The 110,343-nt window shown below is 40.4% G+C and carries 89 protein-coding genes; 30 read left to right on the top strand and 59 right to left on the bottom strand.

Features of this window, described 5'->3' with window-relative positions; translation table 11 throughout:
• Positions 1-147: 147 nt before the first annotated feature.
• From K5Q58_RS10465 to K5Q58_RS10455, 3 genes are all read right to left on the bottom strand, one after another.
• Positions 148-978 (bottom strand): DAPG hydrolase family protein, encoded by an 831-nt coding sequence (locus K5Q58_RS10465; protein ID WP_220753871.1) that lies wholly within the window; start codon positions 976-978, stop codon positions 148-150.
• Between the two features lie 910 nt (positions 979-1,888).
• Positions 1,889-5,149, bottom strand: a complete 3,261-nt coding sequence (locus tag K5Q58_RS10460; protein WP_220753870.1) for a DEAD/DEAH box helicase — start codon at positions 5,147-5,149, stop codon at positions 1,889-1,891.
• A gap of 119 nt (positions 5,150-5,268) precedes the next feature.
• Positions 5,269-7,221: a monovalent cation:proton antiporter family protein gene (locus K5Q58_RS10455; RefSeq protein ID WP_220753869.1), complete on the bottom strand. Its 1,953-nt coding sequence runs from the start codon at positions 7,219-7,221 to the stop codon at positions 5,269-5,271.
• A 200-nt stretch (positions 7,222-7,421) separates the two neighbouring features.
• Here K5Q58_RS10455 and K5Q58_RS10450 point away from each other — a divergent pair, with 200 nt between their 5' ends.
• Positions 7,422-8,315, top strand: a complete 894-nt coding sequence (locus tag K5Q58_RS10450) for a GGDEF domain-containing protein (protein ID WP_220753868.1) — start codon at positions 7,422-7,424, stop codon at positions 8,313-8,315.
• Between the two features lie 60 nt (positions 8,316-8,375).
• Here the strand turns inward: K5Q58_RS10450 and tilS are convergent, their stop codons facing one another.
• The 17 genes from tilS to rpsB form a co-directional block, all read right to left on the bottom strand.
• Positions 8,376-9,776, bottom strand: a complete 1,401-nt coding sequence (tilS, locus tag K5Q58_RS10445; protein ID WP_259651312.1) for a tRNA lysidine(34) synthetase TilS — start codon at positions 9,774-9,776, stop codon at positions 8,376-8,378.
• A 109-nt stretch (positions 9,777-9,885) separates the two neighbouring features.
• Positions 9,886-13,359 carry a DNA polymerase III subunit alpha gene (gene dnaE, locus K5Q58_RS10440; RefSeq protein WP_220753867.1) on the bottom strand — a complete coding sequence of 1,158 codons (3,474 nt, stop codon included), beginning with the start codon at positions 13,357-13,359 and terminating at the stop codon, positions 9,886-9,888.
• A gap of 229 nt (positions 13,360-13,588) precedes the next feature.
• Positions 13,589-14,218 (bottom strand): ribonuclease HII, encoded by a 630-nt coding sequence (gene rnhB, locus K5Q58_RS10435; protein ID WP_220753866.1) that lies wholly within the window; start codon positions 14,216-14,218, stop codon positions 13,589-13,591.
• A 45-nt stretch (positions 14,219-14,263) separates the two neighbouring features.
• Positions 14,264-15,412, bottom strand: coding sequence for a lipid-A-disaccharide synthase (gene lpxB, locus K5Q58_RS10430; RefSeq protein ID WP_220753865.1), 1,149 nt, complete (start codon positions 15,410-15,412; stop codon positions 14,264-14,266).
• 8 nt (positions 15,413-15,420) lie between these two features.
• Positions 15,421-16,191, bottom strand: coding sequence for an acyl-ACP--UDP-N-acetylglucosamine O-acyltransferase (lpxA, locus tag K5Q58_RS10425; RefSeq protein WP_220753864.1), 771 nt, complete (start codon positions 16,189-16,191; stop codon positions 15,421-15,423).
• On the bottom strand, positions 16,188-16,649 hold the full coding sequence (fabZ, locus tag K5Q58_RS10420; RefSeq protein WP_220753863.1) for a 3-hydroxyacyl-ACP dehydratase FabZ: 462 nt from the start codon (positions 16,647-16,649) through the stop codon (positions 16,188-16,190). The genes lpxA and fabZ overlap by 4 nt, the downstream gene beginning before the upstream one ends.
• A 39-nt stretch (positions 16,650-16,688) precedes the next feature.
• A complete protein-coding gene (lpxD, locus tag K5Q58_RS10415) occupies positions 16,689-17,708 on the bottom strand; it encodes a UDP-3-O-(3-hydroxymyristoyl)glucosamine N-acyltransferase (protein ID WP_220753862.1) in 1,020 nt (339 codons plus the stop codon).
• On the bottom strand, positions 17,708-18,205 hold the full coding sequence (locus K5Q58_RS10410) for an OmpH family outer membrane protein (RefSeq protein ID WP_220753876.1): 498 nt from the start codon (positions 18,203-18,205) through the stop codon (positions 17,708-17,710). The genes lpxD and K5Q58_RS10410 overlap by 1 nt, the downstream gene beginning before the upstream one ends.
• Positions 18,206-18,261: 56 nt before the next feature.
• Positions 18,262-20,745: an outer membrane protein assembly factor BamA gene (bamA, locus tag K5Q58_RS10405; RefSeq protein ID WP_220753861.1), complete on the bottom strand. Its 2,484-nt coding sequence runs from the start codon at positions 20,743-20,745 to the stop codon at positions 18,262-18,264.
• A 30-nt stretch (positions 20,746-20,775) separates the two neighbouring features.
• Positions 20,776-22,146: a sigma E protease regulator RseP gene (gene rseP, locus K5Q58_RS10400; RefSeq protein WP_220753860.1), complete on the bottom strand. Its 1,371-nt coding sequence runs from the start codon at positions 22,144-22,146 to the stop codon at positions 20,776-20,778.
• Between the two features lie 14 nt (positions 22,147-22,160).
• Complete coding sequence (gene ispC, locus K5Q58_RS10395) at positions 22,161-23,351, bottom strand: 1-deoxy-D-xylulose-5-phosphate reductoisomerase (protein WP_220753859.1); 1,191 nt, start codon at positions 23,349-23,351, stop codon at positions 22,161-22,163.
• A gap of 6 nt (positions 23,352-23,357) precedes the next feature.
• Complete coding sequence (locus K5Q58_RS10390) at positions 23,358-24,215, bottom strand: phosphatidate cytidylyltransferase (RefSeq protein ID WP_220753858.1); 858 nt, start codon at positions 24,213-24,215, stop codon at positions 23,358-23,360.
• A gap of 22 nt (positions 24,216-24,237) precedes the next feature.
• Positions 24,238-25,062, bottom strand: a complete 825-nt coding sequence (gene uppS / locus K5Q58_RS10385) for a polyprenyl diphosphate synthase (RefSeq protein WP_220753857.1) — start codon at positions 25,060-25,062, stop codon at positions 24,238-24,240.
• 83 nt (positions 25,063-25,145) lie between these two features.
• The gene (gene frr, locus K5Q58_RS10380) at positions 25,146-25,703 is read right to left on the bottom strand and encodes a ribosome recycling factor (RefSeq protein WP_220753856.1); all 558 of its coding nucleotides are present in this window, start codon (positions 25,701-25,703) and stop codon (positions 25,146-25,148) included.
• Between the two features lie 132 nt (positions 25,704-25,835).
• A complete protein-coding gene (pyrH, locus tag K5Q58_RS10375) occupies positions 25,836-26,561 on the bottom strand; it encodes a UMP kinase (protein ID WP_220753855.1) in 726 nt (241 codons plus the stop codon).
• A gap of 67 nt (positions 26,562-26,628) precedes the next feature.
• On the bottom strand, positions 26,629-27,480 hold the full coding sequence (gene tsf, locus K5Q58_RS10370) for a translation elongation factor Ts (RefSeq protein ID WP_220753854.1): 852 nt from the start codon (positions 27,478-27,480) through the stop codon (positions 26,629-26,631).
• Between the two features lie 115 nt (positions 27,481-27,595).
• Positions 27,596-28,324, bottom strand: coding sequence for a 30S ribosomal protein S2 (gene rpsB, locus K5Q58_RS10365; protein WP_220753853.1), 729 nt, complete (start codon positions 28,322-28,324; stop codon positions 27,596-27,598).
• A gap of 336 nt (positions 28,325-28,660) precedes the next feature.
• Between rpsB and map the strand changes: the two genes are divergently transcribed.
• The 3 genes from map to dapD are packed head-to-tail and all read left to right on the top strand — an operon-like array spanning position 28,661 to position 32,902.
• Positions 28,661-29,452, top strand: a complete 792-nt coding sequence (gene map / locus K5Q58_RS10360) for a type I methionyl aminopeptidase (RefSeq protein WP_220753852.1) — start codon at positions 28,661-28,663, stop codon at positions 29,450-29,452.
• 25 nt (positions 29,453-29,477) lie between these two features.
• Complete coding sequence (gene glnD, locus K5Q58_RS10355; RefSeq protein ID WP_220753851.1) at positions 29,478-32,057, top strand: bifunctional uridylyltransferase/uridylyl-removing protein GlnD; 2,580 nt, start codon at positions 29,478-29,480, stop codon at positions 32,055-32,057.
• Between the two features lie 20 nt (positions 32,058-32,077).
• On the top strand, positions 32,078-32,902 hold the full coding sequence (dapD, locus tag K5Q58_RS10350; RefSeq protein ID WP_102527878.1) for a 2,3,4,5-tetrahydropyridine-2,6-dicarboxylate N-succinyltransferase: 825 nt from the start codon (positions 32,078-32,080) through the stop codon (positions 32,900-32,902).
• A 125-nt stretch (positions 32,903-33,027) separates the two neighbouring features.
• Here the strand turns inward: dapD and purU are convergent, their stop codons facing one another.
• From purU to K5Q58_RS10335, 3 genes are all read right to left on the bottom strand, one after another.
• Entirely contained in the window at positions 33,028-33,909 is an 882-nt protein-coding gene (gene purU, locus K5Q58_RS10345) for a formyltetrahydrofolate deformylase (protein ID WP_220753850.1), read from the bottom strand.
• Between the two features lie 251 nt (positions 33,910-34,160).
• Entirely contained in the window at positions 34,161-35,630 is a 1,470-nt protein-coding gene (locus tag K5Q58_RS10340) for a PTS transporter subunit EIIC (RefSeq protein WP_220753849.1), read from the bottom strand.
• On the bottom strand, positions 35,585-36,046 hold the full coding sequence (locus tag K5Q58_RS10335; RefSeq protein WP_220753848.1) for a flavodoxin: 462 nt from the start codon (positions 36,044-36,046) through the stop codon (positions 35,585-35,587). The genes K5Q58_RS10340 and K5Q58_RS10335 overlap by 46 nt, the downstream gene beginning before the upstream one ends.
• 158 nt (positions 36,047-36,204) lie before the next feature.
• On the opposite strand from K5Q58_RS10335, the gene K5Q58_RS10330 reads away from it, so the two are divergent.
• Positions 36,205-36,387 carry a hypothetical protein gene (locus K5Q58_RS10330; protein ID WP_220753847.1) on the top strand — a complete coding sequence of 61 codons (183 nt, stop codon included), beginning with the start codon at positions 36,205-36,207 and terminating at the stop codon, positions 36,385-36,387.
• A gap of 188 nt (positions 36,388-36,575) precedes the next feature.
• Here K5Q58_RS10330 and truC read toward each other — a convergent pair whose 3' ends face one another.
• Both truC and K5Q58_RS10320 read right to left on the bottom strand, forming a co-directional pair.
• Positions 36,576-37,454 (bottom strand): tRNA pseudouridine(65) synthase TruC, encoded by an 879-nt coding sequence (gene truC, locus K5Q58_RS10325; RefSeq protein ID WP_220753846.1) that lies wholly within the window; start codon positions 37,452-37,454, stop codon positions 36,576-36,578.
• A 12-nt stretch (positions 37,455-37,466) separates the two neighbouring features.
• Positions 37,467-37,784 (bottom strand): YqcC family protein, encoded by a 318-nt coding sequence (locus K5Q58_RS10320; RefSeq protein ID WP_220753845.1) that lies wholly within the window; start codon positions 37,782-37,784, stop codon positions 37,467-37,469.
• Between the two features lie 119 nt (positions 37,785-37,903).
• On the opposite strand from K5Q58_RS10320, the gene K5Q58_RS10315 reads away from it, so the two are divergent.
• Together K5Q58_RS10315 and K5Q58_RS10310 are read left to right on the top strand one after the other, a co-directional pair.
• The gene (locus tag K5Q58_RS10315) at positions 37,904-38,929 is read left to right on the top strand and encodes a DUF3549 family protein (RefSeq protein ID WP_220753844.1); all 1,026 of its coding nucleotides are present in this window, start codon (positions 37,904-37,906) and stop codon (positions 38,927-38,929) included.
• The gene (locus K5Q58_RS10310; RefSeq protein WP_220753843.1) at positions 38,926-39,312 is read left to right on the top strand and encodes a DUF3301 domain-containing protein; all 387 of its coding nucleotides are present in this window, start codon (positions 38,926-38,928) and stop codon (positions 39,310-39,312) included. Before K5Q58_RS10315 ends, K5Q58_RS10310 begins: the two co-directional genes overlap by 4 nt.
• A gap of 449 nt (positions 39,313-39,761) precedes the next feature.
• Here the strand turns inward: K5Q58_RS10310 and K5Q58_RS21140 are convergent, their stop codons facing one another.
• From K5Q58_RS21140 to K5Q58_RS10300, 3 genes are all read right to left on the bottom strand, one after another.
• Positions 39,762-39,893: a hypothetical protein gene (locus K5Q58_RS21140; RefSeq protein ID WP_259651311.1), complete on the bottom strand. Its 132-nt coding sequence runs from the start codon at positions 39,891-39,893 to the stop codon at positions 39,762-39,764.
• A gap of 1,205 nt (positions 39,894-41,098) precedes the next feature.
• Positions 41,099-41,422, bottom strand: a complete 324-nt coding sequence (locus tag K5Q58_RS10305) for a DUF962 domain-containing protein (RefSeq protein ID WP_220753842.1) — start codon at positions 41,420-41,422, stop codon at positions 41,099-41,101.
• A 14-nt stretch (positions 41,423-41,436) separates the two neighbouring features.
• A complete protein-coding gene (locus tag K5Q58_RS10300; protein WP_220753841.1) occupies positions 41,437-42,066 on the bottom strand; it encodes a GNAT family N-acetyltransferase in 630 nt (209 codons plus the stop codon).
• Between the two features lie 130 nt (positions 42,067-42,196).
• On the opposite strand from K5Q58_RS10300, the gene K5Q58_RS10295 reads away from it, so the two are divergent.
• The gene (locus tag K5Q58_RS10295; protein ID WP_220753840.1) at positions 42,197-42,427 is read left to right on the top strand and encodes a DUF2789 domain-containing protein; all 231 of its coding nucleotides are present in this window, start codon (positions 42,197-42,199) and stop codon (positions 42,425-42,427) included.
• A gap of 3 nt (positions 42,428-42,430) precedes the next feature.
• Here the strand turns inward: K5Q58_RS10295 and K5Q58_RS10290 are convergent, their stop codons facing one another.
• Positions 42,431-42,817 (bottom strand): DUF3192 domain-containing protein, encoded by a 387-nt coding sequence (locus K5Q58_RS10290; RefSeq protein WP_220753839.1) that lies wholly within the window; start codon positions 42,815-42,817, stop codon positions 42,431-42,433.
• 194 nt (positions 42,818-43,011) lie between these two features.
• Here K5Q58_RS10290 and K5Q58_RS10285 point away from each other — a divergent pair, with 194 nt between their 5' ends.
• Together K5Q58_RS10285 and K5Q58_RS10280 are read left to right on the top strand one after the other, a co-directional pair.
• Positions 43,012-43,347: a hypothetical protein gene (locus K5Q58_RS10285; RefSeq protein ID WP_220753838.1), complete on the top strand. Its 336-nt coding sequence runs from the start codon at positions 43,012-43,014 to the stop codon at positions 43,345-43,347.
• Positions 43,348-43,470: 123 nt separating this feature from the next.
• Entirely contained in the window at positions 43,471-44,244 is a 774-nt protein-coding gene (locus tag K5Q58_RS10280) for a Zn-ribbon-containing protein (RefSeq protein WP_220753837.1), read from the top strand.
• A 108-nt stretch (positions 44,245-44,352) separates the two neighbouring features.
• On the opposite strand, the gene syd is transcribed toward K5Q58_RS10280, so the two are convergent.
• Entirely contained in the window at positions 44,353-45,003 is a 651-nt protein-coding gene (gene syd / locus K5Q58_RS10275; protein WP_220753836.1) for a SecY-interacting protein, read from the bottom strand.
• Between the two features lie 59 nt (positions 45,004-45,062).
• Between syd and queF the strand changes: the two genes are divergently transcribed.
• Positions 45,063-45,917, top strand: coding sequence for an NADPH-dependent 7-cyano-7-deazaguanine reductase QueF (gene queF / locus K5Q58_RS10270; RefSeq protein WP_220753835.1), 855 nt, complete (start codon positions 45,063-45,065; stop codon positions 45,915-45,917).
• Positions 45,918-46,022: 105 nt separating this feature from the next.
• Positions 46,023-46,661 (top strand): pseudouridine synthase, encoded by a 639-nt coding sequence (locus K5Q58_RS10265; protein WP_220753834.1) that lies wholly within the window; start codon positions 46,023-46,025, stop codon positions 46,659-46,661.
• Between the two features lie 107 nt (positions 46,662-46,768).
• On the opposite strand, the gene K5Q58_RS10260 is transcribed toward K5Q58_RS10265, so the two are convergent.
• On the bottom strand, positions 46,769-47,752 hold the full coding sequence (locus K5Q58_RS10260) for a LysR family transcriptional regulator (protein WP_220753833.1): 984 nt from the start codon (positions 47,750-47,752) through the stop codon (positions 46,769-46,771).
• A 159-nt stretch (positions 47,753-47,911) separates the two neighbouring features.
• On the opposite strand from K5Q58_RS10260, the gene K5Q58_RS10255 reads away from it, so the two are divergent.
• On the top strand, positions 47,912-49,897 hold the full coding sequence (locus K5Q58_RS10255; RefSeq protein WP_220753832.1) for an alkyl/aryl-sulfatase: 1,986 nt from the start codon (positions 47,912-47,914) through the stop codon (positions 49,895-49,897).
• Positions 49,898-49,920: 23 nt separating this feature from the next.
• On the opposite strand, the gene K5Q58_RS21255 is transcribed toward K5Q58_RS10255, so the two are convergent.
• Complete coding sequence (locus K5Q58_RS21255) at positions 49,921-50,778, bottom strand: 4'-phosphopantetheinyl transferase superfamily protein (protein WP_308443230.1); 858 nt, start codon at positions 50,776-50,778, stop codon at positions 49,921-49,923.
• Positions 50,779-50,946: 168 nt separating this feature from the next.
• Positions 50,947-52,986 carry an elongation factor G gene (gene fusA, locus K5Q58_RS10245; RefSeq protein WP_220753831.1) on the bottom strand — a complete coding sequence of 680 codons (2,040 nt, stop codon included), beginning with the start codon at positions 52,984-52,986 and terminating at the stop codon, positions 50,947-50,949.
• A gap of 372 nt (positions 52,987-53,358) precedes the next feature.
• Between fusA and K5Q58_RS10240 the strand changes: the two genes are divergently transcribed.
• The 9 genes from K5Q58_RS10240 to yghU all read left to right on the top strand — a co-directional run bounded on the left by K5Q58_RS10240 (position 53,359) and on the right by yghU (position 77,671).
• A complete protein-coding gene (locus K5Q58_RS10240) occupies positions 53,359-54,231 on the top strand; it encodes a helix-turn-helix domain-containing protein (protein WP_259651310.1) in 873 nt (290 codons plus the stop codon).
• Complete coding sequence (locus K5Q58_RS10235; protein ID WP_220753830.1) at positions 54,228-62,633, top strand: type I polyketide synthase; 8,406 nt, start codon at positions 54,228-54,230, stop codon at positions 62,631-62,633. The genes K5Q58_RS10240 and K5Q58_RS10235 overlap by 4 nt, the downstream gene beginning before the upstream one ends.
• On the top strand, positions 62,630-64,882 hold the full coding sequence (locus K5Q58_RS10230; RefSeq protein WP_220753829.1) for a PfaB family protein: 2,253 nt from the start codon (positions 62,630-62,632) through the stop codon (positions 64,880-64,882). The genes K5Q58_RS10235 and K5Q58_RS10230 overlap by 4 nt, the downstream gene beginning before the upstream one ends.
• Positions 64,879-71,004, top strand: coding sequence for a beta-ketoacyl synthase N-terminal-like domain-containing protein (locus K5Q58_RS10225; RefSeq protein ID WP_220753828.1), 6,126 nt, complete (start codon positions 64,879-64,881; stop codon positions 71,002-71,004). The genes K5Q58_RS10230 and K5Q58_RS10225 overlap by 4 nt, the downstream gene beginning before the upstream one ends.
• A gap of 10 nt (positions 71,005-71,014) precedes the next feature.
• Positions 71,015-72,643, top strand: coding sequence for an eicosapentaenoate synthase subunit PfaD (gene pfaD / locus K5Q58_RS10220; RefSeq protein WP_220753827.1), 1,629 nt, complete (start codon positions 71,015-71,017; stop codon positions 72,641-72,643).
• A gap of 48 nt (positions 72,644-72,691) precedes the next feature.
• On the top strand, positions 72,692-72,949 hold the full coding sequence (locus K5Q58_RS10215; protein ID WP_119968768.1) for a hypothetical protein: 258 nt from the start codon (positions 72,692-72,694) through the stop codon (positions 72,947-72,949).
• A 313-nt stretch (positions 72,950-73,262) separates the two neighbouring features.
• On the top strand, positions 73,263-74,744 hold the full coding sequence (locus K5Q58_RS10210) for a CotH kinase family protein (RefSeq protein WP_220753826.1): 1,482 nt from the start codon (positions 73,263-73,265) through the stop codon (positions 74,742-74,744).
• A 211-nt stretch (positions 74,745-74,955) separates the two neighbouring features.
• Positions 74,956-76,530: a PAS domain-containing methyl-accepting chemotaxis protein gene (locus tag K5Q58_RS10205; protein WP_220753825.1), complete on the top strand. Its 1,575-nt coding sequence runs from the start codon at positions 74,956-74,958 to the stop codon at positions 76,528-76,530.
• Between the two features lie 277 nt (positions 76,531-76,807).
• Positions 76,808-77,671 (top strand): glutathione-dependent disulfide-bond oxidoreductase, encoded by an 864-nt coding sequence (gene yghU, locus K5Q58_RS10200; protein WP_220753824.1) that lies wholly within the window; start codon positions 76,808-76,810, stop codon positions 77,669-77,671.
• Positions 77,672-77,717: 46 nt separating this feature from the next.
• Here yghU and K5Q58_RS10195 read toward each other — a convergent pair whose 3' ends face one another.
• Genes K5Q58_RS10195 through K5Q58_RS10185 form a run of 3 tightly spaced genes read right to left on the bottom strand, consistent with a single transcriptional unit; the run spans position 77,718 to position 78,696 of the window.
• Entirely contained in the window at positions 77,718-77,858 is a 141-nt protein-coding gene (locus K5Q58_RS10195; protein ID WP_220753823.1) for a hypothetical protein, read from the bottom strand.
• A complete protein-coding gene (locus K5Q58_RS10190) occupies positions 77,858-78,289 on the bottom strand; it encodes a hypothetical protein (RefSeq protein WP_220753822.1) in 432 nt (143 codons plus the stop codon). The genes K5Q58_RS10195 and K5Q58_RS10190 overlap by 1 nt, the downstream gene beginning before the upstream one ends.
• Entirely contained in the window at positions 78,289-78,696 is a 408-nt protein-coding gene (locus K5Q58_RS10185) for a hypothetical protein (RefSeq protein WP_220753821.1), read from the bottom strand. Before K5Q58_RS10185 ends, K5Q58_RS10190 begins: the two co-directional genes overlap by 1 nt.
• Positions 78,697-78,892: 196 nt before the next feature.
• Here K5Q58_RS10185 and K5Q58_RS10180 point away from each other — a divergent pair, with 196 nt between their 5' ends.
• Positions 78,893-79,411, top strand: coding sequence for a hypothetical protein (locus K5Q58_RS10180; protein ID WP_220753820.1), 519 nt, complete (start codon positions 78,893-78,895; stop codon positions 79,409-79,411).
• Between the two features lie 29 nt (positions 79,412-79,440).
• Positions 79,441-79,860, top strand: a complete 420-nt coding sequence (locus tag K5Q58_RS10175) for an MmcQ/YjbR family DNA-binding protein (RefSeq protein WP_220753819.1) — start codon at positions 79,441-79,443, stop codon at positions 79,858-79,860.
• A 17-nt stretch (positions 79,861-79,877) separates the two neighbouring features.
• Here the strand turns inward: K5Q58_RS10175 and K5Q58_RS10170 are convergent, their stop codons facing one another.
• Positions 79,878-80,549, bottom strand: coding sequence for a PilZ domain-containing protein (locus K5Q58_RS10170; RefSeq protein ID WP_220753818.1), 672 nt, complete (start codon positions 80,547-80,549; stop codon positions 79,878-79,880).
• 288 nt (positions 80,550-80,837) lie between these two features.
• Between K5Q58_RS10170 and K5Q58_RS10165 the strand changes: the two genes are divergently transcribed.
• Positions 80,838-81,398: a CBS domain-containing protein gene (locus tag K5Q58_RS10165; protein WP_220753817.1), complete on the top strand. Its 561-nt coding sequence runs from the start codon at positions 80,838-80,840 to the stop codon at positions 81,396-81,398.
• 90 nt (positions 81,399-81,488) lie between these two features.
• Here K5Q58_RS10165 and K5Q58_RS10160 read toward each other — a convergent pair whose 3' ends face one another.
• The 4 genes from K5Q58_RS10160 to K5Q58_RS10145 form a co-directional block, all read right to left on the bottom strand.
• Positions 81,489-82,478, bottom strand: coding sequence for a diguanylate cyclase (locus K5Q58_RS10160; protein ID WP_220753816.1), 990 nt, complete (start codon positions 82,476-82,478; stop codon positions 81,489-81,491).
• A gap of 161 nt (positions 82,479-82,639) precedes the next feature.
• Positions 82,640-83,317, bottom strand: a complete 678-nt coding sequence (locus K5Q58_RS10155) for a fumarylacetoacetate hydrolase family protein (protein ID WP_220753815.1) — start codon at positions 83,315-83,317, stop codon at positions 82,640-82,642.
• Between the two features lie 126 nt (positions 83,318-83,443).
• Positions 83,444-83,971, bottom strand: coding sequence for a hypothetical protein (locus K5Q58_RS10150; protein ID WP_220753814.1), 528 nt, complete (start codon positions 83,969-83,971; stop codon positions 83,444-83,446).
• Complete coding sequence (locus K5Q58_RS10145; RefSeq protein ID WP_220753813.1) at positions 83,964-84,713, bottom strand: winged helix-turn-helix domain-containing protein; 750 nt, start codon at positions 84,711-84,713, stop codon at positions 83,964-83,966. The genes K5Q58_RS10150 and K5Q58_RS10145 overlap by 8 nt, the downstream gene beginning before the upstream one ends.
• A gap of 573 nt (positions 84,714-85,286) precedes the next feature.
• On the opposite strand from K5Q58_RS10145, the gene K5Q58_RS10140 reads away from it, so the two are divergent.
• Both K5Q58_RS10140 and K5Q58_RS10135 read left to right on the top strand, forming a co-directional pair.
• Positions 85,287-86,108, top strand: a complete 822-nt coding sequence (locus K5Q58_RS10140; protein WP_192022994.1) for a cytochrome c3 family protein — start codon at positions 85,287-85,289, stop codon at positions 86,106-86,108.
• 13 nt (positions 86,109-86,121) lie between these two features.
• A complete protein-coding gene (locus tag K5Q58_RS10135; protein ID WP_220753812.1) occupies positions 86,122-86,586 on the top strand; it encodes a hypothetical protein in 465 nt (154 codons plus the stop codon).
• A gap of 191 nt (positions 86,587-86,777) precedes the next feature.
• Here K5Q58_RS10135 and K5Q58_RS10130 read toward each other — a convergent pair whose 3' ends face one another.
• From K5Q58_RS10130 to K5Q58_RS10120, 3 genes are read right to left on the bottom strand one after another with little or no spacing between them, the layout of a single operon-like run.
• The gene (locus K5Q58_RS10130; protein WP_220753811.1) at positions 86,778-87,788 is read right to left on the bottom strand and encodes a succinylglutamate desuccinylase/aspartoacylase family protein; all 1,011 of its coding nucleotides are present in this window, start codon (positions 87,786-87,788) and stop codon (positions 86,778-86,780) included.
• Entirely contained in the window at positions 87,788-88,693 is a 906-nt protein-coding gene (gene rimK / locus K5Q58_RS10125; RefSeq protein ID WP_220753810.1) for a 30S ribosomal protein S6--L-glutamate ligase, read from the bottom strand. Before rimK ends, K5Q58_RS10130 begins: the two co-directional genes overlap by 1 nt.
• Positions 88,694-88,697: 4 nt before the next feature.
• Entirely contained in the window at positions 88,698-89,129 is a 432-nt protein-coding gene (locus tag K5Q58_RS10120) for a RimK/LysX family protein (protein ID WP_220753809.1), read from the bottom strand.
• A 530-nt stretch (positions 89,130-89,659) separates the two neighbouring features.
• On the opposite strand from K5Q58_RS10120, the gene K5Q58_RS10115 reads away from it, so the two are divergent.
• The 3 genes from K5Q58_RS10115 to K5Q58_RS10105 all read left to right on the top strand — a co-directional run bounded on the left by K5Q58_RS10115 (position 89,660) and on the right by K5Q58_RS10105 (position 93,622).
• Positions 89,660-90,331, top strand: coding sequence for a DUF2461 domain-containing protein (locus K5Q58_RS10115; RefSeq protein ID WP_220753808.1), 672 nt, complete (start codon positions 89,660-89,662; stop codon positions 90,329-90,331).
• 394 nt (positions 90,332-90,725) lie between these two features.
• Positions 90,726-92,084: a BamA/TamA family outer membrane protein gene (locus K5Q58_RS10110; protein ID WP_259651309.1), complete on the top strand. Its 1,359-nt coding sequence runs from the start codon at positions 90,726-90,728 to the stop codon at positions 92,082-92,084.
• Positions 92,085-92,254: 170 nt separating this feature from the next.
• A complete protein-coding gene (locus K5Q58_RS10105; RefSeq protein ID WP_220753807.1) occupies positions 92,255-93,622 on the top strand; it encodes an RsmB/NOP family class I SAM-dependent RNA methyltransferase in 1,368 nt (455 codons plus the stop codon).
• Positions 93,623-93,764: 142 nt separating this feature from the next.
• On the opposite strand, the gene rfbD is transcribed toward K5Q58_RS10105, so the two are convergent.
• The 15 genes from rfbD to K5Q58_RS10030 all read right to left on the bottom strand — a co-directional run bounded on the left by rfbD (position 93,765) and on the right by K5Q58_RS10030 (position 110,308).
• A complete protein-coding gene (gene rfbD, locus K5Q58_RS10100; RefSeq protein WP_220753806.1) occupies positions 93,765-94,667 on the bottom strand; it encodes a dTDP-4-dehydrorhamnose reductase in 903 nt (300 codons plus the stop codon).
• The gene (rfbC, locus tag K5Q58_RS10095) at positions 94,664-95,284 is read right to left on the bottom strand and encodes a dTDP-4-dehydrorhamnose 3,5-epimerase (RefSeq protein WP_308443228.1); all 621 of its coding nucleotides are present in this window, start codon (positions 95,282-95,284) and stop codon (positions 94,664-94,666) included. The genes rfbD and rfbC overlap by 4 nt, the downstream gene beginning before the upstream one ends.
• Positions 95,271-96,185 carry a glucose-1-phosphate thymidylyltransferase RfbA gene (rfbA, locus tag K5Q58_RS10090; RefSeq protein WP_220753805.1) on the bottom strand — a complete coding sequence of 305 codons (915 nt, stop codon included), beginning with the start codon at positions 96,183-96,185 and terminating at the stop codon, positions 95,271-95,273. The genes rfbC and rfbA overlap by 14 nt, the downstream gene beginning before the upstream one ends.
• Positions 96,185-97,249, bottom strand: a complete 1,065-nt coding sequence (gene rfbB, locus K5Q58_RS10085; RefSeq protein ID WP_220753804.1) for a dTDP-glucose 4,6-dehydratase — start codon at positions 97,247-97,249, stop codon at positions 96,185-96,187. The genes rfbA and rfbB overlap by 1 nt, the downstream gene beginning before the upstream one ends.
• A gap of 141 nt (positions 97,250-97,390) precedes the next feature.
• Positions 97,391-98,746 carry a phosphoglucosamine mutase gene (gene glmM, locus K5Q58_RS10080; RefSeq protein WP_220753803.1) on the bottom strand — a complete coding sequence of 452 codons (1,356 nt, stop codon included), beginning with the start codon at positions 98,744-98,746 and terminating at the stop codon, positions 97,391-97,393.
• A gap of 51 nt (positions 98,747-98,797) precedes the next feature.
• On the bottom strand, positions 98,798-100,729 hold the full coding sequence (locus K5Q58_RS10075; RefSeq protein ID WP_220753802.1) for a nucleoside-diphosphate sugar epimerase/dehydratase: 1,932 nt from the start codon (positions 100,727-100,729) through the stop codon (positions 98,798-98,800).
• A gap of 93 nt (positions 100,730-100,822) precedes the next feature.
• Entirely contained in the window at positions 100,823-101,779 is a 957-nt protein-coding gene (locus tag K5Q58_RS10070) for a DHH family phosphoesterase (protein WP_220753801.1), read from the bottom strand.
• Between the two features lie 7 nt (positions 101,780-101,786).
• A complete protein-coding gene (gene cysC / locus K5Q58_RS10065) occupies positions 101,787-102,431 on the bottom strand; it encodes an adenylyl-sulfate kinase (RefSeq protein ID WP_220753800.1) in 645 nt (214 codons plus the stop codon).
• A 22-nt stretch (positions 102,432-102,453) separates the two neighbouring features.
• Positions 102,454-104,181: an SLC13 family permease gene (locus tag K5Q58_RS10060; RefSeq protein ID WP_220753872.1), complete on the bottom strand. Its 1,728-nt coding sequence runs from the start codon at positions 104,179-104,181 to the stop codon at positions 102,454-102,456.
• Between the two features lie 90 nt (positions 104,182-104,271).
• The gene (gene cysN / locus K5Q58_RS10055; RefSeq protein WP_220753799.1) at positions 104,272-105,678 is read right to left on the bottom strand and encodes a sulfate adenylyltransferase subunit CysN; all 1,407 of its coding nucleotides are present in this window, start codon (positions 105,676-105,678) and stop codon (positions 104,272-104,274) included.
• 97 nt (positions 105,679-105,775) lie between these two features.
• A complete protein-coding gene (gene cysD / locus K5Q58_RS10050; protein ID WP_220753798.1) occupies positions 105,776-106,684 on the bottom strand; it encodes a sulfate adenylyltransferase subunit CysD in 909 nt (302 codons plus the stop codon).
• A 19-nt stretch (positions 106,685-106,703) separates the two neighbouring features.
• Positions 106,704-107,879 carry a DegT/DnrJ/EryC1/StrS aminotransferase family protein gene (locus tag K5Q58_RS10045; RefSeq protein ID WP_220753797.1) on the bottom strand — a complete coding sequence of 392 codons (1,176 nt, stop codon included), beginning with the start codon at positions 107,877-107,879 and terminating at the stop codon, positions 106,704-106,706.
• Positions 107,879-108,499 (bottom strand): sugar transferase, encoded by a 621-nt coding sequence (locus K5Q58_RS10040; RefSeq protein ID WP_220753796.1) that lies wholly within the window; start codon positions 108,497-108,499, stop codon positions 107,879-107,881. Before K5Q58_RS10040 ends, K5Q58_RS10045 begins: the two co-directional genes overlap by 1 nt.
• Complete coding sequence (locus K5Q58_RS10035) at positions 108,486-109,451, bottom strand: sulfotransferase (protein ID WP_220753795.1); 966 nt, start codon at positions 109,449-109,451, stop codon at positions 108,486-108,488. Before K5Q58_RS10035 ends, K5Q58_RS10040 begins: the two co-directional genes overlap by 14 nt.
• Positions 109,448-110,308 carry a hypothetical protein gene (locus K5Q58_RS10030; RefSeq protein ID WP_220753794.1) on the bottom strand — a complete coding sequence of 287 codons (861 nt, stop codon included), beginning with the start codon at positions 110,306-110,308 and terminating at the stop codon, positions 109,448-109,450. The genes K5Q58_RS10035 and K5Q58_RS10030 overlap by 4 nt, the downstream gene beginning before the upstream one ends.
• Positions 110,309-110,343 lie beyond the last annotated feature (35 nt).

Genomic DNA, 110,343 nt, shown 5'->3' with positions numbered 1-110,343 from the left:
GCTTAGCTGGACTGCTTTGATTTTGAATTTTACAGGATAAAACCATGTCTTTCTTGGTTGGGTATATCTAGGCATTTTAGCCTCCTCAAAGTGATGAGGAGGTGTCTACTAAACTGGGGGAAGAGCAGCGTCCAGTTGAACGACTTGTTATGTGTTGGGATGATAGTCATCATATAAATCTGGAAGAAAACTAGCTAAGTGGTTCATTTCCATAGCACAGTGTACGAGCATTTCTTTCCCTGCTTCGATAGATAAAGTATGTTTAGTGAAAAATTTAGACCCTGCTATTTTATTTATAATTCCATTAGTGGCTAACCCTCTAATTTCTGGCTTCCCTAACCAAAAGCGACTTCGCATTTCACAGCCATCTTCAGTTTCTCTGATTAAATGAATCAACTTTCCAACATTTAACGGAAACTTTTGAAGTCCAACAGAGCCACAGACCGCAATACTAATATTAGCCTCTTGAAACTGGCTAATATCAAAAAAAGTAGAAGCATCTGAAAAAGTAATAATTATATCTTGTAATCCACTGCCTATATATTCAGTGACAAAATTAGGGTTATTTAGGTATTTTTCGCGATCTGATAAATTTGGATCATCACCTATCATTTTTTCCGCTCGATTAGCTACATGACAACGAGGATGCCATAGCTTGTAACGTTGGCTTTCCATGTAGTGCCAACCAAACCACCAGTCAATCATTTTGCCAGTAACTTTGGGCATTCTTGTTAATACACTTACAAAAATCTCCCCATTTTCTAAACGCGTATAGCCATTTTCTAAAGGCAAATAACCTTGTTTCAGGAGTTGGTTAACATCTGTAAAGGGAAAACCTAGTTCGGAAGCTTCAGGGCCATGCTCAGTAGCGTGTATAGCATGCTCTTGCATAGTGGACATTTGAGGATTCCAGTATTTTGCATAAGCCTTATTTTCAAGATCCCCTGTTTGCATTCCTAAATATTTTTCTTGACTCATATTGTCCTCACTAAACTAAAACACATAACAGCTTATTATACGGATCGCCTGATAAAGTCGTCCGTTTAAGTTATTGATTTATAGAATCCTAAATTCTCTATATCTTTGATGTAAACCAATAAAATTCTCTTGGCACCCTAAAACAAACCGAGCTTGCGTGTTAAAGTCGCTTAAAAAATAAGTGATGAAATTTATTTCCAACATTATCAGACAATTATAGATTTTTAGTTAAGCATGAATTACGACTTTAGACTTATTTGATGAGCTGTTTGATTTAAATTAAGCCAAATCCCATTATACCTGTATATAAAAACAGTTCATTAGATTGTGCAATCTAGGCTGTAAGGATGGCAACTGTAAAAAAGCAATTTCATTTAAATGTTGTATGGAAAACGAAGATAAGCATTGTTAAATAGAGCTTTGGTTCTAACTAACTTTGGGGCAAAAACGCGTTAGAACTACAAACGAAGTTTAAAGCTGGATAGTCCCCCGTTGGAAATCTTTCGCCTTCTTGTCAATAAAGAGTGAAAATTTCGCCGGGGCTGCTGGGGAGATGCAAGAGGGGTGAGCAGTTTCACCCTTCTTGCTCTGGTGTGGGCGAAGCGCCACGACTTTGATTTTTCAAAATAGGAAACTATATTTGAGTCACATGTTTTAAGGTAGGCAGTTTTACACTTGATCTATATCGAGTTTGTTATAGGAGAGCAAAACTTCAATCTAATCCATTGCCTGCCGCAGGCTTATGCGCAGATACAACTGCGAGACGCTGCAAGTACATCCTTGTAAGCTCTGCCAAAACATCCATGTTTTGGAAGCTCGCTGCTGCATCTACGCGAGTGTTATTATCTCTTCGATTTGACTGTATTTGTGGCCATTATTAGAGCTATAGAAGACAAAACGCCGTTATTAACTAACGTAATAATGACAATAAATCATCAGCATTGCCCTGCCATTGGCTCTTAGCACTGCCCGCTAAAATACTGTCAGCTAAACTTTGTTTATGTTGCTGCATCTCTTGGATTTTCTCTTCTACCGTACCTTGTGCAATCAGCTTATATACAAACACTGGATTAAGCTGACCTATGCGGTGCGCTCTGTCTGTTGCTTGTTTTTCAGCTGCTGGATTCCACCAAGGGTCAAAATGAATAACCGTATCGGCTGCTGTTAAGTTAAGTCCTGTACCACCCGCTTTTAAGCTGATTAAAAATACGGGTACTTCACCTTCTTGGAAGGCATCAATTTCAACCTGACGGTTACGGGTTTGGCCAGTGAGCTTACTGTAGCTTATGCCCATATCGATAAACTCTTGCTCAATAAGTGCCAGCATACCGGTAAATTGGCTGAATATGAGTATCTTACGCCCCTCTTCCACCATTTCAGGCACGTTTTCAGTCAACCATGTTAGTTTGGCATTGTTTTCTACGTATTGAGCTTGTTCAAGCTTTACTAAGCGAGGGTCGCAACAAGCTTGACGGAGTTTAAGCAAGGCATCTAAGAACTCAATATGACTACTTGAAACACCTTGTTTAGCAAACAATTCCCGTAGCTTTTTCTCCATCACCAATCGAATACTTTCGTATAAGTTACGCTGATCTTTCTCGAGCTCTAAGGTCTGCACAATAATGGTTTTTTCAGGCAGCTCTGACATCACTTCGCTTTTAGTACGGCGGAGTAAAAATGGCGCGATACGATTTAGTAAAACTGCAGATTTTTCAGTATCCGCTTGTTTTTCGATTGGGCCTCTAAACTCTTTATTGAAATAGGCATGTTGGCCTAAAAGCCCAGGTAAACAAAAATCCATCAAAGACTTAAGTTCGCCTAGATGATTCTCTAACGGTGTACCAGATAGGCATAACCTAAACTGACCTTTAAAGGTTTTTAGTGCTTGCGTCACTTTAGCTTGAGCATTTTTAATTTGCTGGGCTTCATCTAAAATAATGTGTTCAAAACTGTATTCACTGTAAACAATCTCATCACGCAAAATCAGCGGATAAGTCGTCACGATAACATCAAAGTCCTCAATTTGATCTAATAAAGCTTGGCGTTTATTACCGTGAACCACCAGCACTTTTAAATCAGGAGTAAATTTTTGCGCCTCTTTATACCAATTACCCACAAGGCTTGTTGGACAAACAATCAAGCTTGGTCTGGTTTTTCCTGACGTTGTCCTAGTTGGCACATTTAAGCTTGAACTTACCGCTGCGGCCTTCATTTGTTTTGCTTTTAACAAAAATGCCAAAGTTTGCAGGGTTTTACCTAGCCCCATATCATCAGCAAGAATACCGCCTAACTGATACTCTTTTAAAAAACAAAGCCAGTCATACCCCTGTTTTTGATAATCACGTAACGTGGCATTCAATCCCGTAGGCAATTCAACAGCTTGGATACCTTTAAACTCAGAAAGCTTACTAGCAAGGTGTCTTACCCGTTCGCCATTTAATAAACGAATATCACTTTCTGATAATTCATTGAGTAAGTCAGCTCGGTTACGGGGTACTTCTAACAAGTCACCGCCACCTCGTTGAAACAACTCTTGAATTACCGATATTAACGGCTTGATGGTTTTAGCTTTAATCTTTACAAAACGGCCGTTTGGCCCTGGAAGGATCAGCTCTTGCTCATCATCAGGTTCGCCATTTTGTTGCAACCACCTTGCAACTAAGCTCAAAAGCGGCACACTTTGCCCTTCAATATCGGCATTTAACGATAGCGAAAACCAACCACTGTCTTCATCGTCGTCTAAATCAACTTCGATATCGGCTTCAATAATGTTTAAATCAAACTCTGGGGCAAACTCAACTTCATAACCTAGATCTTCTAGAGTCATGATCCCAAATGTGGTTAATTGCGCCCACTCGTTGACCATTTCAGGCATTAAACCAAGACTGTAATAACTGACTGAATTGTTGGTATAGGTGAGTAAGCTATTATCAATGGCTTGCAGTTGCAGGCTTTGTAAACATTCAATGGCTTGTGTTTCACTGTCGAGTGCACGATGAATTTGATACTGAGTTTTGCCGCGTTTTATTAAACTGATTTTCTCGCGGCTGACTTTCCCTGGAATGGTAATATCGCCATAAGCAAATTCAAGCTGTAATACTGGTTGAACAACCGCGCTGTCGTTTAACTGCACCATAGTAAAGGTTAATTTAACCTTCAACGGATCTTCGATTTCATGAAATTCAATTTCACTGGGAACAGGCACACTTTTAGGCGAAAAGTGACGCAGCATTTTGTCACTAATGCTATCAACCTTATCTAATGGCACTGGCGGCATTTGTTGCAGTAACTTAAGTTTTTCAACGGTTAATTCTGTTGCTACGGCGCCAATTTTTAAATAATCCAAATCGACAAACATAGGCGGACACGTGGCAATAAACTCCCAATTATCTAACTCCGGCATGCTCATGCTAATTTGGGTATGACGCGCATCTGTTTCTTGCCAAACAAAATCAGGAGTAACAGGATTAGTGATAGTAAGTGGTGTGCGGCTTTCTTCCCAAAAACAAGTTTTAAGTTCCAGCATTTTATTTAAAGCTAATGCGCAGATTTCACCTTCTAAATAAATTTTTGAAGCACTTTTAGAAGATGACAATAATAGGCTGATAATTTGGCTATCTTCAGGGTTAATCCACCAAGGAAGATGATATTTAACATCGTTTAAAGCAACTTTACTGCCCTTGTTGTATTGGCCTTTTTTATTTAATTTACTGCGCTTAAAATCGACAAAAATACCGTGATGATCGCTAGATAAAGTAAAAATAATGCGATCTTTTTCTTCATCCTCGTCTTCAACAGGGTTAATAAGGTCTTGTTTTTCTAGCTGCATTAACCACTGACTCAAACGCTGTTCTTCAACCGGTTTTTTATCAATTAAGGCTAAAAGCGCGGCAGCGACGTGCTTACAGTTAGTCGCTACCGGACAGGTGCAATGAGACTTCATCACAATTTTATGATTAACGTTAACCAAAGTAATATCTTGGCGGTATGGCTCAATCGCAGAGCCCACCACAAAAGATTCGATATTATGGTTTTCTTGGCTTGCATGTACTTCAAGTACACGCCCTTCAATCAGATAGTTCTGTGCTTTTTGAAGTTGAACAGAAGAAAATAACTTAGCAATAAGGTCTAAGCTAATTTTAATTGGAAGATTAAACAATTTGGCCGACATGCACTATTCCATACAAGCTGTAGCAAGAAAAATTGGCTACACAACAACGAACGTAACCATCCATTGTATGGAAGAAGATGGCAAAATTCTACTGTATTTGGCCATCTTCAAAAAAAACATCACCCTTGTAGTAAATACTCTTCGGCAGCTTCTATCTCGCGAGGTTTTCCGACGAGCATAATGATGTCTTTGCGCTCGAAGACCCACTCTTCTGGTGGCGGGCTCAGTTCCTCGCCTTTACGCCTCACAGCACGTATTTCAACACCTAATTGAGACCACGGAATCGCCGTTAACTTCTTACCTACCGCATTTGAACCTGTATCCAATGACACTGCGTGCAGTAATTCAAGGGTAAAGTCCGTTTCAGCACCGGTAAAAAATCCATGTAAATATTGATAATGATTACGCCTTTCTGACTCTAGCCGCTTAATAATTCGCGGCAATGGCACGCCACACTTATATAGCACCTGTGACACCAACATCAAACTCCCTTCTAGTTTTTCAGGGATAACCTGAGTCGCCCCCATTTCTTTTAAGCTATCAAGTTCAGCATCATCTGTGGTGCGCACTAATATTTTGGTTTCTGGAGCCAGTTTACGAGACAAAGCCAAACATTCTTCCACCTGCCTTGATTCACCAAAAGTAATCACCACCATACTTGCACGGCGTATGCCTATTTGTTTCAGCAACCCCATTTTACAAGCGTCACCAAAGAACACAGGCTCGCCTGCAATTTTTGCCTCTGACACTCGTTTAGGATCTAAATCTAATACCACAAAAGGCACAGCCTCTGTTTTTAAAAAGCGTGCGATTGTTTGTCCTACTCGGCCATACCCCAATATTAAGACTAAGTCTCCGTCTTCAGGTGGCGGTAATATAAACTCATCTTCCAACTGGTTCTTTTTAGACGTTTTACCTTCAATTTTTTGCGCGATTTCGACACTGTTTCTCACAAGCCAAGGCGCAATTGACATTGAAAGCACAGCCACCATCACGAATATGGTGCTCATTTGAGTTTCGAGTAATTCATAGTTCACAGCTAAAGCAAGGACAACAAAACTGAATTCACCCACCTGTGCTAGGCTAATCGCGGTACTTAACGCCACTTTGAACTGCTCACCGCCTAGTTTTAAGATGCCAAATACCACAATGGTTTTCGTCAGCAGTACAGCAAAGAGTATCAATAAAATTTGCCACCAAAACTCAGCCACAATGGTGAAATCAAGCAACATTCCAATAGAAATAAAAAATAGCCCCATTAATAAGTCACGAAACGGCCTAATATCGGCTTCAAGCTGACGGCGGTACTGGCTTTCACCTAATAACATACCGGCAATAAATGCTCCCAATGCCATTGATAAACCTAACCACTGGGTGAATGCACCAGTAACTAACACCACGACTAATGTAGAAAGAACAAACAACTCATTGGAACGAGAGCGGGCAACTTCATCAAATATGCGCGGCAATATCCATTTACCAAAAGACATTAAACCAATAAAAGCGAGGATCCCTGTTAACAAACCCCAAGCTAAATCGAGAAAGCCAATTGGGTCGCCGTTAGTGGATAGTAGTGGCAGAACGATTAATAAAGGAACAACGGCAATATCTTGAAATAACAGCACACTGACGGATAACTCACCGTGCCTTCTTCGCATCCAACCTTGCTCGTTTACTAACTTGAGCACAATTGCTGTAGATGATAATGCGACAGCCGAACCGATCACCACAGCAGCAATCATATTTTGGCCAAATAACAAGGCAACAAGGCCTGCAATTAATGCCGTCAAAGTCACTTGTGCACTACCTAAGCCAAAAACCGTACGGCGCATAGACCAAAGCTTAGGAACGGAAAACTCAAGTCCTAAGCTAAACATGAGTAACACCACGCCGAGTTCGGCTACTGAGTGCATTTGCTGCTGAGTAAACCAATGAAAACCGCTAGGCCCGCTGACAACACCTGTGAGTAAATATGCCAGAATTGGCGGTAAGCCAAATCGACGTAATAGAGAGATTGCCACAATTGCAATCACCAACATTGAGAGAATATGGATGAAAATGCTGTGCTCCATAAATACGTGTTCTCCGAGTCAAAAAACTAGCGATGAAAGAAACAGTTTATTAACAAAGCAATTCATTAACAATAACCATATGAAAATAAGCAATAAAAAATATTAGGCACAATTATTGCTTACAAATTGATACAGATAGCAAGAATAAGCAGTAATGACACTTGCGAGTAAAGTTAGCATCATCAAATGAGGTAAAAATAATGGATTACGCAATAGCTTCACAGCCATATCCAGAACAAAACTGGGATAAATCAGCACCTTACAAAAGTATTAAAAGTGCTGACTCAGAAAATAATTTGATGAAAATTCTCCAACAAATGCATTCAAGTTTAGATCCAAGAACTGTATTTGCCAGTTACGGCAATACGCTTGGCCAACTATTGCCGATACAAGGGTTACAGCTTAATCATCAACTAAAACTCAATTGGGGTCGCTGCCATGGCTTAAACCAACAACGGGTCATTAGTGGTTTTGGCGAACCCTATAGTATTAAGTATTATCTCAAAGCACCGCTTACCCCAAACCAGTTATTACAATTAAATGAGCTAGAAACCCTGTTTTCTCAGCCATTTGCTAACGCCATCAAGTTTGAAAAAATGTCTAATCAAGCTATGTTTGACGCCTTAACAGGTTTAGGAAACCGCTACTATTATCGTCAAAGTATCAAAAGTGCATTAGCAAGGGCGAATCGAAAGCAAGGCGATATCTCGTTGTTAGTGTTGGATTTAGATAACTTCAAAAGTTTAAATGACAAACATGGTCATAAGTTAGGCGACACTATTTTGTCTGAGTTTGCTGAATTGGTAAATGAAGCTATTCGTAATACCGACCAAGCATTTCGTATTGGTGGTGATGAATTTATTATTATAGCCCAAGGAAATGAACTCGAAATGACACCTCTGTGTCAGCGTATTATTGCGGCAATGGTAGAGCACCCATTAATGAGTGCTTTTAACGTGCAATGTAGCCTCGGTGTTGCTGACTCTAAAGAGACACAAGCACAAGACAAGTTGTACGAGCGTGCAGATGCGGCATTATATGCAGCAAAGGCATCTGGTCGAAACTGCTTTAAATTCAGCACCGAAGCAAACTAAGTAACAAGCGGAGCAACAAATAGAGCAACTAGGTATTATTAAAAGCAGAAAAACAGCTTGTTATAATTTAAAACCGAGCTCTTGTTGCTGAGCTAAAAATCGTTTGTCGACCCATAGCCCAATTGCAGCCACAAGGTAGTCATTATAAAAGACCAGCGGGATCTGATTTCTCTGCCATGGAGGCACGGCAAGTTCTTGCCATATCTTTTTAAGCTCACGTCCCTTGTCTCTAAAATGAGGCTGACAACGAGTACTTCCTTTTGCCCCATAAACAATCGTGACACTTTCATTTCTTGGCATTCTTAAGCGTATACCTTGATCGACCATAAAAATCTGATATTCGTTAATCGTTAAGCTATTTGCTGCCTGTGGCGGTTCTTCTGAGATAAAACCAGATAGTGTGTTGATGACGTCAGCTTGATCAACCTTCAAACTCACCTCATCAATCACAGGGACAATGTAAGCATTGCCAGCAAAACGTTTAATTGAATAGTCACCACAGTGGACATTCACTTTGGCATCATCTGCGGCGTTGAGTGTTTGTTCAATAATTTGCTCAAGCTGAGATTGAGAAGGTAAATTAAAGCCTTGGCTTTGGATAAAGCCCCTTAGCAGTAATCCCTGCCACTGATAAGATTGCTCTCTTAAATTTAGCAATTTAAATGCTGGGAATTGCGCCTTTACCGAAGAGTCAATGAAGTCAGGTAAGCGATTATTCACTTCTTGTTCAATTACTTGTTGCTGTTGAGCACATAAATTGGCACTTCTTGAAGCCGTGACAGCAATACTCGGCCAGCGCTGTTTTAATCGAGGGATAATATCTTGGCGTAAAAAATTACGATCAAATTGCTCATCTTGATTACTCTCATCTTCAATATGCTTTAGCTCAACTGATGCGGCAAAAGATTCGATTTGGCTTCTAGACACATCAAGCAGAGGTCTAACAATCCAGCTGTGCTGATTAAAGAGTTGCATAGCCCCCATAGCAGCCAAGCCTTTAGGACCTTGTCCACGCTTTAACGCTAACAATACCGTTTCAAGTTGATCATCTTGATGGTGAGCAGTTAATAAAATGTCACCTTGATTAAGGTATTTTTTGAATACGTTATAACGGGCATCACGCGCTATCGCTTCTAAGCTTTTGCGCGGCGCTTTAGTGAGGTTAACTCGCTCGATTTGAATCGGAAGCTGGTATTTTTTTGCTTGAGTTAAACAATGCTCAACCCAAGTTTCAGCGTTATCGCTCAAGCCATGATGAACATGGACTAACAGACATGGAACATCCGGGTGCTGCTGAGCAAATAGACTTAGGCCATAAGCAAGACACTCTGAATCAACCCCGCCACTGTAAGCTAATACTAACTTAGGTTGCTGATTGCCTGATAAAACAGGTGAATTAGATGAAAGCAGTGCTAAAGTATAGCGCTCGATAGCTTGGCTTATTTCACTGACTGTCATCATTTGCATCCCTACTTGGATTAATGAAACTGATTGAACTAGTTGAGTTAATAGAATCAAAGCCAATGAGTGCTGATAGTGCTTGTATTAAAATCAACTTAGTAACTTATAACTAAAAAACAATCTTAACGTTTTTAGAGCCAACTAAGCTTTCAATCGCCAGCATCAACTCATCTGTCGGGTTAACGCGCCATTCATCGCCCAAGTTTAACTGCCCTGCTGCTTCTTGTTGCTGGTAATTAATCACCACAGGCACACTGCCATTTTTCCATGGTGTTAATGCGGCTTCAAACTGTTCAAGCCAAGCTTGATTAATATCATCTGCAGTCACGTTAATTTCTACCGCATTAGCAAAGTGGCTGCGCGCTTCACCAATCTCGATAATATTGCGTGCCGTCATGCGATTGCCGCCAGCAAAGTCATCAAAACTGACTTCACCTTCACAAATCAAAATACGGTCTTTCTCTAGTAAATGATTAAACTTCTCAAACGCTTCAGTAAATAACATCACTTCTAGGCGGGCGCTTTTATCATCTAAAGTCACTAGACCCATTTTAGATCCACGCTTAGTTATCATCACGCGAGTCGCAATCACTAAACCTGCCGCTTTCATGGTTTTACCGCGATCTGTTGGATGCACATCTTTAAGACGACCTGAAGTATATTGCTTTAACTCTTTTAGGTACTGATTGATTGGATGACCCGTCAGGTATAACCCTAGAGTATCACGCTCACCTTCAAGCCATACTTTATCTGGCCAAGTGGCACACTCAACAAAGCTTTGTTTGTTGTCTTCAGGCTCTGAATTAAGCAAGCCAAACATGTCATTTTGACCAGTAGCCTCAGCTTTTGCATGCTGCGCTGCGGCTAAAATAGCCTCAGGTAAAGTCGCTATCATGGCTGCTCGGTGCGGTCCTAAATTATCCAATGCACCTGCACAAATGAGCTTTTCAATTACACGCTTATTGAGTTTTTTCAGATCGATTCGAGCACAAAAATCGAATAAATCGGTAAAAGGCCCATCTTTACGCGCATTTAGAATCGATTCTACTGGGCCATCACCAACCCCTTTAATCGCACCAATTCCGTATACGATATTTAAGTCATCATCGACAGTGAACTTGAACAAGCCCTTATTCACATCTGGCGGGATAATCGGCAAGCCCATACGCTCACATTCATCCACCAAAATAACAATTTTATCAGTGTTATCCATATCCGCAGACATTACTGCAGCCATAAACTCAGCTGGGTAGTGGGTTTTAAGCCACAAGGTTTGATAAGAAACTAAAGCATAAGCCGCTGAGTGAGATTTGTTAAAACCATAACCTGCGAATTTTTCCACCAAATCGAAAATCTTCATCGATAAGGGGCCATCAACGCCATTCTTTATTGCACCTTCTTCGAAAGTACCGCGCTGCTTAGCCATTTCTTCTGGCTTTTTCTTACCCATTGCACGACGCAGCATATCCGCGCCACCCAAGGTGTATCCAGCAAGTACCTGCGCAATTTGCATGACTTGTTCTTGATATAAAATAATGCCGTAAGTAGGCTCTAGCAGTTCTTTTAATGACTCATGTTGATATTCAGCATCTGGATATGAAACTTCTTCACGGCCATGCTTACGTTCAATGAAGTTATCTACCATGCCTGATTGCAGTGGGCCTGGACGGAAAAGTGCCACTAGTGCAATCATATCTTCAAAACAATCGGGCTGAAGACGTTTAATCAAATCTTTCATACCACGGGATTCTAATTGGAATACAGCTGTAGTCTCGTAGCGTTGTAATAACCTGAATGATTTAGGATCGGTTAAACTAATTGATTCAATCCTAACCGGCTCTTCCCCTGCTTTTGCTAAGCGAGGGTTAATCATTTGCAGTGCCCAATCGATAATGGTCAGGGTTCTTAACCCCAAGAAATCAAATTTAACTAAACCAGCGGTTTCAACATCATTCTTATCAAACTGGGTGACAGGGTTTAAGCCTTCAGCATCACAATAAAGTGGTGAGAAATCGGTGATAACGGTTGGTGAGATAACCACTCCACCAGCATGTTTACCTGCGTTACGTGTCACACCCTCAAGGCGTCGACACATATCAATCAATTCGCGTACGTCTTCATCAGCACTATAAGCTTCAGGTAATGAAGGTTCCACTTCAAACGCTTTCGTCAGCGTCATTCCAGGTTCAGCTGGGATCATTTTAGTCAGACGCTCAACAAAACCATAAGGATGGCCTAAAGCACGCCCAACGTCGCGCACAACAGCTTTTGCAGCCATGGTACCGAAAGTAATAATTTGCGAAACCGCATCTCGTCCATATAACTCAGCAACGTGATCAATCACTTCATCACGGCGATCCATACAAAAATCGACATCGAAATCGGGCATCGATACACGTTCAGGGTTCAAGAAACGTTCAAATAATAAATCATACTCCAACGGGTCTAAGTCGGTAATTTTTAGTGCATAAGCCACAAGAGAGCCCGCACCAGAACCACGGCCTGGTCCGACTGGGATATCGTTATCTTTACCCCATTGGATGAACTCCATTACGATCAAGAAGTAACCAGGGAATCCCATTTGGTTGATAACTTTAAGCTCGACATCAAGTCGTTCATCATACTCGGGGCGCTTTTCTAAGCGTTCTTTTTCATCTGGAAATAAAAACTCAAGCCTTTCCTCTAAACCTTTCTCAGATATATCAACAAGGAAGTCTTCAATGGATAAATCACCTGTAGGGAAGTTAGGCAAAAAATATTCATTTAAGCGAATGGTGACATTACAGCGCTTGGCTATTTCAACTGAGTTAGAAAGTGCAGAGGGAATATCTGCAAACAATTCACACATTTCTTCTTCAGTACGTAGATATTGTTGGTTGCTGTATTTCTTGGGACGGCGAGGATCTGCCAAGGTAAATCCATCATGGATCGCCACCCGAATTTCATGAGACTCAAAATCATCTGCTTTTAAAAATACCACTTGGTTAGTCGCAACCACAGGCAAGTCTTTTTCTGAAGCAAGCTGAACCGCCATATGCAAATAACGTTCTTCGTCAGGGCGGCCAGTTCGTATTAACTCAAGAAAGTATCGGTCTTCAAAATGAGTTTTATAGAACTCAACCAGTTCATCAACTTGAGTCTGATTATCTTTTAATAAGGCCTTACCAACATCGCCCTCTTTTGCTCCCGAGATCAATAAAATACCGTTATTGAATTTAACTAACCATTCTTGGTCGATAACAACTCTGCCGTTAATTTGTCCACGTAAATACGCTTCACTGATTAACTGGGTCAAACTTTGGTAACCATCATTATTTAACGCAATGATAGTGACCGCGCAAAAGTCGTCAGCAAAACCTGGTACTTTCATCCAAAAATCAGCGCCGACAATCGGCTTAATCCCAGCCCCATGAGCACCACCGTAGTATTTAACTAAACCGCAAAAGTTATTTTGGTCGGTTATGGCTAATGCTCCCATCCCAAGCTCTGAAGCTTTGGCTAAGATAGGTTTTACTTTTGCCACGCCATCTGACATGGAAAAATCACTGTGAACACGAAGGTGGACGAAACGAGGATCGGACATAGATTATGATATCTTTGGAATGCTTGATTAAAAGGAAAAAACCGCTGACCAGATTAGCAAACTAACCTAATTTATAATAGTGAATAATCAATATTACGATGTCATTAATGATTTTAAAATATGCACACAGGCTTAGGGAAACGTTACCTTATTTTTCTGTAATATCGAAGGTAACGCTGTTACTGACATCTCTTTGGTGCCGTAACCGATTCAAGCTCTATAGTAAGAATTAACTTCTATCTAAAAGCGCCATAACCGGCTTAAAACTTTTGCGATGTTCATCTAACACCCCATGAGTCTCAAGAGCCTCAAAGTGTGCTTTTGTTGGGTAACCTTTGTGATTAGCAAAGCCATATTGCGGGTATCGAGCATCAAGTTCTGCCATTTCTCTGTCACGAGTCACTTTAGCGATGATTGATGCGGCACTGATTGCAGCAACTAAGCCATCGCCTTTGATAATGGCATGACTTTGAATTCCAAAATCAGGTGAACGGTTCCCATCAACTAATACTCGCTCAGGCTGAATAGATAAACCACTAACAGCTCTTTGCATCGCAAGCATTGTCGCGTGAAGGATATTAATTTTATCAATTTCGATGGGAGACGCTCGGCCAACACTGATAGCTAATGCTTTATCGATAATTTCAATATACAAAGCTTCACGACGTTTCTCTGTAAGCTTTTTAGAATCGTTTAAACCAGTAATAGGATTGTTAGGATCTAATATGACAGCTGCCGTCACAACATCACCCACTAATGGGCCACGACCAACTTCATCGACACCTGCAACAACACCACGGCTAATGTATTCTACTTGTTCAGGCGTGATACCTTTAATTACCGCAGGAATTCGGCTCATTACACATTCTCTTGTGATGGGTGGTTTATTTAGGATACTGCTTCGTTATTGCTCGTTGATCACTTTGATTACTGCTTCCGCAGCACGGTCACTTGCATTACAACGAAGTGTAAGATGCATCTTTTCAAACTCAGCTTTCAAAGGTGCGAAATCAATGTTCAATTGTTCAATTACAGCAGCTGCAATATTGTGCTCATTACACTCGTCTTGCACAATTTCAGGAATTAACGCGCGATCAGCTAATAAATTAGGTAACGAATAGTGTTCAAGGCTCATCAATCTTTTAGCGATACTGTATGTCAGCCCGTTCACTCTATATGACATGACTGTCGGACGTTTAACTAACATTGCTTCTAAAGCAGCGGTACCTGAGGCTAAAAGTATGGCATCTGATGCAGCCATCACTTCGCGAGATTGACCTTCAATCAGCTCAATTTCTATATCTGGGGCGAACTCTTTAAGAGCTGCAACAAACTGCAGTCTACGTGCTTCGTTCACTAGTGGAGTGACAAACTTAATATCAGGATATTTTTGTTTAACAATCACAATCGCTTTAATGAAAGGTTCAGCAAGTTGCTTAAGCTCACTTCCGCGAGAACCCGGTAATACTGCTAAATACTCAGCATGAGGATCTAAGCCCAGTAATTCTCTAGCCGCTAATTTATCACTTTCCATTGGTATATCATCAGCCAATGTATGACCAACAAAGGTACAAGGAACTTGATATTTATCGTAAAAGGCTTTTTCAAAAGGCAGTAGCGATAGCACCATATTGGTTGCTTTTGCTATTTTAAAGATACGCTTTGGACGCCAAGCCCACACAGATGGGCTGACATAATGAACGGTTTTAACACCTTTGTTTTTAAGTTTTAACTCAAGACCGATATTAAAATCTGGCGCATCGATGCCGATAAAGCAATCAGGTTTAGCCTGACAAATTTTTTCAATCAGCGTAGCTCTAACTTTGAGTAGTCTAGGTAGTCGGCCTAAAACCTCAACTATCCCCATCACTGCGAGCTCTTCGTATGAAAAGAAACTTTCAAAGCCAAGCGCTTCCATTTGAGGGCCGCCGATACCGATAAACTGGGCATCAGGATATTGCTTTTGCAAGGACTTAATTAATCCAGCACCTAAAATATCGCCGGAGAGTTCTCCGGCGACCATTGCAAATATACGAGGGGTATTATTTGTCATTGTTTATTTTATCGAATGATCCCACGAGATGAGCTATTGATAAATTCAACCATACCTTTAACGTATTCATCGGATTCAGCATCTTCTGAGATTTCAGCTAATGCTTCCTCAATCGTTAAGTTTTTACGGTACAGTGACTTATAAGTACGACGAATCGCGTGTTGTGTCTCTTTGGTAAAGCCACGGCGTTTTAAGCCTTCAGCATTTAAACCGCGCGGAATTGCAGGACTCCCCGCAGCCATAACAAATGGCGGCACATCTTGGAAAATAGTTGACGATCCAGCAGTAAAGGCGTGAGCACCAATATGCACAAACTGATGAACCCCAGTCATGCCGCCTAAAATAGCCCAGTCATCCACATGTACATGACCAGCAATAGATGCATTGTTTGCCATGATAATGTTATCGCCTAAAACACAATCGTGAGCGATGTGAACATAAGCCATCAATAGGTTATTTGAACCAATGCGTGTTTCACTATTATCTTGAATCGTGCCACGGTGAATAGTCACATTTTCGCGGACAATATTATTATCACCCATGATCAATGTGGTTGGTTCACCTGCATATTTTTTATCTTGACACTCTTCACCAATGGAAGAGAACTGAAAAAAGCGGTTACCTTTACCAATGACACTTGGGCCTTTGATCACCACATGAGAACTGACCCATGTATCGTCACCAATTTCTACATCAGCGCCAATATAGCTCCAAGGGCCAATAGTGACATTGTTGCCGATTTTTGCGTCAGGATGTACGAATGCTAACTTATCAATCACTTGTTGATCTCTCTACGTGCACACATAATTTCGGCAGAACACGCTAATTCGCCATCGACGAATGCTTGTCCTTCAAATACACCAATCCCTCGGCGTTCTTTAATCATTTTGACATGGAAATGAACTTGGTCACCTGGAGAAACGACACGTTTAAAACGTGCTTTATCAACACCAGCAAGTAAATATAATACATCTGGTGAAGGCTCAGGGCTCATGGTCTTAAATGCCAATAAACCTGTAGCTTGTGCCATGGCTTCGATAATCAATACACCAGGCATAACAGGTTTTACAGGGAAATGACCTTGGAAAAATGGTTCATTAAACGTCACGTTTTTAATCGCATGTAAAGATTCACCAACGGTATAATCTAATACACGGTCAACTAACAAAAATGGATATCTATGAGGAAGATACTGAAGAATTTCTTCAATATCCATTGTATTTAATTGGTTTGACACGCTTAAGTCCTCGCAATGGCTACTAGTGAGCCATGACTTCTAATCTTTGATTTTCTTTTCAATCGTTTTAACACGATTAAATAATTCGTCTAAATGACGGAAACGAACAGTATTTCTTCGCCACGTCTTGTTATCCATAGCAATTGTAGCAGATGAATACAGACCTGGTTTACGTATTTCACTGGTTATATTGGTACTACCAGATACGTGGGTTCCATCAATGATTTTTAAATGACCTGCTATACCGCAGCCACCACCCAAAATACAATACTTACCAATTGATGTACTACCAGCAATAAATGTGGCACCAGCAATCGCAGTATTTTGCCCAATAACACAGTTATGCGCTATTTGTACTTGGTTATCGATAATGACACCGTCATGAATTTCTGTCGGTGAAAGTGCACCACAATCGATAGTTGTTCCTGCACCAATCTCTACATTATCGCCAATTCTAACGCCACCGGTTTGAGGTATTTTGATCCAATTGCCTTTTTCATTGGCATAACCAAAGCCATCAGAACCAATAACACAGGCAGAGTGGAATATACAATCTTGGCCTACAACCACATTATGGTACACAGTCACATTGGCTTTTAAGCATGTACCTGAACCAATAATAGACTGTTCACCAACAACTGAACCGGCTCCAATTTGCACATCATTACCAAGAATAACATTCGCACCTACCACAGCATTGGCAGCAATAGCGACGTTTTCCCCTAACTGTGCAGTAGGGTCAATTTGTGCTGAAGGATGAATACCTGAAGTTACTTTAGGAGTGGTATCGAGAAGTTGTGCAATTCGGGCAAAGCCGACATAGGGATCTTTCAAAACTAAAGCATTACCTTGGTAATCTTCAGCATCTTTTTCACTCAATAACACCGCACCAGCTTGAGAGTCCTCAAGCTGTGCACGGTACTTACTATTGGCTAAAAAAGAAAGTTGATCTTGGGTCGCATCCTCTAAAGTGGCTACACTGGTAATTTCCAATGTTTCATCACCTTTAACTAATGCGCCCAACAGCTGACCAAGCTCTTTTAAAGTCACAGTTTTCATTAGTTGCCTTTACTTAACGCTTGAACAACTTTGTTGCTGATGTCTGCATCAGGCTTAACGAAGATAACGGCACCACGTTGAAGAACGATATCGTAAGACTCTTTTTCAGCGATTGTGTTGATAGCTTCTTGTACTTTAACTAAAAGCTTGTTTTGCTCTTCACCTTGACGACGACGCATGTCTTCATCAAGTGCTTTGCCTTTTAGTTGGAAATCAGATTTTAGTGATTCCATTTTACGTACAAGATCTGTTTTTTGGCTTTCGCTCATCAACGCACCATCACGTTGCTGCTTCTCAACCATAGTACGCATTTCTTCTTGCATTTTTTGTACGTCAGCAACACGATCACCAAACTCAGTTTTTAGAGATTGTGAAATTTGTTCACGTTGTGGCAGTTGCTCAAATACTTCGCCCATGTCAACCACAGCAATTTTTTCAGCATGTGCCATCATAGGTGCACTTAAAAATGCCATTGTTACTAACGCGCGATTTACCATCTTTTTCAAAATAGACTCCTTGTTATTATCAGCAAAACTTGCCGAGTTTATTTGTTTTAGAACGTTTTGCCAATATTGAACGAAAAGATCTCTGTTTCATCATCTTCGTATTCTTTAATCGGCCAAGCCAAGCTAAACACCATAGGTCCCATCGGTGATAACCATTGAACACTCATACCCCAAGAGGCACGGATTCGACTTGGGTCACTATAATCTTCCAATTTATCAAACTCATCGGCTGGAAGATATCTATACGAGTCATAATCAAACTCGGTATCCCATACGTTACCAGCGTCAACGAAGAAACTAGTACGTACTGAATTAGAATAAGCCTCATCCAAGAATGGAGTAGGAACAATCATTTCCATACTCGCTGTCGCGATAGCATTACCACCAATCGAACGACCTGAACTTACTTGAATTTGATTCGGCTCACCAGGTAATGAACAGCTATCACCAGAAGGATCCGGCGAACATGGCTCACTACCACGGTATAGATAGAACGAACGTGGGCCAACTGAGTTAGACGAGAAACCACGTAATGAACTGCTACCACCTGAATAGTAGTTCTCCCAGAAAGGAAGAATTTGGTCATTGTCGTTAAACTGACCATAACCATTCGCATAACCTAAACGAGCACGTGTTAACAACACGAAACCATGGTTACGAGTTAAAGGTAAGTAGAAATTAGTATCTAAATCGGTTTTAAAGTACTGTAAATCTGAACCAGGAATCGTCGCCTTAGCACTGAAACGCTGTGATGAACCATCGGTTGGGAACGTACCACGGTTTAATGTGCTGCGAGACCAACCACCGTTAAGCTCAAAGTTATCAAAACTTAAATCTGCATTAGGATCGTCAGATTCACGATATACATTATAAAAACGTAAAGCTTGCTCATAAGCTGAAATTTCAGAAATTTGGTTATGACGGTAACCAATACCACCATTTAAACGGTTGTATTCATTAATTGGGAAACCAGAATTTAACGCAATACCGTATGATTTGTTTTTATAGCGCTCAAGGTTAGCCTCATTCGCATCAAACTCATTCCAGTAAATACTACCACCTAAACTTACTCCGTCTTTCGTAAAGTAAGGGTCAGTGTACGAGAAGTTAACATTCTTAGAGTATTTGTTGGTATTTAAGCTAACTCCTGCTTGGTTACCCGTGCCTAAGAAGTTACTTTGCTGAACACCAAACTGAAGACTTAAACCTGATTCGGTACCATAACCAACACCAGCGTTAAATGAGCCAGAAGGCTGCTCTTTAACGTTAAAGGCAACATCAACAAGATCGTCACTGCCTGGTACTTGAACTGTTTCAGTGTCGACGGTTTCGAAGTAACCCAAACGGTTTAAACGTGCTTTTGATTGCTCAACTTGCGCAGAGTTCAACCATGCACCTTCCATTTGACGTAGTTCACGACGCATCACTTCATCTTTAGTCACCGCATTGCCACTAAAGTTAATTGAGCGTACATAAACACGCTTACCAGGATTTACATTAATATTTAATGCAACTTCCTTGGTTTCGTCGTTAATTTCAGGGAACGTTTTTACTTCAGGATATGCGTAACCAAAGCGGCCTAAATATTTACTGTACATTTCTTCGGTGAATGTCACATCACCACCGTTATACATATCGCCTTCTTTGATCGGCAAAATGGCTTTCATTAACTTTTCACGGCCCATTAACTCGCCAGTCAGGTTAACTTCAGACACTTTATATTTTTCACCTTCATCAACATTGATGGTGATATATAAGCCTTTTCTATCAGGTGTCATCGCAACTTGAGTCGAGGTGACTTCAAAGCGAATATAACCCTGATTATGATAATAAGTTTTAACCGTCTCTAAGTCGGCTTGTAACTTTTGCTTTTGGTAACGACGTTCACCGAATAAATCCCACCAAGCAACATAGTCTTTTAACTCAAGTAAACCGATAAGTTCTGCATCAGAAAAAACCGAATTTCCTACTACGTTAATTTGGCGAATTTCAGCCGCTAAGCCTTCAGTAAAGTTAAATTTAAGCTCAACACGGTTACGAGGTAAGTTGATCACTTCCGCTTCAACTTTTGCACCGTATTTACCTACACCGTAATAAAAATCTTGTAGGCCTTTTTCAATACCAGACAGCATGGTTCTATCAAGTGACTCACCGATTTTAATGCCTGAACCATCCAAACTTTCTTGGAGCTGCTCATCTTTAATATCTTTGTTACCTTCAAAGGTAACAGCACTGATTGTTGCACGCTCTTTAACATTGACAATCAATATACCACCTTCGTGGGCTACACTGATTGTTTCAAAGTTGGTTGAGGCATATAAGCTTTTTATCGCTTGTTGTAATTTAATTTGGTCAACAGTATCACCCACTTTGACGGGGAGACTTAACAAGGCAGCACCGAGTGCAACTCGTTGTAAACCATCAATCTGGATGTCGGTCACTTCAAATGGTTGGAAAGGTTCAGCCACACCATTGCCTGAAAATGACGCACCGACTAAAATCATCGAGGCAAAAAGTTTATTCAATCTCATAGAGCACTTCTAATTATTTGTGTTCCCTGCTCAGAGTCTGGAAAAATCGTTAAAGAGTGCAATACTCATCAACAACAGCAGCATAGCTGCACCAAACCTGAATCCTATATCCTGTACCTTCTCTGGCACAGGCTTACCCGTAATCACTTCGATAAAGTAATACAGCAAGTGTCCCCCATCGAGTACTGGCAAAGGCAATAAATTAATTATGCCTAAGTTCACACTGATGAGTGCGATAAACCCGAGAAAATACACCAATCCATAGTCAGCACTGGTACCAGCACCTTGGGCTATAGAAATCGGACCGCTCAAGTTTTTCACCGACACATCGCCGGTAAACAGTTTTCCAATCATCTTAAAGCTGACAACGACCAGTTGCCATGTTTTATCTGCCGCAGCAGCAAAGGAATCTACTATGCCATACTCAAGCTGGAAGCGCATACTTTCAGGCCAATCAATTTGAGTCGGACTCACACCTACTACACCAATTGTTTCTCCATTAGCATTGGTTTGCGCTTGCGGAGTCACAATTAAGGTCTGTTGTTTATTATCGCGCAGAACAGTTAGCTCTACGTCTTTGTCTGCTGATGTTTGTATCACATCCACAAAAGCATTCCAATCTTGATAAGGTGTACGATTTATCTTAATAATTTCATCACCTAACGCCAATCCTGCAATCTCAGCTGCACTGCCTTTACTGACTAAAGCAATAACAGGTTCAATACCGGGGCGGTAAATGCCTAAGCCCATTGCTGTAATAGGTGATTCTTTATCTGGGTCAAATTGCCACTGGCGAATATCCAGCGTATAAGTTTTTAGCGGTGCTTGATCTGTGCTAGATGAAGATAATGGTTTTAAACTAATATCAAGTTCACGACCACCGATATGACTCACCAGTGCCAGATTAACTTCTTCCCAGTTTCTGACTTTTTGACCAGAAACAGACACAATTTGCATCGGCTCTTGCAGCTCTATTTGAGCAGCTGGTGTGTTTGCTCTAGTAGTATCAATAACTGGCTTAAGTGATGGCACGCCGATTAGATACATTAGATACAATGCAACAATCGCAAACAGGAAATTAGCAATTGGTCCTGCTGAAACCACTGCAATACGTTGCCAAACCGTTTTACGATTAAACGCTTGGTCTTTTAACTCATCAGGAACGTCTTCAACACGCTCATCGAGCATTTTGACATAACCGCCTAAAGGTAGCATTGCGACAACATATTCAGTGCCATCTTTGCCAACTTTACGCCAAATGGCTTTACCAAAACCAATAGAAAAACGTTCTACTTTGATACCACAACGACGTGCTACCCAAAAATGTCCGTACTCATGCGCAGTAATCAAAATACCCAGTGCGACAATAAATGACCCCAGGTTCCATAAAAAATCGAACATCGTTCTCCTACGAACTAGTTAATTGCTTTAATAGCTTCTCGTGCGATAACGCGAGCTTGAGCGTCTAAATTCATAATATCTTCGATAGTGCTTAATGACGATTGTGGTGTTTTTTCCAAACTAATCTCATTCACTCTAGCAATATCGGTAAAGTTAATTTGTTGCTTTAAAAATGCATCCACAGCTATTTCATTGGCAGCATTTAAAACTGTTGTTGCTTCCTGCCCTTTATCACAAGCTTGCATCGCAAGCGCTAAACATGGGAAACGACCATAGTCTGGTTCACAGAAGCTTAATTCTCTGAGTTTGAAAAAGTCTAAAGGTTCAACTCCAGCGTAAATTCTTTCAGGGAAAGACATACAATGCGCAATCGGTGTACGCATATCTGGGTTACCCATTTGCGCTATAACGGAGCCATCTAAGTACTGTACCATTGAATGAATGACACTTTGAGGATGAATAACAACCTTTAGTTGTTCTGCATTAGTATTAAACAGCCAGCGAGCTTCGATAAATTCCAGCCCTTTGTTCATCATCGTTGCTGAATCTACTGAAATTTTAGGCCCCATTGACCAATTAGGATGATTACAAGCTTGTGTTGGCGTCATTGCATTTAAGCTGGCTAAATCAGCCGTTAAGAAAGGACCACCTGAACCTGTTAATAAAATATGAGAAATACCCGATGCAGCAAGGTCGCAATCACCTAAATTTGACTGCACTTCAGTTGGCATACATTGAAAAATTGCATTGTGTTCACTATCAACAGGAAGCAAGGTTGCACCACTGTCACGAGTCGCATTCATAAATAGCTCACCCGACATCACCAGCGCTTCTTTATTGGCTAACAAGACTCTTTTGCCCGCTTTGACCGCTGCAAAAGTAGAAGTTAAACCAGCAGCGCCAACAATTGCCGCCATAACGGTATCCACAGCGGATGATGTCACTAAATCAATTAGTTCGTCTTCACCTGTGAGTACTTCAGTCGTTAACGCTGCTGGCATGATAGCTTTAAGCGCTTTGGCCGCATCAGCGTTAACCATATGGGCATAACGCGGTTTATGCTCAATACAAAGCGCCAGCATTTTTTCAACACTGGAATTAGCCACTAACCCATAAACATTATATTGTTCAGGATTATGACTAATAACACTTAAAGTACTATTACCAATAGAGCCAGTGGCTCCGAGAATGACCATATTTTGCATGGCGAATTAAATCCAGAACGCTAGGTAAATAAAGGTAAATACGGGTAATGCAGCCGTAAGACTGTCCATGCGATCTAATACACCGCCATGGCCAGGTAAAATTTTACCTGAGTCTTTGATGTTAGCTGCGCGTTTGAACATACTCTCAGAAAGATCGCCAAATGCAGAAGCCACAGCTGTGATAAGTGTTACAGCTATCACTAACCCAAGCTCTTGTTCTGGTGAGTAATACATCACACCAAACACGACGGCCATGGTCGCAACTAAGCCTCCGCCCAAACCTTCTAAGGTTTTATTAGGGCTCACATTTGGCATCAATTTATGTTTACCAATCGAGCGTCCAGCAAAATAGGCACCTGTGTCAGCAGCCCAAACAATGAGCATCACCAAGAATACCAATGCACCACCAAAGTATGGGTCAACATTACTACTAATTGATTTAAGAGTAATTAACGATACAAAACACGGGATTAAAGTTAATTGACCAAACATCGACTTTAACATCGGGCTGTTTTTCCAAGTCACACTACTCTTTGGAAAAGTAAAAATCAGTAATGTACTAATAATCCACCAGAATAAACCGATGGTTATAATAGCTAAAAAGATTGGGTGGACTTGGCCTTTAAGCCACAAAGCCTCAACAGGAACAAATATATTCAATGACACTAAAATTATTGTCACTGTGGCTGTAAAGGTCCACTGGGTCGCGGTACATTGTGGGTCAATAAAACTGCCCCACTCTTTAGCACCAATCATAAAGACAGGGATAAGTGCCCAAGCAAAGTATTCTGCGGGTAAAAAGAATATGGCCCCTATCACTAAAGGGAGTAACCATAAAACTGTTATAATTCGTTGTTTTAACAAAGCAAAAGCCTCTTAAATATTTTTAAATAGCACGTATTTCTTCAATTTGACACCCTGTCAAACCGAATCTACGTTGCCTGCTGGCAAAAATGGCAAGGGCATCTTTAAATGCTTGCTCATTGAAATCTGGCCACAAAGTCTCAGTAAAGACTAATTCAGCGTATGCAGCCTGCCATAAAATAAAGTTACTGATGCGGTAATCACCGCCAGTACGTATCATTAAATCAACTTCATTTTGCCCGTTCATACAAAGTTGTTGATTTAATGCTTCTTCGGTTAATTCACTGGACGCTAACTCACCTTGAGCCACTTTATCAGCCAGCTTTTGAGCAGCCTGCAAAATATCCCAACGGCCACCATAATTAGCTGCAACATTAAGTACCAGCCCAGTATTATCTGCAGTTTGTTGTTGTGCTTTATGGATCTGTTTTTGTAAACGCGCAGAAAAACGACTGATATCACCAATGATATTTAAGCGAACTTGATTGTTGTGGAGTAGCTTTATTTCTCTTTGTAAAACCGAGAAAAATAATTCCATTAATAAACTGACTTCTTTATCTGGTCTACGCCAGTTTTCGCTAGAAAAAGCGAACAAAGTTAATGACTCGATTCCGAGCTGGCTCGCGAGGCTCACAGCACGACGTACTGTTTTAACTCCAGCCTTATGGCCAAACACTCTTGGTTTCCCTTGTAACTGAGCCCAGCGACCATTACCGTCCATAATAATAGCGACATGCTTAGGAAGCGACTGCTTTACAACATCAGAAAGTTGACTAGGCAAAATTTCCGATGTTTCTAGTTCAGCATTCGATTCTGTTTCTGACTCATATCCAACAGTGGATGACATCTATTACAACCCTTTCAAATAGACAAACGCCGTGTAGTATAACCTTACACGGCGCTTTAACTCTAGCTTTGCTAGGTCGAGAATTAGACTTCCATCAATTCTTTTTCTTTAGCAGCTAAAATTCCATCAATATTCTTGATACTTGCATCAGTGAACTTCTGAACTTCATCTTCACTACGACGAACATCATCTTCAGTACACTCTTTTGCTTTTTCAAGCTTTTTAACTTCGCTAATTGCGTCGCGACGTACATTACGAACGGCAACACGGCCATTTTCAGCTTCACCACGTACTACTTTGATGAAGTCTTTACGACGTTCTTCAGTTAGTGCTGGTAGCGGGATACGCATAGCGTTACCAGCAGTCATTGGGTTAAGACCTAGATCTGAACTCATGATCGCTTTTTCAACAGCTTGAACCATAGTAGCATCAAATACAGTTACATTTAAGGTACGTGAATCTTCGATACCAATATTTGCAACTTGCTTAAGTGGTGTCATTGAACCGTAATAAGACACTTGAATTGAATCAAGTAAACTTGGGTGAGCACGACCAGTACGTACTTTCGCCATTTGGTTTTTAGTAGCTTCAACACACTTGCTCATACGTTCTTGAGCATCTTCTTTAATTGTATCAATCACGATAAATATCCTTTTGGTCACAAATACTTATTACTTGAACGATTATCTGAGAATGGCACATAGATTTTTCTATGTCGATAGTCGTTCAAATGAAAATTTTCAGGCATTAAACAAACTAACCGTTAAGGTTAATTAGTTTTTAATGTGAGTGCCTTCTTCTTCACCCATGATAACACGACGTAAGGCACCAGGTTTATTCATGTTGAAAACTAAGATAGGCATGTCATGGTCACGGGCCAGCGTAAAGGCTGCTAGATCCATCACCTTAAATTCATTTTCTAAAACTTCATCATAAGTTAATGAGTCATATTTAACAGCTTCAGGATCTTTCATTGGATCAGCTGAGTAAACACCATCAACTTTTGTCCCTTTCAGAACCACTTCAGCTTCAATTTCAATACCACGTAAACATGCAGCAGAATCGGTGGTACAAAATGGATTACCTGTACCAGCAGCAAAAATTACCACTCGGCCAGATTTTAATAAACTAATGGCCTCAGCCCAGTTGTAGTCGTCACACACACCCTTTAAAGGTATAGCTGACATCAAACGAGCATTAACATAGGCACGGTGTAGCGCATCACGCATTGCTAAGCCATTCATCACAGTTGCAAGCATACCCATATGGTCACCAACAACACGATTCATACCAGCTTGTGCTAAGCCTTCACCACGGAATAGATTACCACCACCAATTACAACCCCAACTTGAATACCAAGTTCAACTAACTCTTTAACTTCTTGAGCCATACGGTCGAGAACTTTAGGGTCAATACCGAAGCCTTCTTCGCCCATTAACGCTTCACCGCTTAACTTTAAAAGAACGCGTCTAAATGCAGGTTTTGGATTGGTGCTCATAATTTTTTCCTAATTATAACAAAACCGCAGCGGTTGCTGCGGCTTTAGGGTATGAAGAGATGTTTAATTACGCTTTTTTAGTAGCAGCAATTTGCGCAGCAACTTCTGCAGCGAAATCTTCTTCTTTCTTCTCGATACCTTCACCAACTTCTAAACGAATGAAGTTAGTTACTGAAGCGCCTTTCTCTTTAAGAATGTCGCCAACAGTTTTCTTTGGTTCCATGATATAAGCTTGGCCAGTAAGAGAGATCTCACCAGTAAACTTCTTCATACGACCGATAACCATTTTCTCAGCGATTTCTTGAGGCTTACCTTCGTTCATCGCAATTTCTACTTGAAGAGCTTGCTCACGAGCAACAACATCAGCAGGTACATCTGTTGGATTAACGAATTCAGGCTTAGAAGCAGCAACATGCATAGCAATGTGCTTAAGAGTTTCAGCGTCAGCTTCACCAGTTACAACAACACCGATACGGTCGCCGTGACGGTAAGAAGCTTGCTCAGCACCATCGATGTACTCAACGCGACGAACGTTGATGTTTTCACCAATTTTAGCAACAAGCGCAACACGAGTTTCTTCGAATTGTGCTTTAAGCTCTTCGATGCTTACTTTAGAAGCAGCTGCAACAGCTAGTACTTCGTTAGCAAATGCTAAGAAGTTGCCATCTTTAGCAACGAAGTCAGTTTGACAGTTAACTTCTAATAAAGCTGTGTAACCTTCGCCACTTTGAATAAGGATAGTACCTTCAGCAGCAATGTTACCTGCTTTTTTAGCAGCTTTAGCAGCACCACTTTTACGCATGTTATCGATAGCAAGCTCGATATCACCGTTAGTTTCAGTCAATGCTTTTTTACAGTCCATCATGCCAGCGCCAGTGCGGTCACGAAGTTCTTTAACTTGGGCAGCAGTAATTGCCATTGTTAAATCCTCTATTTAAATTCGTCTAATTTTGCATTTAAAAACAGGGGCCATAAGGCCCCTGCTCACCAATTTTTTATTGGTCAATAAGGGAGATGGAAACCATCACACCTTATTAAACAGTTTCTACGAAACCGTCTTGCTCAGCTTGAACAGCTAAATCTTGACCACGGCCTGAGTTAGCAGCTGCAGCAACAGAAGAAGTGTACAAACGGATAGAACGCATAGCATCATCGTTACCAGGAACGATGTAGTTAACGCCGTCTGGAGCAGAGTTAGTATCAACAACAGCAACAACTGGGATACCTAAGTTGTTAGCTTCTTTAATAGCAATATGCTCATGGTCAGCACCGATAACGAATAATACGTCAGGTAAGCCGCCCATGTTTTTGATACCGCCTAAAGATTTTTCTAACTTCTCTAGCTCGCGAGTACGCATTAATGCTTCTTTCTTAGTAAGCTTGTCGAAAGTACCGTCAACTGACTGGCTTTCTAGCTCTTTAAGACGTTTGATTGACTGACGAACAGTTTTCCAGTTAGTCAACATGCCGCCTAACCAGCGGTGATCAACGTAGTACTGGTCACAAGAAATTGCAGCTTCTTTGATAGCTTCGCCAGCAGCGCGCTTAGTACCAACAAAAAGGATTTTACCTTTCTTAGAAGCAACGTTGCTGATGAACGCTAATGCTTCGTTGAACATTGGCACAGTGTGCTCAAGGTTGATGATGTGAACACCATTACGAGCACCGAAGATGAAAGGCTTCATCTTAGGATTCCAGTAACGAGTTTGGTGACCGAAGTGAACACCAGCTTGAAGCATGTCGCGCATTGAAACAGTAGTCATTTTATATACCTTAATTTGGGGGGTTAGACCTCCACGAATCCCATACCTTCGACTCTTGTTTGCTAAAATAGCCCACTAAGAGCACCCCGAAGAATGTGTCGATACGTGTGTGATTTAGTATTTAGTTAAATTGCCATCTATAACATGTATAATGGCCGCCATATTTTACGCTTAGTGGAACAGTAAGTGAAGAAAGTATTTATACTTTATTCAAATTACAGCTTCATTAAGACTTAAACATAACGGCGCGCTTTATACCATAACTAGGTAAAAAGCACAAATTTTGCCAAATTTATTTGCGCCTTTTTTGACTGATATAACGGTAAGAGAACATTCATGAGCATAGTCATCAAGACAGCAGAACAAATCGAAAAAATGCGTGCAGCAGGCAAATTGGCTGCTGAAGTACTAGAAATGATTGCACCCCATGTAAAAGTTGGTGTAACCACAGATGAGCTAAATGACATTTGTGCAAAGTTTACTGAAGAGCATGACGCTATATCTGCGCCGCTTAACTACCATGGTTTCCCTAAATCTATTTGTACTTCTGTTAATGAGGTTGTCTGTCACGGTATCCCAAGTGGTTACCAATTAAAAAATGGCGATATTTTGAATATCGATATCACAGTAATCAAAGATGGGTTCCATGGCGATACATCTAAAATGTTTTTAATTGGTGATGTAAGTCCAAAAGACAGAAGGCTTGCACGAATTGCACAAGAAAGCTTATACCTAGCGATTAAGAAAGTTCGTCCAGGTGTTAAATTGGGTGAAATTGGGACTGCTATCGAAAAGTTTATTAAAGCAAGTAAATCTGGCTTAGATAAATACTCAATCGTGCAAGACTATTGCGGTCACGGTATTGGCGAAGGCTTCCATGAAGAACCTCAAGTTGTGCATTATAAAAATAATGACAACACAGTATTAAAAGCGGGTATGTGTTTCACTATTGAGCCAATGATTAATGCTGGACGTTACACGACTGTTTTAGATAAAGAAGATAACTGGACAGTGACCACTTCAGATGGTAAAAAATCAGCTCAGTGGGAACACACACTATTGGTTACTGAAACAGGTGTAGAAGTACTCACATTACGTGGCGAAGAAGACTTCCCTAGAACTGTATAAATTTTAACGTAAATAAAGGACGTCAATGAACACTGCGCTGGTAGCTAAAAACACGCTTATTGAATTTAACCAGCGTTTATTGGAGCAATTTACTGCTAAACAACCAATAACTGAACTTGTTCAGCAGCGCTGCAAGTTTGTTGATGACCTTTTACTTGAAAGTTGGCGTAAGTTTGAATTAAACAATTTTCAAATAAGCTTGATTGCCGTTGGTGGATATGGCCGCGGCGAACTTCACCCACATTCAGATATTGATCTTCTTTTATTAGCTCAATCAGACATTGTCAGCCAACAAGCCAAAGATGCCATTAGTGAATTTATCACTTACTTATGGGATTCAGGCCTAGAACTTGGTCATAGTGTTCGCACTATCGAAGAAACCTTAGTTCAAGGTCAGCAAGATATCACCACTGCGACTAACCTCCTCGAAGCAAGACTACTAATTGGTCAAGAATCATTATTTGATGAACTTTATAATGCTATTAGACAAGAAGGTTTTTGGCCGTCGAATACTTTTTTCCTCGGAAAAATAGAAGAGCAACATCAACGTCACCTCAAAGCCAATGCTTTCGATTTAGAGCCAAACTTAAAGTCATGCCCTGGTGGACTGCGTGATATTCAAACTGTTGCATGGGTTGCCATGCGACATTTTGATGCTGCGACCCTAGCAGAACTCGTCGACCATGACTTTTTAGAGCCTGTGGAGCTAAAAGAGCTATTAGAGTGCCAAAACTTTTTATGGCAACTACGCTTTTGTTTACACATGATTGCTGGGCGAAACGAAAACCGTTTGTTGTTTGATTTACAAAGACAAGTCGCCAGCATGATGGGTTATGAAGATGAGACACAACTCGCTGTCGAACAAATGATGAAACGCTACTATCGCACAGTCAGGCGTGTGATGGAGCTTAACGAAATGCTGCTTCAGCTGTTTAAGCGCGCAACATTGAGCATGTCTTCATTATTGACTATCTATCCAATTAGTGAACATTACCAGCGCCGTGGCCGATATATTGAAGTCTTAGATGACCAATTATTTGAACAACACCCTGAACAAATCATTAATTTGTTTTTTCTAGTTGCCAAGAACTCTAATGTTAGACGTATATACGCGCCAACATTGCGTTTACTTAGACAAGCAAGGCGCAGGTTAAAAGCGCCACTGCAAGATAACCCTGAATGCCGTAAGTATTTTATGGCTATTTTAAAACACCCTCGTGGTATAGCCGCTTTATCATTAATGCATAAGCATGGCATCTTATCTTCATATTTGCCGGCGTGGCGTAATATTGAAGGTCAGATGCAATTTGATTTATTTCATGCCTACACAGTAGATGAGCATACCCACCGTTTATTGCTTAATATCGAACGCTTTGCTCAACCAGATCAGAAAGATGAGTTTCCACTTGGCGCTATCCTAATTAATCAGTTACCTAAAAAAGGCTTATTGGTGCTTGGGGCTATCTTTCATGATATTGCCAAAGGACGAGGTGGCGACCACAGTAAATTAGGTGCTACCGATGCATTAGATTTTTGTAAGCTGCATGGTTTAAGCGATCATGACGGGCGACTTGTTGCATGGTTAGTGGAAAATCATTTGGTGATGTCGGTTACCGCTCAGCGCCGTGATATTTCAGATCCTGAAGTGGTAGCCAAATTTGCAGATCAAGTGCAGGATGCAGTGCATTTAAGTTACTTATATTGCCTTACCGTGGCTGATATCTGCGCTACTAACCACAAAGCATGGAATAACTGGAAAGGCTCATTATTACGAGATTTATATTTTTCCACCCAACGCGTGTTATCTCGAGGCAAAGAAAAGCCTATTGACGTTGCAGATAGGGTTTTAGAAGTCCAACAAAAAGCACAAAAAGAACTATTAAGACGTGGTGTGAAGCAAAAAGCCATTATTGAACTTTGGAGCCGCTTTAAAGATGACTATTTTTTACGTCATCAACCCAATCAAGTTTCTTGGCACACTGAAGCACTGCTTAAACATGATAAACAAAAACCATTAGTGCTTATCTCAAAACACACAACCCGTGGTGGCAGTGAGTTATTTGTTTACGCTAAAGACAAACCCAAGTTATTCGCCACTGTTATGACAGTGTTAGATAACAAAAACATAAATGTTCATGATGCTAACATCATGACATCAAACGATGATTACGCTTTAGATACTTTCGTTATTTTAGAGCAAGACGGCGAACCAATCAGCCAACTTTCACGTATCCAGTCGATTAAAAAGTCGCTTGAAAAGAGATTGGCGACACAAAAGTCTAAACCACCAAAGTTTAGAAAGATGTCACGGATCATGAAACCTTTTAACGTTCGCACACAAGTGAGTTTCTTACCGGGTGCGAAGCATGATACAAGTATGATGGAGCTAATTGCGTTAGACAGCCCAGGACTGCTAGCAAAAGTGGGTGATGTGCTTTACCGCTGCGATATCACATTATTATCAGCAAAAATTACCACCATTGGTGAGCGCGCCGAAGATTTCTTTATTTTACAGACTGCGCTCGGCCAAGCTCTTAGCGATGAACAACAATCACAATTATCTGAAGCGCTTTTAGAAGCGCTGACTCAACCTTTACATCAATAAATACAATTTGGGAGAAAGTAATGGAGGCATTACGCCAACGCATAGAAGCTGCATTTGAGGCTCGTCAGGACATCACACCTAGCACGGTAGAGCCAAGTGTTCGTGCAGATATCGAAACTGTTATTAGCATGCTTGATAAAGGTCAAGCTCGCGTAGCAGAGAAGATTGATGGCGAATGGCATGTACATCAGTGGTTAAAGAAAGCCGTTTTACTTTCTTTCCGTATTTTCGACAACGAAGTTGTTGAAGGTGGTGACACTAAGTACTTTGATAAAGTGCCACAAAAATTCTCTGACTACACAGCTGAACGCTTTAAAGAAGAAGCCATTCGTGTGGTTCCACCAGCAACCGTTCGTAAAGGCTCATTTATCGGTAAGAACACCGTATTAATGCCATCTTACGTAAATCTAGGCGCATTCGTTGATGAAGGCACTATGGTTGATACATGGGCAACAGTAGGGTCTTGTGCTCAAATCGGTAAGAACGTTCATTTATCAGGTGGTGTTGGCATTGGTGGTGTACTTGAGCCATTACAAGCTGGCCCAACCATCATTGAAGATAACTGTTTCATTGGCGCACGTAGTGAAATTGTTGAAGGCGTTGTTGTTGAAGAAGGCAGCGTAATTTCAATGGGCGTATACATTGGCCAAAGCACACGTATTTTTGACCGTGAAACTGGCGAAGTTCATTACGGCCGTGTACCTGCAGGTTCAGTGGTTGTATCAGGTAACTTACCTTCTAAATGTGGTACATACAGCCTATACGCTGCAATCATCGTTAAGAAAGTCGATGCTAAAACTCGCGGTAAAGTGGGCATTAACGAACTTTTACGTATCGTTGATTAATACGTTTTATTAAGAATGAGTAGATGTTCTTTCATCTAGCTTACTCTATAAACGTAAAAGGCTCAGTATTCTTACTGAGCCTTTTTTATAGGCGGTATTATCTTAAGTGCAGAGTTGTGTTAATTTCAGAATACGACCGTCTTATTACCATAAACCACCACTTGCTCTTCAAGTACCAGTTGCAAAGCTTTACTTAATACGCTCTTTTCAACATCACGACCATTGTGAGCCATTTCTTCCGCGCTAAAGCTATGATCCACATTAATCACATCTTGTTTGATGATAGGCCCTTCGTCTAAACAGTTATTCACAAAATGGGCTGTCGCGCCAATAATTTTAACTCCCCTTTCCCACGCTTGACGATAAGGTGAAGCACCAATAAAAGCCGGTAAAAATGAATGGTGGATGTTGATAATAGTATTAGGGAATTCAGCAACAAACTCAGGCGTTAAAATACGCATAAATTTAGCGAGGACGATATAGTCTGGTGAGTACAACTTAATTTTCTCAAGCATCGCTTGTTCATGTTGCTGCCTATCCAAACCTTGATGACAGACATGATGGAATGGAATATCAAATTTTTCAGTTAAACCTTGTAAGATATCGTAGTTTCCGATGACTGCAGCGATTTCAACATCTAAACCACCGTAATAGGATTTCATCAGGATATCACCTAAGCAGTGCGCTTCTTTGGTAACCAGCACCACAATTCGTTTTTTACCTGCATTAACCAATTTCATATGATTCTGCTCTGGTAAAACATCACGCAAATCAGCTAATAACTCCTCATCATTAATCTTACCCTCCAGCACCGTACGCATAAAAAAACGGCCTTGCTGATGGTCAACAAATTCGGTGTTCTTAATAATATTCAGCTGATGCGTAAAACACACTCCAGTGATCTTAGCGATTAACCCTTGGGCATCTTCACAATCTGTAATTAAGATTTTGCGAGGTATTGGTGTTAAATCGGCATCACTTTTTTGACTAACCTGTGTGTTTTTCATAAATAAACTACTCATATCAATAATTAAAAACGCATTTACGAATTCATTAATAACACAGCCGTATAGAAAGTAACTGTTGATAGCATTGTTTTTACGATTACAGTCGATTAAAGTAAAATGCTTTGTAGTATTTATAAAATTATGTAGAAAATGATGACAATTCTACAATATCAATGGATAAAGTTACTCAAATAAGCAGTTTGCTTAAATTAGGAAGGTTAAGTAACTTTAGGAAGGTTAAGTAAATAAGGTTAAATACGAGTATCTAGGTACTTCTGTAACAGTTTTCTGAGGCTTTCAGCTTTAGTGCCAAATACCACTTGGACACCCTTGCCTACTTTTATCACCCCTTTTGCTCCTAGTCTCATTAATCTAGGCTTATCTACCAGCTTGGGATCTACCACCGCAATCCTTAACCGAGTTAAGCAGGCATTGAGCTCAACGATATTTTCAGGCCCACCTAAAGCACTTATCATCGACCTTAAGCTTTCTTTATTACCTTCTTCATCTGACTCCAAACGGCCTGGCGTTTTTAAATTAAACGCTAAAATGCTTACTCTAAAAATTAGGTAATAGATAAAAGCGGTTAATGGCCCTAGAAACCAAAACCAACTGGTATTACTTGATTGAGCAAACAGCAGACTAAAATCAATTAATCCATGGGAAAAAACCACACTATGGTTAACATCAAGTAAAATACAGATGGTATAAGCAAGCCCTGTTAAAATTGCATGAATAACAAACAAAACAGGCGCAACAAACATAAACGCAAATTCAATGGGCTCAGTGATACCTGTAAGCCAACTTGTTGCAGCAGCCGATAACATAATACCTGCGACCCGGTTTTGCTCTGACTTATCAGCGCAGCGCCAAATCGCCAAAGCGGCTGCAGGTAATCCCCACATTTTAATTAAATAACCGCCAGCTAAATTTCCAGCTAAAGGATCGCCTGCAAGGTACCTCGCTATTTCCCCACGCACCACTTTACCTTCATGAAAGTATTGACCGACTTCAAGATAGAAAGGCGCGTTCCAAATATGATGTAAACCTAGTGGAATTAAAAAACGCTCAATCGTGCCATAAACCCCAAAGGCTATTGCAGGATCTTGGTATACCGCCCAAAGGGATAATGAATCAATGTAATAAGCGAACGTAGGCCAAATATGGGCAAGTACAAAAGCCAAAGCAATGGCGAATGGAATGATGATGAGCGCCGCACTTCGTTGCCCCTCAAAAAATGACAACATGGCGGGCAATTTTACATCCTGACTTAACCTAACCACAAAACAGGTTAACCCTCCGACTAATATACCACCCGCTATCCCTGTATCTATGGTTTCAAGCCCCCATATTGGTCGCGAGTTTAAGTCGTAAATAGCAGTGAACGCTCCCAAACTAGAAATGAAGACGCCAAAACCAAATACTGCAACGAATGCAGCTATACCTTGATCTTTACAAAAGCCTATAGCGATAGCTATCGCAAACAATAACGGCATCATGGTAAAAATGAGGTTACCCACTGCCAAAAAAACGGTAGCAAGTTCAGGAGGGATAAATGGTAAGGGGTTAAATGATAAGCCGAGCATGACGCCGGCAGCCGGTAAAATCGCAATAGGAATAAGCAGCGCCTGACTAAGGCGCTGGGCAAATTTAAACCATTGCTGGCTAAGCCTTCTTAACTGGCGAGAGATTGAACCGCTGCGTGCCAAGCTGGTATCCATTGTGTCGCTTCAGTTTCAGGTTCCATGGTTTCACATGCATCAATCTCTAACATTTCGGTGATGCTTTTAGCGCCAAGTTCAATAAATAATTCATTAAACTGTTTAGCTGCGCCACAAAATGTTTCGTAACTTGAATCACCAAGTCCAATGATACTGTATTGTAATTTAGGTAAGTATGGCGCCACAGATTTAAGTTCAGCAAACCATTGGGCGATATCATCAGGTAAATCGCCTTGACCGGTTGTAGACGTGACTATAATCAGTAGCTCATCTTCACTTGGGACATAGCCAGCGAGATCTGTAGGTTGCAGTAAGTTAACTGAATATTCTAATTCGGCAATTTTATCGTTCAGTGTTTCGGCAACAAATTGCGCACTACCATATACCGTGCCGAACACTAAATTAACTTTTTCCATGATATACTTCTCTTTAAGTTAACTGACTTCTATAATTCATTTAGCAGTACTGCTGCTTTATGAGGTTGATAACTTCACCATACTGTATTCTAATGCTAGGCTGCAAGTATGAAATACAAACAAAAGTAATAACTTACCCAATCGTTAAGGTTACTGTTATGCGTCAGGCCAACAGGCACAGATTGTTTAAACTGCAACATAAATCAGCCCACATTAGACGTAATTTCTATTTTCGTTGTGAACAACAAGATACCAGTGAACCCCTAGCTAAAATTGAAGAGTTTGAAAAACTTAAATCAGTTTTATTAGCACATACCAAAGCACCGCTAAAAGCCAGTTAATATCTACCGCGTTATTGTAGCTAATAGTCGTCGGTAATAGTCATCGGTAAAGGTATCATCGATAGTCATATCTTCGCAGATAGCTGTATCGTCGGTTTGAATGTTTTTAAACAGCTATAAAAAAGAGATACCTAAATAGATATCTCTTTATTTTCGCTCAAATTCACACTTTTTACAGCATGACTCAGTTAAGCAATGTCTATCGTACTGGCATTATCAAGCTCTTCCTGCCAACCAAATTGTTCAAATATAGTCAGCCACTCTTGTTCTAGTTCAGCCTCAATATGCATTAATTGCTTGGTCACTGGATGAGTAAATCGAATCGACTTTGCTATTAACCACAAACGATTAACCTCAAAGTGAGATCGGAAAAACTTATTCTGTTTACCGTCACCATGGGTAGTGTCACCAATAATAGGGTGGCGTAAATGTGCCATATGGCGACGTAACTGATGTTTACGCCCTGTTTGCGGAGATAACTTAATTAAACAAAAACGACTTGAAGGGTATCTTCCTGAACTAAAAGGAATTTCAGCATTTAAAAGCGGAGCATAATCCGTTACTGCATCTTGAGCAGGTTTATCCTTACGTGATTTCTTATCCGCCACATCGTCAAGTTCTACTTTAAGCGCATAATCAAGTCTCGCAGCTTCGTGCATATTGCCGCGTACTAATGCGAGGTATGTTTTTTCAATTTGATGCTGTTCAAACTGCTGACATAAATCTCGCGCGACTTCACTGCTTTTAGCGAAAACAAGTACACCTGATGTAGGTCTATCTAAGCGGTGAACAGGAAATACATGACAGCCGACTAAATCACGCGTCAGTTGCATCGCAAAAAAACGTTCCTTTCTTGCTAAATAAGAGCGATGAACCAATAACCCCGCAGGTTTATGGATTGCTACGATATGCTCATCTTCAAACAAAATTTCAAGCTCGGGGGCGATTTCATCGCTTCCATCCACATCAGCTGAATTAATCTCACTATCAGTACTGTTGGCATCAACTTCATTAGTATCGAAATACTCATCTTCAGCAAATGGGCTGATATATTTCTCTTCAGTCATTGTATTTACCTTTTACTGACGTGTTAAAAAGTCATCTATCTGCTCTAGCAAAGTCGCTAATTTGGTAAGGTCTTTATGATTTATCCATGCTCGCTCAGCCATTGGTGTTAAAGAGATTTGTGTCGGCAATGGCAAGCCTTGAGCTATCATCTGACTCATCTTAGGAATGAATATAAACTGCAGCCATTGTTCAAAACGTAGTGTGTCACAGGCAAATGGCGCTGTACTAGTTAGAGCAAAATCGCTTGGTGCATTTTCGGACCATAAAGCACTTTGCTTGAGTTGTTGTTCTAACTGATTTAAAAATTGAGCGGTTTGAATATGAGGCATAACGGCAGGTTTTCGCTTAAACGGTTTGAATAATCACTATTGTTTGTGCGACTAATCATATCATCAGACGGCAGTTAACCCTATAATAGCGGCAAGATTATCGCGATAAATAAGCTCCCATGACACAACTTGAAACCTTAAGCCAATTCCTAGACACCGCTAACACTCAATTTCAGGTTTATGATTTAGGCCGTAGAGTTGAAAACATTGATCCAGTGTTATTCAACCAAATTGAAGCATTGAATACCCCTTATCCTTTTCCAATTCAAGGCCATGCCCAATTTGCTATTGTGTTTTGGCGCGAAGATCAGCCACCATTTATTTGGTTTTTAAAGCTGCCTCTTGATGAGCAAGGTTTACTTTCTCCAGCTCAACGTAGTCAGTTTATTAAAATGATTCTTGAAGCGTTAGGCCGCGATCCGACCAAAGCCTTATCAGATGAAGAACAAGAACGTTATGCAAACCATCCGTTCAGCTTCAAGCCTAGCCAGGAAAAACTCGCTTTATTTAATGCCCTGGTGAAAAAACAATTAAGCCAGCAAGCGTCAGCGCAATACGAATATGCAGCGCAGTATTTTTCAAATCTAAACGAAACTAATGCCGATAATGACTGCTGGCAGCAACTGGGTTTACAGGGTATTGCTGATGTATGTGTTCGCTTGGATAAGTTCGATCATGATAAGAATATCAATGCAGCAATTTCACTTGCGCCATTAGAAGTACAGGCAGCAATTTGCCAATGTTTAGAGCACGTTACGATTTCAAACCCGTTAGCCGAAACCTTATTCGATAAGTTGTCTGCCGCAGAAATTGAACATAAACATATCTACCTTAGAGCATTGGCTTCTCAGCCAGAGTTGACACAAAAAGCGATTAAACAGTTAGTAAATTATCAGCAACTTGATGAAAACTTATTAATCACTATTGCAGCAAGAAGTTGGACAGCATTAAAAGATGATGCAACCCGCAAACTTTATCTTGAAGTGTTAGCCAACCAACCACAAAACTTCTTTAATCAAGTTTTTGCTGATATCGTAGCTATTCCAAGCCTACGAGATTCGCTGCTTCTAGATTTAAGAAGCGCTGATCGTAGTGAAAAACTTTCTTCCGCCATCGGCGGGTTATTTAGGGCCGTTAGCCAATGATGTCAGATTTTATTTTAATCGTCGCTGTTGTGGTTGTAGCAGCGTTTTTTTGGCAGTTACGTCAAATGGCTGAAATCAGTCGTCGATATGCTGAAAGATCATGTGCCAATCAAAAAGTACAGTTGCTTGCTATTGCTATGGAGTCTGCTCGGCCCAGCATAGGCGGTTCAACAGGCTTATGCTGGCGTGCAAAATTTATGTTTGAATTCAGCACTGACGGTATGAATCAATATCGCGGTCATATTAATATGCACAGCAAAAAAATAGAGAAGATTAACTGGCCAATCTTTCCAGAGCCTGAATGGATGGATGCACCCACGGCAAAAGGTAAGTTCGGTGGTTGTGGCGGAGCATCAAGTTGCAACTCAGGTAAATGTCGTTAATACCTGTGTATTTATTGGGGTGAGTTTCAAGTAATGAATACAGATACTTAACCGTTAACTTGATTCAGTTGATACTGCCAAGTTAAGCAAACTATTAAACGTCATTAAGAGCATTACTCTTGATGGCGTTTTTTATTGGCTTTGTTTAAAGGCGAATATTTTAAATAGGAAATTCAAGCTTATTAACTTTATTTAAGCAAAAGAAAGACCGCGGCAATAATAAATCGTCGCGGTCTCTTGTACTTTTGTTAAGCCATCCAGCTATTTCTGTGCTCCCTGCACCATCCATGCGTCTAACTTGCTCCGTGCGCTATCCGTATTCGATCCTTGATGTTCCATGTACAATTAAGTACTGTCCCTCTTACTCGATTATCCTTTGACCGAGCCTGCTCAAATCCTTAAGCGTGTCCTTTAATTCATCCTTGGTTTTCTTCCATGACATCCATGATTCAATCTATTGCATCCATCGCAATCACTGTTATCCATAACAGCGCAAATCCATTTAATTGATGTCCAAATTTAAAATCCATTTCACCATAAAGTAATTCATCATTGCTGATGTCAGTGTCATCCTTTAACACTGTCGTTATCCTTAACGAGGCTTTATCGTCTACCTAATTAAAGTGTTTATAGTCATCATCCTGATGAGCAACAACAATAACTAAGGTTTATCCTTGGCGAGCCATCACAACAAACTATTGCAATAATCTTTTGTTACAGCCACTCGCTAAAATCCTAATAAGCTGCAGACTAACTTCACTCTGCTAAAACACATCCTGTGTTTATTTGCTTCCTTGTGACTTATTTTAATCGATATGTGAGTAAATAAATATGCATCAAACACCAATTTAACACCCAAACAACAAACAGCTTTAGGGGTAACTTAAATAAACCAATATTATACAACAACTTAAAACAGAACAGCCTAAAGCGCCTCAGTTAAAAGCGCTTAATCTCACATTGCTTGTGAGACATGTCTCACAAGACCAATGGAAAAGAGAGAAGATAAGCCTTTTGGGTGATTCACATATTTAACATTTGCATAGCTGAATTGCACCGTTGAACGCATAAATATTGATTTGAATTATGCATAAAAAAGCGCAACCTTATAAACAAGATTGCGCTCATTTTACTCTTTGTTAGCTTTCCTGCTAAATTGTGCTCCCTGCTCCATCCATGCGACTATCTATGCTCCCTGCTCCATTTATCCTTTAGCACTCAATTTCCTTGTATTGCTCATATTAAGCAGTACTTGAGTTTTCATTCCTTTGAATCAGTCTATCCGTTTGACTGAAAATCTTGCTCCTAGATATACCATCCTGGTATGTGCTTCCTGCAATCCTTCATCATCCTGATGAGGGTCATCCTTATTTCAGTTAATCATTAACTGAGCTCATGCCCATTCCTTGAGCGTGTCCTAGCTTCATCCTGAATTGAGTGTTACTTATCCTGAACTTCAAGATAAATATCATTATCCACTTTAAGCAATAATATTCACTTTAACTGCATTTAGTTAGTTAACTCGTTTAATAACTTTATTGTGATTACTTCCTGTAGCTCACAACATTATTTAACTGATTGCTTAATGAGTACATTGTAATCAATAGATGGGGTCGAAATGAGTCAAAAACGTGATGAAACAAATAATTCACAAACGAATAATCAACCAAGAAACATAAGTTATTGTTTAAATGCAAATAAATAGAAATCAAAGAGAAATATGATAGTCTCTAACACACGAAAACCTACACCATTGTGAGATAAGTCTTACAAGTAAAAGTAACAGTTAGCTTGACGAAGAACCCAAGTTAAGTCGTTTTTTTAACATTTGCGCAAACATCACCCAGTCCGCCAGTAAGCTATATAATGGATACTCAAAAGTAGCAGGCCTATTTTTTTCAAACACAAAGTGACCTACCCATGCAAAACCATATCCAATAACGGGCAATAACAGTAATTGCCACCATTGCTGATTAATCAGCGTGAAGATGATTAACCCAATGATTAAGCCACTGCCGACATAGTGCAGTCTTCTGCATGTCGGGTCTTGATGCTGAGATAAATAGAAAGGATAAAATGATTTGAAATCTTGATATTTTTTGTCACTCATTACCTTATCTCGCTTTACTTACTTGGATAAATTAAAATTTCACCATCAACACTGCCAATTGCCAGTTCAGATAAATGATTAAAACCTTCTCGAGTAAATAATTCAGCATGCTTTGCATTATTAACAAATACGCCAATACCGTCTAATTCCGGCTGTTCATCACACCAACTTAATACTGCTTGTATTAACTTAGAGCCATTACCTTTACTCTGTTCAATCGGGGATAAAGCAATAAACTGCAAAATACCGTATTGCTTACTCGGCAAACTTTCTAAAATGCTATGCTCTTTTTTAATTAAAGCTTGAGTAGAATTCCAACCGGTGCCCAGCACCATTTTTAAACGCCAATGCCAATATCGGCTTTCACCTAATGGCACTTGATGAGTGATCACACAGGCGACTCCAATCAGCCTTTCATCATCAAACCAACCAATCAATGGTTGCTCTTGTTGCCAAAGCTCAGTTAGTTCTTCACGAATTGCAGCTCGCAGCTTTTGCTCATAACTCGCTTGATTGGTGGTTGCTAAAGCTTCAATAAAGAAAGGATCATCATGGTAGGCGTTATAAATTATTGACGCTGCAACGCGTAAATCTTCTGCGGTTAAATAAACAGCTTTATGCTTTTCTAACGTGTTCTGTTCCATGTTTACACTCTTTACTAAGCCAAGTTAATAGTTACAACTTAACAAGTTTGAAACATATTGCAATTTTAACGCTGTCACCTACGCTTAAACTTGGCTTAGCAACCAAATTCAACTTTAATTGGTGAACAATATGGACACGACTTCTGCGACGCTTTCTCACTTGTTTGAACAGCTTGGACTGGATTCGTCACAATCAGCAATAAAACAGTTTCTTTCGCAACATACTATTACTGGCAATACTAAGATAATCGATGCTGATTTTTGGAATCATGCTCAAAAAGCTTTTTTAGAAGAGAGTTTGGCTGAAGACGCCCAGTGGTCAGAATTAATCGACCAACTGGACGTGCTTTTACGTCAGTAAAGATTAAATTTTTTGATATGCAGTGTCGCCCCAACCAACTAATTTATTGTCACTAATGACCACTGGGGTGCATTCATCTTTAGTGGTCTTGCCGTCGCCTTTACTCCACTGAGTTCGATAAAAGAGTACGTTAACTTCTTTTTTCGGACTTTCAGCGTCTGCTTGAGTAACGTATGCCTCACTGAAATCAGCAGTTCCCATCAATATAGTGACTTGATCTCGCGCCATACCCATAGTGAGTTTTGATAAATTGGCTCTGTTAGTTTGTTGCTGTGTTTCCCAATAAGAATCACTGTGCTTACCTTCACTACCACCTACATGAAATACACAACCACTTAATGAAAGGCTAGTTGCTGCCATTAAAAATGCTAAACCCAATTTTGCTTTCATGATACTTCCTTATTATTAAAATGATTCTCACGTAATTTCTACTCAAACTGTTTTTGAGATACGTTATAATGTTGTCAGTTATCAATAAGCTAAAAGTGTGCCAATTTTTACATCACTGATTTTATTAACTTTTATTAATCAGCAATAACTAATTGAGTATTTTCACTAATCAATAATGAGGATTTTCACCAATTATGAGCCCAATCGAACAAGTCCTCGCAGCGGCTAAAACCATTGCAATGAATGGTCACACGCCCACAATGGCATTAGTTAAAGGCAAGTTAGGCGGTAAAGTTCCTATGCCTTTGCTTATCCAAGGATTACAACAATTTAAAGCCATTCCTAAAGACCAATGGCAAACTCTGCCCGACTTAGGTGATGCACTTGAGTCAAATAAGCCTGCAGCAAACACAGATACACAGCTCATAGAACAAAAACTACTGACTCAAATGCAGCAAATGAAAACCGAATTTGAAAGCAAAATCTCGTTATTGGAAAAGCGCATTACCCAACTTGAAAACAAAGCGTAGAAAGATGAACAACCATCGTTAGTGCTATTGATCATTTGCAGGATTGACCACTAGCACAATTATTCATTGTCTAATAACGCAGGCGCATCTCGCTTATAACCCAAAAAGCTAAACGGAACCCCCATGTTTGTCACAGAGCTAAGATTTGAATGTTTTGCAGATACCACCATCACCGCAGCCGAAAAAGCCATTAACCACTACCTCGAATCTTTACGAGCAAACGGTCAAATATTGGGAAGAGAGTTTGCTGTAGCTTTCAACGAAGGCGAATTTAAAGTTCGATTATTAATGCCGGAAAAAACTAGCTTATCGAGTCGCCATAACAGCCCATGGACGAAACAAGCTTTACTGCAATTGACTGAAGCTAAGTTACTTGCACCACGTGAGAAGTACATTGGCCAAGACATTAATTCTGAACAAAGTAATGAAGAAGCACCAAGTTGGCAGGTGCTTTATACCAGCTTCGTACATATGTGCTCGCCATTAAGAAGTGGAGATAACTTACTCCCTATACCGCTGTATCAAATTCCAGCCACTTTTAATGGCGATCATAAGCGAGTTATCCGTTGGCAGACTGAGTGGCAAGCATGTGATGAACTGCAAATGGCCGCAGCAACACAAGCTGAGTTTGCTACACTAAATGAGATAACCAGCCATAAAAGTGACTTATTCAGACGTGGTTGGGATATTCGCGGCAGAGTGGAGTTTATTACTAAAATTCCAACCTACTATTATCTTTACCGAGTCGGCGGTGAAAGTCTTGCGATTGAAAAAGAACGCGCTTGCCCGCGTTGCGGCTCAAAGGAGTGGCGTTTAGATGAACCACTGTTAGATATGTTTCATTTTAGATGTGAGCCTTGCAGAATCGTATCCAACATCTCATGGGATCATCAGTAACAGTTCAATGGTTTCATAATAGGTTTACTTGTTATTGCCATTTAAATGAAAATTAAAAAGCCAGACCTGATAGACAAGGTCTGGCTTTTTTAGATTCAAAACGAAGGGCTATTTTTTACCTTTCACTAAATCATTCCACATCATTTTCATCCGCTGCCAAATTCCAGGATGAGCAACATAATTATCTTCAACAATGGGCTCAACTGGCGGCATAACTCTTGGTGTTAATGCATCAATGAATTCAGCTAAACTATCAGCAAGTTTTTCTTTTGGTCTATCACCTGGAATTTCAATCCACACGCTGCCATTTTCATTATCTACAGTAAGCATTTGATCGCCATCGCCTAAAACACCAACAAACCAGGTTGGCTCTTGCTTAAGCTTTTTCTTCATCATCAAGTGACCAATCACATTTTGTTGCAAAGATTCATAGTCTTGCTGATTCCAGACTTGCAGTAACTCACCCTCTCCCCAAGAAGAATCAAAATATAAAGGCGCTGAAAAATACTCACCATAAAAAGCATTAATATCTTGATGAAGTTTAATTTCTAATGCGTGTTCTACATTACTGAAATCTGAACTGTTTTTACGTTTTACCGCTTTCCAAAATACAGCATCATCTGATTCAAGATCATACTTACCTTCAATACAGGCGGATCCTTGCCCAAGTGGGAAATAACGGGGGTACTCGCCTAATACATCCTGATAAGCTTGAATATAACAGCTAGAAAAATGATCCAATGAAGTTGAACAAGACACTTAAGATGCTCCAGTTTTGGGTTATAATAAAAGTCTATTTTGACACGGAAACAGACTAGATGACACACAATCACGACCCCTATAGTGATGCAGATGCACTTAAAGGACTCACTTTAGGTCAAACTACGCAATATCAAGCAGAATATGATGCTTCACTGCTGCAAGGGGTACCTCGTAAACTTAATCGTGATGCTATTGAATTAACAGATACCTTACCTTTTCAAGGGGCGGACATCTGGACGGGTTATGAATTGTCTTGGCTTAATGCTAAAGGCAAACCTATGGTCGCAATTATTGAAGTTTACCTTGCTATTGAAAGTGATAATTTAATCGAATCAAAATCGTTTAAGCTGTATCTCAACAGCTTTAATCAAACGCGATTTGATAGTGTAGAACAAGTGCAACAGACTTTAACGACTGATTTAAGCAAATGCGCTAACGGCACTGTGACAGTCAAAGTGATTGAGCCAAAGCATTTTAACAACCAGCGTATTGTTGAACTGCCAGGCAATTGCATTGACGAGCTTGATATTGAAGTGAGCGACTACGAGTTTAACCCTGAGTACCTTCAAGATAGTACTGAAGATAAAAATGTCGTCGAAACCTTAACGTCAAATTTACTCAAATCAAATTGCCTGATCACGTCTCAACCTGATTGGGGTAGCGTAATGGTCCGTTATCAAGGGCCAAAGATTGATCATGAAAAACTACTACGCTATTTGATTTCTTTCCGTCAGCATAACGAATTCCACGAGCAATGTGTTGAACGTATTTTTACTGACTTAAAGCGTTACTGTAATTGTACTAAATTAACGGTTTATGCCCGATATACCCGTCGTGGCGGCTTAGATATTAACCCATTTAGAAGTGACTTTGAGCAACCTCCAGAGACCCATCGCTTAGCAAGACAGTAATAGTGTTAGTACTGAATGCCACCAACAATAAAGCCTGCTCTTGCTGGCTTTATTACTTTTTAGTTTTCAGGTTTCATTTTATAGATAAATATAAGAGTTCGAGTAATGCCAACAAATCTAACCTGTAAACCGCAACTTACTGATGAACTCTGCCACCAGCACTTCAAAATCTTTAAACCGTTTGGTTTTTTAAGTCAGTTTGTGCCCGAAACACGTAAGAAAAAACATCTGCTGGCAGAACTCTATGACTTCCCAGATAAAACCATGGCAATTGGTCGCCTAGATCATGACTCTGAAGGGCTACTGTTACTCACAACAGATGGCATGATGAGCCATAAAGTAAGAAGCAAAGGCATAGAGAAAGAGTATTACGTGCAAGTCGATGGCGATATCGATGACAAGGCGGTATCACTATTACAAAACGGAGTTGAGATTGGCATTAATGGCACAAAATATCTCACTCTGCCCTGTAAAGCATTCAAGCTAAACGCAGAGCCAATGCTTCCCTCACGCGGTAAAAAAATTCGCGACCCAAGACATGGACCTACAAGCTGGATATCAATCACCTTATGTGAAGGAAAAAACCGCCAGATTAGGAAAATGACTGCGGCAGTAGGTTTTGCCACATTAAGGTTAGTAAGAGTCAGAATCGGTAATATTCATATTGATGATATGCAATCAGGCGATGTTATTTCACTTTGTAATTTTGATGCAGCACTTAGAAATCAACCCAAAGAAAGCTAATGAAAATCTACCATATAATGGCTTGCTTTCGAACTTTAAGAGCAAGTTTTTATATTTAGTTACTAAAATTAGCGGCTTGAGTTAGCAGTTTTAATTAGTTCTTAAAGCTAGCTATCAGAGCTGGCCAAATACACTTTTTCCATCGTAGTCTCAATTAACTTCCGAAGCCAGATAGTCGCAGGGTCTTGCTGATTGCGAGTTGGCCAAATACTGTAAATCGAAATCAACTGACTTTCGAATGGTAAGTCCATCAAGGTTAAATCAAAGGTTGCTTGGTAACTTTTGGCGTAGGTATAAGGCGCAATACAAATTGCATCGGACTTACTCACCCCTGATAACATAGTTAGAAGCGAAGATTTCTCACCATACATGTGTCGCTCAGGTAAATGATCAGTTGAAATGATTTCTGCAACCCGCTGGTTGTGTCTATGTAAGCGATAGAATAAATGTTTCGCAGCAAAATAAGAGGCTTCGTCTATACCATGCTTAAATTGTGGGTGGTTAGCCCTTGCTACACAAACCAACTTTTCAGTGGCGATTTGTAGACTCGAAAAAGCGGCCTCAGTTGGCGGAACAATGTCTAAAGCCAAATCAATTTGCTGTTTTTTCAACGCTTGATACAAGTTCTCTTGTTCGATTATCGCCTCAGTAAAAATGATTTCAACCCCTTTATCAGCCACAGCTTTTTCTATGTCCGCTTCGATTAAATCAATTATCGACTCATTCGCACTCACATGAAAAACTCTCTTCGACTTTGAAGGATCAAATACTTTAACACTGTTAATACACTGTTCTATATCAATTAGAGAAGGGCTCAAGGTTTGATGTAAGTGTTGACCTAAAGCCGTTAACGCAATTCCCCTCCCTTGCCTAACAAAAACTTCTGCACCTACCAGAATTTTAAAACGATTAATGGCATTGCTCACAGAAGATTGTGTTAAACAAAGATGCTCCGCCGCAAGCGTAATGGATTGGTAGTCACATACGCAGCAAAACACTCTAACAAGGTTAAGATCTAATTTATGTCGAACTTGTTGCTCTTTCGCTAACGCTAGAGGTTCCGTTTGCAACTGCTCTGATAATGGCTTCAAATGCATTCCCTTAATCTGATACTCAAACGATGTAATATTCAACCAATACATTCATACAATAAATGTAATAACCATTGTTAGCTATAGTTATCTTTATAAGTATTGTTGTTAACCTAGATTTAACAACAATACTTATAAAGATAACTACCCGAGGCTCACATGAGAAAAACATTACTTGGTTTAGCGATTACTTTAACGTTTACCACCCAAGCTTTTGCTGCTCAACATGAACATGACCACATCACAGTTGATTACCATGGTAAGCCCGCAACCCCTATTACTGCAGCGCATAATAAGGCAGTGGCAAAAACCTTAAATTTTGATGATAAAGCGGCTTTTGAGCGATTCAGTAAAAATAAAATTGCATCATTTGATGAAGCCACCGCAAAAATATTAAGAGCTGAATTTAGCTTTATCAGTGAAGAGTTACCCGACTCAGTTAATCCATCATTATATCGCCAAGCACAACTTAATATGGTGCCTAATGGACTATATAAAGTCACCGACGGCATTTACCAAGTTCGCGGTACTGACTTATCTAACCTAACCCTAATTCGTGGTAAAACAGGCTGGATTGCATACGACGTGCTACTGACTAAAGAAGCGGTGCAGCAGTCATTAAAGTTTGCCTTTGCCAATTTACCCGAAGGTAACAATTTACCCATTGTCGCGATGATTTACTCTCATAGTCATGCAGATCACTTTGGTGGAGCGCGAGGCGTGCAAGCGCTTTATCCTGATGTGAAAGTATACGGTTCTAACAATATCACCTCTGAAATTGTCGATGAGAATGTCTTGGCGGGCAATGTAATGAGTCGCCGCGCAGCCTATCAATATGGTGTTTCTCTTGGCAAACATGATCATGGCATTGTTGATGCTGCACTAGCTAAAGGTTTATCAAAAGGTGAAATCACCTACGTGAAACCTGATTATGAACTCAACCATAAAGGTAAATGGGAGACATTAACCATTGATGGCCTTGAAATGGTATTTATGGATGCCTCTGGTACAGAAGCGGCCAGTGAGATGGTCACTTATATCCCATCAATGAAGGCATTATGGTCGGGTGAATTGACCTATGATGGTATGCACAATGTCTATACTTTAAGGGGCGCTAAAGTGCGTGATTCTTTGAAATGGTCTAAAGACATTAACGAGATGATCAACGCCTTCGGTGAAGAGGTAAACGTTTTATTTGCTTCACATTCAGCGCCTGTTTGGGGCAATAAACAAATTAATCATTACCTGCGCATGCAACGTGATAATTATGGTTTAGTCCATAACCAGTCAATGCGCTTAGCCAATAATGGCGTGGTAATTCAAGATATCGGCGACGCTATCATGAAAACCATACCTCAAAACGTTCAAGACGAATGGTATACCAATGGTTATCACGGTACATATAGCCATAACGCAAAAGCGGTTTACAACATGTACTTGGGTTATTTTGATATGAACCCAGCTAATTTAAATCCATTAACGACCAAAGCAGAAGCCACAAAGTTTGTTGAATATATGGGCGGCGCTGACAATGTAGTGCAAAAATCAAAACAAGACTTTAACCAAGGCGAATATCGCTTTGTCGCTACTGCGCTTAACAAAGTGGTCATGGCGGAGCCACAACATGCTGAAGCAAGGGAATTACTGGCTGACACCTATGAGCAAATGGGGTATCAGGCAGAAGGCGCGGGTTGGCGCAATATTTATTTAACTGGCGCTCAAGAACTGCGAATGGGGATCAAGCCTGGCGCCCCAAAATCAGCATCAGCAGATGTTATCAGCGAAATGGATATGTCGACCTTGTTCGATTTCCTTGCGGTTAAAGTTGATAGTATAAAAGCTGCTGAACTTGGTAATATCACTTTAAATGTAGTGACTCATAACGGTAATCAAACAGACACTTTATTTGTTGAATTGAGTAACGGTAATTTAAGTAATATTACTGTTGATGCACCGAAAAAAGCCGATGCCACGCTTAGGATTAATAAAGCTGATGTTGTCGGTATTTTGTTGGGTAAAGCCAACATGAAAACCTTGATAGAAAAAGGTGCTGCAAATATGGAAGGCGATAAACAAGCCTTCGCGAAAATAGCATCAACACTGGTGCAATTTAAACCTGACTTTGAAATAGTTCCACTGAAATAATTCTACTGAAATAGTTGTAGCGATCAGTTGGTTTGTAACAGTTCAGACCAACTGATTTTTTGAGCTTGTAGGGTAAATTCTGATTTTACTTTGCGTGAGCTACACTGTGCTTCACCAACACTAACTGCAAATCGGTATAATTCATTAAGTTGGCCTAAATAGCACTGCCATTGTGGCGCGGTTTCAAATCTCACTTCATCAGCATCAGACTTATCAGAGGCAAGCAGACTTAACAGGATATTCTGCTGAATTGTTATTGTCTCATCGCCAACTAACAACTCTTTATAACTTGGCGAAGATAAATTAAAAGCGAATGACTTAAGCGATAACGAAAGTCCTAAGCCTTTGGCTTTTATGTATGACTCTTTAAGTGCCCATAAATCGAAAAATCGTTCTCTATGCTTATCTTCTGGCAATGCCAGTAATGCGCTTTCTTCAGGCGGCGAAAAGTAATGATTCAAAATAGAATGAATATTAGTGCTTTCACGGCGTCGTTCAATATCCACTCCGAATTCAAACTCTTTTTGCTGTTCAGTCGTACCATTGGTTTTTACGACTCCAATTAACAGCCAGTCCCCACTATGACTGAGGTTAAAGTGCAACCCCGTCTGCGAAAACTGATCATCAGATAGCCTAGGCTTACCTTTTTCACCGTATTCAAACTGCCATTGTTGCGGCTCAATATCTGCAAAGTGAGATAATACGGCGCGCAAATAGCCTCGTACCATCAACCCTTGATCTCTAGCTGTTTGCTGAATAAAGCGATCCACCTTTTTGACTTCATTTTCTGGTAGCCATGAACGCACAGTAGATGTACTAAGTTCATCTAATAAATCAATGTTTAAAGGACAGAAAAATAATTGAATGGTTGAAGGTTTCAAACTCTGCTCACACAAAAATGACAATGGACTATTGTCGCTTGTTTTAGGTGACTAATTCAATAAACAAGTTAATTGAGTAAAACGATTGGAGTTGACGAGTTAAAAAGGGCTGAGTTAGTAAAGCTAAACCCAACCCTTTATTCTAAGGTTGTATCACTTATTTAAAGTTTATTCAGCCAATTCCTTTACAGCTTTTTTCGGTAATACATCGTACCGGCTAAAGTGCATTGAAAATTGACCTTCGCCACCTGTCATTGACTTAAGCCGAGTAGAATAATTACTCACGTTTGCTAAAGGCGCTTCGACACTAACCTCAACGCCGCCCTTGCTGTTGGCTTGCGTTCCACACACAATGCCTCGTGATGAGCTAATATCACCTGTGATTTCACCCACATGGCTTTGAGCAACATGTATTTGCATATCAACAATCGGCTCTAAAATCACCGGCTGGGCTAATTTCACCGCTTCCATAAAGGCTTTTTTTCCTGCCATCACAAAAGCAATTTCTTTCGAGTCGACACTGTGGTGTTTGCCATCAAGCACAGTCACTTTGACATCTTGAAGTGGGTACCCGCCTAATTCACCCACTAACATGGCTTCGCGCACGCCCTTTTCAACTGCAGGAATGTATTGGCTCGGAACTGAACCTCCCACCACTTTAGAAACAAACTCAAACCCCTGACCGCGAGCTAATGGTTCAACTTTTAATTCAACCTCACCAAATTGACCAGAACCGCCAGACTGTTTTTTGTGGCGATAGCGATATTCCGCCTCACCCATAATAGTTTCACGATAAGCCACTGCTGGCGTATCGGTTTCCATATCAACATTAAATAGGTTTTGCGCTTTTTCTAAGGCAATTTGCAGATGCAAATCACCTTGACCTTGCAGTACCGTTTGCCCTTCAGCTTCATTGCGGCTGATGTGTAAACTCGGATCTTCCGCCACCAGCTTATTTAATACTTCTGATATTTTCTGTTCATCACCACGGCGTTTAGCAGACACTGCCAATCCAAAAATAGGTTGCGGGAATTTAAGCTCTGGTAAATGGAATTCATCTTCGTCATGACTATCGTGCAGCACTGCGCCAACTGATAGTTCTTCAAGTTTGGCGATAGCACAAATATCCCCCGGCAAAGCTTGATTGACATTAATTTGTTTATCACCTTGAAGCTTCATCAAATGTGATACTTTGAAGGGCTTACGACCACTACCAATAAACAACTTCATCCCAACAGTAATCTTTCCTTGGTATAAACGAAAAACGCCCATTCGCCCGAAGAAAGGATCAATCGCCACTCTAAATACATGGGCTAATACATGGTCTGTGGCTTTTTGAGTCACGTCGATGGGCTTCGCATCCTCACCGAAACCTTTAATAAATTGTGGTGGATTTGCTTCAAGCGGGCTAGGCATTAGCTTTATCAGCACTTCTAACAGAGAGCTAATACCGATATCTTGTTCTGCACTGGTAAAGCACACTGGTACCAAATGGCCCATTCTTAGTGCTGTTTCTAATGGTGCGTGTAATTGCTCAGGCGTCAGTGACTCGCCTTGTTCTAAATAAAGCTCCATTAAGGCTTCATCTTCTTCAAGCACAGTATCAACCAGTTCGTCTCTTGCTGTTGCGGCATGACTAAACAAAGTATTGAAGGTTTCATCACAATGTAAGTAGCAGTCAACCACATCATCGACTTGACCATCAGCGGTGACATTAGGCAGATTTACCGGCAAGCACCGGTGGCCAAACTGATGTTGAATATCCATCATCACATCAGACACTTTAGCTTCATTACCATCCATGTGATTAATCGCAATGATTACAGCTTTACCTTGGCTACGGGCTGCCTCAAAGGCTCGTTTAGTGACAGATTCAATACCTACACTGGCATTAACCACCAGCAATACAGACTCAACACCTGGTAGCGGTAATAGTGCACGACCAAAAAAGTCAGGTAACCCGGGAGTATCGATGAAGTTGATGTGGTGGAATTGGTAATCAAGGTTTAAAAATGAAGGTTCTAAACTGTGTCGGTGAGATTTTTCTTGGGCAGTGAAATCTGCGTGATTTGTGCCCTTATCGACCCTGCCTTTAGCGCTAATAGCATCGGCACTAAACAGTAACGCCTCTAATAACGAGGACTTACCTGCGCCTGTGTGTCCGAGCACTGCCAGATTGCGGATTTGCTCAGTGGTAAACTCAGCCATGATGGCCTCCTTTGTTCACATTATTAAACTATCCATATCTTTGTCTTACTATGTTTACAGTTGGAGATAAAACACCCATAAATTCAGTATAGATCGGTAACAATGTTGAATAATTGACTCAGATCACTCTTTACACCCGCAACGTTTTTTATAACAAAATCACCCATTCAGCTTACAAGTGTTAGCTCGTTCTGGTCGAATCAGTGATTAATTAGTTTCGGGTGATTGTATCGACCCGAAACCTCAGGTACTCTGCATGCTCGATTATGCTAAAACGCTAATAATGAAGATGAACAAACGTTAATCTTCAGTATTTTTTAGAGAGTCCCAATAGATTGTACGGAGTGTTCATTCTGCTATGGCCGTCCTTAAATGACAGCAAACCGACAAGCTAAATCAGCCACTAAAACTGTGAGCAAAAAAATACCTTCCGATTGTGATGTTGCAAGCACGCCTGTGCGCCATCGCAATGCAACGACGACCCCAGAAATGCGTCAATTCATTCAAGCTTCCGACTTTAGTGTCAGCCAGTTAGCTAAAATCCTCAATATCTCTGAAGCGACAGTAAGAAAGTGGCGCAAACGTGACTCCATCAGCGATACGCCTAATACTCCACATCACTTAAAAACCACTCTTTCACCAATGGAAGAATACGTTGTGGTGGGACTGCGCTATCAACTAAAAATGCCTTTAGACAGGCTACTTAAAGTCACTCAACAGTTTATTAATAAAAACGTCTCTCGTTCTGGACTTGCCCGCTGCTTAAAACGCTACGGAGTATCGAAACTCGATGAGTTTGAAAGCCCTTATGTTCCTGAGCGTTACTTTAACCAGTTACCTATTGTTCAGGGTACAGATGTAGCGACTTATACACTAAACCCAGAAACGCTATCAAAAACCCTTGAATCACCTGAGTCCACCAACATCAATGTGGTTCAGGTTGTGTCGTTAACAATTCCACCTCATCTCACTGAGGCTAAAAATTACAACATTATGTTAGGTGTCGACTTAAAGTCCGACTGGATTTACCTCGATATCTACCAAGACAGTCACACCCAAGCTACTGAACGTTATATGGAAAGTGTTCTTAAAGATGGGCCATTCCACTTACGCAAACTGCTTGTTAAGAATTACCACAGCTTTTTAGCACGATTTCCTGGTACTCCAATTCAATTGGACACCATAAACCGCATGCAAAATTATCATTCAGCCGTCACAGAGCTGAACATTGGAGACTCAAAATGAGCCAAACCCCTACTAATCCTGAGACGCCCTCTCAAGATAACAGTCAATCGCAAGATACTAGACTGAACAAGCGTCTTAAAGATATGCCAATTGCCATCGTCGGCATGGCGAGTATCTTTGCAAACTCTCGTTACCTGAATAAGTTTTGGGACTTAATCAGTGAAAAGATTGATGCCATCACAGAAGTGCCTGATACTCACTGGCGCGCTGAAGATTACTTTGATGCTGATAAAAGCACCCCAGATAAAAGCTACTGTAAGCGTGGTGGATTTATCCCAGAAGTTGACTTCAACCCAATGGAGTTTGGCCTGCCGCCAAATATCTTAGAACTGACAGATACGTCTCAATTACTTTCATTGGTTATCGCCAAAGAAGTCTTAGCTGACGCAGGTGTAACATCAGAGTACGACACCGACAAAATCGGTATTACGCTGGGTGTGGGTGGTGGTCAAAAGATCAATGCAAGCTTAACGGCACGTCTACAATATCCTGTATTAAAGAAAGTATTTAAGAGCAGTGGTCTAAGTGATGCTGACAGCGATATGTTGATCAAAAAGTTCCAAGATCAATACATTCACTGGGAAGAAAACTCATTCCCAGGCTCACTAGGTAATGTTATCGCTGGTCGTATTGCTAACCGCTTCGACTTAGGCGGCATGAACTGTGTGGTTGATGCTGCATGTGCAGGTTCTCTTGCAGCAATGCGCATGGCATTAACTGAGCTAGTTGAAGGCCGCAGTGAAATGATGATCACAGGTGGTGTGTGTACCGATAACTCACCATCTATGTATATGAGTTTCTCAAAAACCCCTGCGTTCACCACCAATGAAACCATTCAGCCATTTGATATCGACTCAAAAGGTATGATGATTGGTGAAGGTATCGGCATGGTAGCCCTTAAGCGTCTTGAAGATGCAGAGCGTGATGGCGACCGTATTTACTCAGTAATTAAAGGTGTTGGCGCTTCATCAGATGGTAAGTTCAAGAGTATTTATGCTCCGCGTCCTGAAGGCCAAGCTAAAGCGTTAAAACGTGCTTATGATGATGCAGGTTTCGCCCCTGAAACAGTTGGCTTAATTGAAGCACACGGCACGGGTACTGCTGCAGGTGATGTTGCCGAGTTTAACGGCCTTAAATCTGTATTTGGTGAAAACGATCCAACCAAGCAACACATTGCTTTAGGTTCAGTGAAATCACAAGTGGGTCACACTAAATCAACTGCTGGTACTGCTGGTGTCATTAAAGCAGCCCTTGCTCTGCACCATAAAGTACTCCCACCGACCATTAACGTCTCTAAACCAAACCCTAAGCTTAATGTTGAGGATTCACCGTTTTTCGTTAATACCGAAACACGCCCTTGGATGCCTCGACCAGACGGCACTCCTCGCCGTGCTGGTATAAGTTCGTTCGGTTTTGGTGGCACAAACTTCCACTTAGTATTGGAAGAATACAGCCCAGAGCACAGCCGTGATGAGAAATACCGTCAACGCCAAGTAGCACAAAGCTTACTAATTAGTGCTGATAACAAAGCTGCCTTAATTGCAGAAGTTAACAAGCTTAACGCTGAAATCAGTAGCCTAAAAGGGACTGACAATAGCAGCATTGAACAAGCAGAGCTCACTCGCATCGCCAAGCTTTATGCAGTACGCACTCTAGATGACTCAGCTGCGCGTTTAGGCCTTGTGGTATCAAGCCTTAATGAATTAACCACCCAACTTGGTTTATCGTTAAAGCAGCTAAGTAACGACGCTGATGCATGGCAACTACCATCTGGCACTAGCTACCGCTCATCTGCACTCATCACGACTAATGCAAACCAAAAGACGACTAAAGGCAAAAAAGCGACTAACGCACCTAAAGTAGCGGCTTTATTTGCAGGTCAAGGCTCTCAGTACGTCAACATGGGCATTGAAGTCGCTTGTCACTTCCCTGAAATGCGCCAGCAATTAGTCAAAGCCGACAAGGTATTTGCAAGCTTTGATAAAACGCCATTATCAAAAGTCATGTTCCCTATTCCTGCATTTGAAAAAGCAGATAAAGATGCGCAAGTAGCTTTACTCACCCGCACTGATAACGCACAAAGCGCCATTGGTGTAGTGAGCATGAGCCAATACCAATTGTTTACTCAATCTGGCTTCAGCGCTGATATGTTTGCAGGTCACAGCTTTGGTGAACTGTCAGCATTATGTGCAGCAGGTGTTATTTCAAATGATGATTACTACCAATTATCATTTGCTCGTGGCGATTCAATGGCGGCTTCTGCAGTCGATAAAGACGGTAACGAATTAGATAAAGGCACCATGTACGCCATTATCTTGCCAGCTAACGATGCAGATGCAGCAAATAGCGATAATATCGCCAAACTAGAAACATGCATCAGTGAGTTTGATGGTGTTAAAGTCGCTAACTATAACTCTGCGACTCAATTAGTGATTGCTGGCCCAACTGACTCTTGTGCAAATGCAGCTAAAGCCATTAGCGCTTTAGGCTTTAAAGCCATTGCATTGCCAGTATCAGGTGCTTTCCACACCCCGCTTGTAGGTCATGCGCAAAAACCTTTTGCCAAGGCAATTGATAAAGCTAAATTTACTGCAAGCAAAGTCGATTTGTTCTCAAATGCAACGGGCGAAAAACACCCTAAAGATGCAAAATCAATTAAAGCCGCTTTCAAACAGCACATGTTGCAGTCAGTTCGTTTTACTGACCAACTGAACAATATGTATGATGCTGGTGCGCGTGTATTTGTTGAATTTGGACCTAAGAACATACTCCATAAATTGGTAGAAGCGACATTAGGTAATAAAGCTGAGGCAGTATCAGTTATCAGTATTAACCCTAATCCAAAGGGCAATAGTGATGTGCAATTACGCGTTGCAGCAATGCAACTTAACGTTTTAGGTGCTCCGCTCACTGAAGTTGACCCTTATCAAGCCGAAATAGCAGCCCCTGCTGTGCCAAAAGGCATGAACGTTAAACTCAATGCAACCAACCATATTAGTGCGCCAACTCGCGCCAAAATGGAAAAGTCATTAGCAACAGGCCAAGTAACTTCTCAAGTTGTTGAAACGATTGTAGAGAAAGTTATCGAGAAACCAGTTGAAAAAGTAGTAGAGAAAATTGTGGAAAAAGAAGTCATTAAAACTGAATACGTTGAAGTTGCCGCATCTGGCACAACAACAGTATCCAATGCTGCAGCACCTGCTAGCCAGTCTACTCAGTCAATAGCTGCTCAAACAAAAGCACCTCAAGCTCAAACCGCGCCGGCGGCTGGCAGCTTAGAAGCCTTCTTTAACGCGCAACAACAAGCTGCCGATCTACATCAGCAGTTCTTAGCGATTCCGCAACAATATGGCGAGACTTTTACTCACCTAATGGCAGAGCAAAGTAAGATGGCCGCCGCAGGACACGCTATTCCAGAGAGCCTACAGCGTTCAATGGAGCTATTCCACCAGCATCAAGCGCAAACATTGCAAAGCCATACCTTGTTCCTTGAGCAGCAAGCACAATCAAGCCAAAATGCGTTGAGCATGTTGACAGGCCATGCACCTGTTGTTAATCCGCCTGTAGCAGCCAAACCTGTCGTTACAACTCCAGTGATTGCGGCACCAGTAGTTGAAGCAATGAAAGTAGCGGCTCCTGTACCTGCTCCAGCAGTTAACACTCCAGTAGCAAAAGCCACACCTGTAGATCAAACTGCCGCGATGGCTGCTCCAGCCCCACGTGTTGAACCAGTTAAAGCACCTGCTCCTGTAGCCGATCCTGTAGTAACAGCTTCTGCAGTAACTGCTCCTGCTGGCTTAAGCGCAGGAACAGCTCAAAGCGCGCAAACAGCCCTGAGCGCGCAAACAGTTCTGAATACTATGTTAGAAGTCGTTGCAGAAAAAACAGGTTACCCAACTGAAATGCTTGAACTCAGCATGGATATGGAAGCTGATTTAGGCATCGACTCAATCAAACGTGTTGAGATCTTAGGTACTGTTCAAGACGAACTTCCAACACTGCCAGAGCTAAGCCCTGAAGATTTAGCCGAGTGTCGTACTCTTGGCGAAATCGTTGACTATATGGGTAGTAAACTACCGGCCGCAGGCGCTATGAACAGCGACACTGCAAATGCAACTCACACAGCCGTTTCCGCCCCTGCTGCTTCAGGTCTTAGCGCAGAAACAGTACTCAACACTATGCTTGAAGTGGTTGCAGAAAAAACAGGTTACCCAACTGAAATGCTGGAATTAAGCATGGATATGGAAGCTGACCTTGGCATCGATTCCATCAAACGAGTTGAGATCTTAGGTACAGTTCAAGACGAACTGCCAACACTGCCAGAGCTAAGCCCTGAAGATTTAGCTGAATGTCGCACGCTTGGCGAAATCGTATCTTATATGGGTAGTAAACTACCCGCCGCAGGCGCTATGAACACTAAGCTTCCTACAAGCTCCGCTGCAGGCGCTTCTCAAGTAGCAGCTCCAGCAGTTAGTGGTTTATCAGCTGAGACAGCCCTGAGCGCACAAGAAGTTCAAAGCACGATGATGACTGTGGTTGCTGAAAAAACCGGTTACCCAACTGAAATGCTTGAATTAAGCATGGATATGGAAGCGGATTTAGGCATCGATTCAATCAAGCGTGTTGAAATTTTAGGTACTGTTCAAGACGAACTGCCAACACTGCCTGAACTAAGTCCTGAAGATTTAGCTGAGTGTCGTACACTTGGTGAAATTGTGTCTTATATGGGTAGCAAACTACCCGCCGCAGGCGCTGCTCATGTAGCATCAGGTTTAAGCGCACAAGAAGTTCAAAGCACTATGATGACTGTGGTTGCTGAAAAAACCGGTTACCCAACTGAAATGCTTGAATTAAGCATGGATATGGAAGCAGATTTAGGCATCGATTCAATCAAGCGTGTTGAAATTTTAGGTACAGTTCAAGACGAATTACCAACACTACCTGAACTCAGCCCTGAAGATTTAGCTGAGTGTCGTACACTTGGTGAGATCGTTGACTATATGGGTAGTAAACTACCCGCCGCAGGCGCTATGAACACTAAGCTTCCTGCTGAAGGCGCTAATACACAGGCTGCCGCAGGCGCTGCTCAAGTAGCTGCTACTCAAACATCAGGTTTAAGTGCGGAACAAGTTCAAAGCACGATGATGACTGTGGTTGCTGAGAAGACCGGTTACCCGACTGAAATGCTTGAATTAAGCATGGATATGGAAGCGGATTTAGGCATAGATTCAATCAAACGTGTTGAAATTCTAGGTACAGTTCAAGATGAACTTCCTACGCTACCAGAGCTTAACCCTGAAGATTTAGCTGAGTGTCGTACACTAGGTGAAATCGTTAGCTACATGAACAGCAAGCTTCCTACAAGTGCAGCCACAGACGCTAATACACAGACCGCAGCAGGCGCTTCTCAAGTAGCAGCTCCAGCAGTTAGTGGTTTATCAGCTGAGACAGCCCTGAGCGCAAAAGAAGTACAAAGCACAATGATGACTGTGGTTGCTGAAAAAACCGGTTACCCAACTGAAATGCTTGAATTAAGCATGGATATGGAAGCGGATTTAGGCATCGATTCGATCAAGCGTGTTGAAATTTTAGGGACGGTTCAAGACGAGCTACCAGGCTTACCTGAATTAAACCCTGAAGATTTAGCAGAGTGTCGCACCCTAGGCGAAATCGTTAGCTACATGAACTCTAAACTACCTGCTGAAGGCTCTAAACTTTCGACAAGTGCAGCTGAAGGCTCTCAGCCAACGCTAAGCTCAACTGACACTTCACCTGCCACAGCTGAGTTAGCAACTGACTTACCTCCTCATCAGGAAGTTGCGCTAAAAAAGCTACCAGCGGCGGATAAGTTAGTTGACGGTTTTTCAAAAGACGCCTGTATCGTTATCAATGATGACGGCCATAACGCAGGTGTTTTAGCTGAAAAATTAGTAGCAACAGGCCTAACCGTCGCCGTTATTCGTAGCCCTGAGTCAGTGACATCTGCGCAATCACCGCTGAGCAGTGATATTGCCAGCTTCACTTTATCTGCGGTCAATGACGACGCGATTAGCGATGTCATTGCTCAAATTAGCAAGCAGCATAAGATTGCCGGTTTTGTTCACCTGCAACCTCAACTAGCAGCACAAGGTGCTTTGCCATTAAGTGATTCAGCTTTTGTAGCTGTAGAGCAAGCTTTCTTGATGGCTAAACACCTTCAGCAATCATTTGCTGAACTGGCTAAAACTGAGCGCGTAAGCTTTATGACTGTTAGCCGCATTGATGGTGGATTCGGTTACTTAAACAGTAACGAGCTTGCAAAGGCTGAGCTAAACCAAGCTGCATTATCAGGTTTAACTAAAACATTAGGTCATGAGTGGCCAACTGTGTTCTGTAGAGCATTGGATATTACCCCAAGCTTTGAAGCTGTCGAGTTAGCACAAGCCGTTATTGCAGAGTTATTTGATATTGATACAGCAACAGCTGAAGTGGGTATTAGCGACCAAGGTCGTCATACTTTATCAGCTACGGCAACTGCTCAAACCCGTTACCAAACCACATCTCTAAACAGTGAAGATACAGTGCTGGTGACTGGCGGTGCTAAAGGCGTCACATTTGAATGTGCCCTTACTCTTGCCAAACAAACTCAGTCGCACTTTATTTTAGCGGGTCGCAGTGAGCATTTAGCCGGTAATTTACCGACTTGGGCTCAAGGCAAACAGGCTAAAGAATTAAAAGCAGCAGCAATCGGATTTATTCAATCTCAAGGTAACAAGCCAACACCTAAGCAAATTGATGCCTTAGTTTGGCCGATTACCAGCAGTTTAGAAATTGATCGCTCATTAGCAGCATTTAAAGCTGTCGGTGCAAGTGCTGAGTACATCAGCATGGATGTCAGCTCAGATGCAGCCATCAAGCAATCTCTTGCAGGTGTTAAACCGATTACAGGCATCATTCATGGTGCTGGTGTACTCGCTGATAAACATATTCAAGACAAAACCTTAGCTGAGTTAGGCCGTGTATATGGCACTAAAGTGTCGGGCTTTGCAGGCATCATCAATGCGATTGATGCAAGCAAGTTAAAACTGGTTGCTATGTTCTCATCAGCAGCCGGTTTCTATGGCAATACTGGCCAAAGTGACTACTCAATGTCTAATGAGATCCTCAACAAGACAGCACTTCAACTTGCAGCTAACTACCCGCAAGCTAAAGTCATGAGCTTTAACTGGGGCCCTTGGGATGGCGGAATGGTCAGTTCAGCATTGAAGAAAATGTTTGTTGAGCGCGGCGTATACGTTATTCCACTCGATAAAGGCGCAAACTTGTTTGCTCACAGCCTATTGTCTGAGTCGGGCGTACAGCTGTTAATTGGTTCAAGTATGCAGGGCTCAAGCTCAGCAGATAAAACAGGCGCAGCTGTAAAAAAGCTTAATGCGGACTCTTCGCTTAATGCCGAGGGTTCGCTGATTCTTTCTTTTACTACTCCTGCTAACCGTGTTGTCAACAACGCGGTTACTGTTGAACGTGTACTAAACCCAGTTGCAATGCCCTTCCTTGAAGATCATTGCATCGCGGGTAATCCAGTACTACCGACAGTGTGCGCCATACAATGGATGCGTGAAACTGCGCAACAATTGTGTGGTCTGCCTGTGACGGTTCAAGATTATAAATTGCTGAAAGGCATTATTTTCGAGACTAAAGAACCACAAGTATTAACGCTGACATTGACGCAAACTGAATCAGGCTTAAAAGCACTGATTGCTAGTCGTATGCAAAGTGACGCCCTTGATAGCTTGCTAAGACCTCAGTATCAAGCAAACCTGATTGTTAATGAGAAGGTTATTAATGAGAAAGTTGCTAAAGAAGCGGTTTCAACCACGCTACCAACAGCAGCAAAAAATGCGCAGCAATTAGCAAACTCAGACAAAGTCATTAGCACTGATAGTGAATTGTATAGCAATGGCAGTTTATTCCACGGCCCTCGCCTACAAGGAATAAAGCAGTTGTTAATTGCCAACGATGAACAATTGGTTTGTTCTGTTGAGTTGCCTCAAATTAACGCTTTAGATTGCGCAAGCTTTACACCGCAACTAGCGTTAGGTGGCAGTCAGGCTTTTGCTGAAGACTTACTTTTACAAGCCATGTTAGTGTGGGCGCGTATCAAACACGATGCTGCAAGCTTACCGTCAACCATTGGTGAGTTAACCACTTACGCCCCATTCGCCTCAGGCGATAAAGGTTATTTAGTGTTGAATGTGCTTAAAAGTACCAGCCGCTCGTTAACGGCTGATATTGCACTTTATCACCAAGATGGCCGCTTAAGCTGCACTATGCTAAGCGCAAAAACGACCATCAGCAAAAGCTTGAATGAGGCCTTTTTAGCCCCAGCTAAAGCATTAGCTGATTTGCAGGAGTCTGTGTGAGTAATCAACTGTCTCCTTCAACGTCTGCCATTAAAAGCATGCGAATTGCTTTAAAGCTAGTTGCGAATGAGCAAGTCTCATTCGCAACATCTTCAGGCAATGATTTTAGTGCCAATAACTTTGTAGCGATTAAGCCTTGCTCTTTAGCTGAAGTCATTGGCGCTTCAGCAATTGATCTTGATATCGATGTATCAAGCTTAGATGCGAGTTTGAGTGAACATGTTGTTAGTGAAAGTTCTGTTAATACAGCACTTAGCTTTAATGACTATTTTGCTCAAGCCATCATCCATATCGAGCAACAACATACGGTTTTACTCAGTCACCCTGAATTACCGTATCGCTTATTAATGATGCCAGCGATTGTGGCGGCTAAACATCGTTGTCATCCTCATGCCTACTTAACTGGTATGGGTGAAGCTGATGATATGCCAAGTGCAATAAATGCGGCTTTAGCTCAAGCCAAGCGTGCACACATTAAACCTACTCAGGTCGATGCGACTCAATTAACTTGTTATAAAGATAAGTTTGCCCAGTTGGTTATGCTGATAGGCACCATTGCAACTCGCAGTGTGCCAAATGCAGTTTCAGCAAATCAGCCAACTGATGCTCAATACTGGTTTACTGAAATGCACCAAAATCGCGTTGCCAGCTTTAATTTTAGTGAAGGTATTAAGCAACACTGTGCAGTCTTTGTCCAAGGCACTGAGCTTGCTCAAGCAAGTTCATTGGTAGATGAAAATCGACTATTTTTGCCTGTATCAGCCAATGACCTTGGGTCGATGAAACAGCTGCTGCAAAAATTAAGCACTCAATTGGCAGCGCTGCCTGAACACAATGACAAGAGTAGCAGCACAGCTATCTCCTTCATGCTTAGCCAGCTAAAGCAATTTGATCAGACCCAGCCTTTATCGGCTGTCGTTATGGCAAATTCAGTGACTAATGCAGTAAGTGAAATCAATGTCATGCTTAGCGCGATTGATAAAGCTGAGACCACTGCGGAAAATGAAGTTAAAGTTCAAGCTAAAAGCAACTTAAGCATTGAACACAAAACCCCGTCAGGAAGCTGCTTTCATCTCACTTCAGATAAAGTAATTGGCAATAATGGCCTGTGTTTTGTTTACCCTGGCGTGGGTACGGTATACCCGCAAATGTTTGCTCAACTACCGCGCTACTTTCCAGCTTTATTTGCACAACTAGAGCGCGATGGTGATGTCAAAGCCATGCTGCAAGCTGATAGCATTTATGCTGAAAATGCTAAAACCGCCGACATGAGCTTAGGTGAACTGGCTATTGCAGGTGTAGGCGCAAGTTACATCCTAACCAAAGTGCTCACTGAGCATTTCGGCATTAAGCCTAACTTTGCCATGGGTTACTCAATGGGTGAAGCGTCTATGTGGGCCAGTCTTGATGTGTGGAAAACACCCCACAATATGATTGAAGCAACGCAGACTAACAGTATTTTCACCACAGACATTTCTGGCCGCCTAGATTGCGTGCGTCAAGCATGGCAACTTGAGCACGGTGAAGACATTGTTTGGAATAGCTTTGTGGTTCGTGCAACTCCTGCTGATATCGAAAAAGTATTAGCTGATTTCCCCCGCGCTTATCTTGCCATCATCCAAGGTGATACTTGTGTGCTTGCAGGCTGTGAAGAAAGCTGTAAAGCGCTGCTTAAACAAATTGGTAAGCGCGGCATAGCAGCGAATCGAGTGACTGCAATGCACACCAAACCTGCGATGCTTATTCGCGATAACGTACAAGCCTTTTATCAGCAGCCTTTACATGAGCAAGATGTTATTGCACCTTTCGCAAGCCAAATTAAATTTATCAGCGCAGCCAGCCAATTGCCGATTAATTTAACCAGTGAAGCGATTGCAACATCCATTGCTGATACCTTCTGTCAGCCGTTAGATTTTACACAGTTAGTCAATAATGCACGTCAACTGGGCGCCTCGCTTTTTGTCGAAATCGGCGCTGACAGACAAACGACAACATTGATTGACAAAATCTCTCGCACCTCTGAAATGGCGCAAACATGCCAAGCCATTTCAGTGAATGCAAAAGGCGATGACCAAACTGCGCTACTTAAATGTATTGCTCAACTGATTACTCATAAAGCTCCAATTTCGCTCGATTATCTTATTGAGACCTTGTCGAGTTTACTGACGACAACATTGGCGGCAGAAAAACGAAGTAATCACCACACAGACAATATGTTGGCCCCTCAATTAGAAGGAGAACAATCTTGAGTTCTCAATCAACTAATCTAAATACAACAGTCCCCAAGATTGCCATTGTTGGTTTAGCAACTCAGTATCCCGATGCGGATACGCCCGCTAAATTTTGGCAAAACTTATTAGACAAAAAAGACTCTCGAAGCACAATTAGCAGCCAAAAGCTCAATGCAAACCCAGCTGACTATCAAGGTGTGCAAGGTGAGTCTGACCGTTTTTATTGTGATAAAGGCGGCTACATTCAAAACTTCAGTTTTGATGCAAATGGCTATCGTATTCCTGCCGAGCAATTTAGCGGCCTTGATGACAGTTTTTTATGGGCAACCGATACAGCACGTAAAGCATTGAATGATGCTGGTGTTGATATAACAACCCCACAAAACAATGGCGCATTAAACCGCACCGGCATTATCATGGGAACCCTATCGTTTCCAACGGCTAAGTCCAATGAGTTGTTTGTGCCGCTTTATCACAGTGCAGTAGAAAAAGCGTTGCAAGATAAGCTACAACAACCAAGTTTCACATTGCAGCCATTTGATAGTGAAGGATTTAGCGAGCAAACAACGCCAGCTTCTTTGTCTAACGGCGCCATTGCTCACAATGCATCAAAACTAGTGGCCGACGCTCTAGGCTTAGGTGCTGCGCAATTAAGCCTTGATGCTGCTTGTGCAAGTTCAGTTTACTCATTGAAACTTGCCTGTGATTACCTGCATACAGGTAAAGCTGACATGATGCTTGCTGGTGCAGTCTCTGGCGCTGACCCATTCTTTATTAACATGGGTTTTTCCATTTTCCATGCCTATCCTGACCATGGTATTTCAGCGCCATTTGATAGTAATTCAAAAGGCTTGTTTGCTGGTGAAGGTGCTGGTGTTTTAGTCCTTAAACGCCTTGAAGATGCTGAACGTGATGGCGACCATATTTACGCACTCGTTAGCGGTATAGGTTTATCAAATGATGGTAAAGGCCAATTTGTACTGAGTCCAAACAGTGATGGCCAAGTTAAAGCGTTCGAACGTGCTTATGCTGATGCTGCTATGCACGATGAAAACTTTGGCCCAGATAACATTGAGGTGCTTGAGTGTCACGCAACAGGTACGCCATTAGGTGACAAAGTTGAGTTGACTTCAATGGAGCGCTTTTTCAGCGACAAACTCAATGGCAGCAAAACGCCGTTAATTGGTTCAGCTAAGTCTAACTTAGGCCATTTGCTTACTGCTGCAGGAATGCCAGGGATCATGAAAATGATTTTTGCAATGCGCCAAGGTGTTCTGCCGCCAAGTATTAATATCAGCGCACCGATTGCATCACCATCAGAAATGTTTGGCCCTGCAACCTTGCCAAATGATGTTCTACCTTGGCCTGATAAAGCAGGTAATACGGCTCGTCATGCTGGTGTGTCAGTATTTGGTTTTGGTGGTTGTAATGCCCATTTATTGGTTGAGTCATACTTTGCTAAGAGTCATGGCCAGTCAACTGATGCTGCGCTCAACACGCCCAATAAGGCAAGTGTAACGCCTGCAACAACCATCAATGCGCAAATACCGATGCACATTACAGGTATGGCATCGCATTTTGGTTCACTGTCGACGGTTAATGCCTTTGCAGATGCAGTAAATAACAATCAAACCGCATTTACCACATTGCCAACTAAACGCTGGAAAGGTTTAGATAAACACCCTGAATTATTACAGCAATTTGGGCTTAAACAAACTGCGCCAACGGGTGCTTATATTGATAACTTTGATTTTGACTTCTTACGCTTTAAAGTGCCACCAAATGAAGATGACCGTTTAATCTCGCAGCAATTGTTACTAATGAAAGTGGCAGATGAGGCTATTCATGATGCCAAGCTTAAGTCTGGTAGCAAAGTAGCGGTTTTGGTTGCGATGGAAACAGAACTTGAATTACACCAGTTCCGCGGCCGCGTTAATCTGCATACCCAAATTGCAGCCAGCTTATCAGCCCATGGCGTAAGCTTGTCAGAGAGTGAATATCAAGCGCTTGAAACCATTGCCATGGACAGTGTGTTAGATGCCGCCAAACTCAATCAATATACCAGCTTCATCGGTAATATTATGGCGTCGCGTATCTCATCGTTATGGGATTTTAATGGCCCAGCCTTTACGATTTCAGCAGGCGAGCAATCAGTTAACCGCTGTATTGATGTGGCACAAAACCTACTTGCCATGGAGTCTCGTCAAGAGCCTTTAGATGCAGTTATCATTGCTGCAGTAGACTTGTCAGGCAGTATTGAAAACATCGTGCTTAAAACGGCGAACATTGATAAAGCAGGCTCAAATGAAGCACTTAACATTGGTGAAGGTGCTGGTGCAATAGTGTTGCAAGCAGCCGCTATTGATAGCGAGCATTGCGACCTAATCCATCAGGCATTAGGGGCGTTAGATACCCTAGATTCAGCGGCTCTAGGTTCTGCCACTCTAGCTTCAGCGAACAATGACGATTCATCAGCGGTTACTCAAGCCATTACCCACACTTATGGCACTATCGACAGTTTGGCATTTGGTCATACAGATCAACTTTCAACCATTAGCGATGACGTGTTAACCCCTGTTGGATTAGCCGCAACTGATATTGATTTATTAGAGCTAAACCAAGCACCTGATTTGGTTAATATTGATAATGCGCAAATGCTATCGAAGCTTTTTAGCCAATCGGCCACCAGCAAAGCGCAATCTTGTATCGGACACACTTTTGCCGCTTCCGGTATTGCCAGCTTATTGCATGGCTTATTGAAAACTCGATTGAATGCTTCTGTACAGAACGCTCACTCGGATAACCAACTGAGCAATAAACCTAACCAAAAGGCCATTATCGCTACCTTGAGCGAAAACCAATGTTCACAACTTCTTATCAGCCAAAATGCTGAACAAGCAAGTGCGATGAGCACTCGTATGAACACTGATATACAAGCGCAAACGGCCAAGAAATTGAGCCTAGTGAAGCAAGTCAGTTTAGGTGGTCGTGACATCTACCAGCATATTGTTGATGCGCCACTGGCAAACATTGACAGTATTCGAGCGAAAGTTGCCAAACTTAACCCTGTTGCACCTACAACTGTGATGAACTTACATGACCGCGGCCAATTTATCGCCCCAGCTCATGCCAATTCAGCGCCTATGTCCGCTAACAATAATTCAATGACTACAGAGACTTCTATGCCGTTTTCTGATCGTTCAACCCAGTTTAACCCTACACCCAAGGTGTCTACGCCTACTGCTCAAGCAGCTCAGTCAGTTCAAACGTCATCACTGACTAGCTCTGTAGCAACCGTTAGCCAATTACCTCCTGCACATTTAAGCGCTTTTGAACAAAACCAATGGTTAGCACATCAAGCGCAATTAGCATTTCTAAAGAGCCGTGAGCAAGGCTTAAAAGTCGCTGATGCGCTTTTAAAACAGCAGGTAGCACAAGCAAATGGTCAGCCTTATATTGCCCAATCGACTGCACAAGCTGTAGCGCCCGTCCAAGCTGAAAATGTATTAGCTCAGCCAGTAGCATCTGCGCCAATTTTGCGTCCAGATCATGCAAATGTGCCGCCGTACACAGCGCCTATCCCAGCGGAAAAGCCATGTATTTGGAACTATGCCGATTTAGTAGAATATGCCGAAGGTGATATTGCTAAGGTATTTGGTCCAGAATACGCCGTGATTGATAACTACTCTCGCCGCGTTCGCCTCCCTACAACAGATTACTTATTAGTATCTCGTGTCACTAAGCTAGACGCGACGATGAACCAATATAAGCCTTGTAGCATGACCACAGAGTATGACATCCCTGAAGATGCACCTTACTTAGTCGATGGCCAAATCCCATGGGCGGTGGCCGTTGAATCAGGTCAATGCGATTTAATGCTTATCAGTTATTTAGGCATTGATTTTGAAAACAAGGGTGAGCGTGTTTACCGTTTACTTGATTGTACGCTTACTTTCTTAGGCGATTTACCTCGTGGCGGCGACACATTACGTTACGACATTAAAATCAACAACTTCGCAAAGAATGGCGAGACATTATTATTCTTCTTCTCTTACGAATGTTTCGTCGGCGATAAGATGGTTTTAAAAATGGATGGCGGCTGTGCTGGCTTCTTTACCGATCAAGAGTTAGATGACGGTAAAGGGGTTATTTACACCGAAGATGAAATTAAAACTCGTGAAGCGGCGTTAAATACACCAAACAAGCCTCGTTTTGAGCCGCTATTACATTGTGCTCAGACCCAGTTTGACTATGGTCAAATTCATCACTTACTCAATGGTGATATCGGCAGTTGTTTTACTGGCGAGCACCATAACCACCAGCAAGCATCAGGTAAGCAAGACTCATTATGTTTTGCCTCTGAAAAATTCTTGATGATTGAGCAAGTAGGCAATTTAGATGTCCATGGCGGCGCTTGGGGCTTAGGCTTTATTGAAGGTCATAAACAATTAGCACCTGATCATTGGTACTTCCCTTGTCACTTCCAAGGTGACCAAGTGATGGCAGGTTCATTAATGGCTGAAGGTTGTGGCCAATTATTGCAGTTCTTTATGCTGCACATTGGTATGCACACCTTGGTTGAAAATGGTCGCTTCCAGCCTTTAGAGAATGCTTCACAAAAAGTACGTTGTCGTGGCCAAGTCTTGCCACAACATGGTGAGCTGACTTATCGCATGGAAGTTACTGAAATTGGCACTCACCCTCGCCCATATGCTAAAGCTAATATTGAAATATTGCTCAATGGTAAAGCGGTCGTAGACTTCCAAAACCTCGGGGTGATGATTAAAGAAGAAAGTGAATGTACCCGTTACACTGCCGACTCTTATGAAACACATACAACCTCAGGCACAGTCCAAAAGAACAATAGCCACAACACGCCTGCATCATTAAATGCACCGTTAATGGCTCAATTACCAGACTTAAGCGCACCAACCAATAAAGGCGTTATTCCGCTGCAACATGTTGAAGCGCCAGTCATACCTGATTATCCAAATCGTACTCCTGATACACTTCCGTTCACTGCGTACCATATGTTTGAGTTTGCAACTGGTGACATTGAAAACTGTTTTGGCCCAGACTTTAGTATTTACCGTGGTTTTATCCCGCCGCGTACGCCATGTGGTGACCTACAGCTAACAACCCGTGTTGTTGATATTCAAGGCAAACGTGGCGAACTTAAAAAACCGTCATCGTGTATCGCTGAATATGAAGTACCAACAGATGCGTGGTATTTTGCTAAAAACAGCCACGCCTCTGTCATGCCTTACTCGGTATTAATGGAAATATCATTGCAACCCAACGGATTTATCTCAGGTTACATGGGCACAACCCTTGGCTTCCCAGGGCAAGAGCTATTCTTCCGTAACCTTGATGGTAGCGGTGAATTATTGCGTGACGTTGATTTACGCGGCAAAACCATTGTCAATGATTCTAAGCTGTTATCTACCGTTATTGCCGGAAGTAACATCATCCAAAGCTTTAGCTTTGACTTAAGTGTCGATGGCGAACCTTTCTACACAGGTAGCGCGGTATTTGGTTACTTCAAAGGCGATGCGCTTAAAAACCAATTGGGTATTGATAATGGCCGAATCACTCAGCCTTGGCACATTGATAATAACGTCCCTGCTGATATCACCGTGGATTTACTGGATAAGCAATCACGTGTATTCCACGCACCGGCCTATCAACCACATTATCGTTTAGCTGGCGGTCAGCTTAACTTTATCGACAAAGCTGAAATTGTTGATAAAGGTGGTAAAAATGGCTTAGGTTACTTGTCTGCTTCACGCACGATTGATCCAAGTGATTGGTTCTTCCAATTCCACTTCCATCAAGACCCTGTAATGCCAGGTTCATTAGGCGTTGAAGCTATTATCGAGTTAATGCAAACTTACGCCATCAGTAAAGACTTAGGCAAAGGCTTCACTAATCCTAAATTTGGCCAGATTTTATCTGATATCAAATGGAAGTACCGTGGCCAAATTAACCCATTGAATAAGCAAATGTCGTTAGATGTGCACATCAGTGCAGTCAAAGATGAAAACGGCAAACGCATCATCGTAGGTGACGCAAACCTGAGTAAAGATGGGTTACGCATTTACGAAGTAAAAGATATCGCTATCTGTATCGAAGAGGCATAAAGGAATAATAATGACTATTAGCACTCAAAACGAAAAGCTTTCTCCATGGCCTTGGCAAGTAGCCCCAAGTGATGCCAGCTTTGATAATGCCGCTATCGGTAAAAAATTAAAAGAATTGTCTCAGGCGTGTTATCTAGTTAACCATCCTGAAAAAGGCTTAGGTATTTCGCAAAACGCACAAGTAATGACTGAAAGCATAAACAGCCAACAGGATTTACCTGTGAGCGCATTCGCCCCAGCTTTAGGCACTCAAAGCCTAGGCGACAGTAACTTCCGCCGCGTTCACGGTGTTAAATACGCCTATTATGCTGGTGCCATGGCTAACGGTATTTCATCTGAAGAGTTAGTGATTGCATTAGGTCAAGCAGGCATTTTATGCTCGTTCGGCGCAGCTGGCTTAATTCCATCACGCGTAGAACAAGCCATTAACCGCATTCAAACCGCACTTCCAAATGGCCCGTACATGTTTAACTTAATCCATAGTCCAAGTGAACCTGCGCTTGAGCGTGGCAGTGTTGAGCTGTTTTTAAAACATAAAGTGCGCACGGTAGAAGCCTCAGCATTTTTGGGTTTAACACCACAAATTGTCTATTACCGCGCTGCAGGTTTAAGTCGTGATAGTCAAGGTGAAATCGTTATCGCCAACAAGGTTATCGCTAAAGTAAGTCGCACAGAAGTGGCGAGTAAGTTTATGCAACCAGCTCCCGCTAAAATGCTGCAAAAACTGGTTGATGAAGGATTAATCACACCAGAACAAATGGAGCTCGCTCAGCTTGTTCCTATGGCTGATGACGTGACTGCCGAGGCTGATTCTGGCGGCCATACTGATAACCGTCCATTAGTCACGCTATTACCAACAATTTTGGCGCTTAAAGATAAAATCCAAGCCGAGTACCAATACAAAACACCTATTCGTGTCGGTTGTGGCGGTGGTGTCGGTACCCCTGATGCAGCACTAGCAACCTTTAATATGGGCGCTGCGTATATTGTGACAGGCTCAATCAACCAAGCTTGTGTTGAAGCGGGCGCCAGTGAACACACTCGTAAGTTACTTGCCACTACAGAAATGGCCGATGTCACCATGGCACCTGCTGCTGATATGTTCGAAATGGGCGTTAAGCTACAAGTGGTAAAACGTGGCACCTTATTCCCTATGCGTGCTAATAAACTTTATGAGATTTATACCCGTTATGAGTCGATTGAAGCTATCCCTGCCGAAGAACGTGAAAAACTTGAAAAACAAGTATTCCGTTCAACCCTTGATGATATTTGGGCCGGCACTGTGGCTCACTTTAACGAGCGTGATCCAAAGCAAATCGAACGTGCAGAAGGTAACCCTAAGCGTAAAATGGCGCTTATCTTCCGTTGGTATTTAGGTTTATCAAGCCGTTGGTCTAATTCTGGTGAAGCTGGCCGTGAAATGGATTACCAAATTTGGGCTGGCCCCGCACTTGGCGCGTTCAACGAATGGGCAAAAGGCAGCTATTTAGATGATTATACCCAGCGAAATGCGGTAGACTTAGCAAAACACTTGATGCACGGCGCAGCTTATCAAGCGCGTGTAAACTTACTTACCGCTCAAGGGGTAGCACTACCTGTAGAATTACAGCGTTGGAGCCCGCTTGATCAGGTTAAATAAGCCTGCCAAGCGTCATCAAGCTAAGTCATTTTGAGATAGGTAGCGGTAATGAGCGAAACACAAAAACTTGATTTTTCAGCGGTTAATGGCACAACACTTGAGTCGTTCAACCAACAAAAAAATCTGATTAAACGTATGCTAAAAGGCAATAGCGCAACATGTGCTGAATGTAACAAGCCACTAACGCTGCAATTACCGCCCAATACTAAAAATGCCAAACCTGCAGAAAAAGCACCCGGGATATACTGCGCAAAAGGCTGCACAGATATTGAACTGGATATGGAAGCAGTGGCACTTTTAAAGTAATACGATGAAATAACCCATAGATTATTTCATCATTACTATTTAAAAAAGGCGTCGAAAGATGCCTTTTTTATTGCAATTAATTGAGCACTTTATCAAGTGACGACTTACCTAATCACTCACCAAATAAGTTATTCTAAATAGTGAATTTAGAATTGTGGGTTTAGGGAATGCTGTTACTGATACGGTTCAAATTAGGTAATTAAAATATACTTCATTGCTTCACGGTTCCTGCACGGTTTCTGCACTTTAATCACATAACATTAAAAACTCATATTAGCCATTATCAACTACGGGTTAACTTAGGAGTTTACTTATGTTCAGTCCCCTTCTCTATTCGCTTTTTCAAACGGGATGTAAACCATTTCGGCAACTATTAATTATACCGCTTACTAGCTTATGCCTATTAACTGCTTGTGATAGCTCAGATGATACCAGCAGCGAAGAGACTGTAATAACAGTACCTGACACTGAAATTGAAACACCGGTTGAGGAGTATAACGATACTGATTTTGAAGCAAGCGATTGGACCGATGACACCCATAGCAAAAGTGCAGATGCCAACTTTGATGAAGTATTTGCTGACAATGAAGTAAAACGCCTTGATGTGGTGGTCACTGAAGATCGCTGGACCATCATGCTTAACGATATGACTGATACTTATGGCACTTTTGGTACAACGACTAATTCAAACAACCTTGTAGATACAGATGACAACCCCATTATGGTGCCAGCTGATATTTATTACGAAGATAAACAATGGTATCGAGTAGGCATCCGTTTTAAGGGAAACTCGTCACTGCAAACCAGCTGGCAACAAGGCGTACTCAAGTTATCTTTTAAGTTAGATTTTGATGAGTTTGAAGACTACTACCCACAAATCGACAATCAACGATTTTATGGCTTTAAAAAGTTAAGTCTTAAAAATAATTACGATGATGAGTCGCAGTTACGTGAAAAGGTCGCCGCCGATGTATTTAAAGATGCAGGTTTAGCCGTCTCTCACACCGCTTTTTATACTTTATATATCGACCATGGTGATGGCCCTGAATACTTTGGCTTATATACCCTTGTGGAAGAAGTCGATGACACGGTAATTGATACTCAATTTAGCAGTGATGATGGTAACTTATATAAGCCTGAGGATGATGGTGCGACCTTTATTGAAGGATCTTTCAGTGAAGACAGTTTTGAAAAGAAAACCAATGAAGATGATGAAGATTGGTCAGATATTTTAGCTTTATTCGACGCATTACATGATGATACAGCGACTTCCGATCCTGTTACTTGGCGTGAAAACCTTGAAGCTATATTTGATGTTGATGTGTTCTTGAAATATCTCGCAGTGAATGGCGTAATTCAAAACTGGGATACTTACGGATTAATGCCCCATAATTATTATCTTTACAACGATCCAGACACAAACAAATTAACTTGGATCCCATGGGATAATAATGAGGCATTACAAACGGGTAAAATGGGCGGTGCATTAGAACTTGATTTCTCTGATTTAGACTCAAATTCTTGGCCATTGATAGCCAAAATCTATGCTGATGACACATACCGGGAACGCTATAACCAGTATTTATCTGACGTTATTAGCGATAGCTATGAAACCAATAAAATGCAGGCAATTTATGACAGTTACTCAGCATTAATAGAGCCTTATGCCACAACAGAGTTAACAGGTTACTCATTTTTAGAGTCTGCAAATGACTTTTATCAAGCAGTTGATGATTTATCTGAACATGCTGAAAGTCGAACAGACGCCGTAATCGATTACTTAAACACGCAATAGGTTGTAGATTTTTTCTCTCATTTTGTCGATATAATGAAAACGAAAGCAGCACTGGCTACTTTCGTTTTTGTTGCTATCAATTCAAAACCGTTTACTAGCGCACACTTTCTTATTAAAAAATAACACCTTAACAAGTCATTGACCTAAATCAAACATAATGTGAAAAAGCTAAGGCACTATGCCTCTTTATTTTTAAGTTTGGTTATTTCCAATGAGTGATATCAAGGCAAACAACATAGAACAACCACTGACGGACGAGTGCATTTTACTTTCTACCACTGATTTGAATGGTAATATCAAATACGCCAATCAAGCCTTTGCAGATATCTCTGAGTTCACGACAGATGAACTCCACGGAAAACCACACAATATAGTTCGTCACCCTGATATGCCTAAAGCCGCTTTTGAATCCTTGTGGCAACGGGTCAAAGACGGAAAACCTTGGTGCGGCATCGTTAAAAATAAAACTAAAACCGGTAAATACTATTGGGTGAATGCTTATATCTCACCAGTATTTGAAAATGGCCGCTTACATGAGCTGCAATCTGTAAGGCGTAAACCTAGTCGTGAGCATATCGCCTCAGCGGAGAACATTTACCAGCAACTCAACGAAGGTAAAGAGCCTGCTGCAATCACTCCACCTCTATTCAGTTTTACTGGAGCATTATGTTTATGGGCAGTGCTTATCTCGCTAATAGGAGTTGTCTCTTCACTAATAATGCCGACACTCGTCGCTGCATTTTTCATCCCTTTATTGGCGGGTTTTGGAATTTACTTCCTAACGCGTCCACTAAAAGAACTTGAGAACAAAGCAACCAACATTATTGATGATCCCATTGCCTGCGGCATTTTTTCGTCAACTCAAAATGAAATCGGCAAAATTGATTTAGCACTAAATTACCTCGTCACGGAAATGGGCGGTGTAGTTGGGCGTATGGCTGATTCAGCCTCATCAATTAGTGAAGAAAGTCAGCAGCTAAATGAAACGATTGCTAACACCCGTGAAAGAGTTCAGGAACAAACACAGCAAACTAGCCAAGCCGCAACAGCAATGGAAGAGATGACCACCAGCTTTGCTGAAGTAAACGAGAACACTCGACAAACTGCCCAAGAAATCACCACAAGTCATACAGCAGCTAATTTAGGCCATAACAGCATGGTCAAAGTGGTGAGTTCAATTGGCGAGCTACGTAAGGAAGTGGTTCACTTTTCAACTGTCGTTGATACTATCGAGCGCGACAGTAAGTCCATTGCCAGTGTGCTAGGAGAAATCAAAGGTATTGCTGAGCAAACAAACTTACTGGCCTTAAACGCAGCCATTGAGGCAGCAAGAGCCGGTGAAAGTGGTAGAGGATTTGCTGTAGTTGCCGATGAAGTCAGACAGTTATCAAAAAGAACCAGTGAATCCACCGCTGAAATAGAAAATATAGTGTCTAATTTTCAGCAAAGTACTAAAAAAGCCACTGAATCCATGGAAGCGGGACAACGACAAGCTGACACTTCCGTCGCACTAGCAGAAGAGGCTGACGGAGCATTTGATCAGCTACTGGCATCAATAAATCGAATTCAGGAAATGGCTGAGTTAAATGCTGCAGCTATGAACCAGCAAACCACTGTTGCAGAAGAAATCAGTCGCTCAATTTTACAAATCGATGAGCTTTCAAAACTTACCTTAATTCAAACCGATGACACCCAAAATAAGTGTGAACAAATGAGCCGATTAGCCAATAAAACTCGTCACTTATCGAGACAATTTTGGACACAAACAATCGAGCGCACCAAATAATTACCTCCAATATTACCCTAAGCGTCATAGCCTGCATGTCGATTATGACGCAATCTTGCTAAACACTGATTAGCCACTTCCCTATGTTTGCAGATGACGAGAGATTTAGCGGCTGATTGACTATTGCTCCCTCTTCCTGGTTGTCATTTTTTCCTGTTGTGACAGTTTATTTTTTGATAAGACTTTTTAATTTTTAAAATGCCCTAATATCATATATACAGTAAAGTTAAGCCATGCTTATAAAGCCGTTTAAAGCGATTCAAAGTGAGGATACACAATGACAAACGAATTTATTCCACCTAAAAAATGGATAATGGAAGAAGAAAATGGCGGCAAGTTTGCCAGTATAAACCGTCCTGACTCTGGTGCGCGCTACGATAAAGATTTACCGGTTGGGAAGCATGCACTACAGCTTTACTCTATGGGCACCCCTAACGGCCAAAAAGTCACGATTATGTTGGAAGAGCTGTTAGCTGCAGGGATCACTGACGCAGAATATGATGCTCACTTGATTAGTATTGGTGATAGCGATCAATTCTCATCAGGTTTTGTTAGCGTTAATCCAAATTCAAAAATACCGGCATTATTAGATAACAGCACCTCAACGCCAATTAATGTATTTGAGTCAGGCGCTATTTTACTTTACCTCGCTGAAAGGTTTGGCCGATTCTTACCAACTGATTTAGCTGCTAAAACCCAAGTCATGAATTGGTTATTTTGGCTGCAAGGCTCGGCTCCTTATTTAGGCGGAGGCTTTGGTCACTTTTATGCTTACGCCCCTGAAAAGTTTAAATACCCTATCGACAGGTTCTCTATGGAGGCCAAGCGTCAACTTGATGTACTTGACAAGCAATTAGCTAAACACCGCTTCTTGGGTGGTGATGAGTATAGTATTGCAGATATTGCGACATGGCCTTGGTACGGAAATTTGGTCCTTGGAAACCTATATGAAGCAGCAGAGTTTTTAGATGTTGAAAGCTACCCTAACCTAATGCGCTGGGCAAAAGACATTGAACAACGTCCAGCTGTCGCACGAGGCAGAATCATTAATCGAACTTGGGGAGAAGAGTGGGAACAACTAGCGAACCGTCATAGCGCCGAAGATATTGATAAGGTTCTTAACTTAAAACCCAAAGCATAATCTCTTATATTACAGAGGTAACAAGTACATTCACTTTGTTACCTCTTTATTCTTCAAGCTTCTTTCCACAACACAAACACTCAGGCTGCATATCTGGCGGTAACGTAATGATGAAACCACAATGTGGGCATAAATCCCCTTGATTAAGGGAGTTGTTACAACCTACAAATAAAAACATATTTTTCATTAGCAACGCTCTTCTTTGCGATTATATTTAGGGGAGTACATTTTCATTAATTGTGCTTCGACAGCGCCTCTAACACAAACAGGTTCACCATTTAACGGGCTCGGGACTGTCACGTCTGTCGCTACCCATAACTCCATATCCCTAAATTGCTCTTCTTTTACTAATTTTCCGGCTGTTCCATGGGACCAAATGCGTTTACCTAACAAGCCACTTTCACCGACATAGAGCACATCATCACCTTTTTTAAAGTAATAAACACCTGTGGTTTCACGCGGCATCAAACTAAACCAATGCTTTCTGGTTGCATATTCATTACCATCAAAATCATATAAACCATAAGTCTCACTATTGCGATTAGCTAACCAAGCTTTTGACAAGCTGATATTAGCGATATGATTAAATTCAATACTTCCCATACGAAATGCTGTCATTAGCTAAACCCTACACAGTTAAATCCCTGATACATCTGACCTTCCTCAGTTAACTTTGAACTTTTAATACCATTTGTAGTTATAAATTGGCTGTAGAACATATCAACTCTCTCAATTGGTTTACCAAATAGCACACGAGTATTGCCTCCAATCGCCGATGCGACTCGACTGCCAAACTCAGAATCATCCTCTAACGCTACCTCTTCAAGAATTTCTTGCACCTCATAAACAACAGGGATCTTTCTGTTGTGATTGATCACGAAAACTTTATCACCCTCACTAATGGATGAATAAGCTTCCCACCCGTGCTGAGAAGGCTGTAAATCAAAAAAAGCTCCGTTGCCTAACACACTATATATTTTGTTATGCCTACGATTTGCTATGTTGGACACTAAGAATTTACCCATCAATTTGCTCCTTCATGAACCTTTGCTGGATTTTACTCAAACTAAACAACAAAGTAAACCGTACTGGGTACCAATAATGGCGCTTAGCTATTTTAATAATTGTTGATTTATTGAGTTTGTAGGCGCATTGTGAGTAAACTTAGAGGTGTTTTAAGATAAGGCTATGATGCTGATTTAGTAAGGAAAGGAGTATCTTATGAAGCAAGTAACACGCTTAAAATTAAGCTTTATGAATTTCATGTGTTCCAATAAAGGGAATCGCTTAAACAAAACTCCTCTCGACTTGAACTCCCCACTAAAATTGATGATTTTACTATCTTCTATTCATTCAAATATTGCGTTTGGGACAACCATCAACCTTGAAAAATATTTAGGAGGATATAGCGCTGAACTTGCTGGAAAACCAGCACTAACATTTAAATTTTCCAGTAAAAATAGTGACAATATCTGCAGTATCATCACTACAGAAGAACATATGTTTAGCTCGAATAACCTGTTAGAAAATATTAATTTAAGTGAAAAGAACTTCTACCTAGATTGTGAAGTAGAAGACAAGTTTTACATGCTCTCTAATCATTACCGAACCTACGCACAGGTGCTAATAAAACAACCTGATATCAATTTTCCTATGTCGATGCATATTGAAGCTAAACTGGTTACGATAAACGGTGTTCAACTTAATGTGATAAGTGGTGATATCTCACTTAGAAAATGAATCCATCAGTTAATTTAGTGGAATATGTTATGGAATTTGATCAAGTCAGAAAATACTTACTCGCAAAACCTTTCACCACAGAAAGCTTTCCTTTTGGTGAAGATACGCATGTATTTAAAGTGAAATCTAAAATGTTTGCTTTAGTTGCATGGCGTAAAAATGCCTTAATGATTAACCTTAAGTGCGATCCAGATGAGTCTTGTGCATTACGGGATATTTTCAACTCAATTACCACTGGTTACCACATGGACAAGAAACACTGGATTTCAGTTTATTACCCAAATAGTATTGCAAATCAGATAAAAACCGAAGGTTCAAGCAATAGTGAAACACGACCAATTAGCATTGTTCCAAATGGGGAATTAGAAAGAATTATCGATAACTCTTTTATGTTGGTAGTCAGTAAGATGCCTAAAAAGGAACAAACATCGATTTTACTCAATCTGTAGAATTTAAGGTTAATAGACTATTTTTCGGCTAATAACGCCATACGAACAATTTTTTCTACCAGTTCATCTTGATCGCTAATAAACTGGCAGCCTAATTTAAGTCCTTCTTCAGAAGCTTTTGCGTTACAAATACGGGCTTTGAGTGAAATTTGGTTTTCATCCACCTCAATTGAGATAGTAATAGTTTCACCTTCGACAAGTGCATCTTGCTCCTCTTTACAGGCCTCTATATGACAACCTGTCAGTGAGACATCTGTTAACTTTGCATGCCAAGAGTCTTCTTTTACTTTTATGCTTGCGGTTAGCTCTGTTAACACACGTTTAGTCGAACGCAAATTATGAATGATTATTTTACTTGGAAAGTTAAGTGCCATCATTCTTGTTGGCGTGCTCAAGGTTTGTCTTATTATTGATGAAAATGCAATTACAGATGCTTCGTGGCCTTCAATTAGCCCTCTAACAATGACTTCACTTCCTTGTACAAAATATTGGCCGAAGTTACCTAATTTATTCGACTCAGGAAATTGAATTAGTAAAAATTGCTCAGGTAGGTAGCCTATAAAAATGGTTCTAAAGCGCCCTTTTTGCCCTGCTGGACTGACGATATCAATGTTAACAGGAGTCCCAGCTAATAAAAATTTGAACTCTTTCGACAAACCTTGTTTTGTATCGACTTGTTTAGTTGGCATTTAACTTCCCTATTTCACTTTCAACCTCAGAAAGACTAGCACAAATATTAACAACTAACACAACAGCTTAACCTTAATTAATTGTTATTCATCTACTTGCATCGATTGCATCTACAGGTCTATGGTGAATATACAAGGTTAAGGCTTTATTGATGCAACACTTAAGTTAAGCACCATGAGTATTATCGATGAACTTATATATTTTCTAATTGATGCTATCGATAATACAGCCAACCAAAGCTATGTTCAGTGCCCTTAGCTATTCAATACTGTAACGGAGTTTTCACCATGAGAAACTTAGAACTATTTAGTACTGCATCTATCGATCACCTTTTATGGTCATCAAAACCATTAACACCGAGTTTAGACTCATCAGCTTTAGATATTTTTACTGATTTTGATGTGTCCAGACCCATCATTGTTGATGCCTCAACCAGTGCGGTAGGTACAGCTAAAATCATGGAAAAAACCCATGCTTATATGCGTTTAGTTGTTGATAAAAATGATAGGTTTCTTGGTATTATCACCCAGCGAGAATTATCGCATCACAACCTAATGCTTACCGCTAAGCGATTAACTTTGACCATTGATGAGTTATTAGTCACTGAAGTGATGGTGCCTAGAGAAGAACTACAAGCATTTGATTACAACCAAATTGCTACTGCAAAAGTCAGTGATATAGTCAGGCTATTGCAGGAAAACAATTTACATCACATGTTAGTAATTGATCAGAATTTACATCATATCAGAGGGTTAATTGCCGCAAGTGATTTAGCAAGAAAGCTTAATCAGCCAATTGAAATACATCAACGGCCTTCTTTCAGTCAAATTTTCTCTAATGCCCATTAATGATTTTGCCTAAACGATATAAATCACGGAGCCACTTACCTGACAAATCTCAGGTAAGTGACGATAAACCTTATTGAATATACGCACAAACTAGCCTTGCTGTGTTAGTTGGCTTTCTTGTTCAACAAGCTGATTATCGAAAGCAACACACTGATTTTTACCATAAGTTTTAGCTTGATATAGGGCCAAATCCGCTTTTTGAATAATCTCTTTCGCTGAGGTGAAGTTGCTAGGTATGCAAGAAGCAAAGCCTAAGCTCAAGGTGACGATTTTACTTTTAGATCTTGGGTGCGGGATGCCGAGTTCGGCAATTTTCAAACGAATATCTTCAGCGAGTTGCGACACACTTTCTTGCTGGCCGTAACAAATAATAGCAAACTCTTCACCGCCATAACGGCATACCACATCGGTTGAACGCACACATACGTCAGCTATTGCTTGCGATACTTGTATTAAACATTGATCTCCTTGGTAGTGGCCTAAGAAATCGTTATAAGCTTTAAAACAATCAATATCACACATGATTAATGACACTAATTGTCGCTCTCTTCGTGCTAAATTGATAATAAAGTCCAATTGAGAGTCGAATTCTCTGCGATTGTTCAGCCCTGTTAATGCATCAAGCTTTGAAAGCTTAAACAATTTGGCACTCGTACGTTCACGCTCAATAATCCCAAAAAGTAATTGTGCATTTCCGCAATCGTCTCGAAGTATTGCTCTTGCTTTACTCGTAAAGTAAAGGATCTCACCTTGGCTAGCGTCATAATAGGGAAAACGATTATGGTATTCATCGATACGCCCTAAGCGCAAGTCACAATAATCTTCAAAAATTCGCTTAGCTTTATGGGCATCTTTTACCGCAATATTTTTATTGTAATCCCCAGCGATAGGACAAGTCTTACTAACAGAATGTTGGAGGGTACTTGAGTCTAAAGAGAACATGTCACGCATGTTACTGTTGCAGTAAAAAACATTACTATTATCTTCTAAGTCTATTAGCCACCAGGAAACACCAGAAAAGCTTAATAGCTCTTGATAAAGCGTAAAATATTTTTCAATTCGCTTATTTGGAAACGTCATAATTGATTAGCCACTTTGTTCAAGCTAACCATCAGTCACTTACGCAACTAACTTTCCCTTTAGCAAAATGAATCAGCAAAACTACTATGATTATAGACCCTGTTTACGTAATTGCCTGTTTGCCTCTCATTTAGCTCAAAACAATGTCGCTAATAAATGCATTAAACCGCTGTCCATCTATGTTCGATACACGGCTTTATTTGGGATACTTGCTCAGCTAACTGCACATGTGATGAATAATCGACATTAGCCCAAAGCTTAACCTCAAACACCGACCCTAAAGCAACCTGGCCAACGCCTTTAGGTGTACCTGTCATCACAATGTCGCCATCCACTAACGTCATAAACTCATTCACCGAAGCTAGAATATCGTCAGCACTGTACATCATTAAATCGCTATGACCGAGTTGCCTGACTTCACCATCGATTGTCAATTGAAAGCAAAATGTAGCTCCGGCAGTTAACGACAATGAAGATAAACTGACAAAATCACTAAATAGAGCTGAGCCATCAAATGCCTTAGCTCGCTCCCATGGTAGCTGCTGTGATTTAAGTTTGGACTGCAATTCTCTCTTGGTTAGGTCTAATCCCACCCCTACCCCATGAAACATCCCATTACGCACTGAAAAACATAGCTCTGTTTCAAAATGAATCGGCTCTTGATGAAATGAGGTCAGCTGCGTGGAAATCGCAGAGTTAGGTTTAAAAAAAACCACCATATCTGAAGGCACCTCATTACCCAGCTCATGGATGTGATTCACATAATTACGACCGATACAGATAATTTTAGACGGTGATGTCGCTTCACTATTTGAGTTATATTGAATTGTGTTTAACATTTGCTTAAGCCTCTAGATATCAATTCCTATCAGCATATTGATTTAGTTAAATCGAATCAAACATATAAAGTAAATTAAAGGAGCAATCAAGGCGTCATAAATAGATTGGTTACCCAAATAAAAATGTCACTCCTTTAGATGGGTTAAGTGGCAAGCTGCTATATTCGAACTTGGTAAAAAATATAAAAAAGCTAATTGTTGTTCCTTATCTTCTTTTATTACTTTTAACGTTAAATTTTGCACCCCCTGCTTTTCAATATTTCTATCTGTAAATGCTTTTATGTGATCAGCATGTAGAGGTAAATCAACCGATTTATCGTGAATATCTAATTGAGAATTTAAAATATTGAGTGTGTAAGTACCATGCACTTTCTGGGCTTTTAATACCTCCCCTTGAACATGAAATGTCGCAATGGGCTTGCCCAGTTCGGTGAAATATCGATAGCTGAAGCTGACGTTGCGTTGTTGGAAAGTTAAGTCAGTAAGTAATATATGCTTATTGACGTTTTGCAATTGACGATCGTTCTCTACTAATTCAATACGGCAAGTCATAACCATATCCACAAGAGGTTCTTTTATGTGTAAATAAACTGTCGCTGCAGTGATTAATATAAATAGCCCCCCTGCAATAATGTACTTAGTCATTTTAGTCACAAAGTGATACCTCTTGTAGCCAGGCATTAGATAGAAACTCTGGCTTTAAGCTGAAATCGCTCGTTTTGATATTTCTAACTCTTGTATCACCATTAGGCATAACACCTTCAAGCACCAAGTTAAGCACCTGACTATCACTAGAAAAGGTGAAGAATACCTGTTTCCATGGAATGGATTCACACATACTCAAAGCTTTACTCAGCCTTTGCTCAAGATGAGCGATATGCTCTGCTGACATTTGGGGCGAATTCAACCAAGTATATTCTATGTGTTCACGGTTATTTATCGAAATGGTGTGGCTATCTCTAATAAAACTCACTGGAGTGGTAACCCAAACATATTGATGCATCACTACCCCCACTAAAAGAGCAAAAGCGCATACCCAGCCAAATACAATTCTTGTCTGTTTTTCACGTTTTGTCTTTACTTGACGCCACTCAGGTAAAGGTGGGGAAATATTAAGTCGATACCCTTTTTTAGGCATAGTCTCGATGAGTTCACTGTAATCCTCACCGAGGTATTTTCTGATAGTAAAAACAGCTTTGGCGACTGCAGACTCACTCATTACTGTTTCAAAAGAACCTGCACACGCCAACTGCCCTTTCGTAATCACAGTATTAGGGTGTTTAATCAGTTGCTCTAACACCTGGGTTTCGGTTCTAGTTAAACTATATTCAGTTTCAGTTTGAGTGTTTATGAGCAGACGATTACTCACATCGAACTCAAACACGTTAAACTTCATAAGACCCCTTGATTCGAATGGTTAAATTTATCTTACATTAGTTAAACTTCATTAACTTACATATACATCACACTTTACCATTGCCCTAAAATAACATACGCCAAAGTCGATATTTTAAACGCTGATATTTTTACTGAGAAGCTCATAGCTTTTTACTCAACTGAACGCTGCAATAAGTCGCCAATTTTGTACCTAAGTGCCCCTTTGTTGTTAACCCAACTTTTTAAATCTCGATGTAGATCACACCAACATCAGAGTAATATCAAAAATAATAACCCGTAATAAGCATTATAATCTTTATTTAAGTTGGCAATCGGTAGATATCACCGCAAAAGGTAATTTCAAAGTCAGTTTCTATGACTTTTAGTTAACTCTTTTGCCTTTTTCAGTCTGTAATTATACCTCCCCTATTACTATGAGTTAGGTCTCATTCAGATTCCTGCAAGCTGTCATGATTTATCTAACCACAAACAAGGGCAATGCAAACATCATCAATATCGAAACCTGCAATAGCAGGCTACTCGCAACAACTTAGATGATGTCTGCAATGAATAGAGTAAAAAGAAGGTCATGATGAATAAACTAAATAGAAGACAAGCACTCAATCGAATTGTAGGTATTACAGCAGCAACTGCTGGCGGTGCATTAGTTGCAAACCCGGTAATTGCAGCAATTGCTGATGATAACGGCAATTGGAAACTACAACCCGGCGAGCGTTTAGAGTATGCCAGGCTCGACCCGATGGAAGTTGCGCATTACTCATACTTAGATGCCAGAATGAATCATGGCTGCATGTACGCAGTATTTGACAGCATTATTTACTATCTTGCTAAGTCAAATTCACCTGATGCAGAAAAATTCAGCCAGGTTCAAACAGCATTATCAGTATATGGATATTCTGGAATGATGGGTGAAGGTACAATTTGCGGCAACATGAATGGTGCAGCTATGTTACTTAATATGCTCAATATAAACGGTGAGAAAGCCAACGATATACTTGGGCCAATCATGCGATTCTATGAAAATGAAACCTTACCCTATCAATCTGATGTGTTCTTAGAAGGAATTGGAGCAGATAAAGCAGAAACACTTGAATTAGTTGGCAAGCCAACAATTGCACGAAGTGTTCTCTGTCATACTTCAATTAGCTTATGGGCAAATGTAAACAACAAAACAGCAAAAGATAAAGGTGTTAGGTGCCGACAGCTGTCAGCATCAATAGTCCACGAACTTGTTATTTTGCTCAATAAAGCATTTGATGGTCATACAATCACCGACCACCCAGTTTCAGAAACGGTAGCCACTTGTCAGTCGTGCCATACAGAATCATCTACGTTTGCCCCTAGCGTTAGAGCTAACATCGCCTGTGACTCTTGTCATGGCGGACATCAATAAAGGAGCTTATCTAATGAATAAAGTTACTTATTGTCTAGTCACCTTATTATGTTCATTGTTACTGCTAGGCTGTAATAGCAGTGATGATAAGACTGCTTCGACAAGCATAGATATTAATCAAACTGAAACTTTAACAGTTGAATTAAATGAAGTTGATGCTGAATATGGGAAAGTCAATATTAGCCTTAAGGGTGATAATAATTTACCCGTTACAGGCGCTCACAACTTTAACCTGCTATTTTTGGGATACCTATATAACAACCCATCAAAATACCAGTTGCAATCTCATGAAGCTCTGCAAGTGAAGTGTATTAATACCACTGAGTGTTTAATGAATATCGAAGAGCAAAAAGATGGACGTTATGAACTCGTCGCTGATGACGTCAATTGGGACGCTCGAACTTATAAGTACAAGGTTGCAGTTGAAGTGCTCGGAGATAAAAGTCACTTCGAGTATGCTTTTTTAAATGTTCAATGAGCCCTAAAAGAGTGAATGACTGCACGGTTAAGTGTTTGACGAAAAATAGCTCATTCTTAATGAGTCCACACTGGACTCATTAAAAGGCATCACTTGAACATGTTGTAATAATATTTTAAAAATACATAAAAAAGTCACTGCGATACCATGCAGTGACTTTCATCTCGTGTACAAGCCATTAAAACTCAAGTCTAAGCATATGTTGAGATAAACTCGTCTAAATGCTCATTGGCAATTTCAATGTCATCGCCAACAAACTGAGCGATATGAAATAACGCTTCACCTTCGTTAGCGACTGGAATATTGGTTAAGCCAATAATAATGCCATCGGTTGGAGAACGTAACTCGGTAACTTCTCCACCCAGTGGATTGACCACATTGGCAAGTAAGCATCCTTTGCTCACACGAGCCCCTATTTTGCGTTTCACATTCACCAATCCATCTGCTTCACTTCGTAACCAATAACTGCGGCTCGCATTAATAGACGCTGTTGGTTTTAGTTTACTATTCAGCATCCCTAAATAGCGCATCACATTCAGTACACCTGTGACACCAGACTTTATCGACAACTCACTAAACCTTAGGGCTTCACCTGCTTCATATAAAATACATGCGATGCCTTTTTCATTAGCGTAGCCACGCATAGAGCCTTTTACAGACTTTGAGTCCATAATCACCGGAGCCCCGAAAGCCGTAGCCATTGCCATCATGACTTCATCATCAGTATCACAACGGATCTGCGGGAAGTTATCACGATGAATAGCCCCAGTATGCAAATCAACAATATGAGTTGCTTTTTTTAATAACTCATTAGAAAACAAATGAGCTAAGCGACTCGCTAATGCGCCTTTTGCACTGCCAGGGAAACAACGATTTAAATCGCGTCTGTCAGGTAAATAACGTGATTGATGAATAAAACCAAACACATTCACAATAGGTACAACCACCAAGGTTCCAGTTAAGGTTTTCATGTTCACCTTATCAATCAAGCGACGACATATTTCGATGCCATTTAGCTCGTCACCATGAATTGCAGCGCACACTAATAATACAGGCCCAGGCTTTTTACTATGAAACACCTCAACATGCAGCTCTAACGGCGTGTCGTTATACAATTTTGCTGCGGGCAGTTTGATGCTGGCACGACTGCCAGCTTCAATACTAAACTCACCAATTGCAAACGCTTCACGCTTAGGTGCCATTAACCCACACCCTTGGTTTTAGTGCTATTTGGTTTAGCATTTTTTTCAATAAACTGAATAATTTTTTCAGCCACATCAATACCAGTAGACTGCTCAATTCCTTCAAGACCCGGAGATGAATTCACCTCCATCACTAAAGGACCATGCTTCGAACGTAAAATATCCACACCTGCAACATTAAGCCCCATAGTTTTAGCTGCGCGCAATGCCGTAGAGCGTTCTTCTGGGGTCAACTTCACAATTGTTGCTGTACCACCACGGTGAAGGTTTGAGCGAAACTCGCCTTCAGCACCTTGACGCTTCATCGCAGCAATCACTTTGTCACCAATCACAAAACAACGAATATCAGCACCACCAGCTTCAGCGATATACTCTTGCACCATGATATTCGCTTTTAAGCCCATGAATGCCTCAATAACACTTTCAGCCGCTTTACGAGTTTCAGCTAACACCACACCAATTCCTTGGGTACCTTCAAGTAGCTTAATCACACAAGGTGCGCCGCCTACCATGTCCAAAAGATCTGGCACATCAGCTGGCTTATTAGCAAAACCAGTAACAGGTAAACCGATATTTTTGCGTGACAATAACTGTAATGAACGTAATTTATCCCTTGAACGCGAAATCGCTACAGATTCATTTAATGGGTGTACACCCATCATCTCAAACTGACGTAAAACCGCAGTACCATAAAAGGTTACCGAAGCGCCAATACGAGGTACAACAGCATCAAATGTCGGTAACTCTTCACCGCGCATATGAATACTAGGAGCCATCATATTGATGTTCATGTAACACGCTAGCGGGTCAATAATTTGTACTTCATGACCTCGAGCTATCGCCGCTTCTTGAATACGACGAGTAGAATATAAGTCTTTATTTCTAGACATAATTGCAATGCGCATAACCTTAAGCTCCTGTTAAATGTGCTGCTGATGAATCCACTAAAAAACGCCCTGCTAGTGCTCGGCGACCTAAAAGCATTCTAAACTGCATGTTGTCACGTTGTGTAAGGGTAAGTTCAATATCAAACTGAGCATCGCCAATAATAATGGGGGTTTTAACCACATAGCGATTAGTAATATGCCCACCAGAATCTTTTACGTGTCGGCGATCAAATACAGCAAACTCTTGAACGATTTCTCTGTCTGATTCTTGCTCAGGATGGATCCATACTCTGATCCAATCTTGATCATCTTTAATAAACGGTTTAATTCTAAAAGCGTGTAAACATGACGTCTTAGCACCGGTATCAATTTTCATATTGACCCGTTCATTGCCAAGTTCAGGAAACGTCGCCCATTCACACCAGCCAAGAATTTTTAATGCATTTTTTGTCATGTTTAAGCCTTTTTCACAAAACCTTACTTCGTTTAATATCGTTAAATTGACAGGCATAAAGGAATTAATAAGACTGCTTTTGACAATATTGCAGCCATATAAATGTATCAACTTTAGCCAAAACAACACTTTAATTGAGTTAATAACAAGTTGAAAACTTACCCTCAATCAGTTTGGAAGCGCATAATACTCCTAAAGTTTAAAAACACTACTAAAAAAAACATAAAATTTAAAAAAAACCACCAGCAACAATCAATAACCTTATCAACACTGCATTTCCAAACAGCCAAAAACAACAATTAACTCTAGATAAAAGCAATAAAAACCGTAAAACAAATGAAAATTGACGTTTTAACACACAAAATAATTTGTTTGAGACAAGTATAAAAGATGATTATAAGTTAACCACTGAGCTTTGTATTATTAGTAATCAAATAAGTCGTACATTCCAAGCTGAGTTTTTAACATTTTTGATTAAAGGTAGTCGGCTTTTATGGCACACTTTAGGCTCACCTTTTTTAGGATCTGTTATGTATACTCAGCAAAGTTTTGACTTCTTAACCCTACTTGCCAATAACAACGATCGCGAGTGGTTTAAAGCTAACCAACAAGATTACGAAGATAGGGTTAGAACGCCGACATTAAAATTTATTGAAGCGATGCAAGGACCAATCTTAAATATATCACCTCGCCTTACTGCAGTGCCTAAGAAGGTAGGTGGCAGCATGATGCGACCGCAAAGAGACAGTCGTTTCAGTAAAGATAAAAGCCCTTATAAGTTAAATGTTGGTATTCAGTTCAGACACTTTCAGGGCAAAGATGTCCATGCTCCAGGGCTTTATCTACATTTAGCTAATGATGGCTGTTTTATCGCTGCAGGTATCTGGCATCCTGAATCTAAAGCCTTAAATGCAATTCGCCACTGTATTGATGAAAACCCTAATGGTTACAAAAAGGCGTTAATTGCATTAGATAAAGCTGGGTTTGAATTATCAGGTGATAGCCTAGTAAGGCCTCCTCGGGGTTTTGATAAAGAGCACCCACTAATAGAAGAATTAAAACGAAAAGATTTTATCGCCATTAAACCAATATCGATTGAGCAAGTTTGTGATAAGGACTTTGTAGAGTATTGCGCTAAAGAGTTCGAAAAAACGACACAATTGATGGGATACCTTTGTTTCGCTCTCGATTTAGATTTTTAATTGGATTTTTAATTGGATTTTTAGAAAGCTTCGGCTTTTAAAACATGCACCATTATCAAACTTGAACTTTTAGCCTCCAAGTTTACAAATATCTAATTCAACTTTATATGTGTTCGTAAACATCCGCCCCAATAAAAGTGATTTGAAACTCCAAATAACGCTAACAAAATAGTTGGCGTTTTTGGTAGAGGATTTACAGTGTGTATTTCACACCTATTCCCAACAAGCTTCAACAAGCTTCAACAAGCTTCAACAAGCTTCAACAAGCTTCAACAAGTATAAAATCATTTAATCACTGTACCTTTCCCACTAGACAACCTATATTATTCAATAAAATACCAACAAATAAACTACAAACATCCCCTTGAACTCAATGTAATGACAAGGCTTGCTGATGATGAATAAATACCCTAAAAAAGTTGCTACCCCCGCCTTTAAAGGCTTAATTCCCTTAACTGTATTCATTGCCGCCTCGTTATCCCTTTATAGCCAATCATCAACTGCTGCTTCAGCCCATGTAAAATCTTCTGTAAACCGAAGTGAAACACCTGATACTGGCACCGAGAAGCTGCTTTTACCTTATGTTTTCAGTACAGACTCAATGGGCGTTAATATTGGTCTAGGTGCGATGGTCAGTGGTTATTATCAAGAGCAGATGACTGTTGGCGGTACCGTGTATGGCGGGGATGTCAGTTATGGCGCGGGTGGTGGTGTCTGGAATTATAAAATCCCTAAAACTGAGCGGTTCTTTTTAAGTGTATACGGTTTTTTAGGCTATTACCCACAACAAAAGGCATACGCTGGTGGCGCTAGTAATTTTATCCCGGCTGATACACCTTTACCTGGTAGCAATGACTCGTCGAATGAACAGTTTTTGCAAGCAGATGGTTCATCAAACTGGTGGGAAATGAAACTTGAATACGCCCTACCAATAGGCGCTACACGTGATAAAGGCCAAGTCACTTACGAGTTAACTAATGGCTTACTGACGTCAAAGCCTTCCGGCGGAGATAAATGGAACCCATTTGAATCAGGTGCAACTGTAGCCGTACTCAGACAATTTAATCGTTATGAGAGTTATGAGTTTGATGATGATGAACTCGATGGCGCCGTTCACGCTATTGAGCTAGGGCTCCTTTACGACAATACCGACTTTTCAGTAAATCCAAGTTTTGGTAGTAAGCAGTATTTATCAATCTCACACGATGCTGGCTGGTTTGAGTCTGAGCAATCTTGGACTTTCTTAGAGTTTGAAGCCAGTAAATACTTTTCATTTGGGCAATCTGATTACGCTTCACAACGGATTTTGGCGTTGAACTTTTGGACAGGTTACTCCCCTTCTTGGGAACTTGAATACGATGAACAAGGCGGTAGAAAAGTTAATAATAACGCGCCATACAGTGAAGGAGCTTCATTGGGGGGCTTTTATAGAATGCGCGGTTTCGAAAACAATCGCTTTCATGATAAAGCATCAATCTACGCTACCGCAGAATACCGTTACACCCTAAAGTATAACCCCATAGAAGATGTAAGTTGGCTTAAGTTTTTGCGTTTAGATTGGTTCCAACTAGTGGGTTTTGTTGAAGCTGGACGTGTTGGTGAGTCCTATACCGCCAATGAGCTATTAACTGACATTAAATACGATTATGGAGTGTCTCTAAGAGCATTAACTGCTGGGATTGTAGTCAGGCTTGATGTAGCCACATCTGATGAAAGCACCAATGCTTGGGTCATGGTTGATCACCCTTTTTAATGTCATAGCTACTTTTATATAATAACGGCTCCCCTATAAAGAGGGGGAGCACACATTTCGTCGATGAACACTTATACATATTCAACCCAAATTAAAGACATGCTAAAATAGCGCATTACTTTTTAAGATCACAAACAAGTATTGTGATCACAGCCACTCTTGAGTTCACCATGTCATCAGCACCACAATCTACCATTATCGCTAATACACCTGCAGAAAAAAGAGCGCTTAGTTACTCTAGTACCATCAAAAAACTATTTGATGAAGTATTGGACACTAAGATGCCTGCAGACAGGATTGTGGCTAATTATTTCCGTGAACATAAAAAGCACGGTTCGAAAGACAGACGCGTGATCCGCGAAACCTTATTTGGTCTATTTAGATGGTGGGGTTGGCTTAAGCAATTAGGCTCACAACATGACGAGCAAACTTGGTTCAAAATGCTCAGTTCATGTGCATTATTAGAGCAACATAGCTGGCGCAGTTTTGCTGATGCTTGGCAAATATTTGCAGGGCTATCAGATGCTCAAGTAGAGATAATAACTGCTAATATTGCCACCGATGAGATAGCAAACACAGACTCCGTGGTTGCTAAAAACCTGCTACTCAAAAAGCTATTCACAAATTTTGAATTCACAGAAACCCAGTTACTACCTGAATGGTTCTGGGAAGTTTGCCCTGTTGAAGACGGTAAGACACAAATACAGCTAATAGAAGCCATGAGCTCTAGACCGCCTATTTGGGCTAGAGTACAAGGTCAAGACACTCAGAAGGCATTAGCTGAGCTTCAACAAGCTCAAATTGATGCGACCCCAAGTGAATTTTTTAATGATGCGATTAGCTTAGGCAGTAAAAGTATTAACTTGAATGAAGTAAAACTGTATAAAAATGGCCTGTTAGAAATACAAGATTTAGCCTCACAAGTCATAGGTAATATTTGTCAGCCTAAAACCGACGAAAACTGGTGGGATACCTGTAGCGGCGCAGGTGGTAAAACCTTACAGCTTAGATCATTGATGATGCAAGATGCAGTAAAAGCATCATCTAATGGCAGCGTAATATCATCCGACATTCGCTCTAAAGCATTAGAAGAGCTAAACAAGCGTGCCAAAAGAGCAGGTTTTAACAACATCTCAATTTCGCGTTGGAAATCAGAAGCATTACCGGTTGAAGCTAATCATTTTGATGGCGTATTGGTTGACGCACCATGCAGCTGCACAGGCACTTGGCGCAGAAACCCTGACATGCGCTGGATAGATGACAGAAGCTGTGTCGAAGACAAACCTGCCCTGCAGTTAGACATTCTCACTCGCAGCGCTAAAGCGGTTAAATCAGGTGCAAGTTTAGTTTATGCCACCTGCTCTTTATCACCACTTGAAAATGAAGCCGTGGTTGATGAGTTTTTAGCGAATAATAAAGAGTTTTCACTTGAAACCATTACTCATCCATTTACCCAGCAACAAAACACCATGCTGACAGTATGGCCTTACGAGGCTAATAGTGACGGCATGTTTGTCGCGAAAATGGTAAAGCGATAGCACTAGAGTGTTTTTGCTTAAAGTCTGATTAAAAAGCCTTTTTAGCTCACTGGTTACTCGCTTATTACTCAATTGAGTCATATGGCTAAACAAGGCTTTTTATTAGACGTAACAACCAAATCAGAAAAAATAGGTGTTTGAACTAGAGTTTGTCAACAAGCCGTTTTAAAGAGCAAGTCCAGTCAGGCCTAGTTATTCCCCAAACTTGTTTAATTTTTTGACACCCAAGCACAGAGTATTTAGGCCTTAGAGCTTTGGTATTAGCATGCAAAGCAAATGCTTCTGATGAAATAGCCACCACCTCAGGTTTAGAGTTGATTTTTTTGTGCTTTAAAGCTTCATCCAAAATCTGTTGGGTTAACTCAAACCAAGTCATGGCTCTACTACCACAATAATGAAATGTTCCCCAATCAGCTTGGCCTGAATCTATTGCCATCAACAGTTTAAATACTGCTGCGGATAAGTCATCTGCAAAGGTTGGACAACCTTGTTGATCTGAAATCATTGCTAACTGTGAATGCTGCTTGGATAACCTTAATACTGTTTTAGCAAAGTTATTGCCATACTGACTAATAAGCCAAGATGTGCGGATAATAAGGTGCTGTTTTAACTCGGCTCTTATCAATGCTTCACTTAGCAACTTGGTCTCGCCATAGGTATTAAGTGGCTGAGTATCATCAGTTTCAAGATAAGGCGAAACCGATTGACCATCGAATACATAATCGGTGGATAAATGAATAAGTGGAATTTTATAATGACTTGCCGCTTTCGCTAAATTGTTGGTACCAAGAAGATTCACTTCTCGGCACAATTCAATATCAGTTTCAGCTTGTTCTACATTCGTATAAGCCGCAGCATTAACAATAATGTCTGGTTTGAACATTGCCATATATCGTGACACTGAAGCTGAATTACAAATATCAACATCAGATTTATTCGTTGACTGAATCTTGAACCTAGCGTTGAGAAGTGATGAGTTTTGTTTGAAATAGGCAATCAAGCTTTGACCTAATTGACCATCTTTGCCAACCAACCAAACTTTCACAGAACTAAATCCTTCGACATCTCACCCTTAAAAATCAAGCCTTTCAGCGCTAACTCTTCCAACGTCAAACCAAGCGTATCTTTGGTTGATAATATTGGCTCTTTAATCGGCCAGTCTATTGCCACATCAGGGTCATTCCAAAGCAAGCAAGCTTCGTATTGTGGCGCATAATAATCAGTGCATTTATATTCAACATCTGCAAGCTCTGACAAAGTAACAAAGCCATGGGCAAACCCTTCAGGGATCCAAATTTGGCGTTTATTTTCAGCCGATAACTCAACACCGACCCAGCTGCCAAAACTCTTTGAGCCTTTACGGAGATCGACTGCTACATCGAAGATGCTTCCACGAATGACGCTAATGAGTTTCCCTTGAGGTTGTTGTCTTTGAAAGTGAAGGCCTCTTAGTACACCTCGTTTAGATTGAGACACATTACTTTGTACAAAAGGCTTATTAATATTTAACGCTTTTTGATAGCGCTCAGCTTGAAAACTTTCATAAAAGAAGCCTCTGTCATCATTAAACAATCGCGGCTCAATGATTTTGACATCTGCAAGGTCAGTTTCGTTGATTTTCATACCGTTACTATTACTGTTACTATTTTTATGACTCGTCATATTTATTGCCATGTTCTTGCGCAATTAGCATTAGATAATCACCATAAGCCGTCTGCTGATGCCTTAGAGCTTGTTGCTTAAGCTGGGTTACATCAATCCATTGATTGATAAATGCAATTTCCTCTAAACAGGCCACTTTAAGGCCTTGGCGTTTCTCTACTGTTTGCACAAAGTGACTGGCTTCTAACAAGGAGTCATGGGTACCTGTATCTAACCAAGCAAAACCTCGACCCAGTATCTCAACATTTAGCTGATTTTGGTTAAGGTAAGCCAAATTCACGTCAGTAATCTCTAACTCACCTCTTTTGGAGGGTTTAATCGACTTCGCGATACTAATAACTTTATTATCGTAAAAATACAAACCAGTGACGGCATGATTTGATTTGGGTTTTAACGGTTTCTCTTCAATATCGGTAACTTGCCCTTTATCATTAAAACCTATTACTCCAAAACGCTCAGGAGCACTGACTCTATAACCGAATATCGTTGCTCCAGATGGTTTCGACACCGCTTTTTTAAGTTGTTCACTAAAGCTTTGGCCATAAAAAATATTATCACCTAGAACTAGCGCGACATTACTATCACCAATAAATGATTCACCAATTAAAAAAGCTTGTGCCAGCCCATCAGGACTTGCTTGTTCTTCATAACTAATCTTAATCCCGAATTGCTCGCCATTACCCAATAAGCGTTTAAAGTTAGCAAGATCATCAGGGCTTGAAATGATTAACACATCACGAATACCCGCTAACATCAGTACTGACAAAGGATAATAAATCATTGGTTTATCATAAACAGGTAACAGCTGTTTAGAGGTTCCAAAGGTAATAGGATAAAGTCGGCTACCACTCCCACCAGCAAGAATAATACCTTTATAAGCAGATGATTTTATTTGTGTCATTAGTTAGCATTCACTTTGTCAAATGGCTTCAATTGATAACCCTCATCTATTATATTTTGGCACCAATCTAAGTGGGCTAAATACCATTGCACAGTTTTTCGTAGGCCCGATTTAAAGGACTCTGTTGGCTGCCAATCAAGCTCAGTGTGTATTTTAGTTATATCAATAGCATAACGTACATCATGCCCTGGTCTATCTGCCACAAAGGTTATCAATTCAGCATATGATTTAAGCTCACCTTTACATGGCACTAACTCATCTAATAGCTCACAAACTTGGCAGACAACGTCAAGATTTGTTATCTGATTCAGACCACCAATATTATACACTTGCCCTACTTTTCCTTGAGTGAGCACTTTAAATAATCCACGAACATGATCATCAACATGCAGCCAATCTCTAACTTGTTTCCCATCACCATAAATGGGTAAAGGTTTACCAGCCAGAGCATTTAAAATCATATGGGGTATGAGCTTCTCAGGATATTGAAGCTGACCATAGTTATTTGAACAATGGCTCATCACAACGGGTAAACCATAGGTTCGATGCCATGCACTGACTAAATGATCAGAGGAAGCTTTTGAAGCTGAATAAGGTGAACTTGGCTTATAGGAGGTTAATTCATTGAATGCGGGTTCATCTTGGCTTAAATCGCCATAAACTTCATCAGTAGAGATATGAACAAACCGAAAACTGTGTTTATCTTGCTCATTTAACGTTAGCCAATAGTCTTTGGCTGCTTCTAATAACTTAAATGTGCCGACAATATTGGTCTCAATGAACGCTGAAGGACCATCTATGGAGCGATCTACATGGCTCTCGGCAGCTAAATGCATAATAGCTGTAGGTTTGAAGTCCGAAAATACTTGCTTCAAAGACTCAGAATCACAAATATTACCATGTACGAAGTGATATCTAGGATTTGATTCTACACACTTTAAAGAGGCTAAATTACCTGAATAAGTTAATGCATCAAAATTCACCACGGTTTCATTGGTAGTGTCTAAAATATAGCGAATTAAATTTGCACCGATAAAACCCGCACCGCCAGTGATTAAAAGCATAAATGTCCTGTAAGAGCCTAAAGTGGCAACGAATAAGCGACGGATTATATCAAACAAAACAAAAATGCCAGCGTAGATTACGCTGGCATTTTTATTTAAATCGCTACACAAGCAAATTAAAACTAAATTATAATCTAACAATTAACCCGCAAGTTTAACTGCATCAGCAATACTTTGTGCTTGAGTTTGGGTCATTTCAGCGCAAGTAGATTCAACCATCACTCGAATAAGTGGCTCAGTACCTGATTTTCGTAATAATACTCTGCCTCTTTCGCCCATAAACGCCTCAGCAGCTAACACTGACTGCTTAACTGATTCAGCAGCAATAATCTCATCGGCATTATCAGCATTTAAGCGTACATTGATAAGCACCTGAGGCAGTTTAGTCATTCCTGACTTAACATCCGCTAAGCTTTTTCCTGACTCAATCACCGCATCAAGTACTTGAAGTGATGCAACAACACCATCACCTGTGGTGGTGTGTTTTAAGCTTAAGATATGACCCGAGCCTTCCCCGCCCAATTGCCAGCCAGTCTGTTTTAATTGCTCAACCACATAACGGTCGCCCACTTTGGCACGAACAAAAGGAATATCCATCTCTTTTAGCGCTAACTCAAGACCTAAGTTAGACATTAAGGTGCCTACTACACCACCTTGTAATTCGCCTTTAGCTTGTGCCGCTTGAGCAAGAATAAACAATATTTCATCGCCATCAACGGCATGGCCATTATGATCAACAAATAAGACTCTATCGGCATCACCATCTAAAGCAATACCGAGGTCTGCTTCATGAACCATCACTGCGGTTTGCAGGCTATCTAAATGGGTTGCACCACAACGCTCGTTAATATTCAGACCATCAGGCTTGTCATTAATACTGATCACTTCTGCGCCAAGTTCTGCATACACTTCTTTGGCGATGTGATAAGCCGCGCCATTGGCAGAATCTACTACAATTTTGAGCCCAGTAAGTGACTTATCTTTATCGAAAGTCCCTTTACAAAACTCAATGTAACGACCCGCAGCATCTGATATACGGCGTACCTTGCCTAATTTATCAGAATCAACACAGGTCATCGCACCATGGTTAATGGCTTGATCGAGTAAGTGTTCTATCTCTAATTCTTGGGCATCGTTTAACTTGGTACCCGAGTTTGAAAACAGCTTAATACCATTATCATAATATGGGTTGTGGGATGCACTGATCACCACACCCGCATCGGCTCTAAATGTCGATGTTAAATATGCAATAGCTGGTGTTGGCATTGGACCAACCAGCGCACAGTTAATACCCGCTGCAGAAAAGCCCGCTTGCATCGCAGTTTCAAGCATATAACCACTAATACGAGTATCTTTACCAATAATCACTTCTTTGGTGCCTGCTGACGCTAAAACCGTCCCCGCAGCCCAACCTAATTTCATTGCAAAAGACGGATTAATAGGAAAGTCACCCACTTTACCGCGCACACCATCGGTGCCAAAATACTTACGAGACATTATTACTCCATTAATTAAATCAAAACTAACGTCTAAAAATTTCTATGTTACTTATCCAATTTGAACCACATTGTTTTTTTCTAGTTCAAAAGAGTTTTTTTGTTGATAAACTAAATCACAGATTCCATCTGTAGGATTAAATCCAGTTGGAGTTTTTAATAAAATTTCACGGATTTCTTCATGATTAAACTCATGACAAGCAGTATCTAAGCGGTCAAGGATAATTGAATATTCAGACCAATCTAGATTAATCTCATTCGCTGTCATTATCCTTTCATGTTCAGTACCTGTTACATCATCACCAATCAATAACTCTTCATAAAGCTTTTCTCCTGGACGTAGGCCAGAGAAGTCGATTGAAATATCACCATCTAAATTTGTACTATTTTTGATTTCTAAACCGCTCAAATGAATCATTTTGGTGGCTAAATCAACTATTTTTACAGGTTCGCCCATATCTAAAACAAACACATCACCACCTTTACCCATAGCTCCAGCTTGAATAACTAACTGAGAAGCTTCCGGAATCGTCATAAAAAAACGAGTGATATCAGGATGAGTGACAGTCAGAGGCCCTCCATTGGCGATTTGATTTCTAAAAAGCGGTACAACAGATCCTGAAGAGCCTAAAACATTACCAAATCTGACCATACAAAAACGTGTATCATGTTTCTCTTTAGCAAATGCCTGAAGTACTAACTCAGCCATTCTCTTTGTTGTCCCCATTACATTAGTAGGGCGCACTGCTTTATCTGTCGATATTAATACAAAAGTTTCAACTTTTGCATTAATAGCCGCTCTCGCGGTGTATAGGGTACCAAAGACGTTATTACGAACTCCCTCTACTACATTATGTTCAACTAAAGGGACATGTTTATAGGCGGCCGCATGGTAAACCGTCTGTACCTTAAAAGCTTCCATTATGGCTGTAACTCTATTTTCTTTTTGAACAGAGCCAATCATAGGGATAACTTCAACTTCAATGCCTAGTGAAGTTTTTAACGCTAAAAGTTCACGTTCAATTGCGTATAAACCATATTCAGATAATTCAAAAAGGACTAACTTTTTAGGAGCTTGCTTAAGAATTTGTCTACACAATTCTGAACCTATAGAGCCGCCAGCACCAGTAACCATTACGACTTTATCTTTGATATTAGCTTTTAAGAGATCATCGCGAGGAGCAACCGAATCACGACCAAGTAAGTCATCAATTCCTACTTCTTTTATATCACTAAATAGTTTTTTTCCATTGACTAGATCAGCCATAGCAGGAATTGTCATCACTTGAACTGCTAAAGGCTCTAATATTGACAGTATTTCATGCCTGCGAGAGCGACTAGCGCTAGGTAACGCTAAAAGCACTTTTGTGGCTGACTTTTGTTGTACTAACTTTCGAATTATTGAAGGTGAATGAACATGGATTCCTGAAATAACAGTACCATGTAAAGAGGTATCGTCATCTACAAAGGCATAAGGATAATATTCATGGCTTTGCATTAAAGATGTCATCAATTGTCTACCACTGACTCCTGCTCCATAAATTATGACTGGTTCACCTTGTTTTTTAGTACCCGTTCCGATTACTGAACGGAATAATGAGCGAGTTCCACCTGTCAATACTAAAATAAATGAAAAATAGATTATTGGAACAGTTCTAGGTACGTCTGCATTGGCAAAATAAGCGAGAATAACCAATGAAAAAGTTGATATAGCTGCACCTAGTAAAACGGCTGTAAGTGCCTGTATACCAAGATACCTTAAAACTGCTCTATAAAGTCCTAATTTGATGAATGTTATTAGAGTAATTGGAGTAATTAAACTAATTAATAACCAGTTATTCAAGTTAGAAAAAATACTAAAATCATCAACTCTGACAAAAAAAGCAGCCCAAAAAGCAACTAAGATGAAAGCGCAATCAATAGCCAAGCTGATCAGCCGCTTTTGAAACCTAGGAAGCCTAAAAATATTGTTAAAAAAGTCCATTTACTGGCTCCGAAATAATACTAAGTTGAAATATTACTGAAAATATATAGATAAATGCTAATCAAGAAAACTTAACATGTTGGGATGAATTTTTTATGAATAATATAATTCTACAGCTTTGATAAAGTCTTTTATGTGACCCTTAGGGAGTTTATTCACTCCTGCTGCTGCAGAGCGCCCTCCGCCTGTTGCAAACTGACAGCAAATATCGCCCGCACCTTGTTTATTATTTAAAGGGGCCCGTAATGAGACAGTGTAAGAGCCATCATTATTATCAGTGAGCACTGCATGCGCACGACTAGGGGATTCATTAGCTAAGTAATTTCCATATACTCCACTGATCCTTTTTGCCCACGTGGTATTTGGTAATTCAAACACAGCCAATTTGCTATCATCAAGAATGGGTTCAATAGCTTTAGCATTTTCAAAATCGATTTTATATGCAGACTTTAAAACATAATAAGGCGAGTTGAGGTCATGAACAACCTCAAAGGGACATGGGTACTGTAAAAGAGCCAAATATAAGTCTGCCGGATGGAAATGTAAATCTGTGACATTGGCACCATAGCCATTGTAATTAATAAGCGTTCCAAGCTCTTTTAACTGCTCAGATTGCTGCGAAGATAAGCCTTCAAGCTCACACAGTTCATTTGCTTTGGCAAAAAGGTTATCGCCAAATGCAGCTGTTATTGCCCAATTGCGATATTTCCCTTTGAGCACTTCATCAACGAGTAATGAGGTGCAACAGTTTGCATCAAGGTTTATATGCGCATTTAAATTAGTGAAACTTGGAATGTCACCACTTCGATGATGATCTGCATAGAAAATATTAACCCCTTTTTCAAGTAATACTTGTAAAGGTTCAATGTTCTTCTCCATAGAGATATCAAGCACGGTAACATTATCCCCTTTGCCCGCCTCAACTTGCTTTAGCAGTTCGATATCACGTTTAACACCAGTGATTAAGGTACTCGGTTTGTTGTCTGCTAATCGCAACTGAAGTAAAGCAATTATGCCATCGGCGTCGCCATTAAATACGTCAAAGTTCATCTAATTTTTATCCTTCAACAATAAATTGATAAGCAATTAAATAGTCGATGACTTGCTTCGCACAAGCTTCGATATCCTTTTCAGCGGTTTTAACATGCACCTCTGGAGTTAAAGGAACATCATATGATGAGTCGATTCCGGTGAAGTTTCTTATCTCTCCAGCACGCGCTTTCTTGTACAAGCCTTTAGGATCACGTTGCTCGCACACCCCTATTGGGGTATCAATAAATACTTCAATAAATTGACCTTTAGTTAACTGTGTACGAACCATCTCTCTATCTTTATGGAAAGGAGAAATAAACGCCGTGCTCACGATTAACCCAGCATCAACAAATAGCTTAGAGACTTCACCAATTCTGCGAATATTTTCAATTCTATCTTCATCTGAAAAGCTTAAATCACCATTCAAACCATGGCGAACATTGTCACCGTCGAGCACGTAAGTTTTACAGTTTAAGTCATGAAGCATTTTATCAACTGCATTGGCTACAGTTGATTTACCGGAACCACTTAAGCCAGTGAACCATAAAACGGCAGGCTTATGGCCATTTTTATTTATTCTATCCGAAGCACTCACACTAGCGTTATGCCAAATAACATCAGACGATTTATCACCTTGTACGTCGACTTCTTTATACGGGGTATGAGACATGAGAATCCTTTATAGAGCCTATTTAAAATGGAAAAAAGATCGGCACAGCAATAATAACAATTACGCCATACGTCAGACTGACAGGCAGGCCAACCTTCACAAAATCTTTTAATTTATATTGACCAGCATTAAATACCATCAAGTTAGTTTGATACCCGTAAGGGCTGATAAAACTACCACTTGCAGCAAAAGCAACAGTCATCACAAAAGGTAATATATCGACACCAAACCCCAAGGCTAAACTATAAGCAATTGGGAACATTAACGCTGCAGCAGCGTTATTTGTAACAAGCTCAGTCATTAACCAAGTTAAAAGATATATTAGAATTAATGCAATATAGGCATGCTCTTTATCAACACTGCGGTTAACCAAATCCCCCAAATACTCCACGACTCCAGCATTAACCAAAGCATGTGAAAGTAAAATTGCAGATGAAACAATCAGCCATATATCAACTGGTAAGCGCCGCAAAATTTCGTTGACATTCACTGAACGACTAAAAAGTAAACCACCAAGCAAAATAACCAAACCTTGAAGTAAATCAATAACACCAAATGCGGCTAAAGCGATTGTTAATACAAAACCTCCGACAGATAGCCATGCTTTCCAGCCATTGAGTCGCTTCTCAGTTTCTACTCCGGTCAAAACAATAAAGTTTTTACTGATATTTCGTCGTGACTTGAAGTCATCGCCAGCAGCTAAAACCAAAAAGTCACCCGCTTTGATCTCAATATCCCCCAATTTACCAGAGACTTGCTCGCCATCTCTTCTAATAGCAACAACTGCAGCATCAAAGAGCGCTCTGAAACCAATATATTTTAATGTTTTTCTCACTAAGATACTTTCTTGACGAACTACTACTTCAGTTAAATTGGAATCTTTTAAATCATTGGTATGAGCAAAAGTCTCTAAACCTGAAAATTGACTTAGCTGACCAACTTTGGTGATGTCACCACTGAAAATTAATCGGTCATTTTGCTGCAATACTTCAGTAGGAGATACAGGGCTAATTAAATGACCATCCCTAACAACTTCCACTAAAAATAAAGACTCTAAGTGCCGTAAACCGTTATCTTCAACAGAACGGTTTATTAGCTCAGAGTTTTCTACAATTTTTGCATCAATAAAATATCCTTCTCTTCCATCAGCTTGATGCTCATTCTCAGGCAAAAATTTGACAGAAATCGCCAATACCAGGCCACAACCAATAACTAAAATTATGCCTATAGCCGTGAATGAAAAGAACTCTAGAGAATGACCTTCTGCATCAATAAATAGACTGTTTACAATTAAATTTGTTGATGTACCAATGAGGGTTAATGTCCCCCCCAAAATAGCAGCATAAGAAAGGGGTAAAAGTAATTTACTGGCAAAATGGTGAGGATTATTGCGTATAGGAGATAAAAGCGTAGCAACAACAGCGGTATTATTAAGTAGCGCCGAACAAGCTGCAGTAATTGTAAATAGGCGAAAAAATGTCGCTTTGTAGCCTACTAGAATAACTTTAGATGCAATTATTCGCAGTAATTTAGTCTTCTCTAATGCAAATGAACATACGATAAGTAAAATAAGCGTTATCAGGCCAGGATTTGCAATACTTCCTAATAATTGAGATTTAGTGACGAGGCCGGTTGCAACAAGTGTTAGAAGAGTTACACCAAATACGGCAGCAGGCCTACTTTGAAACTTTAATAACCCTATTATAGTTAGTATAAAAATCGTGACTGTTAGGTATGCGTCTATAGACATAAAATCTTCAAAATATATGATGGAACCAAAAAAGGCTGCAAGCATCATAAATTGCAAAGCAGCCTTTTAAAGTTAACACTTTAAAAGTGGTTAACCTATAACTTTAGCGCCCCAATGCGGGAAGTGTTTTCTGACTAACGCATTAAATTCAACTTCAAATTCTGAGTACTCAGAATCCTTTGTTAACTCTTTACCAGAAATCTCATTTCTTATCATGCCGGCACCAACGGTAACGTTAGTCAAACGGTCAATAATAATAAAAGCACCTGTTGAACGGTTAGTACCATAAGCATCAAATTGAACGGGCTCATTAACTGCGAAATTACAGCTGCCCATCTCGTTTAATTCAAGCTGAGTTGCGTCTGAAACCTCAAGTGTATTAACATCAACGCGATGGTTTACTGCCTCAACATAACCGTAAACTGATTTACTACCAACTTTGATGGCATACTCACGATCAACATGCAGTGCTTCTTCTGTCATCCACACAACATCAGCTTCAAAATGGCTTGCTGATGATGTTAATTCGTGTGGTCTAACAAGCATATCGCCGCGACTAATATCAATTTCGTCTTCAAGAGTAATAGTAATCGCCATACCAGCTGAAGCTTTTTCGATATCACCATCAAAAGTGACAATAGATTTAACTTTACTTTCTTTACCCGATGGTAACGTTTTTACTGTATCACCAACACGAATATCACCCGAAGCAATCGTTCCGCAGAACCCTCTGAAGTCTAGATTAGGACGGTTAACATACTGAACTTGCATTCTAAATGCGCTAGATACATCACGGTTAATGGTAACTGTGTTCAGTAACTTCATCATGGTAGAACCAGGATACCAAGTCATATTTTCACTTTCGTTTACGACATTATCACCTTTTAACGCAGAGATAGGGACAAAACGAACATCTTCAAAAGATAAGTCCTCAGCAAATTCACGGTATTCTTTTTTGATATTTTGATAAACACTTTGGTCGTAATCAACAGCATCCATTTTATTAATAGCAATAATGACGTGTTTAATACCTAGCTGAGAACAAATAAAGCTATGACGGCGAGTTTGAACTTGAACACCGTGACGAGCATCAATAAGGATAATGGCTAGATCTGCTGTTGAAGCACCAGTTGCCATGTTACGAGTATATTGCTCATGACCAGGAGTATCAGCGATAATGAACTTGCGTTGCTCCGTTGCAAAATAACGATAAGCAACATCAATGGTAATACCTTGCTCTCGTTCTGACTGCAAACCATCTACTAATAAAGCTAAATCAAAAGAGTCGTCAGTGGTATTAAATCGTTTAGAGTCTTTTTCAATTGCTGCCATCTGATCTTCAAAAATCATTTTGCTATCAAACAACAATCTACCAATCAACGTTGACTTACCATCATCCACACTACCGCAAGTTAAGATACGGAGCATGTCTTTATTTTCATGCACTTTTAAATATGCTTCAATATCAGAAGCAATAAGAGACGTACTGTTAGACATCAATCTTTCCTTAAATTTGGATCATCTTTAGCAACGAAAGTTGCTTAAAATTAGTTCAAGCTTTTATGACTTAGCAAGGTAAAATATGGATTCAAGATTAAAAATAACCTTCCATCTTTTTCTTCTCCATCGAACCTGCTGAGTCGTTATCAATAACTCGGCCTTGACGCTCTGATGTTGTACATAAAAGCATTTCTTGAATAATTTCAGGCAAGGTTTGTGCAACTGAATCGACAGCACCTGTTAGTGGGTAACAGCCAAGTGTTCTAAAACGAACCATCTTTTGTTCTGCAGTTTCGCCTTCTTGCAATTCCATACGATCATCATCTACCATGATTAACGTACCATCTCTTTCAACTACTGGACGCTTTTTAGCAAAATATAGAGATGGAATTTCGATACCCTCAAGGTAAATATATTGCCAGATATCTAACTCAGTCCAATTCGATAACGGGAATACACGGATACTTTCACCTTTATCAACTTTACTATTATAAATATTCCAAAGCTCAGGACGTTGGTTTTTAGGATCCCAGCGATGCTTATTATCACGGAATGAATACACACGCTCTTTTGCACGTGACTTTTCTTCATCGCGGCGTGCGCCACCAAAAGCGGCATCAAAGCCGTGCATATCGAGAGCTTGCTTTAAGCCTTCAGTTTTCATGATATCTGTGTGCTTAGCACTACCATGAACAAACGGGCTACAGCCCATTTCCATTCCTCGTGGATTTTTATGTACGATTAAATCAAAATCGTACTTTTCAGCCATTTGATCCCTAAACTGGATCATTTCTTTAAACTTCCAATTAGTATCAACATGCATTAAAGGAAATGGGATTTTCCCTGGGTAAAATGCTTTACGAGCTAAATGCAGTAATACTGATGAGTCTTTACCAACAGAGTAAAGCATTACAGGATTATCGAATTCTGCAGCAACTTCACGCATGATATGAATTGACTCAGCTTCGAGTGCTCTTAAGTGAGTAAGTCTTTTATCGTCCATTTAATTTTTGACCCTATTTTTATTTTGAAGCGATTAAAAGTACACTTTTAAGCGCTTCACATGTCGTAGTAATTTCTGCTTTAGTTAGCGTGGGATGAATCAAGAACATTAAGGATGTTTCGCCAAGTTCTTTGGCGTTAGTTAATCTTTTTTTAGGTCTAAAATTAGTATCATCAAATGCTTTTTCTAAATATACTTCTGAGCAACTGCCTTGAAAGCAAGGAACCCCGAGTTTTTCAATTTCAGCGGCTATTCTATCTCTATCCCACCCTTCTTTTAAGAGCTCAGGTATAATAAATAAATATTGTTTATAACGAGCATGTGTGAGATCAGAATTAATTTGCGGTACTCTAATGCAATTGAAACAACTAGCAACTGACTCTATGGCTTCAGCATTTGAAATTCGATTAGAAGACCATTCATGCATTTTCGTTAACTGAATTCTACCAATAGCAGCTTGCATTTCAGTCATGCGCCAATTAGTGCCAAAGCTTTCGTGTAACCAACGGAATCCTGGCGGATGTTCGCGGTTATAAATAGCATCGAAGCTTTTGCCATGATCTTTATAAGACCACATAGTTGACCATAAAGACTTATCATTAGTCGTCACCATGCCACCTTCACCACCGGTCGTCATGATTTTATCTTGGCAAAAAGACCATGCTCCAATATGTCCGATAGAACCAACAGAGCGCCCCTTATATTTGGCACCATGAGCTTGGGCACAATCCTCAATAACATAAAAACCGTGCGCTTCTGAAAGAGCCATAATCGCATCCATATCTGCTGGCATTCCAGCTAGATGAACAACAATTACAGCCTTGGTTTTTGGCGTTAACACAGCTTCAATACTTTCTGCAGTAATATTTTGACTATTTAAATCAACATCGGCAAAAACTGGTGTCGCGCTTGCTGTAACTATTGAGGAGACAGAAGCTAGAAATGTACGTGGAGTAGTAATGACTTCGTCATCAACACCGATATTTAGCGCTTTCAACGCAAGGTCTAAAGCTAAAGTGCCGTTACCTAAAGCAATCGCATGATCACAGCCAACCCAAGCCGCAAATTCTTTTTCAAAGTTTCGACATTCTTGACCAGTCCAATAATTGACTTTATTTGAGAGTAAGACATGAGTTACAGCCTCAGTTTCTTCTCGTGTAAAAGAAGGCCAGGGAGAGAATTTTGTATTCAGCATTATTTGACAACCGTTTTAAATATATAAATGAGATCTTTGCTTAAAGACCACGTCATAATGTACGACAAATTAATTTTGACTTTATCAGGCCAAATTACATTTTTGTTAAACTCTTCGGGATTATCACTTTGCGCCAACAATTCTTCTTCATTACGGTATTTTAAAGTTGCAGGCCCTGTAATTCCTGGTCTTAATGATAAAATACCTCGTTGATTGTCAGTTAATTTGTCAGCAAAACCGGGAACATCTGGTCTAGGCCCAACGAAACTCATATCACCTAAAATAACATTCCATAATTGAGGAAGCTCATCTACTTTAGTTTTTCGAAAGAACATTCCGATTTTTGTAATTCGAGGGTCTTTACTTGTGGTAACCGAAGAATCGAAACCAGAGACTGATATCATGGTTTTAATTTTTATCACTCTGAATAGCTTTCCATTTAGACCTACACGCCATTGTAAAAAAAATCCATTTGATGATGTATCCAAACTAGCAATAATCCAAGCGAACAAGATTAACCAACCAAAAAATAAAAGGCCTAAAAAGGAAAATATAATATCAAAACTTCTTTTGATAAATGCTTGTCGTTCATTCAATTTAACCATATCAATTAAAACCATTGAGTTTACCATGTTTCACTTCTATAAGATCTAAAGCAGCTTTTATTTTGATTGCATCTCTATCTTTACTATAATCAACAGACTTATAATTAAAATTATTTGGAAAATCAAATTTTACAGTAGTTATTATACCTTTACTTTTTAGCCACAAATGTACTTTATCAATCTCTTCTTTAGGGTTCATACATAAATCTTCATAAAAAAGCTGAAACATATTTCCAGCATACGTACTATCATCTAGGCGACGATTGAGCCAATAAACCTGAGCAGCAACTTTTTCATGATTACTTAGATAATTAACACCTAAGCACTCCTTAGGTACTATAGATATCCAATCTGAACTATTGTTTTTCATAGAATTGAACAAAGACAAGGCATTTGAAACGGGATCTCTTCGCAACCTTATAAATGCAGCCTTTGGAAAATGGTTACAAACCTCTGTGGGGTATAATGTATGTCCAAGAAAAGCCGTTAAAAAAGGGGTAGAATTATTAGTCAAAGAAAGTAAAACTGAATTTATATAACTAGTTCGCTTATCGATATGAGCAGACTTACCTAATGTATAGTCCTTGTCTTCTAAGCTAAAATCAAACCAATAACTCCAAAAATCTAAACCTTCTGCAGGCCCATCCACACCAGAAACTAGACCGTGTTGAGACTCGAAATTAGATTTATGCTTCAAAGTTAGTAAAGATGATAATAAACCACCTAGTAATGGTAACTGATAAAACAGAATCCAAATGTTAGACAAGTACTGAAATGTCAACCTATGGCATAATGATTGATAAGTTACAGTTGATCCACTTCTTGGTAAAGCCAATAAAAACACAGCATTACTAAGATTTTTGCTTTTATGTTTTTTTATTAAAAAAGATTCAAAAGGCCTGAAAATAAACAGGGGTAACCTTTGAAAAAGCTTACATAACTTGACTAATAAACTCTCTCTTTTCATAAGTTTTCGCCTTTCATACTTTTTCGCCTGATATCTTCTTGTAAAAGTAAAATTGATAACTTTTTTAAAATAGGAATTCCACTCTTATCTATCATCCATTTGAATTGATACAAGAAACTAACGATAGCTCCGAACCAAGGTTTATATACTAGATTAAGATCTGAATATGCCTTTCTGAAGTTAAACTTACTAATTAAAAACTGATGAATATTAGTATCATGACTAATACTTCTTGTTCCGTCAGAAATATAATTAAAGTTCAGGTCATACAGATAATGTTTTTCCATTTCATGAAATAATAAATAAGAAGAAAACTTCTTCATAGAGTCAGGAGTACACCACATCGTTACATAGAAACAAACATTTTTTTCAATATAATTTTCAGAAAAAGCGACCATTTTATTAGTATCATTCTCAAAAACTCCGAAAAAGTCGGTATTATCGGGTAAGCTATTTATTGATAATAAAAACTCTGGTTTTGTAAAAATACGCTCGTGAGTTTTATAACGACTATATGCGCTAATATATATATCATATCCATAGTTTAAAATAATTTCTTTATCTATCAACTTCACAAAGTATTTAGAACTAGCCTTTTTAACCATATATCTAGTTTTCTTAGGTAGATTCTCTATAGGTTCAAAATTATCTTTAATTATATGCCACCAACATTGATTATTAGTTCTATCGAAGTTTTTATCCCAACGAATAAAGTAACAATCACTAACTTTAAGAATTTCGTAGGCTTCACATGGTTTTAAGTTTTCCTGTTTTATTGGAGGGGACAAAGGGAAGAGGCCTTTTTGATTCTCTCTAAAACAGATCCCTTTACTACTTTCAAATTTATAGCCGATCAAGAGTTACTCCAGTTGAAATTATTACTTTATAAAAT

Source organism: Shewanella sp. KT0246, assembly GCF_019654955.1.
In the GTDB taxonomy this organism is placed as follows: domain Bacteria; phylum Pseudomonadota; class Gammaproteobacteria; order Enterobacterales; family Shewanellaceae; genus Shewanella; species Shewanella goraebulensis.
This window is presented reverse-complemented; position numbering and strand designations above follow the sequence as displayed.

Excerpts from the sequence above, each read along its gene's own strand:
- K5Q58_RS10315 (WP_220753844.1), top strand. The coding sequence starts at position 37,904 with ATGACACAACTTGAAACCTTAAGCCAATTCCTAGACACCGCTAACACT.
- K5Q58_RS10340 (WP_220753849.1), bottom strand. The coding sequence starts at position 35,630 with ATGGATACCAGCTTGGCACGCAGCGGTTCAATCTCTCGCCAGTTAAGA.
- K5Q58_RS10115 (WP_220753808.1), top strand. The coding sequence starts at position 89,660 with ATGTATACTCAGCAAAGTTTTGACTTCTTAACCCTACTTGCCAATAAC.
- purU (WP_220753850.1), bottom strand. The coding sequence starts at position 33,909 with ATGAAAAACACACAGGTTAGTCAAAAAAGTGATGCCGATTTAACACCA.
- K5Q58_RS10185 (WP_220753821.1), bottom strand. The coding sequence starts at position 78,696 with ATGGGTAAATTCTTAGTGTCCAACATAGCAAATCGTAGGCATAACAAA.
- rpsB (WP_220753853.1), bottom strand. The coding sequence starts at position 28,324 with ATGACTACTGTTTCAATGCGCGACATGCTTCAAGCTGGTGTTCACTTC.
- queF (WP_220753835.1), top strand. The coding sequence starts at position 45,063 with ATGACACACAATCACGACCCCTATAGTGATGCAGATGCACTTAAAGGA.
- glmM (WP_220753803.1), bottom strand. The coding sequence starts at position 98,746 with ATGTCTCGTAAGTATTTTGGCACCGATGGTGTGCGCGGTAAAGTGGGT.
- K5Q58_RS10455 (WP_220753869.1), bottom strand. The coding sequence starts at position 7,221 with ATGGAGCACAGCATTTTCATCCATATTCTCTCAATGTTGGTGATTGCA.
- K5Q58_RS10290 (WP_220753839.1), bottom strand. The coding sequence starts at position 42,817 with ATGAAAGCAAAATTGGGTTTAGCATTTTTAATGGCAGCAACTAGCCTT.
- pyrH (WP_220753855.1), bottom strand. The coding sequence starts at position 26,561 with ATGAGCACCAATCCAAAACCTGCATTTAGACGCGTTCTTTTAAAGTTA.
- K5Q58_RS10045 (WP_220753797.1), bottom strand. The coding sequence starts at position 107,879 with ATGCTGAATACAAAATTCTCTCCCTGGCCTTCTTTTACACGAGAAGAA.
- K5Q58_RS10465 (WP_220753871.1), bottom strand. The coding sequence starts at position 978 with ATGAGTCAAGAAAAATATTTAGGAATGCAAACAGGGGATCTTGAAAAT.
- lpxB (WP_220753865.1), bottom strand. The coding sequence starts at position 15,412 with ATGACAAATAATACCCCTCGTATATTTGCAATGGTCGCCGGAGAACTC.
- K5Q58_RS10240 (WP_259651310.1), top strand. The coding sequence starts at position 53,359 with ATGACAGCAAACCGACAAGCTAAATCAGCCACTAAAACTGTGAGCAAA.
- K5Q58_RS10195 (WP_220753823.1), bottom strand. The coding sequence starts at position 77,858 with ATGAAAAATATGTTTTTATTTGTAGGTTGTAACAACTCCCTTAATCAA.
- bamA (WP_220753861.1), bottom strand. The coding sequence starts at position 20,745 with ATGAGATTGAATAAACTTTTTGCCTCGATGATTTTAGTCGGTGCGTCA.
- K5Q58_RS10170 (WP_220753818.1), bottom strand. The coding sequence starts at position 80,549 with ATGCCAACTAAACAAGTCGATACAAAACAAGGTTTGTCGAAAGAGTTC.
- uppS (WP_220753857.1), bottom strand. The coding sequence starts at position 25,062 with ATGTCATCCACTGTTGGATATGAGTCAGAAACAGAATCGAATGCTGAA.
- tsf (WP_220753854.1), bottom strand. The coding sequence starts at position 27,480 with ATGGCAATTACTGCTGCCCAAGTTAAAGAACTTCGTGACCGCACTGGC.
- K5Q58_RS10130 (WP_220753811.1), bottom strand. The coding sequence starts at position 87,788 with ATGGCACCTAAGCGTGAAGCGTTTGCAATTGGTGAGTTTAGTATTGAA.
- K5Q58_RS10295 (WP_220753840.1), top strand. The coding sequence starts at position 42,197 with ATGGACACGACTTCTGCGACGCTTTCTCACTTGTTTGAACAGCTTGGA.
- K5Q58_RS10075 (WP_220753802.1), bottom strand. The coding sequence starts at position 100,729 with ATGGACTTTTTTAACAATATTTTTAGGCTTCCTAGGTTTCAAAAGCGG.
- K5Q58_RS10205 (WP_220753825.1), top strand. The coding sequence starts at position 74,956 with ATGAGTGATATCAAGGCAAACAACATAGAACAACCACTGACGGACGAG.
- K5Q58_RS10305 (WP_220753842.1), bottom strand. The coding sequence starts at position 41,422 with ATGAGTGACAAAAAATATCAAGATTTCAAATCATTTTATCCTTTCTAT.
- K5Q58_RS10110 (WP_259651309.1), top strand. The coding sequence starts at position 90,726 with ATGATGAATAAATACCCTAAAAAAGTTGCTACCCCCGCCTTTAAAGGC.
- K5Q58_RS10330 (WP_220753847.1), top strand. The coding sequence starts at position 36,205 with ATGCGTCAGGCCAACAGGCACAGATTGTTTAAACTGCAACATAAATCA.
- rimK (WP_220753810.1), bottom strand. The coding sequence starts at position 88,693 with ATGCGCATTGCAATTATGTCTAGAAATAAAGACTTATATTCTACTCGT.
- K5Q58_RS10040 (WP_220753796.1), bottom strand. The coding sequence starts at position 108,499 with ATGGTTTTAATTGATATGGTTAAATTGAATGAACGACAAGCATTTATC.
- K5Q58_RS10160 (WP_220753816.1), bottom strand. The coding sequence starts at position 82,478 with ATGACGTTTCCAAATAAGCGAATTGAAAAATATTTTACGCTTTATCAA.
- K5Q58_RS10285 (WP_220753838.1), top strand. The coding sequence starts at position 43,012 with ATGAGCCCAATCGAACAAGTCCTCGCAGCGGCTAAAACCATTGCAATG.
- rfbC (WP_308443228.1), bottom strand. The coding sequence starts at position 95,284 with ATGACGAGTCATAAAAATAGTAACAGTAATAGTAACGGTATGAAAATC.
- K5Q58_RS10135 (WP_220753812.1), top strand. The coding sequence starts at position 86,122 with ATGAATAAAGTTACTTATTGTCTAGTCACCTTATTATGTTCATTGTTA.
- ispC (WP_220753859.1), bottom strand. The coding sequence starts at position 23,351 with ATGCAAAATATGGTCATTCTCGGAGCCACTGGCTCTATTGGTAATAGT.
- map (WP_220753852.1), top strand. The coding sequence starts at position 28,661 with ATGAGCATAGTCATCAAGACAGCAGAACAAATCGAAAAAATGCGTGCA.
- dnaE (WP_220753867.1), bottom strand. The coding sequence starts at position 13,359 with ATGTCCGATCCTCGTTTCGTCCACCTTCGTGTTCACAGTGATTTTTCC.
- K5Q58_RS10280 (WP_220753837.1), top strand. The coding sequence starts at position 43,471 with ATGTTTGTCACAGAGCTAAGATTTGAATGTTTTGCAGATACCACCATC.
- K5Q58_RS10450 (WP_220753868.1), top strand. The coding sequence starts at position 7,422 with ATGGATTACGCAATAGCTTCACAGCCATATCCAGAACAAAACTGGGAT.
- dapD (WP_102527878.1), top strand. The coding sequence starts at position 32,078 with ATGGAGGCATTACGCCAACGCATAGAAGCTGCATTTGAGGCTCGTCAG.
- K5Q58_RS10060 (WP_220753872.1), bottom strand. The coding sequence starts at position 104,181 with ATGTCTATAGACGCATACCTAACAGTCACGATTTTTATACTAACTATA.
- K5Q58_RS10070 (WP_220753801.1), bottom strand. The coding sequence starts at position 101,779 with ATGAACTTTGACGTATTTAATGGCGACGCCGATGGCATAATTGCTTTA.
- K5Q58_RS10120 (WP_220753809.1), bottom strand. The coding sequence starts at position 89,129 with ATGACAAAAAATGCATTAAAAATTCTTGGCTGGTGTGAATGGGCGACG.
- K5Q58_RS10335 (WP_220753848.1), bottom strand. The coding sequence starts at position 36,046 with ATGGAAAAAGTTAATTTAGTGTTCGGCACGGTATATGGTAGTGCGCAA.
- lpxD (WP_220753862.1), bottom strand. The coding sequence starts at position 17,708 with ATGAAAACTGTGACTTTAAAAGAGCTTGGTCAGCTGTTGGGCGCATTA.
- K5Q58_RS10460 (WP_220753870.1), bottom strand. The coding sequence starts at position 5,149 with ATGTCGGCCAAATTGTTTAATCTTCCAATTAAAATTAGCTTAGACCTT.
- K5Q58_RS10145 (WP_220753813.1), bottom strand. The coding sequence starts at position 84,713 with ATGAAGTTTAACGTGTTTGAGTTCGATGTGAGTAATCGTCTGCTCATA.
- K5Q58_RS10105 (WP_220753807.1), top strand. The coding sequence starts at position 92,255 with ATGTCATCAGCACCACAATCTACCATTATCGCTAATACACCTGCAGAA.
- K5Q58_RS10190 (WP_220753822.1), bottom strand. The coding sequence starts at position 78,289 with ATGACAGCATTTCGTATGGGAAGTATTGAATTTAATCATATCGCTAAT.
- K5Q58_RS10180 (WP_220753820.1), top strand. The coding sequence starts at position 78,893 with ATGAAGCAAGTAACACGCTTAAAATTAAGCTTTATGAATTTCATGTGT.
- K5Q58_RS10210 (WP_220753826.1), top strand. The coding sequence starts at position 73,263 with ATGTTCAGTCCCCTTCTCTATTCGCTTTTTCAAACGGGATGTAAACCA.
- K5Q58_RS10255 (WP_220753832.1), top strand. The coding sequence starts at position 47,912 with ATGAGAAAAACATTACTTGGTTTAGCGATTACTTTAACGTTTACCACC.
- cysC (WP_220753800.1), bottom strand. The coding sequence starts at position 102,431 with ATGTCTCATACCCCGTATAAAGAAGTCGACGTACAAGGTGATAAATCG.
- rfbA (WP_220753805.1), bottom strand. The coding sequence starts at position 96,185 with ATGACACAAATAAAATCATCTGCTTATAAAGGTATTATTCTTGCTGGT.
- pfaD (WP_220753827.1), top strand. The coding sequence starts at position 71,015 with ATGACTATTAGCACTCAAAACGAAAAGCTTTCTCCATGGCCTTGGCAA.
- K5Q58_RS10175 (WP_220753819.1), top strand. The coding sequence starts at position 79,441 with ATGGAATTTGATCAAGTCAGAAAATACTTACTCGCAAAACCTTTCACC.
- K5Q58_RS10310 (WP_220753843.1), top strand. The coding sequence starts at position 38,926 with ATGATGTCAGATTTTATTTTAATCGTCGCTGTTGTGGTTGTAGCAGCG.
- truC (WP_220753846.1), bottom strand. The coding sequence starts at position 37,454 with ATGACTGAAGAGAAATATATCAGCCCATTTGCTGAAGATGAGTATTTC.
- K5Q58_RS10035 (WP_220753795.1), bottom strand. The coding sequence starts at position 109,451 with ATGAAAAGAGAGAGTTTATTAGTCAAGTTATGTAAGCTTTTTCAAAGG.
- cysN (WP_220753799.1), bottom strand. The coding sequence starts at position 105,678 with ATGTCTAACAGTACGTCTCTTATTGCTTCTGATATTGAAGCATATTTA.
- K5Q58_RS10265 (WP_220753834.1), top strand. The coding sequence starts at position 46,023 with ATGCCAACAAATCTAACCTGTAAACCGCAACTTACTGATGAACTCTGC.
- tilS (WP_259651312.1), bottom strand. The coding sequence starts at position 9,776 with ATGATGACAGTCAGTGAAATAAGCCAAGCTATCGAGCGCTATACTTTA.
- K5Q58_RS10215 (WP_119968768.1), top strand. The coding sequence starts at position 72,692 with ATGAGCGAAACACAAAAACTTGATTTTTCAGCGGTTAATGGCACAACA.
- K5Q58_RS10320 (WP_220753845.1), bottom strand. The coding sequence starts at position 37,784 with ATGCCTCATATTCAAACCGCTCAATTTTTAAATCAGTTAGAACAACAA.
- rnhB (WP_220753866.1), bottom strand. The coding sequence starts at position 14,218 with ATGAGCCGAATTCCTGCGGTAATTAAAGGTATCACGCCTGAACAAGTA.
- fusA (WP_220753831.1), bottom strand. The coding sequence starts at position 52,986 with ATGGCTGAGTTTACCACTGAGCAAATCCGCAATCTGGCAGTGCTCGGA.
- K5Q58_RS10235 (WP_220753830.1), top strand. The coding sequence starts at position 54,228 with ATGAGCCAAACCCCTACTAATCCTGAGACGCCCTCTCAAGATAACAGT.
- rseP (WP_220753860.1), bottom strand. The coding sequence starts at position 22,146 with ATGTTCGATTTTTTATGGAACCTGGGGTCATTTATTGTCGCACTGGGT.
- K5Q58_RS10300 (WP_220753841.1), bottom strand. The coding sequence starts at position 42,066 with ATGGAACAGAACACGTTAGAAAAGCATAAAGCTGTTTATTTAACCGCA.
- glnD (WP_220753851.1), top strand. The coding sequence starts at position 29,478 with ATGAACACTGCGCTGGTAGCTAAAAACACGCTTATTGAATTTAACCAG.
- cysD (WP_220753798.1), bottom strand. The coding sequence starts at position 106,684 with ATGGACGATAAAAGACTTACTCACTTAAGAGCACTCGAAGCTGAGTCA.
- K5Q58_RS10155 (WP_220753815.1), bottom strand. The coding sequence starts at position 83,317 with ATGTTAAACACAATTCAATATAACTCAAATAGTGAAGCGACATCACCG.
- K5Q58_RS10165 (WP_220753817.1), top strand. The coding sequence starts at position 80,838 with ATGAGAAACTTAGAACTATTTAGTACTGCATCTATCGATCACCTTTTA.
- K5Q58_RS10140 (WP_192022994.1), top strand. The coding sequence starts at position 85,287 with ATGAATAAACTAAATAGAAGACAAGCACTCAATCGAATTGTAGGTATT.
- yghU (WP_220753824.1), top strand. The coding sequence starts at position 76,808 with ATGACAAACGAATTTATTCCACCTAAAAAATGGATAATGGAAGAAGAA.
- rfbB (WP_220753804.1), bottom strand. The coding sequence starts at position 97,249 with ATGCTTTTAATCACTGGCGGTGCGGGTTTTATCGGTGCAAATTTAATT.
- K5Q58_RS10410 (WP_220753876.1), bottom strand. The coding sequence starts at position 18,205 with ATGGTAAATCGCGCGTTAGTAACAATGGCATTTTTAAGTGCACCTATG.